This window comes from Burkholderia sp. AU45388, from assembly GCF_030481585.1.
Taxonomy (GTDB): domain Bacteria; phylum Pseudomonadota; class Gammaproteobacteria; order Burkholderiales; family Burkholderiaceae; genus Burkholderia; species Burkholderia sola.
This window is the reverse complement of the sequence record NZ_JAUJPV010000021.1, coordinates 1-114,170: the sequence shown is the minus strand read 5'-3', so window position 1 is coordinate 114,170 and position 114,170 is coordinate 1. Positions and strand designations below refer to the sequence as shown.

Below are 114,170 nucleotides of genomic sequence, written 5' to 3'. Positions count from 1 at the left end.
AGCATCATCAGCCGCCCGTTGAGCGTCTTGCCGATGCCGCCGATCACGCGCAGCGCCTCGGCCGCCTGCGTCGCGCCGATGATCCCGACGGTCGGCGCGAACACACCCATCGTCGAACACGCGACTTCCTCGAACGGCTGGTCTTCCGGAAACACGCACGCATAGCAGGGCGCGGCCGCGTCGCGGAAGTCGAACGTGCTGATCTGGCCGTCGAAGCGCAGTGCGGCGCCCGACACGAGCGGCACGCCGTGCGCGACGCACGCGCGGTTGATCGCATGCCGCGTCGCGAAGTTGTCGGTGCAATCGAGCACGACGCTCGCGTGCGGCACGTGCGCGTCGAGCCACGCATCGTCGACGCGCGCCGCGACCGCGTTCACCGTCACCTCGGGATTCAGCCGCGCGAGCGCGTCGCGCCCCGATTCGACCTTGCTGCGGCCGACGGACGCCGTCCCGTGCAGGATCTGCCGCTGCAGGTTCGTGAGGTCGACCGTGTCGGCGTCGACGAGCGTGAGCGTGCCGACCCCCGATGCCGCGAGATACATCGCGGCCGGCGAGCCGAGGCCGCCCGCGCCGACGACGATCGCATGCGCGTCGAGAAAGCGTTGCTGCGCCTCGATGCCGATTTCGTCGACGAGGATGTGGCGGGAGTAGCGAAGGAGTTGATCGTCGTTCATGGGCAGGCGTGAGCGAGGCGGGCGGACGTTCGTTATTTTAGGCGCGCATGAAAAACGGGCCATCGCGGTCTTCCCGCGATGGCCCGTTGGATGCCGGCCGGCGCTTACTTCGGCGCGGAGGCGGGCTTCGGTGCGGAAGCCGGCTTCGCGGCGCTCGCGCCCGATGCCTTCGAGCTGGCGGCAGCCTTGGCGGCCGGGCTCTTCGTCGTGCTCTCGGCGAGCAGCGACTTCGATTCCTGGACCGGCTTGCCTTCGAGCTTGTTGAGCGCCTGCTGCATCATGAAGTCGTCGGCGCTGCCGAACTCGATCGGCTTGCGATCGCGATCCTTCTGGCGCTGCTCCGGCGTCTTCTTGTCGTTCTGCTCCTCGAGAATGCGCAGCTGATCCAGCCGGCGCTGCTCGCGCTCTTCCTGTTCCTTCTTCTCGTTCGGATCCTGCGTGTTCGCGAGGTGGTTCGTGTAGTCGACCTCGCGCGTCACGAGCACGTCGTCCGGATCGCCGTCCGCGTACTGATCGACCGGCACGTCCGGCGTGATGCCCTTGTTCTGGATCGAACGGCCGCTCGGCGTGTAGTAGTACGCGGTGGTCAGGCGCAGCGCGGTGTCGGCCGTCATCGGGCGGACCGTCTGCACCGAACCCTTGCCGAACGTCGTCTTGCCCATGATCTGCGCGCGCTTGGAATCCTGCAGCGCACCGGCGACGATTTCCGACGCGGACGCCGAATACGCGTTCGTCAGCACGATCATCGGCACGGTCTTGAAGATGGGCGGCAGGTTCTTCAGCGGATCGCCGTCGAAGGACGGCAGGCGATAGTTGTCGTACGTATCGCGGTAGACCTGCTTCGAATCGGGGATCTGGCCGTTGGTCGACACGACGACCGAGTCCGGCGGCAGGAATGCGCCCGCCACGCCGACCGCGCTCTGCAGCAGGCCGCCGCCGTTGTTGCGCAGGTCGAGGATCAGGCCCTTCAGGTTCGGCTGCTGGCGCGCGATGTCCTGCAGCTTCTGCGCGAGATCGGGCGTCGTGCGCTCCTGGAAGCTCGTGATGCGGATGTACGCGTAGCCCGGATCGAGCATCTTCATCTTCACGCTCTGGACCTTGATGATCGCGCGCGTGACGGTGACCGGGAACGTGCGGTCGTCGCTCTTGCGGAAGATCGTCAGCGTGACCTTGGTGCCCGGCTCGCCGCGCATCTGCTTGACGGCCTTGTCGAGCGTCATGCCGCGCACCGGCTTGTCGTTGATGCGGGTGATCAGGTCGCCCGGACGGATGCCGGCGCGGAACGCGGGGGTGTCCTCGATCGGCGAGATCACCTTGACGAGGCCGTCTTCCTGCGAGATCTCGATGCCGAGACCCGCGAAGCGGCCCTTCGTCTGCTCCTGCAGCTCGTCATAGTCGGTCTTGTCGAGGAACGACGAGTGCGGGTCGAGGCTCGACACCATGCCCTTGATCGCGGCCGTCAGCAGCTTCTTGTCGTCGACCGGTTCGACGTATTCGCGCTTGATCTGCCCGAATACTTCCGCGAACAGGCGGAGCTGGTCGAGGGGAAGCGGCGCCGTGGCGGTCTGCTCGGCCGATGCGGAAACCTGCAGCGTGGCGAACACGCCCGTGGCGAGGCCCGCGGCAATCAGGCCGATGTTCTTCAAATTCATTCGCATAGAGAGTCTGTTGCGGTCGGGAAGCGCGTGGCGGTGGCGGGGATGTAGCGGACAAGTATAACTGTTCGTCCGATTACTCAGTGGAACGGCGCGAAAAGCGTCGAAAAGGCCGCTGAGGGCCCGGCCGGGGCGCCGCCGGGCGCGCTGCGGGGTTCGAAAGCGGGTTCGACCACGGCAGGGCCGGGAAGGTTCGCGCGGCGTGCGGGCCGAGGCCGGGCCCGCACGCCGCGCCGGACCGCCGCCGGCCGCCGCACCGGGCGTCAGCCCGCCTTGCCTTGCTTCGCGACGGCGGCCTGCGCCTGCGCGATCGCGTCTTGGTCGCCGAGGTAATAGTGCTTGATCGGCTTCAGGTTCTCGTCGAGTTCATACACGAGCGGCACGCCGTTCGGGATGTTCAGGCCGACGATGTCGCTGTCCGAGATGCCGTCGAGGTACTTGATCAGCGCGCGCAGCGAGTTGCCGTGCGCGGCGATCAGCACCTGCTTGCCGGCGCGCACCGCCGGCGCGATCGACTCGTTCCACAGCGGCAGCACGCGCGCGACCGTGTCCTTCAGGCATTCGGTGAGCGGCAACTGCTCGCGCGGCACCTTCGCGTAGCGCGGGTCGCCGAACGGCGCGCGCTCGTCGGTCGGCTCGAGCGCCGGCGGCGGCGTGTCGTAGCTGCGGCGCCACACGAGCACCTGCTCGTCGCCGAACTTCGCGGCCGTTTCCGCCTTGTTCAGGCCCGACAGCGCGCCGTAGTGGCGCTCGTTCAGGCGCCACGAGTGGACGACCGGCAGGTACATCAGGTCCATCTTGTCCTGCACGTGCCACAGCGTGCGGATCGCGCGCTTGAGCACCGACGTGTACGCGATGTCGAACGTGTAGCCGGCTTCCTTGAGCAACTCGCCGGCCTGGTAGGCCTCGTTGCGACCCTGCTCGGTCAGGTCGACGTCGACCCAGCCGGTGAAGCGGTTTTCCTTGTTCCACGTCGATTCGCCGTGGCGGATGAGAACGAGTTTGTACATGGATCTTGCGGTCGGTAGTGATAGGGAAGCGGGGCGCGTCGCGCGGCACCCGGACCGGGCCCGCCATCGCGCAAGGCGGTTATTTTATAATGGCGGGATTGTCCTCATCCGATTTCTCTTCTTCCGGCGGAATTTCGTGACGTTCTTTACCAATTACACCAACCTGGCCCTTATCGCGATCCTGGTGGTTTCGGGCGGCCTGCTCGCATGGCCCGCACTGCGCCGCGGCCGCGGCGGCCTGTCTGCCGCGGAGGCGACGCAGCTCATCAATCGCCGCAATGCGGTCGTGATCGACGTGCGCGCCGCGTCCGATTTCGCCGCCGGCCACCTGCCGTCGGCGCGTCAGGTCGCGGCGGGCGAGATCGGCGCGAAAATTGCGCAGGTCGCGAAGAACAAGAGCACCCCGGTGCTGCTCGTCTGCCAGAACGGCCAGCAGTCGCAGAAGGCGGCGCGCGAGGTCGAGGCGGCGGGTTACGCCGAGGTGCACGTGCTCGAAGGCGGCGTGGCCGCCTGGCAGCAGGCCGGGATGCCGGTCGTCAAACAAGGAGTGGCGAAGTGAACAAGGTTCTGATGTACAGCACGCAGGTGTGTCCGTATTGCATGCAGGCCGAGCGCCTGCTGAAGCTGCGCGGCGTCGAGCAGATCGAAAAGGTGCTGATCGATCGCGATCCGGCCCGCCGCGAGGAAATGATGACGCGCACGGGGCGCCGCACGGTGCCGCAGATCTATATCGGCGACACGCACGTCGGCGGCTACGACGATCTGTCGAAGCTCGACCGCGAAGGCGGCCTCGTGCCGCTTCTGCAAGCGGCCTGATTAGGGCAGAATGGCCGCCGGCCGCGCCGCGGCTTGGGCGCGCAGGAATCATCCGTGGCGGCCGGCGAACAGCCGGGCCGCCCCGTCACCACTTTTAGGGAAACACCATGTCCGACGTCGAAAACCAACCGTTCTTCAACATCCAGCGCGTCTACCTGAAGGATATGTCGCTCGAGCAGCCGAATTCGCCGGCGATTTTCCTCGAGCAGGACATGCCGTCGGTTGAAGTCGAAGTCGACGTCAAGGCCGACCGCCTCGCGGAAAGCGTGTTCGAAGTCATCGTGTCGGGCACCGTCACCGCGAAGGTGAAGGACAAGGTCGCGTTCCTGATCGAAGCGAAGCAGGCCGGCATTTTCGACATCCGCAACATTCCGGACGAGCAGCTCGATCCGCTCGTCGGCATTGCCTGCCCGACGATCCTGTTCCCGTACCTGCGCTCGAACATCGCCGACGCGATCACGCGTGCCGGCTTCCCGCCGATCCACCTCGCCGAAATCAACTTCCAGGCGCTGTACGAGCAGCGTCTCGCGCAGCTTCAGCAGCAGGCCGGCGCCGCGGCAGGCGCGCCGAATGGCACGACGTTGAACTGACGTTTCACTCGGACCGGTGCTGGGTATGAAAGTAGCCGTTCTCGGCGCCGGTGCCTGGGGCACCGCGCTCGCGGGCCATCTGGCCGCGCGGCACGACACGCTTCTGTGGGCGCGCGACGCCGCGCTCATCGCCGGGCTGCAGGCCCGGCACGAAAATTCCCGCTATCTCGACGGCATCGCGCTGCCTGATGCGCTGCGCTACGACGCCGATCTCGGCGCCGCGCTCGCGCACGGCGCCGCGGACGACGCGCTGTGCGTGATCGCCGCGCCGGTGGCCGGGCTGCGCACGCTGTGCCGCGCGATGCGCGACGCGGGCTGCGTGCCCGCGCACGTCGTCTGGGTCTGCAAGGGCTTCGAGGCCGACACGCACTTGCTGCCGCATCAGGTGATCGCGGCCGAGCTGCCCGAACAGCAGAGCAACGGCGTGCTGTCGGGGCCGAGTTTCGCGCGCGAGGTCGGGCAGTCGCTGCCCGTCGCGTTGACGGTGGCGAGTGCGTCGGCCGAATGCCGCGAGCGCACGCTCGCCGCGTTCCATCACGGCGCGATGCGAATCTATACGGGCGACGACGTGGTCGGCGTCGAGGTCGGCGGCGCGGTGAAGAACGTGCTGGCGATCGCGACCGGCATTTCCGACGGTCTCGGCCTCGGGCTGAACGCGCGCGCCGCGCTGATCACGCGCGGCCTCGCCGAAATGTCGCGGCTCGGCGTGGCGCTCGGCGGCCGCGCGGAAACCTTCACGGGCCTCACGGGCCTCGGCGACCTGATCCTCACCGCGACGGGCGACCTGTCGCGCAACCGCACGGTCGGCCTGCAACTGGCGGCCGGCCGCACGCTGAACGACATCCTCGGCGCGCTCGGCCATGTGGCCGAAGGCGTGCGCTGCGCGCAGGCCGTGCTGGCGCTCGCGCGTGCGCAATCGATCGAAATGCCGATCACGCAAGCCGTGTGCGGCGTGCTGTTCGACGGGATCGCGCCGCGCGACGCCGTCAGCGGCCTGCTGCGCCGCGACGCGCGGGCCGAGTAGCGCGGTACGCACCGCCCGGCACGGTTGCGCCGGGCGCGCGGCGCCAAAGCGGACTACGCTTGAATCGTCTCCGGTGTTCCGCGAGGGTGTCATGCTGCAGATCCATTCCACCACGCTCGATGCACAACTCGTCGACATCACGACGCTCGACGTCGACGCGATCGTCAACGCAGCGAACGGTTCGCTGCTCGGCGGGGTCGGCGTCGACGGCGCGATCCACCGCGCGGCCGGCCCCGGCCTGCTCGCCGAGTGCCGCACGCTCGGCGGCTGCGACACCGGCGACGCGAAGCTCACGCGCGGCCACGGGTTGCCGGCGCGCTACGTGATCCACGCGGTCGGGCCGGTCTGGTACGGCGGCGCACGCGGCGAGGCCGATCTGCTCGCGTCGTGCTACCGGCGCGCGATCGAGTTGGCAGAGGAAGTCGCCGCGACGTCGATCGCGTTTCCAGCGATCAGTTGCGGTATCTACCGCTATCCGGCGCAAGAGGCCGTCGACATCGCGGTCGGTACCGTCGCCGAAATGCTGGCGCAGGCGCCGAACCTCGCACGCGTCGTATTCGCGTGCTTTTCCTCCGACATCTACGACCTGTACCGCGCGCGGCTCGCGCGAACCTGACGCCTTCAGCGCCGCGGGCCGCGCCCGGCGCGCGTCAGGCGCCGCCTTCGAAGCCGGCCTGGCGCCACGCCTCGAACACGACCACCGCGACCGTATTCGACAGGTTCAGGCTGCGGTTGTCCGGCCGCATCGGCAGGCGCACGCGCTGTTCGTTCGGGAAGCGTTCGAGCAGCTCGGCGGGCAGGCCGCGCGTTTCCGAGCCGAACACGAACCAGTCGCCGGGCAGGAACGCGTGATCGTGGAAGCGGCCCGAGCCGCGCGTCGTGAACGCGAACATCCGCGCGGAATCGGGTGCTTCGGCGGCGACGAACGCGTCCCAGTCGCGGTGCACGCGCATCTGCGCATACTCGTGATAGTCGAGGCCGGCGCGGCGCATCCGCGCGTCGTCGAGCGGAAAGCCGAGCGGCTCGATCAGGTGCAGGTGCGCGCCGGTGTTCGCGCACAGGCGGATCACGTTGCCGGTGTTCGGCGGAATTTCGGGGGCGACGAGGACGACGTTGAACATGTTTCGGTTTGGCTGGGCCGGCCGGAGCCGCGCAACGCGCGCAGGCTCCTGGCCGACCGGTTTGTGACGGCCGCTTGTGCGGCGGCCGGCCTCTCTATCTAATTAATCCCTGGCGGTGCGCAGCGCAACCAGATTCGTCACGCGCACGGCGCCCGCCGCCTTCAGCGCCTGCGCGGCCGCCGCGAGCGTCGCGCCGGACGTCATCACGTCGTCGACGAGCGCGATGTGGCGGCCGGCGGCGCGACCTGCCACCGCGAAAGCCGCCATCACGTTGTCGCGCCGTGCGTGCCGGTCGAGCCGCGATTGCGGCGCTGTGTCGGCGACGCGCGCGAGCAAGGCCGCGTCCGCTGGCACGCCGAGCCGGCGCGCGAGCGGACGTGCGATCGCCCACGCCTGGTTGTACCCGCGCGCGACGAGCCGCCGGTGCGACAGCGGCACCGGCGCGACGAGGTCGAAGCCGCGCGCGCCGCGCGTATCGTCGACCAGCCGCGCAAGCCGGGCCGCGAATTCGCCGCCGAGCGCGAGCCGTGCGTGAAACTTCAGGCCGCGCGCGAGCCCGTCGAGCGGCGCGCGGTAATCGGCGAGCGCGAGCGTCGCATCGAACGGCGGCGGCGCGGTGCGGCATGCGTCGCACAGGTACGCGGCCGCGCGGCCGGCGCCGGGTCGGTTGCAACCGGGCGGTCGTGCTTGCCCGACGCCGAGCGGCACCGCGCAAACCTCGCAGCGCAGCCGCGCTTCGTTCCAGTACGCGGCATCGCAGGCGCCGCAAATCACGGTGTGTGACAAATTGCCGCACAGCGCGCAGCGATTGGGCAACGTGACCGAGGCAACGCGCCCGACCAGCGCGCGAACCTGCGACAAAACGACGCGCATCGTGCGCTCGGCGGAACCGCGGACCATCGCAACACTCCTGGCATGCCGCCTCAATGAAGCTTGCGAGGCGAGCGAGTATACTTCGGGCTCTTCGCCAGTGTGCCCGACATGTCCCCAGCTTCGACTTCAACCGGCCGTCCGGCCAATGACGCCAGGCGCCTGCGGCGGATCTTCGACCGCCGTGCCGCCACGTTCGATGCGGTTGCGTTCCTGCCGCGCGAGATTGCGCAGCGGATGAACGAGCGCCTCGAATACATCAAGGTGAGCCCCGCGGCCGTGCTGGATGCGGGCTGCGGCCCGGGCGACGATCTGCCGGCGCTGCGCGCGCGCTTTCCGGAAGCGCCGGTGTTCGGCGTGGACCTGTCCGGCGCGATGCTCGCGCGGGCCGGTCAGCGCGAGGTCGAGCAGACCACCTGGCGCCGCTGGCTGCCGACGTCGCTCGGCCGGGCGCTGGGCCAGCGCGGCCCGCGCGTCGCGCAGGCCGACTTCGCCGCGCTGCCGTTTGCCGGCGGCGCGTTCGACCTGATCTGGTCGAATCTCGCGCTTCACTGGCATTCGCGTCCCGATACCGTCTTTCCCGAATGGCAGCGCGTGCTGCGCGTGAACGGGCTGCTGATGTTCAGCACGCTCGGCCCGGACACGCTGCGCGAGTTGCGCGCGGCCTGCGCGGACGCCGAAGCGGCGCTCGACGTGGCGCCGCCCGCCCCGCGCGTGATCGATTTCGTCGACATGCACGACCTCGGCGACATGCTCGTCGAGAGCGGCTTCGAGATTCCCGTGATGGATCAGGAAGTGCTGACCGTCACCTACCCATCCCCCGATTCCCTGCTCGCCGACGTGCGTCGCTGGGGCGCCTATCCGTTCGGGCGCACGGCGCCGCGGCACGCGACGCGCCGCTTTGGCGCGGCGCTCGGCGACGCGCTGGACGCGCGCCGGCGCGAGGACGGCACGATCCCGCTCACGTTCGAGGTGATCTACGGCCACGCATGGAAGGCCGTGCCGCGCACGACCGCGGAAGGGCACGGCATCGTGCGCATCGAGGACATCGGCAAGGGGCGTCCGAAGAATCGGTAAAGCGGTAAAGAGGGGTTTTGTTATGTCCGAAATTAGCGGCGCAAAGCGGGGTCGAATTGGCGGCAAAAACGGCCGGAAAGCTTGTCGCGCTTGGCTTGGCGGGCGATAGGCGCTTGCTTGTGGATGCCATTGAACCCGCCTATAATGCGTCAGCTTGTCGTCCCGGGGTCCCCGCAATACGGGGCGGCGAGTCCGATGCAGGCATGCATCGCATGCCATTCGCGTGAGGCGGCGATGGAAGCAGCGAGCGTTTTGGCGGAGACGGCGGACAGCGAACCGGTCCTCGAAGACTGGCTGATGAAACGCAACTGTTCGGTGTCGCCACGCCAGTTCGTGCTGTTTTACGTGTCGCTCGCGGGCTTCTCGCTGGCGATCGCGGCGTTGCTGATGTGGAGAGGGGCCTGGCTCGTCATGCCCTTCACCGGCATCGAGTTGCTGGCGGTAGGTGTCGCATTTGCGATCCATGCTCGCCATGCGGTCGATTACGAGCGCATCAGGCTGTTCCCGCACCGGCTCGTGATCGAGCGGATGGATGCGGAGCGGCTCACGCAGATCGAATTCAACCCGCGCTGGGTGCGGGTCGAGCCGGGAGCGACGCCACGCGATCCGATTCGGCTGGTATCGCGCGGGCAGACCGTCGTAATCGGGCAGCATCTCGCGCAGTACAAGCGTGCGCAGTTCGCCGACGAACTGCGCGTGTCGCTCAGGCGCTGCGGCTGACGAGGCGCAGTCATCGGCCGGAACAGGCCGACGGCTTGCGACGGGGGAGGGTTTGAATGGAAATTTTGGGTAAGGATGCTATGAAAACAATCAAGCGAGCCCTCGCGGGCGTGCTGGCATGCAGCGGATTGCTCTTTGCCGGTGCGGCCCTGGCGGTCGGTGATAGCCCGGGCGGCCCCCGTGTCAACGAGATCAACTTTCAGCCGCCTGTCACGAAGATCGCCGAGGAGCTCTACGATCTCCACACGATGATGCTGATCCTGTGTACGGTGATCTTCGTCGGCGTGTTCGGCGTGATGTTCTATTCGATCTTCGCGCACCGCAAATCCAAGGGCCACAAGGCCGCCAATTTCCATGAAAGCACGACCGTCGAGATCATCTGGACGATCGTGCCGTTCGTCATCGTCGTGCTGATGGCGCTGCCGGCGACGAAGGCCGTCGTCGCGATGAAGGACACGACGAACGCCGATCTCACGATCAAGGTCACCGGCTACCAGTGGAAGTGGGGCTACGACTACGTGAAGGGCCCGGGCGAGGGCATCGGCTTCCTGTCGACGCTGACCACCCCGCGCGACGAAGTGATGGGCAAGAAGCCGATCACCGACACCTATCTGCAGGAAGTCGACAATCCGCTCGTCGTGCCGGTCAACAAGAAGATCCGCATCATCACGACCGCGAACGACGTCGTCCACTCGTGGTACGTGCCCGCGTTCGGCGTGAAGCAGGATGCGATCCCCGGCTTCGTGCGCGACACGTGGTTCAAGGCCGACAAGGTCGGCACGTTCCGCGGCTTCTGTACCGAGCTGTGCGGCAAGGAGCACGCGTACATGCCGGTCGTCGTCGAAGTCCTGTCGGACGACGACTACGCGAAGTGGGTCACCGCGCAGAAGGCGAAGCTGGCCAGCGCGGCGGTCGATCCGAACAAGGTTTACACGATGGCCGAGCTCGTCGCGCACGGCGAGGAAGTCTACAAGGCGAACTGCGCGGCCTGCCACCAGGTGAACGGCAAGGGCCTCGGCGCATTCCCGGCGATGGACGGCAGCCCGATCGTGAACGGCCCGATCGCCGCGCACGTCGAGCGCGTGCTGCACGGCAAGGGCGCGATGCCGTCGTGGGCGTCGCTGTCGGACCTCGACATCGCTTCGGTCGTCACGTACGAACGCAACTCGTGGGGCAACCACAAGAACGATCTGCTGCAGCCGAAGCAAGTGGCTGACGCACGCAACGGCAAGATGCCGGAAGACACGGCGGGCGCGGCACCGGCTGAAGCGGCTTCGGCACCGGCGCAAGCCGCGTCGGGCGCGGCCGAGCAACCGGCGGCAGCGGCATCGGCCGCGCTGTCGACGATCTACTTCGAGACGGGCAAGAGCGTGCTGCCGGCCGACGCGAAGGCGGCGATCGCCGCCGCGGCCGACTATGCGAAGGCGCATCCGGACGCGAAGCTCGCGCTGTCGGGCTTCACCGACAAGACCGGCTCGGCCGACGCGAACGCCGACCTGGCGAAGCATCGGGCGCAGGCCGTGCGCGATGCGCTGAAGGCAGCAGGCGTGGCGGAAGACCACATTATTCTCAAAAAGCCGGAAACGATCACGGGCGGGGCTGACGCGAAGGAAGCCCGGCGTGTCGAGATCGGCCCGGCGGCTTGACGTGTCGCTGAGTTAGTCGACGTATTCGCATTAGGAGATTCTCATGTCTAGCATCGGGCACGACGTAGCCGCGGACCACGCGCACGACGACCACGCGCACGAAGCCCCGCACGGCTGGCGTCGCTGGCTGTTCGCCACCAACCACAAGGACATCGGTACGCTGTACCTGCTGTTCTCGTTCATCATGTTCCTGTCGGGCGGCGTGATGGCGCTCGGCATCCGTGCCGAGCTGTTCGAGCCGGGCCTGCAGATCATGCGTCCGGAGTTCTTCAACGAACTCACGACGATGCACGGCCTGATCATGGTGTTCGGCGCGATCATGCCGGCGTTCGTCGGCTTCGCGAACTGGATGATTCCGCTGCAGATCGGCGCATCCGACATGGCGTTCGCGCGGATGAACAACTTCAGCTTCTGGCTGCTGCCGGTCGCGGCCGTGCTGCTGGTCGGTTCGTTCTTCGCGCCGGGCGGCGCGACGGCCGCCGGCTGGACGCTCTACGCACCGCTGTCGACGCAGATGGGCCCGGGCATGGACTTCGCGATCTTCGCGGTCCACATCATGGGCGCGTCGTCGATCATGGGCGGGATCAACATCGTCGTGACGATCCTGAACATGCGCGCACCGGGCATGACGCTGATGAAGATGCCGATGTTCGCGTGGACGTGGCTGATCACCGCGTACCTGCTGATTGCCGTGATGCCGGTTCTGGCGGGCGCGATCACGATGGTGCTGTTCGACCGCCACTTCGGCACGTCGTTCTTCAACGCGGCAGGCGGCGGCGACCCGGTGATGTACCAGCACATCTTCTGGTTCTTCGGCCACCCCGAGGTGTACATCATGATTCTGCCGGCGTTCGGGATCGTGTCGCAGGTGATCCCGGCGTTCGCACGCAAGACGCTGTTCGGCTATAGCTCGATGGTGTACGCGACGGCATCGATCGCGATCCTGTCGTTCATGGTCTGGGCGCACCACATGTTCGCCACGGGCATGCCGGTCACCGGCCAGCTGTTCTTCATGTACGCGACGATGCTGATCGCGGTGCCGACGGGCGTGAAGGTGTTCAACTGGCTCGCGACGATGTGGCGCGGCTCGATGACGTTCGAAACCCCGATGCTGTTCGCGATCGGCTTCCTGTTCGTGTTCACGTTCGGCGGCCTGACGGGCCTGATGCTCGCGATGGCGCCGCTCGACATCCAGTATCACGGCACCTACTTCGTGGTCGCGCACTTCCACTACGTGCTGGTGGCCGGCTCGCTGTTCGCGCTGTTCTCGGGCTGGTACTACTGGGCGCCGAAGTGGACGGGCTGGATGTACAACGAGACGCGCGGCAAGATCCACTTCTGGGCGTCGATGATCTTCTTCAACCTGACGTTCTTCCCGATGCACTTCGTCGGTCTCGCGGGCATGCCGCGCCGCTATGCGGACTACCCGGCGCAGTTCACGGACTTCAACCAGGTGGCGACGATCGGCGCATTCGGCTTCGGCCTCGCGCAGGTGTACTTCCTGTTCGCGGTCGCGCTGCCGGCCTACCGTGGCGGCGGCGAGCTGGAAAAGGCGTCCGACAAGCCGTGGGATGGCGCGACGGGCCTCGAGTGGACGGTGCCGAGCCCGGCTCCGTTCCACACGTTCGAGCAACCGCCGCACGTCGAGTAAGTTTCACCGAGCGTTCCGCCGCTGCCTGCCGCGCAGGCAGGCGCGGCGGGCGCGGAACTGAAGTTTCAGCGAAGTTTCAGATGACCCGGAATCCATCAGAAAGACGAACGCCCGAGCAGATTCGCGCGGGCAACAAGCGGCTCGGCCTCACCCTGCTCGTCATCGCCGCCGTTTTTTTCATGGGTGTCGTGATCAAGCAGTGGTGGCTGTCCACCCACTGATGCAGTAACTGACGCAGTAGCGAGGAAGTCGTCGTATGTCGAAGCCGGAAGAGGGCGCCGTGGATCGCGCGTTCAATCGTTCGATGCTGGTGAAGCTCTTCGTCGTGGCCGGGCTGATGTTCGGTTTCGGCTTCGCGCTGATCCCGATGTATCGGGCGATCTGCCAGATCACCGGCATCAACAACCTGGTGCAGCGCGATGTCAGCGAGCGCGAGGTGAAGAACTCGCAGGTCGACACCAGCCGCACGGTGTCGGTCGAGTTCGATGCGAACGCGCGCGGGCCGCTCGGCTTCAAGCCGGAGCACAACAGCCTCGACGTGCATCCGGGCGAACTGACGACGATCGTGTACGACGTGACGAACGGGCAGGGCCGGCCGGTCGTGGCGCAGGCGATTCCGAGCTACGCGCCGAAGCAGGCGACGGAATTCTTCAAGAAGATCGAGTGCTTTTGCTTCACGCAGCAGACGCTGACCGCGAACGAGTCGCGCAAGATGCCGGTGGTGTTCGTGATCGACCCGAAATTGCCGAAGGACGTGAAGACGATCACGCTGTCGTACACGTTCTTCGAGCTGAATACCCCGGCCACGCCGGCACCGGCGCAGCGCAGTACGGCGGCGGCGCAGGGTGCGGCGAAGCCGGACGCATGACGAAGGAGACGGGGCGATGACGGAAGTCAAGCGGAGCGGAACGTTCGGTCAGGCGCTGAAAGCGGTGCTGTGGTCGTTCTTCGGGGTGCGCAAGCGGCGCGACCTGGAGGCCGACGCGACGCAGCTCAATCCGCTGCACGTGCTGATCGTCGCGTTGCTCGCGGCCGGCGTGTTCATCGGCGTGCTGATCCTGATCGTGCGTGCAGTCGTGGGTTGAGGGCACGCGGCTAGTGGCGTGCGGCCACGAAAGAATGCGGTGCGCGGCGCCAAGGCGCGGCGTGCAGGAAAGAGCGGCGGCGGTCTCGCCGCGCAAGAAATAAAGCCGGAGCGGTTTCCGGTACACAAATTGGACTGAAGTGGAGAATCAAGCATGAGCGGTCAAAACCAGACCCCGTACTATTTTGTGCCGCATCCGTCGCAGCATCCGATCAGCGCGGCCATCGGCCTGCTGGTCATGCTCGGGTCGACAGCGCTGTGGATCAACGGTCACGACTGGGCGCCGTTTACGGCGCTGCTCGGCCTGCTGTGGTTGCTCTTCACGCTGTATCACTGGTTCGGCGACGCGATCGCCGAATCGGAAGGCGGTCAATACGGCAAGAACGTCGACAAGTCGTACCGCTGGAGCATGAGCTGGTTCATCTTCTCGGAAGTCATGTTCTTCGGCGCGTTCTTCGGCGCGCTGTTCTATGCGCGTGAAATCGCGCTGCACCAGCTCGGCAGCCTCGACTACAAGCTGATCTGGCCGGATTTCTCCGCCGTGTGGCCGAACGAAGGCCCCGCCGCGCTCGCCGGTCACTTCAAGACGATGGGCCCGTGGCCGATCCCGACGCTGAACACCGCGTTCCTGCTGTCGTCGGGCGTGACGCTGACGATTTCGCACCACGCGCTGCGCGACGATCGTCGCAAGAAGGCGATCGCATGGCTGGCCGCGACGCTCGTGTTCGGTATCTGCTTCCTGTTCCTGCAGGGCTTCGAGTACTACCACGCGTACAACGAACTGAACCTGACGCTGAACTCGGGCGTGTACGGTTCGACGTTCTTCCTGCTGACCGGCTTCCACGGCTTCCACGTGTTCCTGGGCGGCACGATGCTCGCGGTGGTGCTGGTGCGGATGATCCGCGGCCACTTCAAGCCCGATCATCACTTCGCATTCGAAGGCGCCGCGTGGTACTGGCACTTCGTCGACGTCGTCTGGCTCGGCCTGTACGTCGTCGTCTACTGGCTGTAAATGGAAAAACGGCCCGCGCAGCGATGCGCGGGCCGTTTTCATTGGTGTCGCGGGCGCGGCGGCGACGCTGCGAGCGACATCACCCTGGCGCCGCCGCGACTCAGTCAGGCGGCGCTTTTACTTGGTGGCGCGGCCGTGCGGCTAAATGTCACAGCGCCGGCGCGGCGACGGCATCAACGTCCGATCGGCAAACCGGTCGAATGGATCCAGCCCATCCAGTTCGCGAACAGGATGAGCAGGAACAGCGACACCGACAGCCCGACGCGGGTGGCGAGCGACCAGACCATGCGCTTCGTATGGCCGCGGTCGTGCATCATGAAGTAGAGCGCCGAGCCCATGCTGGCAATGATGAGGACGAAGGCGATGGGAACGAGTATGTGCATGACGCGAACCGGACGACGGCAATTCGAAAGGAAGAGGATAATTATCGCACTTCGCTTTCGCGCATGTGCCGGGCGGGCCGCATGATGAAGATCCGCTGGCTGCCTGCGCTGCTGATCCTCGTCGTCGTGGCCGTCACGATCCGGCTCGGTTTCTGGCAGCGCGACCGCGCGCACCAGAAGGAAGCGCTGCAGGCGAACATCGCGCGCTACGAGCAGGCGGCGCCGGTCGACCTCGGCGCGCAGCCGGTTCCGCTCGCGTCGATCGAGTTTCATCGCGTACGGGCAAAGGGCCGCTTCCTGCCCGAGCAGGCGGTGTTCCTCGACAATCGGCCGTATAACGACCAGCCGGGTTTTTACGTCGTGATGCCGTTTAAACTCACGGGCGGCGGCGTCGTGCTCGTGAACCGCGGCTGGCTGCCGCGCAACATCGCCGATCGCACGGCGATCGAGCCGTTCACGACGCCGGCGGGCGACGTCGAGATCGTCGGCATCGCGCGCGCCGACGCGTCGCGCGCGTTCGAGCTCGGCGAAGGCGGGTCGGCCGCGCACCAGAAGATCCGGCAGAACCTCGACGTCGCCGCGTACGCGAAGGAAACCGGGCTGCCGCTGCAGCCGTTCGTGATCCAGCAGACGAGCGACGACGGCGACAAGCTCGTGCGCGACTGGCCGGCGGCGACGACCGGCGTCGAGCGCAATTACGGTTACATGTTTCAGTGGTGGGCGATGGCGGCGGCCGCGCTCGGCTTCGGCCTGTACGCCGCGCGGCGTGCGGCGAAGAAGTCGGCCGGCGCGTGAGCGTCATGCCAGGACGCGGCGCCGGCGCCGCGGGTTCGTTTCGAGAGGTCTGATTTGTCCATGCAATCTTCCCGTCAGGGTCCGGCCGCCGCGCCGATCTCGCCCGCGGCCCGCAAGCGCGGCCGCTGGATGCTCGTGCTGCTCGGTCTCGTGTGCGCCGCGCCGATGATCGCGTCGTATTTCACCTATTACGTGATCAAGCCGAAGGGCGGATCGACGAACTACGGCACGCTGATCGAGCCGCAGCGCCCGATCCCGGCCGATCTGCAGGTGACCGACGAGACCGGCAAGACGGTGCCGCTGTCGTCGCTGCGCGGGGTCTGGCTGTTCGTGATGACCGACCGCAGCGCGTGCGACGACGCGTGCGCGAAGAAGCTCTATTTCATGCGCCAGATCCGCGTCACGCAGGCGGGCGAACGGCACCGGATCACGATGGTGTGGCTGCGCAGCGATGCGGGCGCGGTGCCGCAGAAGGTGCTGGACGCGTATCCGGACACGCGCCGGTTCGTCGCCGATCCGGCCGCGGTGGCCGCGTGGCTGCCGACCGATGCCGGCACGAAGGACAGCGACCACATTTACATGGTCGACCCGAACGGCAACCTGATGATGCGTTTTCCGAAAGACCCGAATCCCAGCAAGATCAAGTCGGACGTGACGAAGCTGCTGAAGTGGTCGAGCATCGGTTAAGGCGAGAGAACGAGGCACCATTCCGATGTCGTATCTACTGCAACTCGGCCTGATCGGCTTCTGCATCGCGCTGCTGCCGCTGTCGTACGTGTGGGTGAAGGCCGACGACAATAAATTCCGCAAGCTCGTGTGGATCACAACGTTCCTGACCCTCGACCTGGTGATGTTCGGCGGCTTCACGCGGCTGACCGACTCGGGCCTCGGCTGCCCCGACTGGCCCGGCTGCTACGGCACGTCGTCGCCGTTCATCGCGCACGCGGCGATCACGGCCGCGCACCAGGCGATGCCGACCGGGCCCGTCAGCATGACGAAGGCGTGGATCGAGATGATTCACCGCTATTTCGCGATGGCGATCGGCGTGCTGATCATCGCGCAGGTGGCGATCGCGTGGGCCGCGCGGCTGCGCCGCCGCCCGCTGCACGTGTCGCCGTGGTGGCCGACGAGCCTGCTGCTGCTGATCCTCGTGCAGGGCGCGTTCGGCGCATGGACGGTCACGATGAAGCTGCAGCCGGTGATCGTCACGATCCACCTGCTGCTCGGCCTCACGCTGCTCGGCACGCTCGGCTGGCTCGCGGCGCGGCAGACGCCGCTGCCGTCGCATGACCCGGAGGCCGGGCGTTACCGTGCGGCCGCGCTCGCGGCGCTCGTGCTGCTGGTCGTGCAGATCGCGCTCGGCGGCTGGGTGAGCACCAACTACGCGGTGCTCGCGTGCACCGACTTCCCGACCTGCAACGGGCAGTGGATTCCGCCGATGGACTTCCAGCACGGCTTCCACCTGTGGCGCGCACTCGGGATGACGAAGGACGGCGACGCGATCACGCAGGACGCGCTGGTCGCGATCCACTGGACGCACCGCACGTTCGCGTTCGTCGTGGTCGCCTACCTGGTCGCGTTCGCGCTGAAGATGCGCCGCTTCGAATCGCTGCGGCGGCCCGCGAACGGCGTGCTGCTGGTCGTGCTGCTGCAGTTCGTGACGGGCCTGACCAACATCGTGCTGCAGTGGCCGCTGCCCGTCGCCGTCGCCCACAACGGCGGGGCCGCGATCCTGCTGCTGCTCGTCGTCATGTTAAACTTTCGCATCCTTTCAAGCCGCCCCGGCCGTGTCGCGCAGCCTGCGCGCGACGCCGCCCCGGCGTGACCGTCCCCATGCAAAGCACCCTCTCCCAATCGCCCGGTAGCCGCTTTTCCCAGTACATGGCGCTGACGAAGCCGCGTGTCACGCAGCTCGCGGTGTTCTGCGCGGTGATCGGCATGTTCCTCGCGACGCCGGGCATGGTGCCGTGGCACGTGCTGATCGGCGGCACGGTCGGCATCTGGCTGCTGGCCGGCGCCGCGTTCGCGATCAACTGCCTCGTCGAACAGAAGATCGACGCGATGATGCGCCGCACCGCGTGGCGCCCGTCCGCGCGCGGCGAGATCACGACGCCGCAGATCCTGCTGTTCTCGGCCGTGCTCGGCAGCGTCGGCGCATGGACGCTGTATACGTTCACGAACCCGCTGACGATGTGGCTGACGATCGCGACGTTCGTCGGCTACGCGGTGGTCTACACGCTGCTGCTCAAGCCGATGACGCCGCAGAACATCGTGATCGGCGGTGCGTCGGGCGCGATGCCGCCGGCGCTCGGCTGGGCCGCGGTCACCGGCGCGGTGCCGGGCGACGCGTGGATCCTCGTGCTGATCATCTTCGTGTGGACGCCGCCGCATTTCTGGGTGCTCGCGCTCTATCGCCGCAAGGATTACGAGAACGCGGGGCTGCCGATGCTGCCCGTCACGCACGGCGAGAAGTTCACGCGGCTGCACATCCTGCTCTATACGGTGATCCTGTTCGCGGTCACGATGATGCCGTTCATTTCCGGCATGAGCGGGGCCGTCTACCTGACGAGCGCGGTGCTGCTCGGCGCGGTGTTCCTCGCGTATGCGTGGAAGATCCATCGCGACTATTCGGACGCACTCGCCCGCAAGGCCTTCCGCTACTCGATCGTCTATCTGTCGCTGCTGTTCGTCGCGCTGCTCGTCGATCACTATGCACGCCCGCTGCTCGGCGTGTAACCGCACGGTTTGAACGCAATGCTCCCATCACGGTTCGGGCGCCGCGCGCGCCAAGGCTGGATGCTCGCGTGCGCATTCACGGCAGCGCTGCTGCTCGCCGGATGCGACAACGCGCCGAAATTCCAGAATCTCGACATCACCGGCAACACGCAGTTCGGCAGCGACTTCTCGCTGCCCGATACGACCGGCAAGGTCCGCACGCTCGCCGACTTCAAGGGCAAGGCCGTCGTGATGTTCTTCGGCTATACGCACTGCCCGGACGTGTGCCCGACCACGATGGCCGAGCTGTCCGAAGCGCTGAAGCAGCTCGGGCCCGATGCCGCGAAGCGCGTGCAGGTGCTGTTCGTCACCGTCGATCCGGAACGCGACACGCCGGCGCTGCTCGGCCAGTACGTGCCTGCATTCGATCCGTCGTTCATCGGCTTGCGGCCGGCCGACGAAGCGGCGCTCAAGAAGGTCACGAAGGATTTCCGCGTGTACTACGCGAAGGTGCCCGGCAAGACGCCCGGCAGCTATACGATGGATCACACGGCCGCGAGCTACGTGTTCGACCGCGACGGCAAGCTGCGCCTGTTCGTGCGCGACGGCCAGGGCCCGGCCCCGTGGGTCCACGACCTGAAGCTGCTGGTCGATTGACCGGCCGCCGCCGGGCGCGCGGCCCGGCGTTTCGCGCGACGGCCGTTTCGCGCCGTCACGTTTTCCCTCGCCCTCTTCGTTGTGCGCATGCGCTGCCCGCCGGGCGGCGCGTCGGCATGCGCGCGTCGCGCCGAAGCCGCGTTACGGCAGCGCCGGCACGTCGAAGCCGGTTGCGGCGCGCGTGATCCTGAATTCCGTCACGCGATAGGTGGCGAGCCCCTCGGTGACGAACGGGTCGGTTTCGAGGATCGCGTCGAGTTCGTCGCGATCGATGCGGGCCGCGAGGATCACGCCGCCTTCGCGCGGCACCTTCGGCCCCGCCGCGATGAAGATGCCCTTGTCGAACTGCAGCTGCAGATACGCGCGATGGCGTTCGAGCGCGTCGTCGATGCGCTCGAGCGACGCGGTGTAGTGGATGTCGATGACGTACATGGATGGCCCTGGAATGATGCCGGCGCTGCGCGCGCCGGCCGGCCGGTCTTTTTAGCACAGCGGACGCGGGCTGTCGCGCTCGCGCTGCCGCCTGACGGGCGGCGCGAAGGCGGTCGACGAGGGGCGGCGGCGTGACGGGTATCGGCCGATGAGGCGATGCGTCGACCACAAAGTGCAACTAACGGCTGACTTGTGCATCGGCCGCCAGCACTGCGCTGGTGCATACCCATATGAGCGGGATGTATTTCACTTCCCGCCGATCCTGTGACACCATTTGCCCCTTCCTGCGAGTCCGGGCATACCCGTATCGCGCCCCCTTTCAAGTAAGCAAGAAAGCGAGAAACAGATGAAGCGTCGTAGTCTCCTGAAGGTATTTTCCGTGCTGGCCACCGGTGCCGCGCTGACGCTGTCGGCGGCCGTGCATGCCGAAGACAAGGTGATCAAGGTCGGTACGGTCGCCGGCCCGGATGCGCAAGTGTGGCAAGTCGTGCAGAAGGTCGCGAAGGAGAAGGAAGGCCTGAACGTGAAGGTCATCGAGTTCAACGACTACGTGCAGCCGAACGCGGCGCTCGATTCGGGCGACCTCGACGCGAACAGCTTCCAGCATCAGCCCTACCTCGACAGCCAGGTGAAGCAGCGCGGCTACAAGATCGTCAGCGCGGGCCTGACCTACATCTCGCCGATCGGCGTGTATTCGAAGAAGTTCAAGTCGCTGAAGGATCTGCCGCAGGGCGCGAAGCTCGCGGTGCCGAACGATCCGTCGAACGAGAACCGCGCGCTGCTGCTTCTGCAGACGCAAGGTGTGATCAAGCTGAAGGCCGGCGCCGGCACGGGCGGCAACAACGCGACGGTGCTCGACATCGCCGAGAACCCGAAGAAGCTGAAGATCTCCGAACTCGACGCCGCGCAACTGCCGCGCGTACTGTCGGACGTCGACGCGGCCGTGATCAACACGAACTACGCGCTGGCCGCGAACCTGCAGCCGACCAAGGACGCGATCGCGCTCGAAGCGCTGACGAGCCCGTACGCGAACCTGATCGCCGTGCGTGCGAAGGACAAGGATCAGCCGTGGGTGAAGAAACTGGTGAAGGCGTACCAGTCGCCGGAAGTGAGGGAATTCATCAAGAAGCAATTCAAGGGCTCGATGGTCGCGTCGTTCTGAACGCGATCGTTTGATCGAATGAAGGCCTGCACGTGTGCAGGCCTTTTTTTCGTGTGCGAGCGGAATGCTTTTCGAGATGCAGGAGTAGTGTGAAGATTACACGCCGCAATTGCATCGGCGTTCATGGATGAAAGCCGTTTGGTAACGGTTCGACACGTTGGTATGGAACGTGTGCGCGACTGCTCGAATTCGGAATCGCTATGCATTTTCTCTCTCTGGCATCCCGCTGCGCCCCGTCATTGCTCGCGTCGAGCAGAATGACGATTTATTCCGCGTGAGATTCCACCGTCGTTGCGGTGCGATCGGTCAACAGATCGGCCGGGTTTGTCGGCGCGGTAACCGTATGTCTTCGTTAGACTAAAAAACATTTTTAAAAATTACGAACGAGGACGCTGAATGAGTGCTGTCGAGAAATTGAGTGCGGCTTACCATTACTATGGGATGGTCAATCTGACTGCGGGAGAATTGTTCTTCTGGATCATGGTTGACGAAACGATGAATCAGTTGGGCGTCGATGATGCCGTGTCGGTTGGTATGATCTTGCTGGGTAGAAGTAATTTGCCGACCAGGGCAAAGCCGATCGACGCGATACAGGGGACTTCGCGTGCAAGCAAATACTCAAGAAGAGTTTTTCAAAAGGCTCAATTCCCGTTTGGTTGGAAATTGCCAACACTGGTAGGCGGACCAGTGCGAAATTTGAAAATCAGGCTGGTTAGAAACATCGGAACCTTCGTAGGAAGAACGATCCCAGTGCTTGGTTGGGTGATTCTTGCAAGGGATATTTCTATTATTGCCGGCAAGACGGTGGCTCACTACAATAGAGTTGCAAGGGAGGGGGATAGGTTATGGTAGATCTTGAAAAAAGGGTGATTGAGTTTGTGAGGAAAAAGTCCGGATTCTCTATATCATTCATGGCCGATGAGATAACGGAAAGTACCGATTTGGATCTGGACTTGCGTTTTGATGATTGTGAGGTCGAGGATCTGATGCAAGAGTATTCGGTGAAATTCAATGTTGATATAAGTGGATTCGACATAAAAAAATATTACCCGGAAGACGATTCTTCATTTCTTGACTTGATCAATCCGTTTAAGAAAAAAGTGATCCATCGTGTTCCGGATCTGAATGTTCGAATGCTGATCGCATCGGCAAAAGCGGGACGCTGGCTCTATGACTGACCGCTCACCGAGTTTGTCCACGACCTGACGGGGGCGCTGTGCGGCGTTGCTGCAAACAGCGCGCAGCCTCTTTTTTCGTAGCGATGCACGTAAAGGCGGGCGACCGCGCGACGTTCAGCGCGCCGCTCACATCTCGCCGCGCCGCGAGCAGATCGACATGATCTGCTGGATCGCGTAGTTGTCGCGCACGCCCGGCAGCGACTGCACGACGCATTCGTGAAAGCGCCGTTCGCGCGGCAGCAGCATCGCGTTGTTGCGGTACAGCGCGTCGCACGAGCGCTGGATCAGTTGCGCCGCGGCGCCGTTGCGGCTTTCGCGCAGCGCATTGAGCATGCAGTCGTCGTATTGCGCGTTGCCATCGGTCAGCGCGAAGGCGGCTCCCGGCAGCGCCAGCGCGACGGCCGCGCATGCGATCGAACGAATCATTCGTTTCAAGTCCCCCTCCGATGGTGTGGGTCGGGCCGGCGGACAGCATAACGTAAAGCGGTCGGCGCGGCTGACGCGTTGCGGGAGGTGCGAGGCGCGATGCGGGCCAGCGCGCCATGACATGACGGGCGCGCCGGCTTCTGCCTGTTTTCCTCCGACGAAACCCGGTTTTATACCGGTGCTGTGCGACGCGCGCGCATTGCCATATACTGTATATCCATACAGCCGTGGGTGGCGTCATGCTCGCATCCTCCATTGCTCCCGAATCGCTTCATCCGTCCCTGTGGCGCGGCTCGCAACTCGCGCGCGGCGGTCCCCGCACGATCGAAACCGGCTTCGCGCCGCTGTCGGCTGAACTGCCGGGCGGCGGCTGGCCGGTCGGCGGCCTCGTCGAACTGCTGGCCGCGCAGCCGGGTTGCGGCGAGATGCGGCTGCTCGCGCCCGCGCTCGCCCGCGCCGTCAGCGCGCGGCGGCCGCTCGCGCTCGTCGCGCCGCCGCAGTCGCCGCATGCCACCGCGCTCGCGAGTCTCGGCGTGCCGGCCGACACGCTGCTGTGGCTGCGCGCCGGGAGCCGCACCGATGCGCTGTGGGCCGCCGAGCAGGCGCTCAAGACCGGCTGTTGCGGTGCGCTGCTGCTCTGGCAGGACGCGCGGCCCGATGCGCTGCGGCGCCTGCATCTCGCGGCCGCGCGCACCGGCGACACGCTGTTCGTGATGCTGCGCCCGCTGTCGGCCGCGCGGCAGCCGTCGCCGGCCGTGCTGCGCGTCGCGCTGTATCCGGTGCCGGGCGGCGTGTCGCTCGACATCGTCAAGCGTCGCGGGCCCGCGCGCAGCGAGCCGCTCGTGCTCGATTTGCCGTCGCCCATCGTGGAGAGCCGCTATGCGCGTCTTGCTCGGCATCCATCTGCCGCGCCTGCCGCTCGACGTGTGCGCCCCGCCGCCGTCTGACGCAGCAGCCGGCGAGGCCAGCGACGCCGGCTGTGCGGTGCTCGAGCACGGCGTCGTGCTGATCGCCGATGCGGCCGCGCGCCGGCAGGGCGTGCGCGCGGGCATGAAGCGCGGCGGCGTCCTCACGCTCGCGCCCGCGACGCAGCTCGTCGAACGCGATCCCGCCCGCGAAGCCGATGCGCTGCGCGCGGTCGCGCTCGCGCTGCTGCGCTTCTCGCCGTGCGTCGCGCTCGACGACGAAGCGACGTTGATCGTCGACGTCGGCCCGAGCCTGCGCCTGTTCGGCGGGCTGCCGTCGCTGTGCCGCCAGGTGCGGGCGACGCTCGCGGCGCTCGGCTATGCGGCGCGCCTGTCCGCCGCGCCGACCGGTCGCGGCGCGTGGCTGCTCGCGCGCACGTCGGCGCGCTCGCGCATTCGGCGCCGCGTCGCGCGTCACGCGTCGCTCGTTTGCACGCTCGATCGGCTGCCCTGTGTGCTGCTGCCCGACGCGCGTCCGTATGCCGGCTGGCTCGACGGCCTCGGCTGCCGCACGCTCGCCGATCTGCGCCGCCTGCCGCGCGCGGGGCTGCAGCGGCGCTGCGGTCCCGCGTTGCTGGCCGCGCTCGATCGTGCGTACGGCGAAGCGGTCGAGCCGCTCGCGTGGATGGCGGTGCCGCCCGTGTTCGACGTGCGGCTCGAATTGCCGGAACGCGTCGAATACGCGGAAGCCGTGTTGTTCGCCGCACGGCGGCTCGTCGTGCAGCTGTGCGGCTGGCTGGCCGCGCGGCAACTGTCGCTGGCCGCGATGACGTTCGATCTCGAACACGAGCGCGGCCGCCAGGCCGTGCCGCCGACGCCGCTCGAGCTGGCGTTCGCCGCCCCCGTGCGCGACGAAGCGCATTTCATGCGGCTGCTCGGCGAGCGGCTCGCGCGCGTCGAGTTGCCGGCCGCGGTGATCGCGGTGCGGCTGAAGGCCACGCGCGTCGAATCGGTCGCGCCGCCGGCCGACGATCTTTTCCCCGAGCCGGGCGGTACGCGGGAAACCCGCGAGCGGTTGCTCGAACTGCTGGTCGCGCGGCTCGGCGCGGACAACGTATTGCGCGCGGCCCCTGTCGCCGATTACCGGCCCGAGGCCGCGAACCGCTGGCTGCCGCTCGATGCGCAAGCCGGCAAGCCTGCTGTCGTGCCGCTCGCCGCGCCGCCGCGGCCCGCCTGGTTGCTCGCCGAGCCGCTGCCGCTTCTGATGCGCGGCGAGCGGCCGGTATTTCATACGCCGCTGCGGATGATGTCGTCGGCCGAGCGAATCGAAGCCGGGTGGTTCGACGGGCAGTTGATCGCACGCGATTACCACGTCGCGCAGGACGAGGAAGGCGCGTGCTACTGGGTATTCAAGGAGCGGACGAGCAGTCAGGCTGCCCCGCGCTGGTTCCTGCACGGTTTGTTCGGGTGAACGGAGATGGTTGCGGAATTCAGTTTGCTGCCCGATTACGCGGAGTTGTTCTGCCGCTCGAATTTTTCGTTCCTGCATGGCGCGTCGCATGCGGACGAACTGGTCGAGCGTGCGGCGGAACTCGGCTATCGCGGGATCGCGATCACCGACGAATGCTCGCTCGCCGGCGCGCCGCGCATGCATGTCGCCGCGAAAGCGAAGGGGCTGCCGCTCGTCATCGGTTCGTATTTCGACGTCACGCCGGACGACGTCGCGCCCGGCCACGATCCGGGCCCCGGTGCGTTCGGGCTCGTGTTGCTCGCCCGGAATCGCGAAGGGTACGGCAACCTGGCCGAGTTGATTTCGTGGCGGCGGATGGAGGCGCCGAAGGGAACGTACCGGCTGACGCCGCGAATGTTGTCGAGGCCGCCTGAGCAATTCGCCCATCTGCGCGGGATGCCCGATTGCTTCGCGATCCTCGTGCCCGCGTATCCGGTGCGGGCGGACGTGCTCGACGCACAGGTCGCATGGTTTCGCGCGACGTTCGGCGAGCGCGCGCGGCTCGGGCTCGTGCAGTTGCAGCGCGCGCTCGACGGCGCGCAGCGCGACGAGATTCGCGAGGCCGGCGAGCGGCGCGGCGTGCGGATCGTCGCGCTCGGCGACGTGACGATGCACCGGCGTTCGTGCAAGGCGTTGCAGGACGTGATGACGGCGATCCGTGTCGGCATGCCGGTGGCCGAGTGCGGCTATGCGCTCGCGCCGAATGCGGAGCAGCATCTGCGTTTGCGGAAGCGAATCGCAGCGCTGTTTTCGCCGAACGAGATGGCGGAGACGTGCGCGATTCTCGATGCGTGTCATTTCGAACTCGACGAGTTGAAGTATGAATATCCGCTCGAACTCGTACCGCGCGGACACACGCCGACCAGTTACTTGAGGCAGGAGACGTGGGCAGGTGTCGCTCGACGCTACTGGAATGGCGTGCCGGAGAAAGTGGCGAAGCAGATCCGCCATGAACTCGGCCTGATCGCCAAAATGAAGTACGAACCGTTCTTCCTGACCGTCTACGACATCGTCAAATACGCGCGCAGTCAGAACATCCTGTGCCAGGGCCGCGGCTCGGCCGCGAACTCGGTCGTCTGCTATTGCCTCGGCATCACCGAAGTGAATCCCGACCAGAGCACGATGCTGTTCGAGCGCTTCATCAGCGTGGAACGCGGCGAACCGCCCGACATCGACGTCGATTTCGAGCATCAACGCCGGGAAGAGGTGATCCAGCACATCTACGAAAAATACGGGCACGACCGCGCCGCGCTCGCGGCCGCCGTCTCGACGTATCGCCCGCGCGGCGTGCTGCGCGAAACCGGCAAGGCGCTCGGCGTCGATCCGATGCTGGTCGATCGGGTCGCGAAGGGGCATCGCTGGTTCGACGGCAGCCGCGATCTGCTGCAGCAATTCGCGTCGACCGGGCTCGATCCGGCGACGCCCATTATCAAGACATGGGCCGAACTGGCGGGGCGCCTGCTCAATTTCCCGCGTCACCTGTCGCAGCACTCGGGCGGCTTCGTGATCAGCCGCGGCAAGCTCACGCGGCTCGTGCCGGTCGAGAACGCGGCGATGGACGGGCGGCGCGTGATCCAGTGGGACAAGGACGATCTCGAAGCGCTCGGGCTGATGAAGGTCGACGTGCTCGCGCTCGGCATGCTGTCGGCGCTGCATCGCGCGTTCGACCTGCGCACCGCGTGGCGTGGCCCAGCGAAGGACGGCAAGCCATTCACGTTGAAACACATTCCGCAGGACGACGAAGCAACTTACGACATGATCTGCCGTGCCGATACGGTCGGCGTGTTCCAGATCGAGTCGCGCGCGCAGATGTCGATGCTGCCGCGGCTGCGGCCGCGCAACTACTACGACCTCGTCGTCCAGGTGTCGATCGTGCGTCCCGGGCCGATCCAGGGCGGCGCGGTGCATCCGTACCTGAAGCGGCGCAGGATCGTGGCCGGCGAAGAGAAGGGCGAGGTCACGTATCCGAGCGACGCGCTCAAGGCCGTGCTCGAACGCACGCTCGGCGTGCCGATCTTCCAGGAACAGGTGATGCAGATCGCGATCGTCGCGGCGGGCTTCACGCCTGGCGAGGCCGACGCGTTGCGCCGGGCGATGGCCGCATGGAAGCGCAAGGGCAACCTCGAGAAGTATTACGGCAAGATCGTCGACGGGATGCTCAAACGGAACTACACACGCGAATTCGCCGAGCAGATCTTCGAGCAGATCAAGGGCTTCGGCGAATACGGCTTCCCCGAAAGCCATGCGGCCAGCTTCGCGAAACTGGCGTACGCGAGCAGCTGGCTCAAATGTCACGAACCCGCGATCTTTCTCGCCGCGCTGCTGAACAGCCAGCCGATGGGCTTCTATCCGCCGTCGCAACTCGTGCAGGACGCGAAGCGTCATCGCGTGAAGGTGCTGCCGATCGACGTCACGCAAAGCAATTGGGAAGCCGCGCTCGAAGCGCAGCCCGATCAGCCGCCGCCGCACGGCCAGCCCGCGGTGCGGCTCGGCCTGTCGCTCGTGCGCGGCCTGGGCGAAGCGGCCGCGCGGCGCATCGAAGCCGCGCGCGCCGCCGGCCCGTTCGACAACGTCGACACCCTCGCGCGCCGCGCGCAGCTCGAACGGCGCGATCTCGAAGCGCTGGCCGCCGCGAACGCGCTCGCGACGCTCGCCGGCCATCGCCGCGATGCGTTGTGGCAGGCCGTCGCCGCGGCGCCGGAGCGCGATCTGCTCGCCGCCGCGCCGATCGACGAGGGGGAGCAGCCCGCGCTCGGCGCGCCGTCGGAAGCCGACGACATCCTCGCCGACTATCACACCACCGGCCTCACGCTGAACCGCCACCCGGTCGCGCTGCTGCGGCCGGCGTTGCGCGCGCAGCGGCTGTCGTCCGCGGCCGAGCTGCGCGACCGCCCCGACGGCCGGCTCGCACGCGCATGCGGGCTCGTGATCGCACGGCAGATGCCGGGCACCGCGAAGGGCGTGATGTTCATGACGCTCGAAGACGAAACGGGCTGCGTGAACGTGATCGTCCGGCCCGAGCTGCTCGCGCGGCAGCGCCGCGAAACGCTCGATTCGCGGCTGCTCGCGGCGTCCGGCGTGTGGCAGGTCGTCAGCGACGTGCGGCACCTCGTCGCGCAGCATTTCGAGGATCTGACGCCGCTGCTCGGCGGCTTGCGCACGTCGAGCCGCGAATTCCACTGACGCGTGCATCGCGCCGGCCTGCTCATCGGTGCATACCAGTTGGCTCAACTGGTTCTATTCCGGTCTCATATTCACGCCCGAAATCCGGCCGAATCCTGCACTGGAACCGTCCCTTTGCATACCACTTCGGGTAAATCCCTATCCCGCACTGCATTGTAAACAAAGGCTTTGTCGGTACTAAAACGCTTGCCGCGCAAGGCTTTCGGCGATTTCCGCGAGGCTAATACCAGTTCGTTGACTGGTATTATGGTGGTTATATAATGCGTTCACTTTCGACGGTCCGAGATCGTCGTCCGACACCGGAGGCACATGGAAACCGGCTGGTCCGAACTGGCGCCCGATCCCCTCGACGACACGCCGCTCTATCTGCAGCTCGCCCGCAATCTGGCGAGCGCGATTCATGCCGGCGCGTGGCGGGCCGGCGAGGCGCTGCCGTCGGAGCGGCTGCTGTCGGTGTCGGTCGGCGTGTCGCGGATCACCGCGCGGCGTGCGCTCGCGCTGCTGGTCGAGCAGGGCCTGATCAAGCGGGCGCGCGGGGCAGGCAGCTTCATCACGCCGCGCGTCGCCGATCCGCTGTCGCGTCTCGTCGGCTTCACCGCGAAGATGCAGCAGCGCGGCTTCGTGCCCGATTCGGTGTGGCTGTCGCGCACGCTGCGCGCCGCGAGCCGCGACGAGCTCACGCATCTCGGCCTCGCGCCCGGCGCGACGGTCGCGCGGCTCGAACGGCTGCGCCGCGCGGACGGCATCGTGATGGCCGTCGAGCATTCGACGCTGCCGGCCGCGGTGGTGCCCGATCCGCAGGCGCTCGGCGCGTCGCTGTACGAATACCTGGAGGCGCGCGGCATGACCGTCGTGCGCGCGTTGCAGCACTTTCGCGCCGCGAACGCGACGCACGCGATCGCGAAATGGATGGCGGTGAAGCCGGGCTCGGCGCTGCTGGTGATCACGCGCATCGGCTACGGCGCCGATCAGCGCGCGATCGAAGTGACCGAAACGTATTGCCGCGACGATTACTACGACTTCGTCGCCGAACTGAAACGCTGACGCGCGAGACTGCCCGCGCACCCCGCGCAATCGCGATGGAACGCAATCGCGCGCAATGAATCGCAACGGATTGGCCAATCACGACGCGCACGCCCGCGTCACCCGATCATCAAGAGAACGTCATGCTGACTGGCAACATCCTCACCTCCGACGGCTGGATTCACGGCTCGCTCGATAGCGAGAACGGCCGCATCACCACGCTCGACGGCACGCCCGTCGATCCCGCGACGAACGACGCGCCGTACATCCTGCCCGGCTTCATCGATCTGCACGTGCATGGCGGCGGCGGCGCCGACGTGATGGAAGGCGGCGACGCGATCGAGACGATCGTCCGCACGCACGCGCAATTCGGCACGACGAGCCTGCTCGCGACGACGATGACCGCGCCGCGCGACGAACTGATGGAGGTCGTCGCGAACCTCGGCACCGTCGCGCGCACCCGCACGCCCGGCGGCGCGCGCGTGCTCGGCGTGCATCTCGAAGGCCCGTACATCAACCCCGGCAAGCTCGGCGCGCAGCCGGACGCGGCCGTGTCGGCCGTGCTCGACGAGGTGCTGAAGTACCTGTCGATCGCGCCGATCCGCGTCGTCACGCTCGCGCCGGAAATCGCGGGCCACATCGAGATCATCGGCGAGATGGCCGCGCGCGGCGTGCGCGTGCAGCTCGGCCACTCGCTCGCGACCTATGACGACGCGGTCGCCGCGCTCAAGCACGGCGCGTGCGGCTTCACGCACCTGTTCAACGCGATGTCGCCGCTGCATCACCGCAACCCGGGCCTTGTCGGCGCGGCGCTCGCGCATGCCGAGTACGCGGAAATCATCCCCGACCTGCTGCACGTGCATCCGGGCGCGATCCGTGCGGCGCTGCGCGCGATCCCGCGCCTGTACGTCGTGACCGACAGCACGTCCGCCACCGGCATGCCCGACGGCGAATACCGGCTCGGCAGCCAGCACGTGACGAAGTGCCTCGGCGGCGTGCGGCTCGCCGACGGCACGCTCGCCGGCAGCACGCTGACGATGGACCAGGCGCTGCGCAACCTCGTGTCGCTCGGCCTGCCGATCGCCGACGTGTCGAACCGGATGTCGCGCTACGCGGCCGACTACCTCGGCATCGCCGATCGCGGCCGCCTCGAGCGCGGCGCATGGGCCGACCTCGCGGTGTTCGATCGCGACCTGAACCTCACCGCGACCTACGTCGAAGGAGAATCGATTGTCGAATATGCTTAAGGAAGCGCGCGAGTCCGCCCAGGTCGTCGCCGCGCAACTCGCCGACACCGCGCGCGTCGAAGCGCTCGCCGGCCAATTGCTCGATCACCCGCCGGCCGTCGCGCTGACGGTCGCGCGCGGCAGCTCGGATCACGCCGCCAGCTATTTCGCGAGCCTGACGATGAGCCGCCTCGGCGTGCCGGTCGCGTCGCTGCCGATGTCGGTGGCCACGCTGCAGCAGGCGCCGCTGAAAGTGCAGGACCAGCTCGCGCTCGCGTTCTCGCAGTCGGGCAAGAGCCCTGATCTCGTCAACACGATGACTGCGCTGCGCGAAGCCGGCGCGCGCACCGTCGCCGCCGTGAACGTGCTGCCGTCGCCGCTCGCCGACGCATGCGAGCACCAGTTGCCGCTGCTGGCCGGCCCCGAGCTGTCGGTCGCCGCGACCAAGAGCTATATCGCGATGCTGTCGCTGTCCGCGCAGATCGTCGCGTACTGGCAGCGCGACGCCGCGCTGATCACCGCGTTGCGCGGCCTGCCCGACGTGCTCGCGCAGGCCGGCCGGCTCGACTGGTCGCAGGCCGTCGCGGCGCTCGCGGGCGTCGAGCGGATGATCGTGATCGGTCGCGGCCTCGGCCTCGCGATCGCGCAGGAAGCCGCGCTGAAGCTGAAGGAAACGTCCGGCATCCAGGCCGAGGCATTCTCGAGCGCCGAAGTCCGTCACGGCCCGATGGAGCTGATCGACCGCGACTATCCGCTGCTCGTGTTCGCGCCGCCCGGCCCCGAGCAGGCCGGCCTGCTGCAGTTGGCCGCGGACATGCGCGCACGCGGCGCCGCCGTGCTGCTCGCGGCGCCCGCCGGCACGCCCGGCGTATCGACGCCCGGCGTATCGGGCACCGTGCTGCCGCTCGCGCAGTCGGCCCATTCGGCGCTCGACCCGATCGCCGCCATTCTTTCGTTCTACGTGATGGCGGCGGATCTCGCCGTCGCGCGCGGCCGCAATCCCGACACGCCGCGCCACCTGAACAAAGTCACCGAAACGCACTGATAGCCGAGAAAGCCGATGAGACGCGCCGAGGAGTCCCAGTTGAAGAGCCCCACCCACGATCAGATCGTCCTGCTTAGCCCGTTGACGGGGCCGATCGTCCCGCTGGCCGACGTGCCCGATCCGGTGTTCTCCGGCGGGATGTTCGGCGACGGCATCGGCATCGACCCGCTCGCGGGCCGGCTCGTCGCGCCGTGCGCGGGCGTCGTGTCGCATCTCGCACGCACCGGCCACGCGGTGACGATCACGACGCCGCAAGGCGCGGAAGTGCTGCTGCACATCGGCATCGACACCGTCGAGCTGAACGGGCAGGGCTTCGTCGCGCACGTCGAAGCCGGCGCGCGCGTCGAAGCCGGCGCGCTGTTGATCGAGTTCGATCAGGATGCGGTGGCGCGCCACGCGCATTCGCTCGTGTCGGTGATCGCGATCGCGAATTCCGACGCGTTCGAGGTCGTCGATCGCGCGAGCGGTTTCGCAACGGCCGGCGAGACGCCGTTGCTCGCGCTGCGCGGCAAGGGCGAAGCCGCCGCGCACGCGGCGCAGGCCGGCGCGGCCGCGCACCACGAAGTGCGCCGCGAGATCGTGCTCGCGCAGCCGGGCGGCCTCCATGCGCGGCCGGCCGCACGGGCGCGTGAAGCCGCGCGCGGGTTCGATGCGAGCGTCGACGTGCTGTTCGACGGCCGCAAGGCGTCGATCGCGAGCGTCGTCGGCCTGCTCGGCCTCGGCGCCGGCGAAGGCGCGACGGTCGAACTGGTCGGCCGCGGCGCGCAGGCACAACAGGCCGTCGATGCGGTCGAGCGCGAGCTGCTGCACGAGGCGCACGGCGAAGTGGAAGAAAAGCCGGCGCGGCTGCGGTCGCCCGCACCGCAGACGGTCGCGCGCAATTCCGGCGCGCCGCTGGACCCGAACACGCTCGCCGGCGTGTGCGCCGCGCCCGGCATCGCGGTCGGCACGCTGGTGCGTCTCGACGATGCGGACATCGTGCCGCCCGAACAGGCCGCCGGCACGCCCGCTGCCGAAAGCCGCCGCCTCGACCAGGCGCTGAAGGCGGTCGACGCCGAACTCGGCGAAACGGTGCGCAACGCATCGGCGCGCGGCGCGGTCGGCGAAGCGGGCATCTTCGCAGTGCATCGCGTGCTGCTGGAAGACCCGACGCTCGTCGACGCGGCGCGCGACCTGATCAGCCTCGGCAAGGGCGCGGGCTTCGCGTGGCGCGCGACGATCCGCACGCAGATCGACACGCTGTCGAAGCTCGACGATGCGCTGCTCGCCGAGCGCGCGGCCGACCTGCGCGACATCGAGAAGCGCGTGCTGCGCGCGCTCGGTCACACGAACGGCGCCGCGCGTGCGCTGCCCGACGAGGCCGTGCTCGCGGCCGACGAATTCACGCCGTCCGACCTGTCGTCGCTCGATCGCCAACGCGTGACCGCGCTCGTGATGGCGCGCGGCGGCGCGACGTCGCACGCGGCGATCATCGCGCGGCAACTCGGCATCCCGGCGCTGGTGGCGGTCGGCGATGCGCTGTACGCGATTCCGGACGGCACGCAGGTCGTCGTCGATGCGAGCGCGGGCCGGCTCGAACACGCGCCGACCGCGCTCGACGTCGAGCGCGCGCGGCACGAGCGCCAGCGCCTGGACGGCGTGCGCGAGGCGAACCGGCAACAGGCCGGCGAGGCGGCCGCCACCGTCGACGGTCGCGCGATCGAAGTCGCCGCGAACATCGCGACGCTCGACGACGCGAACACCGCGGTCGACAACGGCGCGGATGCGGTCGGCCTGCTGCGCACCGAACTGATGTTCATCCATCGCCAGGCCGCGCCGACGGCGGTCGAGCACCAGCAGAGCTACCAGTCGATCGTCGACGCGCTGCAGGGCCGCACGGCGATCATCCGCACGCTCGACGTCGGCGCGGACAAGGAAGTCGACTACCTGACGCTGCCGCCCGAACCGAACCCGGCGCTCGGCCTGCGCGGCATCCGGCTCGCACAGGTGCGCCCCGATCTGCTCGACGATCAGCTGCAGGGCCTGCTCGCGGTGAAGCCGTTCGGCGCGGTGCGCATCCTGCTGCCGATGGTGACCGACGCGGGCGAACTCGTGCGGTTGAAAAAGCGCATCGACGAATTCGCGCGCGCGCAGGGCCGCACCGAGCCGATCGAGGTCGGCGTGATGATCGAGGTGCCGTCGGCCGCGCTGCTGGCCGACCAGCTCGCGCAGCACGCGGATTTCCTGTCGATCGGCACCAACGACCTCACGCAATACACGCTCGCGATGGACCGCTGCCAGGCCGATCTCGCCGCGCAGTCCGACGGCCTGCATCCGGCCGTGCTGCGCCTGATCGACATCGCGGTGCGCGGCGCCGCGAAGCACGGCAAGTGGGTCGGCGTATGCGGCGCGCTCGGCGGCGATCCGCTCGCGGTGCCGGTCCTGGTGGGCCTCGGCGTGACCGAACTGTCGGTCGATCCGGTGTCGGTGCCGGGCATCAAGGCGCGTGTGCGCCGTCTCGATTACCAGTTGTGCCGTCAGCGCGCGCAGGATCTGCTCGCGCTCGATTCGGCACAGGCGGTAAGGGCAGCAAGCCGCGAGGTCTGGCCGCTCGACTGAACGTCGGCGGCAGGTTCGCGGCCCGTATTACGACGAAAGCTATCAGCTCAACGACGATCAATGACGAGACAAGGATTGGAGGACTGAATGAACGGGAATCCGTTTCTGAAAATACAGGGCCTGGGCCGGGCACTGATGCTGCCGATCGCGGTACTGCCGGTCGCCGGCATCCTGCTGCGACTCGGCCAGCCGGACGTGTTCAACATCAAGATGATCGCCGACGCCGGCGGCGCGATCTTCGACAACCTGCCGCTGCTGTTCGCGATCGGCGTGGCGGTCGGCTTCGCGAAGGACAACAACGGCGTGGCGGCGCTCGCGGGCGCGATCGGTTACCTGATCGAAACCGCGATCATGAAGGACATCGATCCGAAGCTGAACATGGGCGTGCTGTCCGGGATCATCGCGGGTGTCGTCGCGGGCCTGCTGTACAACCGCTATAAAGACATCAAGCTGCCGGACTACCTCGCGTTCTTCGGCGGCAAGCGGTTCGTGCCGATCATCACGGGGCTCGTCTGCGTGATATTGGGCATCGCGTTCGGGTACGTGTGGCAGCCGATCCAGCATGCGATCGACGCGGCCGGCCAGTGGCTGACGACCGCGGGCGCGATCGGTGCGTTCGTGTTCGGCTTCCTGAACCGCCTGCTGCTCGTCACCGGCCTGCACCACATCATCAACTCGCTCGCGTGGTTCGTGTTCGGCAACTTCACGCCGCCGGCCGGCGGCGAGATCGTGCACGGCGACCTGCACCGCTTCTTCGCGGGCGACCCGACCGCGGGCACCTTCATGGCCGGCTTCTTCCCGATCATGATGTTCGGCCTGCCGGCCGCATGTCTCGCGATGCTGCACGAAGCGCCGAAGGAGCGCCGCGCGATGGTCGGCGGCCTGCTGTTCTCGATGGCGCTGACGTCGTTCCTGACCGGCGTGACCGAACCGATCGAATTCAGCTTCATGTTCCTCGCGCCGGTGCTGTACGTGATCCACGCGGTGCTGACGGGGCTGTCGCTCGCGATCTGCCAGATTCTCGGCGTGAAGCTCGGCTTCACGTTCTCGGCCGGCGCGATCGACTACGTGCTGAACTACGGGCTGTCGACGAAGGGCTGGATCGCGATTCCGCTCGGCATCGCATATGGCGTCGCGTACTACGGCCTGTTCCGCTTCTTCATCCGCAAGTTCAACATGGCCACGCCGGGCCGTGAACCGGCCTCGACCGACGCGGCCGCGGAATCGTCCGCATCGGGTGGTTTCGTCGCACCGGGCGCGGCGGCAACGGCTGCCGCACCGCGTGCGCAACGCTACATCGCCGCGCTCGGCGGGGCGGCCAACCTGTCGGTCGTCGACGCGTGCACGACGCGCCTGCGCCTGAGCGTCGTCGATCCGGAAAAGGTATCGGAGCCGGAACTGAAGTCGATCGGCGCACGCGGCGTGCTCAAGCGCGGCGGCAACAGCGTGCAGGTGATCATCGGGCCGGAGGCCGACATCATCGCCGACGAGATGCGTGCCGCGATCGGCAGCGGCGCGACCGGGGCGGCGGCAACGGCGCCGGCCGGCGCCGCACAGCCCGTCACGGGCGCGGCCGCCGGCCCGCTCGATCCGGAACCGACTCGCTGGCTCGCGGTGTTCGGCGGCGCGACCAACGTCGCGTCGCTCGATGCGGTGGCTACCACGCGCCTGCGCGTGGTCGTACGCGATCCGTCGGCGGTCGATCGCGAGCGTCTCGGCACGCTCGACGTCGCATGGGTGTCGCTCGACACCTTCCACATCGTCTGCGGCAACGCGGCGGCACGCTATGCCGAACAGCTCGGCGCGCGCCTGCCGCCGTCGGGCGGCGGGGCGGCCGCACAACCGGCGTGACGCGGTGAAGCCGGCCTGATCGATCCGCGCGGCGGATCCGGGCCGGCGGTCAACAGAAAACGGCTTGCGACCGGTGCGTCGCAAGCCGTTTTTGCTTGGGTGCGGACGATTCCCGATGAGCGACAGGCGCTGCGTTGATCCACCTCGCCGGTCGCCGGGCTGCCCGGCCGATCAGCCGTTCACGGATTCGTCAGCGTGAAGGTCGGCTTCCGGTAGCCGACGCCGGCGCGCTCGAGCTTCGGCAATTCGCGTTGCGTGAGCAGCGTCGCGAAGCCGGCCCAGTCGCGCTGCAGCGCGGCGACGTCGACGTGGTGCGTGTCGCCGCGCTTGAAGCGCACGCCGGCCGCATACGGCAGCTCCCAGTCGGCCCGGTGCCACGCGCGCTCGGCGAGCGCGAGCAGCCGCGGGTAGGTCATGTATTCGAGGAAGGTGTCGTTGCGCATCACCTCGCCCCACGCCTGCCCCTGCATGCCTTCGATGCGCGGCGCGGGGCCCGTGCCCGTCACCTCGAACGCGTTGCCGTCGCGGTCGCCCATCACTTCGGCGTTCTGCGGCAGGTTCTCCGGCGCGAGCGAGAACACCTTGTACTCGTCGGTCGCGTGCGAGCCCCAGTAGTAGCCGCGCTCGCGCGGATTGAGCGTGTACGGGAAGTCGAAGTACAGGTAGTCGGGCAGCGCGAGCACGGTCAGGTAGCCCTTGTTGCTCAGGTCGCGCGCGCTGTCCGACGCACCCCAGAAGATCGTGTCCCACAGCGACACCATCACGTGGCGCGTGCTGAAATCCTGCGGCCCGTTCGCATGCTTGATGCCGTCCTGCCACGCGGCCATCGTGCCGATCCCGTTCGCGTTGACGGCCGCGCTCACCAGTTTCGCGAAACGCGTCGGCAGCTCGTCGATCGACTTGATCTCGCCGCGCTGGAGCAGCGCGGTGCACGCGGGCGAACGCGCCCACGGCTTGTCCTGCGCGGCCAGGTCGATGCGCCCCTTGTTCGGGTCGGTGCCGTTCAGCGGCTGGAAGCCGCCGCCGAGGAAGATGTTCTTCGCCTCGTCGCCGCCGTAGTGCCAAGTCTGCAGCGGCGCCTGTGCGTCCGCGTGCATCGCCGCGATTTCGCGGATCACCTTCGACGCGAAGTTGAGCGCGCCCGGCACGCACGGGTTCAGGTCGCTGCGCCGGTCGTAGAACTGCACCGTCGTCAGGTTCGTCGTGTCCTGCGGGTCGAGCAGCCGATACGCGTTCGCCTCCTGCTCGCGGCCGGCCGCGTGCAGCCGTCGGTAGCGCGCCTCCATCGTCACGACGGCCGCGCGGGCGTGCGCGGGCATGTCGATCTCGGGGATGACCTGCACGAAGCGCGTGGCCGCGTAGCGTACGAGCGCCACGTAGTCGTCGCGCGTCAGGTAGCCGCCGCCCGAGCGGTTGTCGGGGCCGGAGCCGAGCTGCGGCAGCAGGCAGCGCGTCTCGCTCGGGTCGTGACAGCGGCGCGAGCCGATCTCGGTCAGCTCGGGCAGGCCGGGAATCTCGATGCGCCAGCCTTCGTCGTCGGACAGATGCAGGTGCAGGCGGTTGAGCTTGTACGCGCTCATCTGGTCGATCAGGCGGCGCAGCGTCGCCGGCTGCTTGAAGTTGCGCGCGAGGTCGACGTGCATCCCGCGATGCGTGAAGCGCGGCGCATCCTCGACGAGCATCGCCGGGATCGGGCCGCCGCCGGCCGGCGCGAGCGAGTAGAGCGTCTGCACGCCGTAGTAGAGGCCCGCGCGATCGTAGCCCTCGATCAGCACGCCGCGCGGCCCGATCGCGAGCCGGTAGCCGCCCGGTGTCGCGAGGTCGGCCGGCAGCCGGCGCGGTGCGACGAAGCCTCGCACCGGCACGCGTGCGCCGTCGAGCCCGAGCGTCGTCGCGCGCTCGCGCAGCGCCGCGACTTGCGCGTCAGGCAGGTCCGGCAGCGCGAGTTCGACGCCGCGCAGCTCGAGCGTGCCGGGCAGCGGCAGTTCGCGCTTCACGCTCGGCAGCGCGCGGCCCGGATCGGGCCGTGCGGCCACCGGCGGCGCGTTGCCGGTCGAGTTGTTCTGCGCGTCGGCCGGCAGCGATTCGACGTAGCGCAGCTCGTTGTCGGTATCGTTGTAGCGCAGCACGGCCGGCGGCGCGCCGTCGACGACGACATACGGGCGCGGAATCACGTCGCTGTAGCGCAGCAGCCAGTATTCGGCGACGAACGGCAGCTCGATGCGCTCGCCGGGCGCGAGCCGCACCGAGCCCGGCTGCGGCGTCAGTTCGTACAGGTCGCCGGTGAGCCGCCGCAGCGCGAAGCCGGGCCGGTCGATCCGCAACAGGCGGCGAATGCTGTGCAGGTAGAGCTTCCAGCCGCCGTCGGCGATCGGCTGGTGGCCGCGGTTCTGCAGGATCAGGCGGCCCGTCGCGCAGGCCGCGCCGTCCGCGCCGAGATCGGCGCACGGCACGCCGGCCGCGGCCGCGTGGTTGTTGTCGACGGCGACGCGCAGCGCGAGGCCGTTCGACAGCTGCGTCGCGAGGCTGGCCGCTTGGGCGGCGGTCGATTGTGCGGTGCCGGCGGTCGCGCCAGCGGCGGCCGACGCCGGTACCGCCGAGATCGCGGCGGGCGACAGCACCGCGATCAGCAGACCGGCAAGGAGGGAGGGCAAGGTACGCTTCAATTCGAACTCCTGAGAAAAAGAGGGCGTGGCGGCGTCGTGACGCGACGTCGCTGCGATCGGGTCTTTCAGTGGAGCTGCGGGAGACACCCGCGCGCGGGGCGATGCGGCTGCACCGCGCGCATTCGGCACGCGTGCGCGTGCGTTACGGAACGGGCGGCGGGCACGCGTGCCGATCGGATCGGCGCGGCGGCGTGCGCGGATTCATCGGCGGCCCACGGCGTTCGCCGCGGCGACGAGTCGGCCGCGGCGGGCGGCGCTCGGCTGGCCGCGCACGCGCGCGACGACGGTGCGCGTCGCGGCACGTGGACGTCGATACGGCGCGCAGGCGCACGCCACATACGGGCTTCGCATGTCTCCCCCACCCAGAAGGAATCGGCCTGTCAGCGGCCGTGTCCAACGATCTTATGAAACCTTTGATTGGTATTCAAGTGGTACCAATCTGGCGCTAAATTGGCATCGATGTACGCGGCCTGCCAGCGCGGCCAGCACGAAAAAAACCTCGCGCGAAGCGAGGTTCTTTCCTTCCGGACGGCGACGGCAGCGGCGCGCGGATCGAGCGGCCGCGTGCGTCACCCGTCGGTGCGTCAGTCGCGCCGTGTCCGTCCGGACGCTTCCTGCGTCTTCTGCCGCGCTTCGAGCCACATCGCGTTGACGATGCCGAACGACAGCGCGACGCCGATACCGAGAATCCAGCTGAAATACCACATGATCCGACTCCTTGCGAAACGGTAGGCGAGGGCGCCCACGCGCCCCGGCCCGGTTCAATGCATCAATACATCGAGTGCTTGTTCTCTTCGAGCGTCTGGTGCGTGACCTTGCCGCGCATCACGCGGTACACCCAGCCCGTGTAGATCAGCACGATCGGCAGGAACACGATCACCGCGAACAGCATCACCTGCAGCGTCATGTGGCTCGACGTCGAATCCCATACGGTCAGGCTGCTGCGCGGGTCGAGCGACGACGGCATGATGAACGGGAACATCGAGAAGCCCGCGGTCAGGATCACCCCGGCGATCATCAGGCCGGTGCAGAAGAACGCCGTCTTTTCCTGCTTCGAGCCGGCGAGCAGCAGCGCGAGCACGCCGCCCGCGATCCCGACGACGGGCGCGGCGATCATCCACGGATAGTCGCCGTAGTTCGCGAGCCACAGGCCCGCACCGGCGGCGACGTCCTTGAGCAGCGGGTTCGCGACGGTGTCGGTCGGCGCGGCGTGCGTGATGTGGAAGCCGCCGATATACGAGGCCACCAGCACGCCGGCCAGCACGAACAGCACGACCGCGAGGAACGACGCGACACGCAGCGCGATCGACGCACGGCGGGCGATCACGCCGTCGGTCTTCATCTTGATGAACGCGGCGCCGTGCGCGACGAGCATCGTGAGGCTGACGAGCCCGCACAGCAGCGCGAACGGGTTCAGCAGCGCCCAGAAGCCGCCGTAGTAGGTCACGCGCAGGTCGCTGTCGAACTTGAACGGCACGCCCTGCAGCAGGTTGCCGAACGCGACGCCGAACACCAGCGCCGGCACGAAGCCGCCGGCGAACAGGCCCCAGTCCCAGCCCGCACGCCAGCGCGGGTCCGGCCGCTTGCTGCGGTAGTCGAAGCCCACCGGCCGGAAGAACAGCGCGAACAGCACGAGCAGCATCGCGAAGTAGAAGCCGGAGAACGACGCCGCGTAGACGAGCGGCCAGGCCGCGAACATCGCGCCGCCGGCCGTGATCAGCCACACCTGGTTGCCTTCCCACGTCGCGCCGACCGTGTTGACGATGATGCGGCGCTCCTCGTCCGTCTTGCCGAGGAACGGCAGCAGCGCGGTCGCGCCCATGTCGAAGCCGTCGGTGACGGCGAAGCCGATCAGCAGCACGCCGACGAGCACCCACCAGATCAGCTTGAGAGTTGCATAGTCCATAGCGATTCCTTGTTCCGTTGCGAGGGCGTGCTCAAACCGCGGCCCGCTCGCCGGTAGCGACGAGTTCGTGGTGATAGCGGCCGGTATGCAGCGACGACGGGCCGAGCCGCGCATACTTGAACATCAGCTTGATCTCGATGACGAACAGCGCGGTGTAGAACAGGATGAAGCCGGCGAGACTCAGGTACAGGTCGCTCGGCTGCAGGCTCGACGCGGACAGGTGCGTCGGCAGCACGCCGGCGATCGTCCACGGCTGGCGGCCGAGTTCGGCGACGATCCAGCCGAATTCGATCGCGATCCACGGCAGCGGGATCGCCCACACCGCGTAGCGCAGGAACCAGCGGCGGTTGTCCTGCAGCAGTTGCCGCCGCGCGCAGAACCAGAACGCGGCAACGAACGTCGCGACGAACAGGAAGCCGAGGGCCACCATGATCCGGAACGAGAAGAACACCGGTGCGACGGGCGGAATCGTCTTCTTCGCGGCGGCCTTGATCTGCTCGGGCGTCGCGTCGGTCACGTTCGGCGTGAACTGCTTGAGCATCAGCCCGTAGCCGAGATACTGCTTGTGCTGATCGAACAGCGCGCGGGTCGCGTCGCTCGTGTCGCCCTGCTTGAGCTTCTGCAGCGCGCCGTACGCGATCATCCCGCTCTGGATGTGCTCCTCGCTGCGCTTCGCGAGGTCGCGCAGGCCGACCACCGGTTCGTCGATCGAGCGCGTCGCGATCAGGCCGAGCGCGTACGGGATCTTGATCGCATAGTCGGTGCGCTGTTCCGCCTGGTTCGGGATGCCGATCAGCGTGAACGACGCGGGCGCCGGCTGCGTTTCCCATTCGGATTCGATCGCGGCGAGCTTCATCTTCTGCACTTCGCCGGTCGTATAGCCCGATTCGTCGCCGAGCACGATCACGCACAGCGTCGCCGCGAGGCCGAAGCCGGCCGCGACCGCGAACGAGCGCAGCGCGAAATCGACGTCGCGCTTCTTCAGCAGATACCACGACGACACGCCGAGCACGAACATCGCCGCCGACACGTAGCCGGCCGACACCGTGTGCACGAACTTCACCTGCGCGACCGGGTTGAACAGCACGTCGAACAGGCTCGTCATCTCCATGCGCATCGTCTGGTAGTTGAACTCGGCGCCGACCGGGTTGTTCATCCAGCCGTTCGCGACGAGGATCCACAGCGCGGACAGGTTCGAGCCCAGCGCGACGAGGAACGTGACGATCAGGTGCTTGACCTTCGACAGGCGGTTCCAGCCGAAGAAGAACAGGCCGACGAACGTCGATTCGAGGAAGAACGCCATCAGGCCTTCGACCGCGAGCGGCACGCCGAAGATGTCGCCGACGTAGTGCGAGTAGTACGACCAGTTCGTGCCGAACTGGAATTCGAGCGTGATGCCGGTCGTCACGCCCATCGCGAAGTTGATGCCGAACAGCTTGCCCCAGAACTGGGTCATGTCCTTGTAGACCTGTTTGCCGGTCATCACGTAGACGGCTTCCATGATGACGAGCAGCCAGGACAGGCCGAGCGTCAACGGCACGAACAGGAAATGGTAGAGCGCCGTGATGCCGAACTGTAGGCGCGACAGATCGACGACTTCACTACTTATCATGATGGTCTCCCTCGGTAGATGCAGGCGCCGGCACCGAGAGCAGCTTCTCGGCCACGGCGGCAGGCGGCAACGACATGTGCTCGGCCTGCGGATGATTGAAGAATGCGTATTTGAGCGACATCAGGAGGATCAGCTTGACGATCAGCACCAGGGTGATGTCGCGGGCGAGGGTGGGGCCGCGTGCCCATGCGGCGATGCGCGCACGCCAGCCGATCGTGCCGGCCGGCCGCGAGGGCGGCGCAGGCTCTTTATTGATCGAGATCAAGGCGATTATCCTGAAACGATTTACGTCGGATTGGGGGCGACTTTACGTCGGATTTATGACGGCCGTGAAGCTGTTTTAATCCTTTTGCGCCTGACATGCCAATTTTAAAAGGACTGCTTTCCGATGCCGAGTGCTGCGATGCGGCAGACCGTCGCGAAACAGGGGGTAAAAATTGAGGTGGATCAAGCTTATGCGGAAGGGCGTCGCAAATAGCGTAATGCCCGATGAATCCGTTCAATTATCGGGTGAGAAACGGAGCGTGAAACGCGCTGAAAAGCGAGTGAAAAGCAGCAGAAAAAAGGACGAAAAAAAACCGCTGCCGGTCGGGCAGCGGTTTTCGATGAGGCGCTCTCAATCGGCGGGATTCAGGCGTATTCGGCGAGGGCGGTGCGCATCTTTTTCATTGCGCTCGCCTCGATCTGGCGGATGCGTTCCGCCGACACGCCGAATTCGGCAGCGAGATCGTGCAGCGTCGAGCCGCCCGAGCCGTCGTCGTCGACCTGCAGCCAGCGTGCCTCGATGATGCGGCGGCTGCGTGCGTCGAGCGCGTCGAGCGCCTGCGCGATGCCGTCCGTCTGCAGCATGTCGCGCTGACGCGCGGCGAGCACGGCGGTCGGCTCGTTGTGCGAGTCGGCCAAGTAGGCGATCGGCGCGTACGACTCCTCGCCGTCTTCCACTTGGCCCTCGAGCGCGACGTCGCCGCCCGACAGGCGCGTTTCCATCTCGGTGACTTCCTCGCGCTTGACGTTGAGCTCCTGCGCGAGGCCGTCGATTTCCTCGGGCGTCATCGCCTGCATGCTCTTCTTGTGGCTGCGCAGGTTGAAGAACAGCTTGCGCTGCGCCTTCGTCGTCGCGACCTTCACCATGCGCCAGTTGCGCAGGATGTACTCGTGGATCTCGGCCTTGATCCAGTGAATCGCATACGACACCAGGCGCACGTTTTGCGACGGGTCGAAACGCTTCACCGCTTTCATCAGGCCGATGTTGCCTTCCTGGATCAGGTCGCCGTGCGGCAGGCCGTAGCCGAGATAGTTGCGCGCGATCGACACGACGAGACGCAGGTGCGACAGCACCAGGCGGCGCGCGGAGTCGAGGTCGTTGTTTTCGCGGAATTCGGTTGCATACCGGCGTTCCTCCTCGGCGGTCAGCAGCGGAATGCGGTTGACGGCCTGGATGTACGCGTCGATGTTGCCGAGCTGGCCGGGCAACATCGATTGGGCTGCGAGCGCCAGCGAGCCTGCCGATTCGGCCTTGGCCGGCGCCGGGCTCAGGGTGTTCGGGAGGGTCAGGGCGTTGCTCACTAAAAACTCCTTTGGAATCAGGGACAAACCCCGGTCTCGAATGAGATTCCGTGGGTCATCTTAGCACTCCCGCAATACGAGTGCTAATTCCTTAGAGCACGCGGGGGCATCGGAGTTCCCTGTTTTTCTATCGGATGAGTCGAGTCGATAGCCTATTCTGCGACAGGGGCTCCGCCACGAAGTTCCGTAAGCCGTTGTTTCTGTTAGGAATCGGTAGACGATTTCGATTTTTGTCGTTTTGGAAGCAAGCCATTTCGCTTCGTGATGCCGATTCGAAAAGTCCTTTACCATACCATTCAGTTCGCTCGGGCCCGGCCGTTGCCGCAGGCTCCATTCAACCCACAAAGTTGGAGTGTCAGATGAACAATAAGAAGAATCGCCGGCCCCGCAGCCGGCTGGTGCTGCATGCGATGCTGGCGGCGTCTCTTCTGGGCGGATCGGGTGCGGCTTTCGCGGATCGATGGGGGATCCAGGCCGGCGGCGGCTTTTCGGATCGCCGCGGGATCGACAAGGCCGATATCGGCGTGGTGTGGGATCCCGGCTGGAACTGGTGGGAAGTCGGCGGCTGGCACTTCACGTTCGTCGTCGAAGGGCACGCCGGCTACTGGCATACGGGCGGCAACGTTCACGGCAACATCGGCGAGTTCGGCGTCACGCCGATGTTCCGCTTCATCAAGAGCAGCGGGCAGATTCGCCCGTTCATCGAGGCTGGCGGCGGCGTTCGCCTGCTGACGCACCCGACGATCTCGGACAATTTCTCGCTGTCCACCGCATTCCAGTTCGCGCCGACGGGCGGCGTGGGCGTGCAGTTCGGCCAACGGCAACAGTATCAGGTCGGCTACCGTTTCGAACATGTGTCTAACGCGGGTATCAAAGAGCCGAATCCTGGTATAAATTTCCACCAGTTCTACGTGCAGTACAACTTCTGATCCGTACGCCCGGGCAACGCGGGCGCGTTGCCGAGGAGTCAGGCGATGACGAAGGTGGTCGATGCGATCCGCGCGCTCGAGCGCGATCGGTTCCGGGCGATGGTGGACGGCGACGGCGAGGCGCTCGACGCGCTGTTGTCGGACAAGGTGTTTTTCGTTCACACCAACGGCAAACGCGAAACCAAGCAGCAGTTCATCGACGCCATCGTCGCCGGCCGCCGCCGCTATCGCCAGATCGAAATCCAGTCGCAGGACGTGCTGCCGGTCGGCGACGCCACTTGCGTCGTCACCGGGCGCGCGTTGATCGAGATGGAAACGAACAACGGCGGCCTCGTCTTTCCGATTGCCTATACGTCCGTCCACACGCACGACCAGGGCCGCTGGTGCCTGTTCGCGTGGCAGGCGACGCGGTGCGCGACCGAAACATGAGCGCGGGTGGCGCCCCTTTTCATGCATCGACCGAAGCGGCCTTCCGAGCCGCTTTTTGCTGCCTCGTGCGGCGCGGATCGCGCGGCGCACGGGCGGTCACGCACCGCTCGCTGACGTTCAACCGTGCCTCGAAAGCCGGCGCTCAGGCCGCCGCGCGGTGGTCCGCGCAGTGCCATGCCGAGCGGTTGATCGCGCTCGCGACCGCATCGAGCGCCGCGACCGCCGCGTCGGCATGCACGCCGACGCCGTGCCGCAGCGGCGCGTTGCCGACCCGGCAGCCGACCGATACCGCGATCCGGCCGTCCACGGCGCGCGTGTGTTCGCACGACGCGACGTCGATCGCGGCGCCGGCGGCCGCCGCGAAAGCCGCGGCGAAATGTCGCGCGGCGTCGTCGGGCGTTGCATCGGCGGCGGGCGCCCCCGCGATCTCGCGGTTTTGCCAGCGCGCGCCGCTGCCGTGGCGCGCGGCCGGGCCGTCGGTCCCGAGGAATTCGCGCGCGAACAGCGCGCAGATCGCGTCGCCCGTCACTTCCTCGCCCGAGGCGTCGGCGAGCGTCTGCACCGCATGGCTGAACTCGATCTGGACGCGGCGCGTCGGCGTGAAGCCCATCCCGCGCTCGAGCAGGAACGTCGCGCCGCCCTTGCCGGACTGGCTGTTCACGCGGATCACCGCGTCGTAGCTGCGGCCGAGGTCGGCCGGGTCGATCGGCAGGTACGGCACTTCCCACACCGCGTCGGGGCGCTGCTGCGCGAAGCCCTTGCGGATCGCATCCTGGTGCGAGCCCGAGAACGCGGTGAACACGAGGTCGCCCGCGTACGGGTGGCGCGGATGCACGGGAATCTGGTTGCAGCGCTCGACGACGCGGCGCACCGCGTCGATGTCGGAGAAATCGAGGCCCGGGTCGATGCCTTGCGTGTAGAGGTTCAACGCGAGCGTGACGAGATCGACGTTGCCGGTGCGCTCGCCGTTGCCGAACAGGCAGCCTTCGATGCGATCGGCGCCCGCGAGCAGCGCGAGTTCGGCCGCCGCGACCGCGGTGCCGCGATCGTTGTGCGGATGCACGGACAGCACGATGCTGTCGCGGTACGCGAGGTTGCGGTCCATCCATTCGATCTGGTCGGCGAACACGTTCGGGGTCGCGGCCTCGACGGTGGCCGGCAGGTTGACGATCATCTTGTGGTCGCGGGTCGGGCGCCAGGTCTGCGCGACCGCGTCGCAGATCTCGCGCGCGAACGTCAGCTCGGTCATGCTGAAGGTTTCCGGCGAGTACTGGAAGGTCCAGTGCGTATCGGGGCGCGCGGCGGCGTGTGCCTTGATGATGCGCGTGCCGTCGATCGCGAGCGCCTTCACGTCGTCCTTCGACATCCCGAACACGATGCGGCGGAACGACGGGCAGACCGCGTTGTACAGGTGCACGATCGCGCGCGGCACGCCTTCGAGCGCATCGAACGTGCGCGCGATCAGGTCTTCACGCGACTGCACGAGCACTTCGATCGTCACGTCGTCGGGAATCCGCTTGTCGTCGATCAGCTTGCGGACGAAATCGAAGTCGGTTTGCGACGCCGACGGAAAACCGACTTCGATCTCCTTGAACCCGATGGCGACCAGCATTTCGAAGAACTCGAGCTTCTGCTCGATGCTCATCGGCTCGATCAGCGACTGGTTGCCGTCGCGCAGGTCGGTGCTCATCCACACGGGCGCACGCTTGATGGTGCGGGCGGGCCAGCGGCGGCCATTGAGGCGGACGGGCTCGAACGGACGGTACTTGTCTTGCGGATTGCGCATCATCTTCTGGACCTCGGGTCTCAAGTCGCGAGCGAAGACGGGCGGCACGGGCGCCGGTGGGCGCTGCCTCGCATCCGGCGCGCAATGGCGCCGCGGATGCGGATGATCTTCGCGAATCGGCCGACGGATGGACGGACGAATGCTGGCGACTTCGGGTTGTAAAAACTGCGAGAGGGGTACGGCGAGGAACTGCTGGGAGGACCGTGCGAACAGCACACGGCGCTACGACAGCCTTAGGCTAGTCGTAGCGATAGCGGCCGCGCTAGGCGGCCGGAGGTAATTCGGAGGGTGTTCGGAAAGGAACGCATGGCGACCACTCTATGCCAGGATGCGCTCGCGTGTCAAATGTCGGGATAAAGGGGCAGGTCGGCGCCGAGCCGTCAGCGCGCGACGCGGGCGATCTGTACGATCGTCGCGACCTGTCGCGCCACCGTGTCGGGCACCGGCACCTCGCCGCGCAGCACCGCGTCCGTCCACGCGGCCGTGGTCGCCGCGTCGCGCGACTCGGGCAGCGCGACGGGCGGCGCGTCGGTCGACGAACGCTCGGCGTCGATCAGCGTGTCGCACACGCCGTCGTGCAGCCAGTCGACCTGCACCTGGCGCCGCGTGTCGGCCACCGCCTCGCCTTCGGTGCCGCGCGCGAGCAGCGCGCCGCCGAGCGCGGCGTCCGGATGATCGCGGAACAGCTGCGCGAGGCTGTCGCGGTACGGCGGGTGCGTGTAGTTGACGAGCCGCAGCCCGGCCGGCGCGAACGGCTGCAGGATCTTCACGAGCGTATGCGTCGAGTTGCGCACGCCGAGCGCGCCGCGCAGCGACAGCAGGTGCGCGATGCGCGGCGCCAGCACGTCGATCGGCGCGAACGCGACGCGGCGCTCGGCGAGCGTGTCCTCGATCGCATCGTGCGACGTCGACGGCGCGAGCGACAGCGCCGAGAAGATCTCGGCGCTCGTCACGCGGCCGGGATCGCGCTCCACCCCGTGCACCAGCACCGGCACGCCTTCGCGCGCGAGCAGCAGCGCGAGCAGCGGCACGAGGTTCGGCTGCTTGCGCGCGCCGTTGTAGCTCGGGATCGACACCGGGCGGAACGCGGCGTCCTGTACGTGCACGGGCTCGAACGACGCCTGCGCGGCGGCGAGCATCGCGGCCAGTTCGTCGGCGGATTCGCCTTTCAGCCGGTAGGCGATCAGGATCGCGCCGAGTTCGACGTCCGACACGCGCGCATCGAGCATCGCGCGATAGAGCGCGAACGTGTCCTCGGCGGACAGGGCGCGCGCGCCGTTCGGGCCGCGGCCGATTTCCTTGATGAAGCGGGCGCAGGGGAACGGAGCGGCGGCGGGATCGTGGGAAGCGGTCATCGGAGCGTGGGGCGGGCGGCCGGCATCGGGCCGCGCGGTGAGCGGTGAGGGATGCCCCGAGTATCGCACGGGCGCGGCCGCGCATCGTGCCGCGCTACACTCTGGTTCCCGGCGGCGCGCGCGCCGCCGCGCCGCGCCGATGTCGCCGCCGGCCGAATACGACCAAAAGAGAGACATCCCATGAAGCTCTACAGCTATTTCCGCAGTTCCGCGTCGTACCGCGTGCGGATCGCCCTGAACCTCAAGCAGTTGCCGTTCGACTATGCGCCCGTGCACATGCTGCGCGACGGCGGCGAGCAACTGAAGGACGCGTACCGCGCGCTGAATCCGGACGGGGTCGTGCCGACGCTGGTCGATGGCGACGCGACGCTGCAGCAGTCGCTCGCGATCATCGAATATCTCGACGAAATTCATCCCGAGCCCGCGTTGCTGCCGAATCGGCCGGTCGATCGCGCGTACGTGCGATCGGTCGCGCTGCAGATCGCGTGCGAAATCCACCCGCTCAACAATCTGCGCGTGCTCAAGTACCTGAAGCACACGCTGAAGGTGTCCGAGGATGCCAAGAACGCGTGGTACCGGCACTGGATCGAGGCGGGCTTCGACACGCTGGAGACGCGTCTCGCGAACGATCCGCGCACCGGCAAGCTGTGCTTCGGCGACACGCCGACGCTCGCCGACGTGTGCCTCGTGCCGCAGGTGTTCAACGCGAACCGCTTTTCGATCGACACGACGCGTTTCCCGACGATCCAGCGGATCGCCGATCATGCGGCGACGCTTGATGCGTTCAAGGCCGCCGAGCCGGGCGTGCAGCCGGACGCGGAATGAGCGCGGAAGGCGCACCGCGACCCGTGGCGGGCCGGATCGGGCGCGCACGAAAAAGGGCGCCCGAAGGCGCCTTGGTGCGAAGCGGACCGGCGGCGTTCAGCCGAGCAGCGCGTCCGCGAATTCCACCGCGCTGAACGGTTGCAGGTCCTCGACCTTCTCGCCGACGCCGATGAAGTAGACGGGCACCGGCCGTTGCCGCGCGATCGCGGCGAGAATCCCGCCCTTCGCGGTGCCGTCGAGCTTCGTGACGATCAGGCCGGTCAGGCCCAGCGCGTCGTCGAACGCCTTCACCTGCGTGAGCGCGTTCTGGCCGGTGTTTGCGTCGATCACCAGCAACACTTCGTGCGGCGCGCCGTCGTGCGCCTTCGCGATCACGCGCTTCACCTTCTTCAGCTCTTCCATCAGGTGCAGCTGCGTCGGCAGGCGGCCGGCCGTGTCGGCCATCATCACGTCGATCTTGCGCGCGCGTGCGGCGCTGACCGCGTCGAAGATCACCGCGGCCGGATCGCCGCTTTCCTGCTGCACGACCGTCACGTTGTTGCGCTCGCCCCAGACCACCAGCTGCTCGCGCGCGGCCGCGCGGAACGTGTCGCCGGCGGCCAGCAGCACCGACTGGTCGAAGCTCTGCAGATGCTTCGCGAGCTTGCCGATGCTGGTCGTCTTGCCCGCGCCGTTCACGCCGGCGATCATCATCACGAGCGGTTGCGCGCGGCCGAGCATCAGCGATTTCTCGAGCGGCGTCAGCAACTCGACGAGCAGGCCGTGCAGCGCATCCTTTACCTGCTGCGGATCGGTCAGCCGGCCCGTGCGCACCTTCTCGCGCAGCGCGCCGAGCAGGTACTCGGTCGCGTCGACGCCCGCGTCGGACATCAGCAGCGCGGTTTCGAGCTCCTCGTACAGGTCCTCGTCGATCTTCGTGTTGACGAAGACGCCGGTGATGCTCGAGCCCGTCTTCGCGAGCCCCGTTTTCAGGCGCGCGAGCCACGACTTTTTCGCGGAGGCGTCCTGCAGCGGCGGCGGGACGATCTCGACCGTCTCGACGACTTCGTCGCGGCCGTCGTTGGTCGGCGTGACCGTCATCACGACGGCCGGCGCGGCCGGTTGCGCGCTCGCCTGCGGCAGGTCGGCCGCGGGCGGCGCGTCGGGCTCGGGCGCGTCGGCGTCGGACGCTTCGTCCGCTTGCTGCGCGTCGGCCGATTGCGATTCCGCCGGATCGGGCTCCTGCGTTTTTTTGAATCGTTTGAAGAAACTGAACATGGTCTGGCGTCGGGAAGAGGGCGGGCCGCCGCGGGGGCGGGGCGCCGGACGGGCCGTTCTGCGTTCGCGCGGACGCGGCGCTCGGCGGCCGAAACCGTGCATTTTATCAGTGCGGCGCGGCGCTCGCGTCAGTGCGCGCCGCCGCTGTGGTAACGTGCGCCTGTTTGGCGGCGCCCCTCGCGCGCGCCCGGTTCCTCCGTTGTCGATATCCCGTATGTCCCGTTCCTCTTCCGGCCGCCCGGCGGCCCCTTCCAGCCGCGGCAAGCCGCACACGATCCGCATCATCGGCGGCGACTGGAAACGCACGCCGCTCGCGGTGCTCGATCTCGACGGCCTGCGCCCGACCCCCGATCGCGTACGCGAGACGCTGTTCAACTGGCTCGGCCAGGATCTCGAAGGCCGGCGCTGCCTCGACCTGTTCGCGGGCACCGGCGCGCTCGGCTTCGAGGCCGCATCGCGCGGCGCGGCGAGCGTCGTGATGGTCGAGCGCCATCCGCGCGCCGCGCAGCAGTTGCGTGCGATCAAGGACAAGCTCGGCGCCCGTTCGGTCGAGATCGCCGAAGCCGATGCGCTGCGGCTCGCGGCCGGGCTCACGCCGGGTGCGTTCGACGTCGTGTTCCTCGATCCGCCGTTCGATGACCTGGCCGCGCGCGATCGCGCGATCGCGCTGTCGGCGCCGCTCGTCGCGGCGGGCGGCGCGCTGTACGTCGAAACGGGGGCGGAACTCGATCCGGCCGCGCACGACGCGCTCGCGGGCTGGCAGGTGGTGAAGCACGGCAAGGCCGGTGCGGTTCACTATCATTTGCTGCGCCGCGAAAATGATGAATAATGCGCGTTCCATACGAGGCGGCGCGCCGCGAAGGCGACGCATGCCCATCTCGGCAGCGGCGCGTGCATCGCACGGCTGCCATCCCGTTTGCGTGATGACAGGAGGAGCGACATGGTAGTCGCCGTGTATCCCGGTACGTTCGATCCGCTGACGCGCGGGCACGAAGACCTCGTGCGGCGTGCGTCGAGCATTTTTGATACGCTGGTGGTGGGCGTTGCCGACAGCCGCGCGAAGAAGCCGTTTTTCTCGCTCGAAGAACGTCTGACGATTGCGAACGAGGTGCTCGGCCATTATCCGAACGTGAAGGTGATGAGTTTCACCGGCCTCCTGAAGGATTTCGTCCGCGTCAACAATGCGCGCGTGATCGTGCGCGGGCTGCGCGCCGTATCCGATTTCGAATACGAGTTCCAGATGGCGGGGATGAACCGCTATCTGCTGCCCGACGTCGAGACGATGTTCATGACGCCGTCCGACCAGTACCAGTTCATCTCGGGGACGATCGTGCGCGAAATCGCGCAATTGGGCGGCGATGTCAGCAAATTCGTGTTTCCGTCCGTCGAGAAGTGGCTGACCGAGAAAGTCACGGCGATGGGAGGCCCTGCCGCGTGATGCGGCGCCGGCCGGTTTCGTTGCGAAGCCGGCCGCCGGCCTGAAGAAGTGAGATCAGTATGGCTTTGATGATTACCGACGAGTGCATCAATTGCGACGTGTGCGAGCCCGAGTGCCCGAACGGCGCGATTTCGATGGGCCCGGATATCTACGTGATCGACCCGAACAAGTGCACCGAGTGCGTCGGCCATTTCGACGAACCGCAGTGCCAGCAGGTGTGTCCGGTCGAATGCATTCCGCGCGATCCGCAGCATGACGAATCGCACGCGCAATTGATGGAGAAGTACCACGCGTTGATCGCCGTGAAGGGCGACGACGCGTCGTGATCCTGCGCTGACGCGCGCTCCGATCGAGGGGCGCGCGTCGCGCTTTCTATTCAGACCGGCGCCGGTTCTTCCATATCAGCCCAGCAGCTCGCGCAACGCCGCGACGAGCGCATCGCATTCGGCATCGGTGCCGACGGTGATGCGCAGATGCTGGTCGATCCGCGGCAGCCGGAAGTGCCGCACGAAAATTTCCCGTTCCTTCAGCTTCGCCGCGATCGCGCCCGCGTCGTGCGCCGGATGGCGCGCGAACACGAAATTCGCGGCCGACGGCACGATCTCGAAGCCGAGCGCGGCGAGCGCATGCGTGAGCCGCGCCCGGCTGTCGATCACGCGCCGGCAGGTGGCGTTGAAATAATCGGTGTCTTCATACGCGGCCTGCGCGGCGACCTGCGCGAGCCGGTCGAGCGGATACGAATTGAAGCTGTCCTTCACGCGGTTCAGCGCGTCGATCAGCGCCGCATCGCCGAACGCGAAGCCGACGCGCATGCCCGCGAGCGAGCGCGCCTTCGACGTCGTATGCACGACGAGCAGGTTCGGATGGCGGTCGATCAGCGTAATCGCCGACTGCGCGCCGAAATCGACGTACGCTTCGTCGATCACGACGACCGACGACGGATTCGCGGCCGCGATCCGCTCGACGTCCGCGAGCGGCAGCGCGCGCCCGGTCGGCGCGTTCGGGTTCGGAAACAGCACGCCGCCGGCGTCGTCGAGATAGTCGTCGACGCGGATCGAGAAATCGTCCGCGAGCGGCACGACCGTGGTCTCGACGCCGTACAGGCGCGCGTAGGTCGGATAGAAGCTGTACGTGATGTCGGGAAAGCGCAGCGGCCGGTCGTGCTTGAGCAGCGCCTGGAACGCATGCGCGAGCACCTCGTCGGAGCCGTTGCCGACGAACACCTGTTCGGGCTGGATGCGGTGATGGGCCGCGACCGTCTCGCGCAGCGCGCGTGCGAGCGGGTCGGGATAGCGGCGCAGCGTGTCGCCGGTGTCGCCGAGTTCGCGTGCGATCGCCGCGACGACGCGCGGCGACGGCGGATAGGGATTCTCGTTGGTGTTCAGCTTGACGGGGTGCGCGAGCGCGGGCTGTTCGCCCGGCACGTAAGGCACCAATTGCTGAACGACGTCGCTCCAGTAACGGCTCACCGCTTGGCTCCTGTCGGGCAAAACGCCCAGATTACCGCATGTGCGCGTCGCGGTGGGGCGGGCGAGGCCGCCGGGTTGGCCGGATGGCCGATGCACCGACCCGTGCGCGGTGCGGTCAGCTGCGATGCAGCTGCATCGTCGCGCGGTCGAGTTCGCCCTTGACGACCATCGGCATCACGGCGAGCGCGCGTTCGATCGATGCGTCGATCACGTCCTGTTCCTCGCGGCGCGGCGGTTTCAGCACGAAGTTCGCGACGTCGGGCTTCGCGCCGGCGCGCGCGCTTTCCGGAATCAGGTCGCGCGGATGGCCGATGCCGATCCGCAGCCGCCAGTATTGCTGCGACGACAGGTGCGCGGTGATGTCCTTCAGGCCGTTGTGGCCGCCGCTGCCGCCGCCGAGCTTCAGCTTCACGGTGCCGGGCGGCAGGTCGAGCTCGTCGTGCGCGACGAGGATCTGGTCGGGCAGGATCTTGAAGAATTGCGCGAGCGCGACGACCGACTGGCCGGAGCGGTTCATGTAGGTCTGCGGCTCGAGCAGATGCACTTCTTCGCCGTGCAGGCGCGCTTTCGCGTAGAAGCCGTGGAAGCGGCGTTCGTCGCGCAGCGTCGTGCCGGCTTCGCGAGCGAGCTGGTCGATCAGCCAGAAACCGGCGTTGTGGCGCGTCGCGGTGTATTCCGCCCCGGGATTGCCGAGGCCGACGATCAGTTTGATCATGACGTTTCGAAGGCGGCGGCTGCCGCCTGGGCGCAGAAAAAGAAAAACCCGCCGGGCAAGCCGCGGCGGGTTGCGTCGACCGTTTCGTGAAACGGATCGATGGGGCGTGCAGGCAGCCGCTTAGGCAGCCGGCGTTTCGCCTTCTGCTGCGTCCGACACGGCACCCGCCGGGACCGTCGCCGAAGCGATGACCGGGTTTTCCGCGTCGACGTGCGCGACCAGCGCGACGCCCTTCGGCAGCGCGATGTCCTTCGCGTGCAGCGATTGACCGGCTTCGATCTTCGACAGGTCGACTTCGAGGAACTCCGGCAGGTCAGCCGGCAGGCACTCGATTTCGATTTCCGTCGCGACGTGCGAGACGATCGCGCTCGACAGCTTCACGGCCGGGCTGACTTCCGCGTTCAGGAAGTGCAGCGGTGCCTTCGTGTGCAGCTTCTTCTTCGCGTCGACGCGCTGGAAGTCCACGTGCAGCACGAGTTGCTTGAACGGGTGGTATTGCACGTCGCGCAGCAGAACCTGTTGCGACTGGCCAGCGACTTCCAGGTCGAGGATCGACGAGTGGAAGGCTTCCTTCTTCAGTGCATGCCACAGCGCGTTGTGATCCAGTTCGATCTTTTGCGGGGCTGCTTCGCCACCGTAGACGATACCCGTGGTCTTACCGGCGTTGCGCAGGCGGCGGCTCGCACCCGTACCTTGCTGTTGGCGCTCGAAAGCGACGACTTTCATGTGATTCTCCATGTGCTGCCCGCGACCAGGCAGTAAAACGGGGCCATCAAGCGGCCCCCGATGAAACGGCCGGGGTTTCGTCTATCCCGTCCGATTGTGCAAAAAGCGAAGCGTTGCCGCTTCGCTTTTCGCGCATGCTTTGTTCCGTCGATTCGCGATCAGGATTCCGCGAACAGCGACATCACCGAATCGCCGCGGCGGATCCGCGAGAACGTCTCGGCCAGCAGGCTCGCGCTCGTCAGCGAGCGGATCTTCGAGCATGCCAGCGATTCGGCCGACAGCGGAATCGTATCGGTAACGACCAGCTCGTCGAGTTCCGATGCGGCGATACGCTCGGCGGCGCCGCCCGACAGGACCGGGTGCGTCGCGTACGCGAACACCTGCTTCGCACCGCGCGCCTTCAGCACTTGTGCAGCCTTGCAGAGCGTACCTGCCGTATCGACCATGTCGTCCATGATCACGCAGGTGCGGCCTTCGACTTCACCGATGATGTTCATCACTTCGGCGACGTTCGCCTTCGGACGACGCTTGTCGATGATCGCGAGATCGCAGTTGAGCTGCTTCGCGAGCGCCCGGGCACGCACCACGCCGCCGACGTCCGGCGACACGACGAGCAGATCCGAGTAGTTCTGCTTGCGCACGTCGCCCAGCAGGATCGGCGTCGCGTAGATGTTGTCGACCGGGATGTCGAAGAAGCCCTGAATCTGGTCGGCGTGCAGATCCATCGTGATGATCCGCTCGACGCCGGCGATTTCCAGCATGTTCGCGACGACCTTCGCCGAGATCGCGACGCGCGCCGAACGCGGGCGGCGATCCTGACGCGCATAGCCGAAGTAGGGGATGGCAGCGGTGATCCGGCCTGCGGATGCGCGCTTGAGCGCATCGACCATGATCATCAGTTCCATCAGATTGTCGTTCGCCGGTGCGCACGTGGATTGCAGGACGAAGACGTCCTTGCCGCGCACGTTTTCCTGGATCTCGACCTGGATTTCGCCGTCGGAGAAACGGCTGACCATCGCTTTGCCGAGGGGAATACCAAGGATACTGACGACTTCCTGGGCGAGCGCGGGATTCGCGTTGCCAGTAAAGACCATCAGGCCATCATGGCTGTGGCTGCTCATCGTGCACCTGCTTCAGGCTTGGGCGGGAAATGCGGGAAAATTTTTGGCAGGGGAGGAAGGACTCGAACCCTCGCATGCCGGAATCAAAATCCGGTGCCTTGACCAACTTGGCGACTCCCCTACACTTAACTGATAACTTCACCGAACTTGTGCAGGCCGTTCGGCAAAGTAAAACTTCATGACGCGAAAGCGAAGAGCGGATGCTCGTTCAGACTCTCGGCAACTGCGCCATTCCAACTGGCGGGCAGCTTGGCTTTCGCCGCTTCTGCCTCGTGCTTGCTGTGAAACGCCGCAAACACGCTTGCTCCGGAGCCGGTCATCCTCACGGGGGTCACATCATACAACCATTTGACCGCCTGCGCAACTTCCGCGTACTTCCTTGTTACAACTTCCTGCATATCGTTCCGACCGAAGCTATCTGGCCATCCCGTATCGCTGGTTTGCTGTGCAAGAAAGTCAGCAATTGTGACGGGCTTCGTATTTCTTGTCAACAACTCATCTGAAAATATTTCAGCGGTCGGGACATGAACGCGTGGCGTCACAACCAAGAACCAGCGAGTCGGCAATTGTACCTCAGCTAATTCTTCTCCGATACCCTCCGCGAACGCATTTTTTCCAAAAATAAAAAACGGGACGTCGGCGCCGAGTTTGACCGCGAGCGCCTGGAGTTCGGCGCGCGGCAAATCGAGTTGCCACAGGCGGTTCAGCGCGAGCAGCGTCGTCGCCGCGTCGGAGCTGCCGCCGCCGAGCCCGGCGCCCATCGGCAGGATCTTGTCGATCTCGATGTCGACGCCGTGCGCGGTGCCCGTATGCGCTTTCAGCAGGTTCGCCGCGCGCACGACGAGATCGCTTTCCTCGGGCACGCCCGGCACGTCGGTGACGCGTGCGACGCGGCCGTCGTCGCGCCGCGTGAAGTGCAGCGTGTCGCCCCAGTTCAGCAGCTGGAATACGCTCTGCAGATCGTGATAGCCGTTCGGGCGGCGGCCGGTGATGTGCAGGAACAGGTTGAGTTTCGCGGGCGCCAGGCAGTTGCGCAGCGAGCGGGTCGAATCCATGACGGAACTGCTCAAAGAGAATACTCCTTTAGACAATGGCGTAAGGAGTGTGGCGGCGGCTAGGCACCGCCGGAAACAAAAAAACGCTCATGCAGCGCTGCCCCTTACTGATCGAGCACGAGCTTGATGTCGAGCGGCGGCGTGGCGCGCACGAGGTTGACGCGTTTGACGCCCGTGGCCGGGGCATCCGCGTAGGCAAGGTAGTCGATCGTCCAGCCGTCCTGGCGCAACTGCTTGATGCGCGTGCCGTCGGCCGGGTCGCGCACGGTTTCGGCGGGCGTCGCGGGCGCGGCGGTCGGCAGCAGCCAGTAGCGCAGGCCCGCGAGCGGCAGCTCGAAGCCGAGCGTTTTCTGCATCAGGTCGCCGACGTCGGGCGCATATTGGGTCGGGCGGTTCGGCAATTCGAGCGACGCCGCGCGCGGCGTCGATTTCACGACCGCGAGCGTCTGGCCGAGCGGGCTGCGCAGTTCGAGCGACACGTCGTCGCCGTGCTCCTGCCAGTCGAAGTTGCCGTACACGTTCTGCGGGTTGCCGAGACGATCGTCGTACCGCACCGCGAAGCGGCCGTGGTACGCATGCGCCGCCGCCGTCTGCAGCACGGCGCCCGTCGGCGCGTTGGCCGACGGCGGCGTGCTCGCGCAGCCGGCGAGCGCGAGCGCCGCGCCGGCCGCGGCCAGCGTGCGCCGCGCGCGGGAGGACAGGGAAAACATCGGGAACATCCGCATCAGAGGCCGTTGATCTGCAGGCGTTTGAGCGTCTGCACGAGCGTTTCGTTGTCGGGCTCGAGCTTCTGTGCGGCACGCCACGCGTTGCGCGCGTCGTCCTGCGCGCCGCTCTTCCACAGCACTTCGCCGAGATGCGCGCCGATTTCGGCGTTCGGCTGCAGTTCGTATGCACGCTGCAGCACCTTCCTCGCGCCGGCCGTGTCGCCCATCCGGTACTTCACCCAGCCGAGGCTGTCCATGATGTACGCGTCGTTCGGCGCGAGCGCCATCGCCTTGTCGATCAGCTTGCTGGCCTCCGGCAGGCGCTGGTTGCGGTCGGCGAGCGAATAGCCGAGCGCGTTGTAGGCCTGCGGGTTGTCGGGCTGCGTACGGATCAGCTCGCGCAACTGCTTTTCCATCGTCGCGTAGTGGCCGGTCTTTTCGGCCGCCATCGCGTAGTCGTAGCGCAGGTCGGGATCGTCCGGGAAGTCCTGGACGGCCTGCCCGAGCCGCGCCTCCGCTTCCGGATAGCGCTTCGCGGTGAACAGGATCGACGCATCGGTGCGCGCCACCACGGCCGCGTCGCGCGGATCCGAGATCGGCAGGTTGTCGAGCACCTTGCGCGCCTCGTCGGTCTTGCCCTGTTTCTGCAGCAGCTGCGCACGCGTGATCTGCGCGGGCAGGTAGTGCTGGCTCGTCTGGTCGACCTTGTCGAGCCATTGCGACGCCTGCGCGTCGTTGTTCTGGTCGATCGCGATCTGCGCGAGGTAGATGTAGCCCTGGCCGACGTCGAGGTTCGGCTGCTTGTCGGCGAGCTGCACGTATTGCTTCAGGTAGCCGGTCGCCTCGTCGAGTTTCTTCTGCTGGATCTTGATCAGCGCGAGCGCCATCAGCGGCGTCGGATCCTTCGCGTCGAGCTTGCGCATCGTCTCGAACTGCTTCTGCGCGTCGTCGAGGCGATCGTCGGCGAGATAGAGCTGCGACAGCGCGAGCCGTGCGTCGCGCGACTTCGGATTCTGCTGAACATACTTCTCGAACGACGCGATGCCCGCCGCGCGTTCCGCCGGCCCCATCTGCGACAGCATCAGCGCCGCCGGCAGGTAGTCGGGGCGGATCTGCAGCGCCTGCTTCAGCGATTGCGCGGCGCCTTCCTTGTCGTCGACCGCGAGCTGCTGCCGCGCGATCGCGAGCTGCGCCTCGGGGCGGTTCATGTCGTTCTTCAGCATGTCCTTCAGCACCGCGAGGCCGCCGACGCGGTCGGGGCCGCGCACGAGCAGCGCCTGCAGCGCGAGGATCGCCGGGCCGCGCGTGTCGCCGGTCGCGCGGGCCAGCTCGCGCGCGAGCATCGGCTGCGCGTCGGCCGGCTTGCCGGCGAGCACCAGCAGCGCGGCGTCGACCTGCGACGCGCGGTTCGAATCCGGTGCGTACTGACGCCACAGGTTCGCGGCGGACAGCGCGTCGGCCGGGCTCTGCGCGCCGAGCGCGATTTCGGTCGCGCGCTGCGCCATGCGCGGATCGCGCGTGTCGCGGGCCAGCGCGAGGTAAGTCTGGTACGCCGGCGCCGGCTGGTTGCGCTGGAGCGCGACCTCGGCGGCGAGCACCTGGTAGACGATCTGGCTCGTCAGCGGCACGCCGGGGAGATTCTTCTGCTCGTCCGGCAACACGTGCTCGAACGCACCCTGCGGCTCCGCGTCGTCCGATGCCGGATTCTGCGCGTGGGCCGGAAAGGCGGTGAGGGTCCAGGCGGCAAACAGCGCGGCACCGAGTGCACGGCGGACCGGGAAGGCGCGCGCGCCGCGCACGGCGGCGGGGCGCTCCTGAAGCAGCTTCGAGGGCAGGGTCATGGAAATCCGTTCGATGTTTCAACCGATTGTAACGCGCTCGCTACAATACACGCACGATCGTGATAGGGTCCGTTTACCTGTGGAACCCCCATGCGAATGCCCGAAATCGCCCGCCTCGCGTGCTGCCAGGCGAGCGATTTCGGGCATTCCCGTGTTTAATTCGGGGCCGCCGCGAGAACGGCCGTTCTCGCGGCGGCGCATGCGCGTTCCCTATGTAAGCAGACCGTAGCCTCAGACCCGCAAAACATGCCAGAGTTGCCAGAAGTCGAAGTCACGCGCCGGGGCATCGAGCCCTTTGTCGCGGGCCGCCGCGTCGAGCGTGTCGACGTCCGTACCGCGATGCTGCGCTGGCCCGTGCCGGCCGGGCTCGCCGAGCAATTGCGCGCGCGCGAGGTGCTCGCCGTCGAGCGCCGCGGCAAGTACCTGCTGTTCGAAGTCGATGCGGGCTGGTTCATCGTCCATCTCGGGATGACGGGCACGCTGCGCGTGCTGCCCGCGGCCGGCGTGCCGATCGCCGCGAAGCACGACCACATCGACTGGATCTTCGACGAATTCGTGCTGCGCTTCCGCGATCCGCGCCGCTTCGGCGCCGTGCTGTGGCACCCGCGCGAAGCCGGTGACGTGCATGCGCATCCGCTGCTCGCGAGCCTCGGCGTCGAGCCGTTCTCGCCGGCGTTCACCGGCGCTCTGCTGCATGCGCGCACGCGCGGCCGCACGGTGTCGGTCAAGCAGGCGCTGCTCGCGGGCGACATGGTCGTCGGCGTCGGCAACATCTATGCGTCGGAGAGCCTGTTTCGCGCCGGCATCCGGCCGACGACGGCCGCCGGCAAGGTTTCGCTGCCGCGCTACGAGCGGCTGGCCGATGCGGTGCGCGCGACGCTCGCCGACGCGATCGAGCGCGGCGGCAGCACGTTGCGCGATTTCGTCGGCAGCAACGGCGAAAGCGGCTACTTCCAGCTCGACTGCTTCGTCTACGATCGTGCCGGCCAGCCTTGCCGCGTATGCGGCACGCCGATCCGCCAGATCGTGCAGGGCCAGCGGTCGACCTATTTTTGCCCGACGTGCCAGCGTTGAAACCCTTTTCCCCGATCAGATAACTTGAAGCCGCCCCGCATCGCCCCCGCTCCGTTCCCCGTCACGCCGCTGCACCGCACGTTCGCCACGCGTCTCGTCGCGTGGCAGCGCGAGCATGGCCGCCATGACCTGCCGTGGCAGAACACCCGCGATCCGTACCGGATCTGGCTGTCGGAAATCATGCTCCAGCAGACGCAGGTGTCGACCGTCATTCCGTATTACACGCGTTTTCTCGACCGCTACCCCGACGTCGCCGCGCTCGCGGCCGCGCCGGCCGACGACGTGATGGCGCTATGGGCGGGGCTCGGCTACTACTCGCGCGCGCGCAACCTGCACCGCTGCGCGCAGGTCGTCGTCGCCGAGCACGGCGGCGCGTTTCCGGCGACGCCCGACGCATTGGCCGAACTGCCCGGCATCGGCCGCTCGACGGCCGCCGCGATCGCGTCGTTTGCGTACGGCGCGCGCGCGACGATCCTCGACGGCAACGTGAAGCGCGTGCTCGCGCGGGTATTCGGCGTCGAGGGCTTTCCGGGCGAGAAGCGGGTCGAGAACGACATGTGGGCGCTCGCCGAATCGCTGCTGCCCGATGCCGCGAACGCGGCCGACGTGAGCGCGTATACGCAGGGGCTCATGGATCTGGGCGCGACGCTGTGCGTGCGCGGCAAGCCCGACTGCGCGCGCTGCCCGTTCGCGGGCGACTGCGTCGCGCAATCGACCGGCCGGCAGCGCGAACTGCCGGCCGCCCGGCCGAAGAAGGCCGTGCCGACGCGCAAGACCTGGATGCTCGTGCTGCGCGACGGCGACGCCGTGCTGCTCGAGCGACGGCCGCCGACCGGCATCTGGGGCGGCCTGTGGAGCCTGCCGCAAGCGGACGGCGATGCCGCGCTCGCCGATCTCGCGCGCGGTTTCGGCGGCGGCGGCACGGTGCCGCTTGCGCCGCTCACGCATACGTTCACGCATTTCCGGCTCGAGATCGAGCCGCGGCTGAGCGATGTGGCCGACGGCGGCGGCCTGCCGTCGCAGGCGCGGGACGCGGACACCGCATGGGTGCCGCTGAGCCGGCTCGACGCGTACGGCGTGCCGGCGCCCGTGCGCAAGCTGCTCGATGCGCTGAGCGGGCCGTTGCTGTAACGAGCGGGGAAGAAAGGGCGCGGCGCGGGCCGCGTTCGCGAAGGCGCCGCGTTGTCGCCCGCAGGAAGGAATGGCCTTCGGGCGGGCGCGACGCGCGACTCGCGGCGGATCGGTGCGCGGTCGCTACAGCCAGCCGTGCCGGTCGAGCACGTGGTGCACGGCGTCGATGCGCGCGCCGACGTCCGGAAACTCCATCAGCTTCTGCCGCGCGCGCAGGTCGAGCGGCAGCAGTTCCGCGAGGCGATTCGATACCCAACTCGGATCGTCGAGGCGGAACGGTTCGCCGAACGGCATTTTCTGCGGATCGGATTTTTTCAGCGCATCGATGATGCGTTCGAGCACCTCGGCGCACGAGCCGAACTGCGCGAGCGCCTGTTCGCCTTCGAGCGGAATGTCGTCGGGCAGCGGCTCCGCGATGCCGACCAGCAGCCCGTTGCCTTCGACGCGATACGACAGCAGCTCGAAACGCTGCGTGCCGACCGCCTGCAGATACAGCATCCCGAATTCGCCGGTATCGCACTCGGCGATGCGCGCCATGCAGCCGATGGTTTCGGGCACCGACACCGCGCCGTCCTGCGCGACTTCGGGCCCGCTCTTGAGCAGGCACACGCCGAACGGTGCGTCGTCGCGCAGGCAGGCGCGCGACATGTCGAGATAGCGCGCCTCGAACACCTTGAGCGGGAGCAGCCCTCCAGGAAACAGCACCGTGTGCAGCGGAAACAGCGGCAGGTCGATCAGGGTGGTCGATAGGGAGGACATGGCGCGCGGGCGTGGGGGCGGGTGTCGCTAGGGTCGGTCGACCTCGGAGACGAGCCGCGACGACGCGTCGACATCCACGGGCGCGTCACGATGCCGCACGATCACGTTCGCCTCGCGCGCCAGGCGCGCGGCGAGCGTTTCCGCGATGAACACCGAGCGATGCTGGCCGCCCGTGCAGCCGATGGCGACGGTCAGGTAGCTGCGGTTGTCGTCGCGGAAGTGCGGCAGCCATTTCATCAGGAACGCATGGATGTCGTCGATCATCTGGTGGACGATCGGCAGTGCGTCGAGAAAGGCGATGACCGGCTGGTCGAGCCCGGTGAGCGGGCGCAACTCGTGGTCGTAGTACGGATTCGGCAGCGCGCGCACGTCGAACATCAGGTCGGCGTCGAGCGGCACGCCGCGCTTGAAGCCGAACGATTCGAACATCACCATCAGGTCGTTGTTCTTTTGCTCGATGAAGCGCTTGACCCAGGTGCGCAGCGCGTTCGCGCGCAGCGTGCTGGTATCGATCTGGTGGCCGAATTCGGCGAGCGGCGCGACAAGCTCGCGCTCGCGCTCGATCGCTTCCTCGAGCGACGACAGCAGGCCGACGTCCGCATCGTGCGACAGCGAGCCGGACAACGGATGGCGGCGGCGCGTTTCGGAGAAGCGCTGGATCAGCGCCTGGGTGCTCGCGTTGAGGAACAGCACGCGCACGTCGTGCTCGCGGGACAGCTCGCGGATCAGGCCGGGCATTTCGTCGAGCGATGCGCTCGAGCGCGCGTCGATCGCAACCGCGAGCCGGCGCTGGCCGTCCTGCTCGAGGTAGCGGGCGAGTTCGGGAAGCACGTGCGGCGGCAGGTTGTCGACGCAGTAATAGCCTGCGTCCTCGAGCGCGTTCAGCGCGACGGACTTGCCTGAGCCGGAGATGCCGGTGATGAGGACGATGCGCATGGGAACGGAGAATCCTGACGTTTCATCATAGCACCGGCTCGACGCGTCGGCGTTGCGCGGCCGGCGCGTGCGGGTTACACCAGTTTGCCGGGGAACTGACTGTCGGGATCCTGCATCGCGAGTCGTTGCCGATCCATGAAATCGCGCAACGTGTCGATTCCGCGCAACTGCAGGATCGTGTTCCGGACGGCCGCCTCGACGAGCACCGCGAGGTTGCGGCCGGCCGCGACCTGGATCGTGACCTTGCTGATCGGCAAACCGAGCACGTCGACGGTCTGGCTTTCGAGCGGCAGGCGCTGGAATTCGCCGTCGGGGCGACGCACGAGCTGGACGATCAGCTTCAGCTTCATTTTTCGTCGCACCGCGGTTTCGCCGAAGATCGTCTTGATGTCGAGCAGGCCGAGGCCGCGCACTTCGAGCAGGTTCTGCAGCAGCGGCGGGCAGCGGCCTTCGACGAAATCGGGGCCAAGACGGACGAAATCGACCGCGTCGTCGGCGACGAGGCCGTGGCCGCGGCTGATCAGCTCGAGGCCGAGCTCGCTCTTGCCGAGGCCGGAATCGCCGGTCAGCAGCACGCCCATCCCGAGGATGTCGAGAAACACGCCGTGCAGCGTCGCGCGCGGCGCGAGGATGCGCGACATGTAGAGCCGCAGGCTGTCGATCACCGCGGCGGCCGACATCGGCGTCGTGAACAGCGGCGTGGACGAGCGCGTGCAGCGCAGCACCAGTTCGGGCGGCGCCGCGGCGCCGCCGGCGACGACGAGAAACGGAGGTTCGAGTGCGATCAGCTCGGCCATGTGGCGCGAGCGGTCTTCGTCGGTCTGGCGCTGGTAGTAGTCGATTTCGGCTTCGCCGAGCACCTGGATCCGGTTCGGGTGGATCAGGTTCAGGTGGCCGACGAGGTCGGCGCTCGACGTTGCGTTACCGACCGTGTCGGCCGAAAAGCCGCGCTCCCAGCCTTCATGCCCCGTCAGCCAGCTCAGTTTCAGCGTCGCTGCGTTGTCGTCGAAGATGCTCTGGGCGTTGATGCTGGACGTATCCATGACTCTCGTCACTCCAATGGGCCGGTGCGGGCGCGCGGCGACGGACGTCGCCATGCCGGGCCGGCGCCGGGCGGCCCTGGGCGGCGCGTGCCGCCTCGTACGGGGAAATATTCCGCCCGGAACAACTCAAGGTTGCCACTGAGTGAGCAGGCGATGCAACTCGGCGATATCCGTTTCGTTGTGCAGACGCTCGCGTGCGTCGCGGTCGGACAGCAGTTGCGCGATTTCCGACAGGATCTCGAGGTGCTGCTGGGTGGCTTGCTCGGGGACGAGCAGGAAGATCAGGAGACCGACAGGCTGACCGTCGGGCGCTTCGAACGGGATCGCATCGGCGAGGCGGACGAACGCGGCGAGCGGATGCTTGAGGCCCTTGATGCGGCCGTGCGGAATCGCGACACCTTCGCCGAGCCCGGTCGAACCGAGGCGCTCGCGCGCGAACAGGTTGTCCGTGACGGTGCTGCGGCCGATGCCGTTCTGATTCTCGAACATCAGCCCGGCTTGTTCGAAGACGCGTTTCTTGCTGGTGACCGAGAGGTCGATGACGACGTTCTCTATGGGCAGGATTTTGGCTAGGCGATTCATGTTGGCAGGCGATTGGGCGGCCTGGGGTCTCCTTGCGGCGGCGGACTGATTTTCCATGTTCGGCGATATCAAGGCATGTGGCATGGCAACCTGCAACGCCGCTACCGCATCCAACACCCCCCGGCGATAACCGGAACATTATAGAGCACAGCCGCGTGCGTGGCGCAGCACGGACGGACCGGTGGCACCTGCGCTCGGCGTGGCAAAAAAAACGCCCGGCGAACCGGGCGGCGTGCGTGTTGCTGTGACGGTTATTGCGGCGGCAGTTCGATCTGGTCGATCGACGGCTGCAGCTTGATCGGGTCGTGCGCGTGCGTTTGCAGGCGCTCCATGTGCTTGACGACCTGGCGATCCAGCTTGTCGATCAACAGATCGATCGCGGCATACAGGTTGCCGTTCGCGCTTTCGACGAAGATGTCCTTGCCCTTCAGGTGCAGGTTGATTTCCGCGCGCTGCTGCTTGTCCTTTTCCTTGTGGTTGTCGACCGAGAGGATCACAGTGCCATCGATCACCTGATCGCTATGCCGTAGCACCCGGTCCAGCTTGGTGATCACGTATTCGCGAATGGCAGGCGTGACTTCGAGATGATGTCCACTGATCTTCAGGTTCATAGTGCTTCTCCAAGCGAGTGACCACCCGGCCGCATCGAGGCGGCGCTCCGGTCGACTTGCCCATGCCGCGGAAAGGCGGCGTATCGCGGACAGGTCGCCCGGCCTGTTCCCCGTGTGCGCGGTGGTCGGGACACGCCTGCCGCCGGGCAGGCAGCAGGCTTAAAGAGACTTGCGCAGATTCACTGCCGGGATCTTGAGGGCTTCGCGATATTTCGCAACCGTGCGGCGCGCGACCACGAAACCCTGTTCTGCCAGCAGCTCGGCAATGCGGCTGTCCGAAAGTGGCGATTTTGGGTCTTCAGCTCCTATCAGTTGCTTGATGAGGGCTCGGATGGCGGTCGACGAGGCGGCGCCACCGGTGTCGGTCGAGACGTGAGATCCGAAGAAGTACTTAAATTCCAGCGTCCCGAACGGGGTCAGCATGTACTTCCCGGTTGTCACACGGCTGACAGTCGACTCGTGTAGGCCCAGCGTATCAGCTATTTCCCGCAAAACCAAGGGGCGCATGGCAATTTCACCGTGCGCAAAGAAATTCTTCTGACGCTCGACAATAGCCTGCGCGACACGCAGGATCGTCTCGAAACGCTGCTGGATGTTCTTGATCAACCAGCGTGCTTCCTGGAGCTGCTGCTTCAGCGATCCGGCCGACGGATCGCCGCGGCTGTTGCGCAGGATGTTCGCGTACAGGTTGTTGATCCGCAGGCGCGGCACGACCTCCGGATTGAGCTCCGCGAGCCATCCCTGGCCGGCCTTCTTCACGATGATGTCGGGCACGACGTAGTCGGCCTCGGCCTTGCCGTATGCGGCGCCGGGGAACGGCTCCAGCGAGCGGATCAGCGCATGCGCGTCGCGCAGCGCGTCGTCGCTCGCCTTCAGGTGCTTGCGCAACCGTGTGAAGTCGCGTGCGGCGAGCAGTTCGAGATGCTGCGACACGATCTCGAGCGCGAGCGTGCGCGTGGGGGACGGATCGAGGCGCAGCAGCTGGAGCTTCAGGCATTCGGAGGCCGAGCGGGCGCCGACGCCGGCCGGGTCGAAGCTGTGCAGCAGCGCGAGCGCCGCGTTCAGTTCGTCGCAGTCGATTTCGAGTTCGGGCGGCAGGTCGGCGAGCACTTCGTCGAGCGTGGCGGTCAGGTAGCCGTCGTCGTCGAGCGATTCGATCAGGAACATCACGAGCGCGCGATCGCGCGGGCCGGCCTGCGTGACGCGCAACTGCGCGGACAGGTGGTCGCGCAGCGACGTCGCGGCTTCCTGCACCTGCAGCGGCGGCAAGTCGTCGTCGTCGGACGCGCCGCTCGAGCGGCCGTATTCGTCGAGGTTCCACTGCGGGCCGTCGTTGCCGTCGGCGGAGCCGTAACCGTCGTATTCGTCGGCGCCGGCCGGCTCGTCGCGCTCCGCGCGATCGCTGGACGTACTGCTGCCGTTGGCCGCGGCGGGTTCGGTGTTCGAGGCGGGCGGCGTCTGCGCGATCAGCGATCCGTCGGCCGCGACGCGCAGCGGGCTCGCGATCCATTCGTCGTCGTTCTCGAGCAGCGGGTTCTGCGCGACGGCCATCGCGACTTCCTGCTGCAATTCGAGCGTCGACAACTGCAGGAGCCGGATCGACTGCTGCAGCTGGGGCGTCAGCGCAAGATGTTGCGACAGGCGGAGTTGAAGGCTGGCTTTCATGGCAAGGAGGGAGTCATACCGGCAGTTTGCCACGACCCAGGCGCATTGAGCCATCCGCGATTACGCGCGGCGCGCCGCCCGGCCGCGGGCAGGGCCGCGGGCGTGGATGCAAAGCGGGGCGCAGCCCCGCGCGGCGATGCCGGGCGGGGTGCAGCCAGCCACGAGGAGGGCGTTACATGCGGAAGTGTTCGCCGAGGTACACGCGGCGCACGCTTTCGTTTTCGATGATTTCGCTCGGCGCGCCGGCGGCCAGCACCGACCCGTCGCTGATGATGTACGCGTGGTCGCAGATGCCGAGCGTTTCGCGGACGTTGTGGTCCGTGATCAGCACGCCGATGTTGCGCTGTTTCAGGAACTTGACGATTTTCTGGATCTCGAGCACCGCGATCGGGTCGACGCCGGCGAACGGTTCGTCGAGCAGGATGAAGCTCGGGTTGGTCGCGAGGGCGCGCGCGATTTCGACGCGGCGTCGTTCGCCGCCCGACAGCGACAGCGCGGGGTTCTCGCGCAGGTGGCCGATCTGCAACTCGTCGAGCAGCGCTTCGGTGCGCGACGAGATCGCATCCTTCGACAGTCGCTTGCCGTCTTCGCCGTACTGCAGCTCGAGCACCGCGCGGATGTTTTGCTCGACGGTCAGCTTGCGGAACACGGACGCTTCCTGCGGCAGGTACGACAGGCCGAGCGACGCGCGCTTGTGGATCGGCAGCAGGCCGATCGAGCTGCCGTTCAGCGAGATTTCGCCCGCGTCCGTCGGCACGAGGCCGACGATCATGTAGAACGACGTGGTCTTGCCGGCGCCGTTCGGGCCGAGCAGGCCGACGACTTCGCCGCTCTTCACGTCGAGCGACACGTCCTTGACGACCGTGCGCGAGCCGTAGCGCTTCTTCAGGTTGCGGACGACGAGCGAGCTCGTCGTGCCGGCCGGCTGGCGGTTCGGGAGCGCGTTCATTGGCCCGGTGCTCCCTGGATCGTGGTCGACGGCGACAGCTTGGCCGGCGCGCCGTTCAGCGGCGCGGGGCCGCCGTTCTTCGGCGACAGCATCGCGCGCACGCGGCCGTTCGGGTTGCCCGGCGCCGCGACGTCCTTGCCGCCCTTCGCGGTGTAGAAGTCGCGCTGGCCGTCGTACGTGATCACGCTGCCGTGCACGGTGTCGGCGACCGTCGACGTGCCCTGCAGGCGGCGCACGGTCGCGGCGGTGGTCAGCGTGGTCAGGTCCTGCTTGCCGTCGTAGTCGATGCGTTCGGCGTCGCCGTCGATGTATTCGTCGAGGCCTTCGCGCTTCTGGCGGAACGTCGCGTGCTTCTTGCCGCTGCCGAACGACGTCGCATACTGATAGCCTTCCGGGTCCTGGCGTACTTCGACGCGATCGCCCTTGATGATGATCGTGCCCTTCGTGATCACGACGTTGCCGGTCGCGACCGTGACCTGCTTCAGATCGTCGTAGGTCAGGTTGTCGGCCTCGACGTTGATCGGCTTGTTCTGGTCGGCCTTCTCGGCATGGGCGAGCGGCGCCAGCCCGACGAGCGGGAGCGCCACGAGCGTCGCGGCGAGCGCGGCGCGGACGGCGCGCGCAGCGCCGCCGGAAATCAGTCGAGGGAACGGTTCGTTCATGCAGTCACGTGAGGGATGCGTCACTTGGGTTGACCTTTCGAGCCGCCGGACGTGTCCGCGGCGGCAATCGTGCCGCGCACGTTGCCGTAAAGCTCGATGACCCGGGTGACGTTGTTGTACTTCATGCCGTCGGTCGCGTTGACGAGCGACAGGCCGCGCTGAAGTTTAACCGGCTTTTCGGTCTGGATCACATCGTCATTGACGAAGATCCGGAAATGCTGGGAATCGGCCTGCATCTGCGGATCGCCGCCGCCGGCCGCGCGCAGGATGCGCGCGTCGTCGTACAAATCGACGATCGACACGTCGCCGTTGACGGTGCCGCGCTTCGCGGTGGTCGTCACGACCGGCTTGCCGGGCTGGAACGCGCGCATGGCCGGATCGGTCAGGTCGCTGCCTTCGGTGTCTTCGTAATGGACCAGCTTCGCGGCCGTCAGCCGGTACTGGGTCGTGCCGGTCTGGTCGAGTTCGGTGACCGAGAAGTTGTCCGCGAAATAATCGGGCGTGTGGCGCTTCGGCTGCGCGACGCCCTCGCCGGGCGGCGGCAGCGTGGCCTGCAGCAGCCACCAGGTGACGCCCGCGAGCGCGGCGACCGCGGCGAGCGGCAGCATCTGGGTCCAACGGAAATGCGTACTCATCGGTCAGGCTCCGCAGGCGGCGGCGAGCAGCGCGTCGTAGCGGCGCTGCGCGCGCAGGATCGCATCGCAGACCTCGCGCACGGCGCCGTGGCCGCCGCGGGCCTCGGCGACCCAGTGCGCGCGGGCGATCACCTCGGGGTGCGCGTTCGCGGGAGCCGTGGCGAAGCCGCAGCGCAGCAGCACCGGCAGGTCGGGCCAGTCGTCGCCCATGTAGCCGCATGCGTCGGCCGTCAGGCCGAGCGACGCGATCAGGTCGGCGAACACGGCGAGCTTGTTCTCGACGCCCTGGAACAGGTGCGCGATCTTCATCTCCTTCGCGCGCGCCGCGACGATCTCCGAGCGGCGGCCCGTGATGATCGCGGTCGCGATGCCGGCTTCGCCGAGCAGCTTCACGCCGTGGCCGTCGAGCGAATTGAACGACTTCATCGCGTCGCCGGCCGCGGTAAACAGCAGGCCGCCGTCGGTCAGCACGCCGTCGACGTCGAAAATCATCAGCTTCACGCGGCTCGCGCGTTCGGCCGCAGTCAGCGCTGCGCTCATCAGATCACCTTCTTCGAAAACAGGTCGTGCATGTTCAGCGCGCCGATCAGCGCGCCGTCGGCATCGACGACCAGCATCTGGTTGATCCGGTGGCGCTCCATCAGTTCCACGGCCTCGACGGCCAGGTGATCCGGCGCGATCGTGCGTGGGTTGCGCGTCATGACTTCGGTGATCGGCAGCGTGCGGAAGTCGCCGTCGCGGGCGAGCACGCGGCGCAGGTCGCCGTCCGTGAAGATGCCGGCGACCTTGCCGCCGGCGTCGACCACGGCCGTCATGCCGAGGCGCTTCGCGGTGATTTGGAACAGCGCGTCCGACAGCGTGGCATCGAGCCCGACGGACGGGACGTCGTCGCCCGAGCGCATCACGTCGCGCACGTAGGTGAGCAGGCGGCGGCCGAGCGCGCCGCCCGGATGCGAGCGCGCGAAATCGTCCGAGCCGAAGCCGCGCGCGTCGAGCACGGCGACGGCGAGCGCGTCGCCGAGCGCGAGCGCGGCGGTCGTGCTCGCGGTGGGCGCGAGGTTCAGCGGGCACGCTTCCTTCGACACCGCGGCGTTCAGGTGCACGTCGGCGAGCGTGCCCAGGCTCGACTCCGCACGGCCCGTGATCGCGATCAGCTTCGCGCCGATCCGCTTCACGAGCGGCAGGATCGCGACGAGTTCTTCCGATTCGCCGGAATAGGAGATGCCGATGAAGACGTCGTCGGAGGTGACCATCCCGAGGTCGCCGTGGCTGGCCTCGGCAGGGTGGACGAAGAAGGCCGGCGTACCGGTGCTGGCCAGCGTGGCCGCGATCTTGCGGGCGATATGCCCCGATTTGCCGATCCCGGAAACCACGACGCGGCCGCGGCAGCCGAGCAGCAGCGACACGGCCTCGACGAAGCCGCCGTCGAGCTGGTCGCGCAGCGCGCGCACGGCGTCCGCCTCGATGTCGAGCACGTCGCGGGCGAGCGCGAGCGCCCGATCATCATTGATTTTCGCTATCATGCGCGGAGTATAGCAAAGGCGTTTGTTCGCCGCGCCGCGCTTCGGACTCGTCCGATGCCGCCTGTCCACCGCCACCACCCGCGCCCGCCTTGCCGTGGCCCCGACGAACGAGGACGCTTCGCCTGTGATTTCCCCGCTCGAAATGACCCTGCTGCTGCTGCTGGCCTCGGTGGTGGGCGTCGTCGTATTCCGCTCGTTGAACCTGCCGCCGATGCTCGGCTACCTGACCGTCGGCATCCTGGTCGGCCCGCACGCATTCGGCGTCGCGGCGGATCTCGAACGGGCCGAGCACCTCGCGGAATTCGGCGTGGTGTTCCTGATGTTTTCGATCGGCCTCGAATTCTCCCTGGCGAAGCTGAGGTCGATGCAGCGGCTCGTGTTCGGGCTCGGCCTGCTGCAGGTCGTCGCGACCCTCGTGCTCGCGCTCGTGCTCGGCGCGCTGTTCGAGCACTGGGTGCACATTACGTGGCAGGGCAGCATCGCGCTCGGCGGCGCGCTCGCGATGTCGTCGACGGCGATCGTGTCGAAGATGCTCGCCGAGCGGCTCGAGATCGAGACCGAGCATGGCCGCAACATCTTCGGCGTGCTGCTGTTCCAGGATCTCGCGGTCGTGCCGCTGCTGATCGTGATCGCCGCGTTCGGCGCCGAATCGTCGAAGGACCTCGCGCTCACGCTCGGCTTCGCGGCCGTCAAGATCGTGATCGCGCTCGCGCTGCTGCTCGTCATCGGCCAGCGCTTCATGACGCGCTGGCTCAACGTGGTCGCGCGGCGCCGCTCGCAGGAGCTGTTCGTGCTGAACCTGCTGCTCGTCACGCTCGGCGCCGCGTTCATCACCGACCGCTTCGGCCTGTCGCTCGCGCTCGGCGCGTTCATCGCGGGGATGCTCATTTCCGAGACGCCGTTCCGCCATCAGGTGGAGGAGGACATCAAGCCGTTCCGCGACGTGCTGCTCGGCCTGTTCTTCGTAACGACCGGGATGCTGCTCGATCCGCGCGTGATCTGGGAGCATCCGTTGATCGTGCTCGGCTTCTTCGTCGGGCAGATCCTGTTCAAGGCGACGATGATCGCCGGGCTCGCGCGGCTGTTCGGCGCGACGCCGGGCGTCGCGATGCGCACCGGCATCGGCCTCGCGCAGGCCGGCGAATTCGGCTTCGTGCTGCTGAACCTGATCCTCGACCGGCACCTCGTCGATTCGACGCTGCTGCAGGCGATTCTCGCGTCGATGCTGCTGTCGATGCTCGCCGCGCCGTTCCTGATCCAGAACGCGGACCGCATCGTGATGCGGCTGTCGTCGACCGAATGGATGCAGCAGTCGCTGCAGATGACGCGGATCGCAACGCAAAGCCTCAAGCAGCGCGGCCACGTGATCATCTGCGGCTACGGCCGCGCGGGCCAGAACCTGGCGCGCATGCTCGAGCAGGAAGGCATTTCGTACGTCGCGCTCGACCTCGACCCCGATCGTGTGAGCGCGGCCGCGACGGCCGGCGAATCGGTCGTGTTCGGCGACGCCGCGCGCCGCGAATCGCTGCTCGCGGCCGGTATCCACCGGGCGGCGGCCGTCGCGATCACCTATGCGAACACGCCGTCGGCGCTGCGCGTGCTGCATCACGTGCACGAGCTGGAGCCGACGCTGCCCGCGATCGTGCGTACCGTCGACGACGCCGATCTCGAGAAGCTGCTCGCGGCCGGCGCGACCGAGGTGATTCCGGAGATCGTCGAGGGCAGCCTGATGCTCGCGTCGCACACGCTGGTGCTGGTCGGCGTGCCGATGCGCAAGGTCGTGCGGCGCGTCGAGGAGATGCGCGACGAGCGCTACAGCCTGCTGCGCGGCTATTTCCGCGGCGCGGACGATGCGGACGACGACGATCACGAGCAGGTGCGGCTACAATCGGTGCCGGTCGATGCGCGCGCGGACGCGGTCGGGCGTTCGCTGGAAGAACTCGGGCTGTACGCGCTCGGGCTGGAAGTCACGGCGATCCGCCGGCACGGCATCCGCGGCGTCGAACCCGATCCGCAGACCAAGCTGCGCGCGAGCGACATCGTGGTGCTGCGCGGGCTGCCCGAGGCGCTCGCGCTCGCGGAGGAGCGGTTGTCGCGCCATCGGCGCGACCCGCCGGCCGCGGCCGCGTGAGCCGCGATTCACGACCCGACCCGTATTGATCAGAAACGGTGCCCGATCTTCGCGCACCGTTTTTTTCGGAGAGTTTCATGCCGCATTCGTCGCCGGGCGCACCGCTCGATCCGGTCGCCTTCATCCACAGCCAGATCCGCACGGTGCCCGACTGGCCGCAGCCGGGCGTGCAGTTCCGCGACATCACGACGCTGCTGCAGAGCCCGAAGGCGCTGCGCATCCTCGTCGACCTGTTCGTCGAACGCTATGTCGACGCGAAGCTCGATTACGTCGCGGGCCTCGACGCGCGCGGCTTCATCATCGCGCCGATCGTCGCTTACGAGCTGAGCGTCGGCTTCGTGCCGATCCGCAAGGTCGGCAAGCTGCCGTACAAGACGCGTTCGGAATCGTACGATCTCGAATACGGCAGCGCGACGGTCGAGATCCACGAAGATGCGTGCAAGCCCGGCGATCGCGTGATCATCATGGACGACCTGATCGCGACCGGCGGCACGATGATGGCGGGACGCAACCTGCTGGAGCGGCTCGGCGCGGAGGTCGTCGAAGGCGCGGCGATCATCGACCTGCCCGATCTCGGCGGCTCGACGCTGCTGCGCAACGCCGGACTGCCCGTCTATACCGTTACCGAATTCGCCGGCCATTGAACGCCGGCCCGTCGGGGCCGGCCGTCGCGGCTTGCCTTGATTCACGCTTGGGTCACATTCCGCAGCGAGGTCACGATGCCCAACTTCATGCTGTTTCTCGCCACGTCGATCGCGATCACGTTCGCGCCGGGTCCCGACAACCTGCAGGTCCTCGCACGCGGCATCTCGCAGGGCCGCGCGGCCGGCTTCGTCGCCGCGCTCGGCTTCACCGCCGGAATCCTGTTCCACACGACGCTCGCGGCGCTCGGCGTCGCGGCCGTGCTGCGCTCGTCGCCGGTCGCGTTCCAGATCCTGAAGCTCGCGGGCGCCGCGTACCTCGTGTGGATCGGCATCAAGGCGCTGCGCAGCCAGGGGCTCGCGAACGCGCATGCGCGCCCGCCGCAGCCGCTCGCCACGATTTTCCGGCAGAGCGTGATCGGCAACCTGATGAACCCGAAGGTCACGCTGTTCTTCGTCGTGTTCCTGCCGCAGTTCGTCGATCCGCACGGCGCGCAGGGCGTGACGCTCCAGATGTTCGAGCTCGGCGCGCTGTTCATGTTGCAGACGGCCGCGGTCTTCTCGCTGTTCGGCGTCGGCGCGGGCATGATCGGCGCGTGGCTGAAGCGCCGCCCGAAAGCCGGCGTGTGGCTCGACCGGATCGCCGGCGCGACGTTCATCGCGATCGGCATCCGCGTCGCGCTGAAGGACTGAGCGCGATGACGTTTCCGTGCATCGCGGCCGCGCGCCGCTTCGATCCGGCCGCGCACCTGCGCTTCGAGATCGCCGGCCAGGCGGTCGGCTGGGTGCGCCGCCAGGACGTCGCGAAGCTCGCGCGCTGGCCCGACGTGTTCGAACTGACCGCCGATCGGGTCGTGCTGTCGGCGCGCTACGATTCGGTCGACGCGCGCAGCATGGCGCTGGCCAGCGCGATCGGCGCGCTCGCGGCCGAAGGCGCGATTCCCGGCTGGCGCGACGAGATCTACGCGATCCGCAACCGCTTCGACGATCCGCCGCTCGCCTACATCGAGCGCGCGGCGTCGCGCTTCTTCGGCACGCAGACCTATGCGGTGCACGTGAACGGCATCGTAGAATATGCGGTTGCGCCGGGCGAGCCGACCGCTGCGGCGACGCCGAAGATGTGGCTCGGCCGCCGCAGCGCGACCAAGGCCACCGACCCCGGCATGCTCGACAACGTCGTCGCCGGCGGTATCGGCTGGGGGCTGGGCGTTCACGAGACGCTCGCGAAGGAGTGCTGGGAAGAAGCCGGCATTCCGGCCGACCTGTCGGCGCGCGCGATCGCGGGCCGCACGGTGCAGGTGCTGAACGCGCTGCCGGAAGGCACGCAGTCGGAACTGATCTTCGTGTACGACCTGCCGCTGCCGCACGACTTCGCGCCGCGCAACCAGGACGGCGAAGTGGCCGAGCACCTGCTGGCCGGCGTGCCCGAGGTGATCGGCTGGCTGCGCGAAGGCCGTGCGACGATGGATGCGAGCCTCGCGACGCTCGACACGCTGCTGCGCCACCGCTGGATTGCGGCGGCCGACGCGGCCGGCATCGACGCGCTGTTCGTGCCGGCTGCGTGACGTGCACAGCGACGTGCGCCGTGCGGCGCGAACGGCCAATTTGACGAATACGGAAACAATGGGAGTAGCGGTCATGCCGACCGATCACAGCTTTATCTTGAAACTGTCGTGCCCCGACCGGCACGGCATCGTCCATGCGGTCTCGGGCTTCCTGTTCGAGCGCAGCAACAACATCCTCGATTCCGCGCAGTTCGGCGACAGCCGCACCAGCGAGTTCTTCATGCGCGTGCACTTCGAGCAGGACGGCGGCGGCGTGGATGCCGCGTCGGCGCTCGACACGCTTCGCAAGGAATTCGCGCCGCTCGCCGAGCAGTTCTCGATGCGCTGGGAGCTGCACGATGCGGCCGTGAAGCCGCGCGTCGTGATCATGGTGTCGAAGATCGGCCACTGCCTGAACGATCTGCTGTTCCGCTATCGCACCGGGCAGCTGCCGATCGAGATTCCGGCGATCGTGTCGAACCACAAGGAGTTCTACCAGCTCGCCGCGAGCTACAACATTCCGTTCCATCACTTCCCGCTGATCGGCGGCTCGTCCGATGCCGCGAAGGCCGCGCAGGAAGCGCGCGTGCTGGAAGTGATCGACGAGCATCAGGCCGATCTCGTCGTGCTCGCGCGCTACATGCAGATCCTGTCGCCGAACATGTGCGCGCAGCTCGCCGGGCGCGCGATCAACATCCACCATTCGTTCCTGCCGAGCTTCAAGGGGGCGAAGCCTTACTACCAGGCGTTCGACCGCGGCGTGAAGCTGATCGGCGCGACCGCGCACTACGTGACGACCGATCTCGACGAAGGCCCGATCATCGAGCAGGAAGTCGAGCGCGTCGACCACAGCATGACGCCCGACCAGCTGACCGCGATCGGCCGCGACGTCGAATGCGTGACGCTCGCGCGGGCGGTGAAGTGGCACGTCGAGCACCGGATCGTGCTGAACGGGACGAAGACGGTCGTGTTCCGCTGATCCGTCGGCCGCGACAGGCTGGCTCTGCAAACGAAAACGCCGCGCCCTTCATTCACGGGCGCGGCGTTTTTTTATGGCCGTTGGCGAGCGGGCGGCTTCAGATCAGCCGCAGCAGGTACAGCTCGCGTTTCAGGTACGCATAGAAAATCGGCGCGGCGATCACGCCCGGCAGCCCGAACGCGGCTTCCATAATCAGCATCGCGAGCAGCAGCTCCCACGCGCGCGACTCGATCTGGCCGCCGATGATCTTCGCGTTCAGGAAGTATTCGAGCTTGTGGATGACCACGAGGAACGCGAGCGACGCGATCGCGGTGCCCATGCTGACCGACAGCGACACCGCGACGATCAGCGTGTTCGAGATCAGGTTGCCGATCACGGGCAGCAGGCCGACGATGAACGTGACGAGCACGAGCGTTTTCGACAGCGGCAGCCGCTGATGGAAGATCGGCAGCGCGACGAGCAGGTAGATGCCGGTGAAGGCCGCGTTGATCGCCGAGATCTTGATCTGCGCGAACACGATGCGGCGAAACGCGTCGGCGAAGCGCGACACGCGCGTGACGAGCGCGGTCGACAGCGGCCGGCGCGCCTTGCCCTGCTCGACGCCGATCGCGATCATCGCGCCGATGATCATCCCGAACAGCACGTGGCCGAAGCCGCGCGCGACGCTCTTGCCGCTTTGCTGGAGCTGGTCCATGTGCGAGTGCATCAGCACGGCCGCCTTCGTCTTCATCTGTTCGACGTCGACGGGCAGCAGATTGGCGATCCAGGACGGCGTGCGTGCGCGGGTCTGCTCGACGATCTGCATCAGTTGGCCGAGCAGGCTCTGCAGGTTCGGCACCGTGTGCTCGAAGTGTTCGATGATGGCGAGCGTCAGGCCGGTGAGCGCGCCGACGATCGCGATCGACAGCAGTACGACCGCGACCCAGCGCGCGCGCATGCTGGTGGTGTGGCGTTCGATCACCGGTGCGATCGTGTGGATCAGCTGATAGACGAGCAGGCCGGCCAGCATCCCGCCGAGCAGCTTGAGCTCGAGGACGAGCCACATCATGACGAGCGCAAGGAGATAGCTGCCGATCTCGAGCGCCGACAGCTTCGGCAGGCTCAAGTCGCTCGTCAGCCGCACGCTGCGCAGGTGCGGCTCGCGGTTCTGCGTATCGCGCGACTCTTGTTGCTTCTCCATCGTGGATTCCTGTTGTCCCTGGGTCGTGCCGCGCGGCACGCGGCAGAGCGCGGGTCGCCCGGCGCCGCACCGGATTGGTGCGGATGACGAACCTTACGGCCGTAAAGTATAGCTGCCATTATGGTCCGCAAACGGGCCGTTTGGCGCATGGTGTAAACGCAGAAGGGAAAACGAGGGGGCGCGATCGCCCTCGACGGGCGCGCGGCCGGGCGGCCGCGCGCGGGGAAGGGCGAACGGGCGTCAGCCGGCCGCGACTTTGCGGGTCGGACGCTTGAGCAGCGGCGCGAGGTACTTGCCGGTGAAGCTCGCCTTCGTCTTCGCGATCTGCTCGGGCGTGCCCTGCGCGATGATCTGGCCGCCGCCGGCGCCGCCTTCGGGGCCGAGGTCGATCACCCAGTCGGCCGTCTTGATTACGTCGAGGTTGTGCTCGATGATCACGACCGTGTTGCCCTGGTCGCGCAGCCGGTGGATCACTTCGAGCAGCAGCGCGATGTCGTGGAAGTGCAGGCCGGTGGTCGGCTCGTCGAGGATGTACAGCGTGCGGCCGGTGTCGCGCTTGGACAGCTCCAGCGACAGCTTCACGCGCTGCGCCTCGCCGCCCGACAGCGTCGTGGCCGACTGGCCGAGGCGGATATAGCCGAGGCCGACGTCGAGCAGCGTCTTCAGCTTGCGCGCGATGACCGGCACCGCGCTGAAGAACGCGTACGCGTGCTCGACCGTCATGTCGAGCACTTCGCTGATGTTCTTGCCCTTGTACTGCACTTCGAGCGTTTCGCGGTTGTAGCGCTTGCCGTGGCACACGTCGCACGGCACGTACACGTCCGGCAAGAAGTGCATCTCGACCTTCAGCACGCCGTCGCCCTGGCACGATTCGCAGCGGCCGCCCTTCACGTTGAACGAGAAACGGCCCGGATCGTAGCCGCGCTCCTTCGACGTCGGCACGCCCGAGAACAGCTCGCGGATCGGCGTGAACAGGCCCGTATACGTGGCCGGGTTCGAGCGCGGCGTGCGGCCGATCGGCGACTGGTCGACGTTGATCACCTTGTCGAAGTGCTCGAGGCCCTCGATCGCCTCGTGCGGCGCCGGCTCGGCGGCCGAGCCGTACAGGTGGCGCGCGACCGCGTGATACAGCGTGTCGTTGATCAGCGTCGACTTGCCGGAGCCCGACACGCCGGTGATGCAGGTCAGCAGGCCGACCGGCAGTTCGAGATCGACGTGCTTCAGGTTGTTGCCGTGCGCGTCGACGATGCGCAGCATCCGCTCCGGATCGGGCGATATGCGCTCGTCCGGATACTCGATCACGCGCTTGCCGACGAGGTACTGGCCGGTCAGCGACTGCGGATTCGACTGAACCTGCTTCGGCGTGCCTTCGGCCACCACGACGCCGCCGTGCTCGCCCGCGCCCGGGCCCATGTCGACGACGTAGTCGGCCGTGCGGATCATGTCCTCGTCGTGCTCGACGACGATCACCGAATTGCCGAGGTCGCGCAGGTGCTTGAGCGTCGCGATCAGGCGGTCGTTGTCGCGCTGGTGCAGGCCGATCGACGGCTCGTCGAGCACGTACATCACGCCCGTGAGCCCCGAGCCGATCTGCGACGCGAGCCGGATGCGCTGCGCCTCGCCGCCCGACAGGGTCTCGGCGCTGCGCTCGAGCGACAGGTAGTCGAGGCCGACGTTGTTCAGGAACGTCAGGCGCGCGACGATTTCCTTGATCACCTTGTCGGCGATCTCGCGCTTCGCGCCGTCGAGCGTCAGCCCGTCGAAATAGCCGAGCGCGTCGCGCAGCGGCCAGCCGCTGATTTCATAGATGCCCCGTGCGTGGTCGCCGGTGCCGATCCGCACGTGGCGCGCCTCGCGGCGCAGGCGCGTGCCGTCGCACGACGGGCACGGCTGGTTGTTCTGGTACTTCGACAGCTCTTCGCGCACCGCGACCGAATCGGTCTCGCGGTAGCGGCGTTCGAGGTTAGGGATGATCCCTTCGAACACGTGTTCGCGGATCGTCGTGCGGCCGCGCTCGTTGATGTACGAGAACGGGATCGTCTGCTTGCCCGAGCCGAACAGCAGCACCTTGCGGATCTTTTCGGGGAGATCCTCGAACGCGGCGTCGATGTCGAATTCGTAGAACGCCGCGAGGCTCTGCAGCATCTGGAAGTAGAACTGGTTGCGGCGGTCCCAGCCCTTCACCGCGCCGGCGGCCAGCGACAGCGACGGGTGCGCGACGACCCGCTTCGGATCGAAGAACGTGATCTGGCCGAGGCCGTCGCATTCCGGGCACGCGCCCATCGGGTTGTTGAACGAGAACAGGCGCGGCTCGAGCTCCTGCAGCGAGTACGAGCAGATCGGGCACGCGAACTTCGAGCTGAACAGGTGCTCGCGATCGGTATCCATTTCCAGCGCGATCGCGCGGCCGTCGGCAAGGCGCAGCGCCGTCTCGAACGATTCGGCGAGCCGCTGCTTCATGTCCGGGCGCACCTTCAGGCGATCGACGACGACGTCGATCGTGTGCTTGTCGTTCTTCTTCAGCTTCGGCAGCGACTCGACCTCGTAGATCTTCGCGACGCCTTCGTTCGCGGCGCCGCCGCCCGAGCGCACGCGAAAGCGCACGAAGCCCTGCGCCTGCATCTCCTCGAACAGCTCGGCGTGCTCGCCCTTGCGGTTCGCGACGACGGGCGCGAGGATCATCAGCTTGGTTTCCTCGGGCAGCGCGAGCGCCGCGTCGACCATCTGCGACACGCTCTGCGCCTCGAGCGGGATGTCGTGGTCGGGGCAGTACGGCGTGCCGACGCGTGCGTACAAAAGTCGCAGGTAGTCGTGGATTTCCGTGACCGTGCCGACGGTCGAACGCGGGTTGTGGGACGTCGCCTTCTGCTCGATCGAGATCGCCGGCGACAGCCCCTCGATCAGGTCGACGTCGGGCTTCTCCATCAGCTGCAGGAACTGGCGGGCGTACGCGGACAGGCTTTCCACGTAGCGGCGCTGGCCCTCGGCATAAAGGGTGTCGAACGCGAGCGACGACTTGCCCGACCCGGACAGCCCGGTAATCACGACCAGCTTGTGGCGCGGCAGGTCGAGATTGACGTTTTTCAGGTTGTGGGTGCGTGCCCCACGGATACGGATCTGTTCCATGAACCTGGCGAAATGGAGGGAACCAAACCTGCTACTATAACGGCTTTTCGAGACCGTCGTTTACGGCCCCTGGCCTTTACAGCAGGTGGCAGCAAGGCGACACCTGCGCCGGGAAAAGCGGTCGCGCCGCATGTTCCGCGCGGCCCGCAGGCCGCCCGCATCCGGCCCCGACGTGTCGTCCGAAAGGCCGCCAGGCCGCCGGTCCTGATCTTCCGCCGCCCGCCGCCGGGCGGACATTCCGATCATTCGAAATTCATTCCCGATGTCCAATCCGTCCGCCACGTCTTCCCGCATGACTGCGCCCGAACTGCGCGCGACCACGTCGCTCGCGGCGATCTTCGCGCTGCGCATGCTCGGCCTGTTCATGATCATGCCGGTGTTCTCGGTCTATGCGAAAACCATCCCGGGCGGCGACAACGTGCTGCTCGTCGGGCTCGCGCTCGGGGCCTACGGCGTCACGCAGTCGCTGTTCTATATCTTCTACGGCTGGGCGTCCGACAAGTTCGGCCGCAAGCCGGTGATCGTCACCGGCCTCGTGATCTTCGCGCTCGGCAGCTTCGTCGCCGCGTTCGCGCACGACATCACGTGGATCATCGTCGGCCGCGTGATCCAGGGGATGGGCGCCGTGTCGTCGGCGGTGCTCGCGTTCATCGCCGACCTGACCTCCGAACAGAACCGCACGAAGGCGATGGCGATGGTCGGCGGCTCGATCGGGGTGTCGTTCGCGGTCGCGATCGTCGGCGCGCCGATCGTGTTCCACTGGGTCGGGATGAGCGGGCTGTTCGCGATCGTCGGCGTGCTGTCGATCCTCGCGATCGGCGTCGTGCTGTGGGTCGTGCCCGACGCGGCGAAGCCCGTGCACGTGCGCGCGCCGTTCGCCGAGGTGCTGCACAACGTCGAGCTGCTGCGCCTGAACTTCGGCGTGCTGGTGCTGCATGCGACGCAGACGGCGCTGTTCCTGGTCGTGCCGCGCCTGCTGGTGGACGGCGGGCTGCCGGTCGCCGCGCACTGGAAGGTCTACCTGCCGGTGATGGGGCTCGCGTTCATCATGATGGTGCCGGCGATCATCGTCGCGGAAAAACGGGGCAAGATGAAGCCGGTGCTGCTCGGCGGCATTCTGGCTATCCTGATCGGTCAATTGTTGCTCGGCAGCGCACCGCATACCATTGTGATCGTGGCGGCGATTCTCTTCGTGTACTTCCTCGGGTTCAACATCCTGGAAGCGTCGCAGCCGTCGCTCGTGTCGAAGCTCGCGCCGGGTTCGCGCAAGGGCGCGGCCACGGGCGTCTACAACACCACGCAGTCGATCGGGCTCGCGCTCGGCGGCATCGTGGGCGGCTGGCTGCTGAAGCACGGCGGCGCGAACACGGTGTTTTATACGTGCTCGGGGCTCGTTGCCGCGTGGCTTATAATCGCGGCCAGCATGAAAGCGCCGCCGCGCAAGGCCTGAATCTTGTTTCGGGCAGGCATCGGCAGCGCGCCGGCCTGCCCGGCGGGCCGTTCCGGCGATACGCGCGGGCGGCCCGGCATCGAATTTACTGGAGAAACACATGGCATCCGTCAACAAGGTCATCCTCGTCGGCAACCTCGGCGCCGATCCTGAAGTCCGTTACCTGCCGAGCGGCGACGCGGTTGCGAACATCCGTCTCGCGACGACCGACCGCTACAAGGACAAGGCAAGCGGCGATTTCAAGGAAATGACCGAGTGGCATCGCGTCGCGTTCTTCGGCCGTCTGGCGGAAATCGTCAGCGAATACCTGAAGAAGGGTTCGTCGGTCTATATCGAAGGCCGCATCCGCACGCGCAAGTGGCAGGGCCAGGACGGCCAGGATCGTTATTCGACCGAGATCGTCGCCGAACAGATGCAGATGCTCGGCGGCCGCGGCGGTTCGGGCGGCGGCGGTGGCGGCGGTGACGAAGGCGGTTACGGCGGCGGCTACGGTGGTGGTGGCGGCGGTCGCGGCGAGCAGGCGGAGCGCGGCGGTGGCGGCGGTGGCCGTGCCGGCGGCGCAGCGCGTGGCGGTGCGGGTGGCGGCGGCCAGAGCCGTCCGAGCGCGCCGGCAGGCGGCGGCTTCGACGAGATGGACGACGATATTCCGTTCTGATTTCCCGTATCCGAGAAATGTAAAGATCAACCCCGCCTTTTGGTGGGGTTTTTCTTTATATATCTGGGATTCAGAGCGTTCCTTGACCCGCAACATTTGCCGGAGGGGTACCGCGGCGGCAGACGATTTTTCGCTGATAACGCATATCGTCAACTTTCGGTGTTAGCCATCCTGAGGCGCGGGCTTCCTCAGGCGTTGCCATGAAAAAGTCGTAAACATTGCGTACCTTGAGTCGGCAGCATCAAGGAGAGACGCATGCAAGTGCGATTTCACGTGGTTACGGTTCTGCATCCAGGAGGGGAGCGCCTTCCAATCCTGCTTGATGCGGAAAGGCAACCGGTGCCATGGATTAACGCGTATCTCATCAAGCACCTGCGTCCCAGGCTGTCTGTCAACAGTCTCATCAAGACGTTGCGCGCTCTCGGTTATATATGGGCTTGGGCGTTGGCAGAGGCGTTTCCGCTGGAGACGCGTCTAGTTTCTGGCGAAGGTCTGAGTCAGGACGAGATCGTCAGTCAGCTTTACCCCTGGTTGCGGCGCAACTTCCAGACAACCCGAAAAGTTCGCAAGCTCATCGTTTCGCCGAGCACCGTAGCGTTTCGTCTGAACGTCGTTTCGCAGTGTGTCAGGTGGCATCTCGAGTGCGCGATGTTCGCGATGCCAGTGGGTAGCCCAGAAATTCGCGAAATGCGAGAGAGGTTGACGTTCATTGAGCGTAGCTTCTCAACAGCGGGGCGCGTGCGCGTCGAGTCTTCGACTCATGCGACGCCGCTGTCGACAGATCAACAGCAACGACTATTGCGGATCTGCCATCCTGACTCTCGCGAGAATCCATGGAAAAAGCCGTATCGGCAGCGCAACTTCCTGATCGTGCTGATGATGGCAATGCTCGGTGTGCGTCGGGGGGAGTTGCTCAAGCTTCGGGTTTCGGACTGCCACTTGTCTCGCGCTATTCCCGAAATCCGTGTGAAGAGATCGCCCGACGATCCAAGTGATCCCCGGATCAACGAGCCGCAAGTCAAGACCGAGTCGAGACTTCTACCGTGCAACACATCGCTAGCCAGGTACCTTAACGACTACATCTGCACGACGCGCCGAAATATCCCAGGAGCCGGCAGGAGCCCGTTCCTATTTCTAAGTCGAGGCGGACAACCGATGAGCCTTGCGCGCGTGAATGGTCTCCTTGATCAGATCGCAATTGTTCATCCTGAATTCGAAGGTCTGCACCCGCATTGCCTGCGCAGCACATGTGCGACCAACTTCCGCGAGGCTGGCTTGCGCAATGGATTGGACGAGGAGCGAATCGACAAGGACATGATGTACTTCTTTGGCTGGCGCTCGGCCGACTCAGTGATGCCGTATATCGATGCGGCCATCCGGCGCGAATCGTGTGAGATCAGCCTGAGCTACCAGGCTGCGTCCCTTGGCAGGTCAATCTTCCGGAGCGACGCATGACGAACAGCGACGTGAACCAAGCTATGGTGGAACACCTGCGGCGGTACGGCCTTCCAGCGTTGCCGGATTTCGTTGTTGACCGGGATGGACGTCGAATGGACCTCCATGGCACGGTATGGAAGTTTAATGTGGCGACTGAGCACATAGCCGTCGACTGGTCCAGCTTTGCCGACTGCAACGCGATTGTGAGCTATGCGCTGCGGCGATGGGCCGTGCTGCTGCTTGCTCAACAAGCTGGCCGAACCGTGGCGAACGGTCTCCGCACCATTGTCGATGCGCTTCGCGATCCCGTCTCAGAACGGGGGCAACATATGTGGCCAGGGCTGGCCGAGATTACTGATCCAGTGCGTATGCGAACGGCGCTGCGCGCCCAGATGGAAAGGGCAATTCAGGGCCTGCGAGTACGGAAAGCAATGGTCGACTTCTACGTCCTGCGCCATTGGTATCTTTGGTCATCGGAAATGTTGGACTGCCTCGGTTTCGACGAGGAATTCGCTCTCGAACTCGATGAAGTTCGAATTCCCGCGCGACCGTCGCGTCTTGCGGTTGAACTCGAGGATGAGGAGTGCGGTCCGCTCTGGGATACCGAAGTGACGATTCTTCGTCGCGCGCTGCTGGAGGATGTATCGACGGCGCGTCAGCACGTAATGCAGCGCGCGGCAGTCGCGCTCAGTCTTGCGTACGGTCGCAATCCGTCCAACTTCTGCCTGCTGCGGGAAACAGACTTTAGGAATGTGCTTGCAGGGTTTGACGTGCCGGAGCAATGGACGCTCTCAATTCCCAGAATTAAGAAGCCGGGTGTTGGTGCCAGGCAGGCCTTTATCGAGGAGCGCGTGAGCGACGAACTGGCGGGCTTCTTGCGGACGCTTCTTGATGCGAACAAAATGGTTGATTGTGGCGATCACCCCCGGCCTATCTTCATGCGCGAGAATTTTGATCGTTGGTGTCAGGACACCGGCGTCGGTGAATACGGCTACCACATTAAAGTCGATGAATTCCGCCTGTTGATAAAACGGTTTGCCGCTCGGATGAATCTTTTTTCCCCACGTACGGGGCAGGCTCTTCATGTTACTTCCCGTCGGTTGCGCTATACGTTCGCGACGACAATGGTGGAATTGGGTGTGTCAAAGAGAGTGCTTGCCGCCATGCTTGATCACTCCGACACGCAGCACGTTCAGGTTTATTACGCCTTGAAGGGGCGACGCCTGACCAAGATTCTCGATCGGGCGGCCGCGCTGAAGATGGGGCCGCTGATGAGGCTGTTTCGTGGAACGCTGGTACCGTCATCCGAGTCTGCCGTGAGCGGCCCTGATCCAACGAAGTGCATCCAGTTCGTTGGGGATATATCGGCGGTACAGCCGGTTGAGATCGGAGCCTGCGGACAGGATCAGCTTTGTGCCCTTGATCCGCCGTTCTCGTGCTACCTCTGTCCAAAGTTCCAGCCTTACTTGGAAGCCGACCATCAGGCGGTGCTGAGCGAACTGCTCGCGGGCCGCAAGCACCGTCAAACGAAATACGGCGCGCGTTTGTCGATCCAGTTGGATGATGTCATCTACGCGGTTGCGCAAGTGATCCGAGAGGTCGACGAATATGTCTGCGGGCGTCGCAAGAAAGCGTAAATCGATGGCGGCGCTTGCCAGTGCGGTTGGCAAGCTGTCGGATAACTGGATCGTCAACCGTGAGACGCTAGTAGACAAAGCAAAGGTCTTAGTCCCGTTCCCGGGCGTGGAATGGGACAGCACAGTCTGGGATGTGTCGTTGGCCTACTTGCACCGCACCCGTGGTTACAAAGCAGACCGACCGGCGCAGCGTCTGCTGTTCACGCAGCATAGCCGCGTGCCACGGATACCCGGGGCGCCATTTGGGAGGGCGTTTGGGGATGTCATGAAGTCGCTTATATGCCAGCGGCATCGTCAACGGGGGCAGTCGGCAAACAGTCACATGGTGTTCATCCGGGCTTCGCGCTATGTGTTCGATGCATTGGCAGATAGAGACGATGACATCAGCCAGTTGACGGCGAATCATCTGGATGCTGCCGCTGCAAGGCTGTTCGAGCGCGAGAGGGAGTCAACGGCATACAAGGTCGTTGGTCACATGGAGGAGTTCGCCGATGCACTGGATCGCAACGGTTTGTGCCGGATACGACTCGACTGGCGCTGTCGACGCAAATCCCGTCCGAAATCAACGACGCCTGATCGTATCGACGACTTAGCACAGCAGGTCGGGCAACGGAGTCAGCTACCAGATGAGGAGGCCATCCGCGCGATCGGCTACCTCTATCAGCAGATCCCACGTGACGCACCGCCACATGATCCGGTCAGTGCCGATCGCATTATGATTCTGATTGCAACGGTAATGGTCTGCACCGGGCTGCGCATCGGCGAAATGCTGACCCTACCGGAGAATCCCATCTCCCCTGCGGAAGACGGCAGCACAAATCTGCGCTATGCGCGCCTGAAGGGGCGTGCCGACGATGTGGCCGTCGAGTGGCTTACCAAACCGCTGCTGACGGAGACCGAGGAGGTCGTCGAAGCAGCATTGATCGAGCTGTGGGCGGTGACGCAGGGAGCGCGCCAAATAGCCCGCTCGTTCCATGAGTCGGGTGAGCTACTCGCCGCCTTACCATTACAGGCGGAAATTGTTGGAACTTCGTTGCCCGCGATACTGGGATTGCGCAGCAAAGCGGTTGCGCAGTTCCTGAAAGCTCGGCGCATCACTTACACCGTTGTCGCGAAGAATATTCGGATCAGTCGCGAGGCGCTGCTTCAAGGAATTCGGGGCGACCACTGGGCATCGCCCACCATACCCGGCACACCCGGTCGCGGCCTTGCGCTTCATGAAGCGCTCTGCGTTGCTTACACAAATCAGATGCACCGTGGCACTCGGACGACGCTGACCTACGCGGCCCGTCCCATTACTGACCAGAACGTGCGGGACTTCCTGACTGGGCGTGGAGTCGTTGGTTCTGTTTTCGAGCGTTACGCGATCGCCGACAGTAGTGGCGGCCAAATAAACGTTCGCTCGCATGGATTTCGTCACTTTCTAAACCATCTACTGGACGAGGGTGGTGCACCGGATCTCGTGCAGACCAAATGGTTCGGGCGCAAGCATGCTGGCGACACAAAGGCATATCAGCACCTGACGCACGCCCAAAAGGCTGCGCAAGTAGTGGCGGACATCATGGACGGCCAAATCAGCGGTGCGGTGACGGAAATTGCGAAGGTTCTGCCAGTCGAGCTCGCACAGACATTCCTGACTGCACGCATCCATGCCGTTCACGATGTCGGACCGGGAATGTGCATTCACGACTTCCAGATGGCGCCGTGCTCGCGCCATCTGCAGTGCACGGTGAATTGCGATGAGTACATCTGGCTGAAGCGTGATGCGTCACGGTCGGACGAACTCAAGAGACAGGCGGCCGTTGTCTATCTCAGCCTGCAAAATGTTCAGAAGCAGATCGACGGACAGGCGTTGGTTGAGCCGGACTGGATGAGCCACCTGCGTATCCGGTACGACCAGCTGATGATGCAATTGGCACCGCTCAACTTCGAGGAAGTAGATCTTGTGCGCTATATCGACCAAGGGAGCGGCCATGCCGAAGGCGATCCGAGCTAACTCGAAAATCAGTGCTGCAAAGTTGACGAGCATCATCGCCGAGCTTGAGCGGTGGCGAGACAAGGAGCTCGGCGTCAAACTGACATGGGAGAGGATTGAAGCGTTTTCAGGATTTACGCGGCAAGCACTGAGTCGTCATCCGAAGATTGCAAGTGCGTATCAGGAAGCCAAACGATCCCTGTCGATGCCTGATCGTCGTTCCCGATCGCGTTCGCAAGATGATGAGCGTACGTACTTTGACGAAACGCTTGCTTCGCTGCGGGCGGAGGTGAGGCGGTACGAAGCATTGGAGCAGGGGTGGCTTCAGCGTTGGCAGCGCATCGCATTTCATTGCTCCAGACGCGGGCTGAGCATCGGCGAACTTGATCAACCGCTGGATGACCCGGGGCGAAGCTTCGACACCGATAGAAGAAAGTGAGCGAGGCCCGATCGAAGTTCTTGATCGTCAACGTCCAACGCTCGACCATCGGTCACTATTGCGCTTTTTCAAGGAGCGTCAGTAATTCACTTCTCAGCTCGGAGAGGGCAGTCTCCACGCCTTTGTCGCTGTATTCCTCCAGGTATGCGGTGGCTATGAGCGTGAGAGGGTGGACACCTAGTACCTCCGCCAACTGCTCAATTTTTCCGAGGGTAGGGGACTTGAGACCGCGCTCGACGGTGCTTACGTAGGTGCGACTGGAGACAATGCCGAAGTCCTCCTGAGATACGCCTTTCGCTTGGCGAAGCATCCGCAACGCTGCGCCGATTCGCGCCGATGAGTGCATGCAAGCCCCCTTAATAAAGGACTTGATGTACTCATTTCGAACACTAAAGGACTACAATCTATAGTGTTCATTTGGTATCATCGGCATCATGTTTGCAACACACCAAGCCAATGCATTGCCGCTTTATTCCGCCATCGCGGGGGATCAATTTTCTGTATGGTCGATCGTTGACATCTGGGGAGGCAATGATGCGCTTGTCCTCCAGTTGTCGGAGGGTGATCAGCGAGGTAGTCCACGAAAGGTCGCGCTTGTCGATTTGAAGGATTGCGCAGCCGTAATCCAGCAGTGTGTTAGCGACGGATTTGTGGTTCGTGGCGCCGCGATCCTACGATTGAGTGCGGCTCGTTCGTCGAAAATGTGGAGGCTTGAACCGTTGCGAGAGATTCGAACAGGCGTGGTTCCACCAACAGAGCAAAAGAATCGCAACGTACTTCAGCGTCTGACCATCGCGTTGATTACCGAAGATGGATCTCGACACTATCTGCCAATGGAAGCGGGTTCTACGACATATCCCGAACATGGCCGGCGTGTCTATCGGCGAGCCGCCGAATCTAAAGGGATTTCCGGAGGAGCTGATTCGTGATGCATGGTGGCTCGCGACGACCTTGGCGTTTTTTTTGAGCGCTATCAGCTATTGACGCAAGTCATCCCTGATGCGGGAAAAAATGATGGCGGTGGCGAGCTTGATCGGTACAGTATGAGCATCAAGCTATCGCTCAAAGCGGACTCGCAACTTGCCGAATCCGGGAAACCGTGCGTGTGTGCGATCGACCACCTGCAGTAACGCCTATGGGGAGCCTTTGATTTTGGTACCTTTGTGGACGATTCGAGCGGTAATGCCGCGTCAGCACAATCCATTTCGGCATCGGCGACAGTTGTAACTTTTGTCGGCATGTGGTTCGTTCGGACGCTTGCGTGGGTGCTTCTGGAGACTCAGCACGGGCGGAATCGCATCCGGCATGGACATCGCTGCGTCGATTCAATTTGCGCTGGTCAGGTAAGGATTGCGATGCCATTATGGAGCGATGCGTGCTATCCCCTCCGCCCATGAGTTGTCTGCCGTACTTGCGCCACCCAATGAGGTGCCGTCAGAGCTTCCCGTCTCTACGCGTGTCCAGATCCTACCGTTTGAAAAGCTGACTTGGCAAAATTTTGAACGTCTTTGTCACCGGTTGACTGCGCTAGATGGCGATGTCGAACATTGTGCGCGTTACGGAAGGCAGGGCGATGCACAAGAAGGTATCGACATCTTTGCGCGCCGAGCTGACGGCCGCTACCATTGCCTCCAAGCTAAGCGTCATCATAGCTTTGGCCCCGCCAATCTGCGCGACGCTGTCGACCTGTTCGTTGCTGGCAGCTGGGCTGCACGTGCCATTCGCTTTACTATCGCAGTCCAGGCATCGCTCCGATCGACTGCGGTGCAAGAGGAAATTGAGCGCCAGACACGACTGCTTGTGGAGCGCGGAATTGCCTTTGCGGCGCTCGACGGCGAGGATCTCACAGACCGTTTGCGCGCCCACCCGGTACTCGTTGATGACTTCTTTGGACGCTCCTGGGTCGTTGCACTTTTGGGGCAGGACGTTGCCGACGATCTAGGCTCGCGGCTCGACGGCGTGGCCTTCGCGCGTGTCCGCGCGCAGTTGGCTCGTGTTTATGAGGCGCAGTTCCAGCACTTCGACCCCGGCAGCTTTGGATCGGTTAGCGACGAGGATAGCCGCCCCGCACTAACCGTGCTCGAGCGGTTTCTTAAGCCGGACATGCTGGTGCGTGAAGTCGCTCAGGCCCGCGAGCGTAACCCAGGCGCTGAGACTGCGAGCGAGCGGAGCACCAGTGCTGCGGAATCGCCACGAACTGTATCGCCCGACGAGACCCGGTCAAGCGATACCCTCGCAAGTAGCCGAATGCGTCGCGTGCCGCTCCCTGAATGGCTTGATGACAGCCAACGGCTAGTGTTGTTGGGCGACGCGGGGTGTGGCAAGAGCACGCTGCTACGCGCTATTGCGCTCGATCTGCTTCACGGACAGTCATATTTTCCCGAGCTCGCAACGCGTTGGGGGCAGCATATCCCTGTATATATCCCGTTTGCGCGCTGGTCTTCGCAAGTGGCGCGAGACCGTCACACAATCGGTATCAAGGAGATCGTCCGGCGTTCACTCGAGCAATTTCTCACCGGTTCAATCGTGGATCTGCTTGACAGGGTCATTGACGACAGACGCGCTCTGCTGCTCATCGATGGTCTTGACGAGTGGAGTGTCGAGCAGGCTGCCCGCTCGACACTGAGTGCGCTGGTCACTACTGTCGAGGCACATGATATTCCCGTCATAGTCTCGGGGCGGCCCCGAGGTTTGAGCCGCATCGGTTCGCTCCCCTATAACTGGAAACGTGGGTCTATCGCACCTCTGTCAGTTTCCCAACAGTCCGCTATTGCGGTGCGCTGGTTTGAGCGGTACTCCGCGGTGTCGTCTGTCAGCATCGGAATTTCTGAGGCCAGCCTGCGAAATAATCGATTTATGGCCGAACTTGCGCGGGACGCCAACCTCGGCGCGCTTGCGACGGTACCACTGCTACTTGTCGGTCTTGTGATCCTCGCATTGCGCGGCCAGATCCTTCCGCGCACGAAGACCGACATCTACGACCAGCTAGTCCGCGTCCTGCTCGAACTTCACCCAGACAGGCGTGCGACGGCCTCAGGCGACACTGAGTCGCGCTTTCGCCACGCGATTGATCCTTTGCAAAGGCGTGCGGCGATCGCTAGATTGGCATACGCGTTGCGCAAAGATACCGGTGGTGCCGGCATGTCATTACTTGACGCGCGCGAGATTCTTCGCGCGTATCTCGCATCGCCGCAGGGTTTCGATCTCGCCGATGCCGACGCTGCAGTAATTGCCGGCGAGATCCTTGCAGTCAATGCAGAAACTCAGGGGTTGCTCGTCGAAAAGGCGCTCGGTGAAGTTGGATTCGTCCATGCGAGCTTCGAAGAGTTTCTAGGCGCCGAGCATATCGGCGGCTGGCCGTTCGGCGAGATCGAAGTGTTCGTGCGTGCACATGCAGGCGAGGGCCGCTGGCGAAACGTCATTTCCAACCTTATTGGTCGTATCGAGCGGCGCGACGAGTTCGATCGGTTGGTAGCGGTCATCGAGACAACCGACTCCGACGAAGTCGCGTGTTTTCACCGGCAGGCTCTGCTCGGCGACATCGCATTCGGCGCGGCGATGCGCGCGACAGCGACGACCAGGCGACTGGCGTTCGCGGCCATGCAACGGGTTGAAACCGAGGATTGGCTACCCGCGCGTCGTGAGGCGCTGGCGTCAGTACTAAAAGGTCTCGTCGATCCGGCATTGAAGGACGACGTCGCGCAGTGCCTCAGCCGTTGGTTGCCTGCGCGCGTGCTTCACCGTGCACCTTTGATCGCTAAGTTCGGCGCATGGCAACCGACCGCACAGCTTCAAGACCTTCTATTTCGGGCCATGCATGACGAGGATCGCGGCGTTCAACGGGCCGCAGCGGCGGCCTATGCTAGGGCCTTCTCCACTTCTGCTGATGCCGGTCAGCGGCTTGTCGACGGGTTGGCTTGCACACGCGATCTTGCAGCGGCTGCCGCACTTCTTGAGAGTCTTGCGATCGGTTGGCAGGACGCGCCTGGGGTAGCGCCTCTGTTCGAGGAGGCTTGGCGTCTGCACGAACGTGAGCTTGGTTTGGTCGGAATCCTGGGGCTCGCTGCGAGGGGGAGGGCTTCCGACGAAGCAAGGGATGCCGTGCTGCGCGCGCAAAACTTTTGGTCGGATATTTCCCATCCGTATCGCGAACTCGCTTCGACGATGTTGATGAAGTACTGGCCCGGCAATGACACGCTCATCAAAGGGGCGCTCGGCCGTGCGTCGCGTCAATTCGATTCGCCCTGGGAGTTGGACGTCGCGTACGCCTACCTTATGGAGTCGGCCGTCGGCCGAGATGATGTTCGCACTTGGATTCTCGCTGAACTCGGTCGAGACCATCCATTCAACGTCATGGGTGGCAGTCAGCGCCTCTGGTCCCAAGTCGGTCGTTTCGCCGCCGCCGACCCCGAAATACGCCTCGCTGCCAATAACCACTGGCTTCAGCCCAAGAACCGGGTCATCGGAATGTACAACATGCCGATGTATGTTGCGCAGGTCGCTGATCCACCGATTGCTGCGATGTTGAAGGAAGTTTTGGGAGATCAGCAGAACGGGTTCAATCGCTACTGGGCACTGACAGCACTATTGACTGGCTGGGGGCGGGATCATGTCGAGGTTAGATCGGCCATCGACTCACTCGCCGATGCAGCTGACGAGGACCTAATAGATCTCGCTTCCTTGCTTCCGATGATCACGCGAGAGAAGGCGGTAGCGCGCGAGAAATTGATTCGCATGGCGAAGCGTTGCGAGCTTCGGCGTGATCTGCTTACCATCGGATTGGAGGGATGCGGATGCGACGCGGCAGACAATGAGGCCGTGGCGGCAATCCTCGCCTTTCCCCGGCAGATGAACGAAAACGCATACTATTCGCTCTTTCGCGCATTCGGCTCAAACGCCAAGGTTCGCGCGCTCGCACTGGAGCTAGCCTACGAGGCCGACGGACCACTCGCAGCAATCGCGGCCGCGTACCCGGACGACCCCGAATTCACGCCGGTGCTGTTAGATGCAGCAGTACCGTTGCCGGTAGATCTACGTACGCAGGTCATTGAGGTTGCTGCAACCGGAGCGACTGGAACGGTACTCGAGGTCGTCTTGGCTCAAGCTATGTCCGAGGCCGATCCGGAGTTGCGTGCACGTATGGTTATCGCCCACTATCGTGCGCTGCCGTCCGATGGACGCGACGCGGCTAGGCAGACGCTCATCGCCAAGGCGGTTGAGGTTGGTCACAACAATGAACCTGTTCGCGCTGCGGCGCTCGCAGGGCTGGTAACAATCGACGCGCTCGACGCGCTGGCGACAGTCCAAATACATGGAAGACCGCTTCCTATCGAGACTGGTGGCCTTATAGAAGGCATCGATTCCGTTGAGCGGATGATTTGTGAGCGATTTGCCGAATTTAAGACTGTCTTCGGCGACAGCTTGTCAGAGCGGATTAGATCGATTGGGCAAGGTAATCGACTCGTAGAGATCCTCTCCGCGGCGCCGGGCGCTTCGCCAGCCGCCCGAGCAGAATTCCTCGCGCTTGTCGAGCGCGGAGAGATCCAACACACACTATACGCTACACGTATACTGCGCGCGCTTGCCGCCGAACGCCCCCGTAGTGACCTTCTACTTGCGCGATGCTGGGACATGCTCGACATCAGCGATGGGCGGAATGACCGCGCGATGGTTAGCGCCGACGTCGGCTTAATTTTGCGGGACCACTTCACGGGAGACGCGGATGTGCGTCGGCAACTTATAAGACGGTTTAGGCAAACGCCGGCCGTCGTCACTGCAATCCCGCTCGCGATCTTCGCACCCGATGCTGAGGAGTTGACACTTGTCACGAATTTTGAGGAGCTGGGGCACGAGTTCGCCGATTGGACTGTGGCAGTTCACGTGGCGGCGCGCCGGGCCGACAGCGCCGCATTTTGCAAGCTACTAGAGACTATGGTGACTCGGCGGTGGCGTTCACAATTCGACGCGCAGCAGATCACGAACCTAGCGGTCGAGGAAAGGCTCCAGCGAGACCTGAAACTTGAAGTATTGTTGAGCGCTCGGATCGCTCACGATGTCGATCCAAGCGTCAGCGGCAGCTTTGCACGCTATCTGTCCGCAGCAGGAAAACTCGGTCCGGAAGCGCGTAGCAAGGCGCTCGATCTTCTTCAGGCATTTGGCACCGGGCAACGATTGCCAGTCGCGGGCTACGATGCGATAGCCGATCAATGGCGATCGATACGCGCGACTCTGCTTGACGCTGTGTCCGCCGGACTTGAACTTGGCTAATGCAGGTGGCTTTTAAAAAAGCGATGGAGCAGCTGTGGCGATTGAAGCAGGCGCGCCGGTGATAGCAGGTCCGACTGGTGCTCGCTTTTGATAGGAACGGCTCGGGAACTCGAACAATCAAGAGAGAGAATCAGCTGCTTGCTTTCGGCTGCTAATGTCAGCCGGAAGCAGGCCAACTTTGGTTACTCGACATTTATATCGAGATCGCTGACAATCAACAATGCCACCTGCGCTTCACGGCGTATGCTGTGTCAGTCTGGTCAAAGTGAGCGATGTGCGTCGGAATTTCAGTTTTTTGAAGGCTCAATAGAATACGACGGCGTTCTCATGCAGACTGTGCCGATTGCTTGGTGTCTATGTGCGGCAAATCAGAGGTCTATCGGACTTCTGCCCCGCGGAAATTTGCGGACAAGTCAGCTGTGATCTGAAGTAAAGCCAGAATTAGAACACGCTATCGGAGAAGCTAATGACGAGGAAAGTATTCTTCAGCTTCCACTTTGATGCTGATAGTTGGCGAGCGTCCAAGGTGCGACAGATGGGCGCGCTCGAAGGTAACGAGCCCGTGTCCGGCAATGATTGGGAAACGGTCAAGCGTGGCGGTGACGTAGCGATTGAACGCTGGATCGCTTCCCAGATGAGTGGCCGCACATGCGCGGTGGTGCTTGTCGGAGCGCAAACGGCATCACGTCCGTGGGTTAAGTACGAGATCCGTAAGGCGTGGGAAAGGGGCTTGGGCGTGGTCGGCGTGCGCATTCATGGATTAACGGACCAGAACCTGCGGACGGCTACGCCCGGTGCTAATCCGTTCGCAGGGTTCAATCTTAGCCAGACGTCGCTTTCTCAAATCGTTCCGCTGCACGATCCGGCAGGACTCGACAGCAAGGCGGTCTACGCTTCCATCGAGAAAAACCTCGATGCCTGGGTGGAAGACGCGATCAGGATTCGCGCGAAATACTGAAGCGGATCCGGGCTGACACGTTGGGAGGCATGCGTTGAGCGTCTATGAGATTGGAATTCTGGGCAGCCTGTCGCAGACAGATTGCGAAGTGTTACCGGCAACGCTCGCGGGACTGATACAGGAATTCGGCCTTGCCATAGGCGATGAAGTCAGGATCCGTATTGCGGACGAAGTGCGTGAGCGCAACCGGCATGCGGCGTTTGTTGCTGCATACTTCGGAGCGACGAAGCAGGTTGATGTAGACCTGGCGCGAGAACTCGTGCGTGCAAGTGCGCCGGTCATCCCTGTCATTGGCGTCGCCGATGATTTTGCAGCCTGCGTGCCCGACGTGCTTTCCCATGCGAATGCTCTGCGCCGGCGCGCCGGCGACACTCGACTCACTGAGCTTGCGACGGCGTTACTTGAGTGCATCGGTCTGTTGCGGCGTCAGCGGCGCGTCTTTGTAAGCTATCGCAGGGTCGACTCGCGCGCCGCAGCACTGCAGCTTCACGACCTTATGAGCGCCCGGGGATTCGACGTGTTTCTCGATACGCACGACATCCGCCCCGGCGAAGCGTTCCAAGAGGTCCTGTGGCATCGGCTGTGCGACTCCGACGTCATGGTCATGCTCGATACGCCCACGTACTTTGAAAACAAATGGACGCGGCAGGAACTGGGCAGGGCACGCGCGAAGGAAATCCATGTGCTGCGTGTCGTGTGGCCGGACCACACGCCCAATCGCGCCATGGATCTGGCCGAAACGATCTATCTGGATGCGAATGAACTTGTTGGTCCCGATGGACCAATCGCCGATGCTAAGGCCGAACAGATCGTGTTGGCCGTCGAGAGTCTGCGTAGTCGCAGCATCGCGTCTCGCTATATGTCGATTACGGGTAAGCTGCGAGCCGAGATCGAACGTGTAGGGGGGGAGATCATCGGTATTGGCGCACATCGGGCCATATCGATTCGACTCGACGACGGACGTACCATCTGGGCGTATCCCGTAGTGGGCATCCCAACAGCCGAGTTGCTCAACGATGTCGCTGACAAGGCCAGGGCGGCAAATCATGACGAGACGCCGATGCTGGTTTACGACCACGTCGGGATCGGCAAGCAATGGCGAACGCACCTGGAGTGGCTTGATGAGAACATCGCGTCGGTCCGTGCAGTCCCGGCGGCGGACGCGGGCTGGAAACTTCCGGCCTGGGAGACACCGGCGTGAAGAACGCAATCTTCCTTTCCGCAGGCGTGCCGGACCCTCGCCGAGGCCCCGAGTTTGCAGCGACAGCCGATACGGTGGCGATTACTGCTGCTGTATCGGCGCTGGTGCACGTCGTCCTCGGACGTCGCGTTCTAATCTGGGGCGGTCAACCGGCGATCACTCCCATGATATGGGTGGTCGCCGAGAGCCTTGGCGTCGACTATGGCGCATGGGTTCGGCTATACCAGTCACAACATTTTCGCGATGAATTTCCGGAAGACAATGATCGCTTCAGAAATGTCGTCTACACCGACGATGTGCTCAAGGACAGGGAGAAAAGCCTTTTGCACATGCGGCACCGGATATTCACGGAACACGAATTTGAGTCCGCCGTGTTTATCGGTGGAATGGGCGGAATCGTCGCTGAATATGAACTGATCCGGCAACTGCAGCCATCTACCCGGGTGATTCCGATTGCGACTACGGGTGGGGCGGTGCTCAAGATTGCCGCGCAGATGCCGTCGCTCGACGAGGACCTCGTCAATGACCTTGACTACGTGTCATTGCTTCACAGGCATTTGGGCATTTCCGTACGGGAACGGCGATACCAACGTCCTGACGAGCAGCCGGCCGATGTACAGGACCGCTATGGTTGAGCGGCGCTGCTGAAGCACGCTCTACAACACGACTGCCAAAATGCCACTACTAAATGAGCGCAAGATGCGCGATCGGGCAAAGCATCGCGCAAACGCTGAAAAACTCGCTGCCCACGAGTGCCTGGACCGGATCCGTAACCAGTCACGCAAGCGATACGACGTTTTCCTGTCGCAGACCATGCGAGACGCCGAAATTGTGCTCGGTGTCTATGATTATCTCGAGCAACAGGGCTACTCGGTGTACTGTGACTGGATCGAATCGCCAGAATCGGATCGCGCGGCCGTTACTCCCGCGAATGCAGCCGCAGTGCGCGAGGCCATGCGTGCGAGCGATACGATGCTTTTTATCGACACGCAAGGGGCAGTTCAATCCCGCTGGATGTGCTGGGAGCTTGGCTGGTTCGATGCCGCGAAAGGCCACGTGGCGATACTGCCAGTGGTATCCCAAGACACGGAGTACTATCACGGGCGCGAGTTTCTCGGGCTGTACCCCTACGTGCGGATCGACATCGAAGGCGATCTCGAAATCGTGAGGCCGCCTGCAACGGGTCCGTCTGGTGTCACGCTGTTTGAGTCTCCCAACAGCGAGTCGTTTCTGCGGTGGCGCAGATCGACTTCGGGTTTTCAACGTCCGAAGGTAATCGGATAGTTCAGGGTAACGATTGCCACGGGGTGCGACTGTCTTTCCCGTGTGCACATTATGGTGCCAGGCGCACCGGTGCGCATGAGTATTCATAACAACCAGAGCGGCGGCAAGCGACATGCAGCTGTTTCAATAAGAACCTGGAGATCAGGATGTACCGGGGATTCAACCTTAAAATTCAAAATGGCAACCCCTTTGGCACGTATAAAGACAGGGGGAAGGCTCTTTTTGACACCGATTCGGGAAGGATGCGTCCCGAGATCACTCGCTACGTCAAGGACGATGCGATCGACGCGACCCAACTGCAGGCCGACTGGTTCGGGGCGGAAAATGCTGAGGTGTTCATCTCGCACTCGCACCGGGACGTCGACTTGGCGCTCAGTCTTGCAGGATGGCTCGATGCCAAATTCGGTCTTCGCGCCTTCATCGACTCCACCGTTTGGGGATATTCGGACGATCTCTTGAAGCAGATCGACAACGCGCATTGCAAGAACGATGACGAGAAAACCTACAGTTACGAGGCGCGTAACCGTTCGACTAGCCACGTCCATATGATGTTGTCCTGCGCACTTTCGACGATGATAGATCGCGCTGAATGCATCATCTTTCTCAACACGCCCTCGTCGATTGTGGTCAAGGAATCCATCGACGATGCGGGTGCATCGTTGACGGCTTCGCCGTGGATCTATGCTGAACTCACGACCAGCAAGCTGATCCGCAAACGCATGCCTTCCCGGGTCGTCCTCGAGTCTATCGAGAAGTCTGGCAGGGAGCGGATCATTGCCGACAGCGCGACACCATTTCATTACGAAGTGGAACTCTCGCACTTGGCAAACCTGAACCACAACGACCTGATCCGATGGCAAAACGCGGAACGTCGCGGCACGGACGCCCTGGATGCGCTGTACGCATTCAAGCCGCAGCCAAACGAAGCCTAACCTTCAGCACGACAGGCCGACTTTTACATCCACGTGACTTCGCGGAGCACTACCATCTATGGCAACAAGGCAGGTAAAAGATGTGCCCTCAAAGTTCTCGGGTGAGGTGAGGGCGTTTATCCGTGCCTTCACGGATGAACTCGTTGACAACAACGTTGCAATCTTCGCTGGCGCAGGATTGTCCGCATCGCTAGGCTATGTTAACTGGAAAGAGTTGCTGCGCAGCGTCGCAGAAGAGCTGGGGCTGGACATCGACCGCGAGACGAATCTGGTCGCGCTTGCCCAGTATCACTTGAATGAACGCAGAAACCGTTCGGAGCTGAATCGACGAATTGTTTCGGAGTTCAGCGATATACGTAAGCCGACGACTAACCACGAGATTCTGGCGCGGTTGCCGATTTCGACGTACTGGACGACCAACTACGATCGGATGATCGAAACTGCGCTTGAGCAGGCGAACAAGGTCGCAGACGTCAAATATAAAGTCAGGCAGCTGAAGAAGACGACGCCGAACCGGGATGCGGTCGTCTATAAGATGCACGGTGACGTCGAGCATCCAGACGATGCCGTACTGACCAAGGACGATTACGAAGGTTACTTTCGCAAGCACGAACCGTTTGTCACCGCCCTGAGCGGCGACCTGACGGCAAAGACCTTTCTTTTCCTCGGTTTCAGCTTCAGTGATCCGAATATCGATTATGTGATGAGTCGCGTACGGGTCACACTGCACCAAGCACCGAAGCAGCATTACTGCATCATGCGTCGGGAGCAGAAAAAGGCACGGGAAAAAGGCGCTGACTTCGAATACCGGAAGCACCAGCAGACGTTCCTGATTAAGGATCTCGCCCGCATTGGTGTTCACACGCTGCTCGTTGACGAGTATGGAGACATCACTCGCATTCTTGCCGCCATCGAACAGGAGTACCGGCAGCGGACGATCTTCATTTCCGGCAGCGCGGACGATTTTTCGCCGTGGAAAATTGACATGGCGAACCAGTTTGTTGCCGGCCTCAGTCAGGCACTAGTCGAAAAGAAGTATCGGATCGTGACGGGTTTTGGGCTCGGCGTTGGTCCTTCCGTGATCGCTGGCGCACTCGATCCGATACTGCGGGACAAGCGCAGGTACCGGCAGACGCAGCTGGTCGCCCGCCCGTTTCCAATTGCCATCAGTGACCCGCGGGCAAGGCGCAAGGCCTATCAGCACTACCGCGAGGAAATGATCGGGCTCGCGGGCATCGCGATCTTCCTGTTCGGTAACAAGCGGCAGGGTGATGACATCATCGACGCCGACGGCGTTGCAGCCGAATTCGACATGGCTGTTGACCAGGGACTGAAGGTGATCCCCGTGGGCGCGACGGGCTACGTTGCCGCGCGGTTGTGGAACAGCGTGATGGATGAACTGCCCGCCTTCTATCCGAATGCCACTGTGGGATTCCGGGGGGCATTGGAAGCGCTAGGTCCAACCAGTCGCCTGTCAGATCCCAGATCCGTCATCCAAGCAGTTGTAAAGGTGGTCGAGGCCATCCGCTCGAACGCCTGACGGGGTTCACTGCAAGGTAAATTTGCGTGCTGGGTATGACGAGTTAGGCCTCGTTGAAATATCAGTGATCAGAGGGAGTATGGCAAATTATGGCAAAACGCGTATTTTTTAGTTTCCACTATCAGGACGTCATTGACTTTCGAGCAAACGTCGTGCGCAACCACTGGGTTGCGAAGGAAGACCGGGAGGATGCGGGATTCTTCGATGCGTCGATTTGGGAAGAGAGCAAGAAGAAGGGCGCAGCTGATCTGAAGAAGCTGATCCACGACGGGCTCGACAATACGTCAACTACCTGTGTGCTGATCGGCTCGCAGACATACGCGCGACCCTGGGTGCGTTACGAAATCTTCCGAAGCATTTATCGCGGAAATAAAACATTCGGTGTCCACATCAATCAGATCAAGGGAAAGGACCAGAAGGTTAAGGTGAACGGACCCAATCCGTTTGACTATCTGGCGCTGCGTTACAGCTCAGATGGCACGTCAGTTGAGCCGATGGAGGCCGAAAACGGTAAATGGGTTGCGTCGTCCACTATGTCTGGCTACACCTTGAAGAACACGGCCGGCGATGCCAAACGCGGCAAAACCATGCGACTGTCGGAGCTCGGGTATCGCACGTATTGTTGGTCTGCCGACGAGGGCTACGATTCGTTCGCCACATGGGTCGGTTGAACAAGCTGGCGACGCCCGTATCCTGCAGCGTTGCCGATCAGAAGGCGCTGATCTCAGGAGACGAGGCTCGTCGCAGCCCCTGAAGCATACCATCAGAATAACCCACTGAATGATCGGGAATCATGCACCGTGCAAGCTCCTCTTCCTTACCTGTATTTGTCTCATACGCTTGGGGTGATTCCGCCGGGCAGAAAAAATCGTGGATTCACGAGAAGATCGTCAGTCCGCTCGAACTTAACGGGTTCACGGTCTTCTGGGATCACGAAAGTATTTTGCCCGGTCGGTCGTTTACGCAAGCAATCTCAGCGATGTTGCGCGAAGGCGACGTGGATATTCTCTGTATCTGCGACAGCGATTTCATCAACTCGGCGGGTCGGTCACACTCCGGTGTGGCTCAGGAGCTTGAGATTCTCGCGGGAGAGGCTAGCCACCGGGACATCAGGATCATTCCGCTCGTGGTCGAAAGCCTGAACGAGTCAGCGTTGCCTGCGTTGTTGGCAGACAGGCGATGCGTTGACCTGACCACTCTTATCGAGAGCGGCACGTCTATCGGTGGCACCCTAAAGCTCGTGCTCGAACACGCAACATCGCCGGTTATCGAAAAGGACATTGCAGATCGAGTGCGAAGGACTCGCATTTATGATCGCGCCAGCGTCTACTTCGGAGCGCAATCCTGGGAGGTTGTTGGCGACCCAGTTACGCGGCGCGTGTTAATCGGCGATTCGAGACCTCTGTTACCGGCGCGATGGATGTACGCTGACCACCGGTTCTCGGATCATGTGAACACCAGAAGGGACAGGTATGAACCAGGAGCGGGTATCTGGCATTGGGAGTACGGACCTGCGGTGCGCACAATGCTAACCCTGGGTGTCGCCGTATCGTCGGAGTTTTTTTCGCAACAGGTGAGCGAACACGTTGGCGATATTGTTACCGTTGGCTACGAGATTGCACGGAATGTCATTTGTCTGACGAAATACGCGGAGCCACTGATGTTTGACTGGTCCGATTGCGTTCAGATGTTGCTTGGGGGCGACCGATGGACCGATGCACTGGATCGTCTGATCCCCTGACGGTCTGTTCGCTCGGACCCGTATGCTCGGGGGCAACGAAAGTGGAGCGACGGCACGGTGCTGGCGAACGTCTGCGGCCGCTGGTTGGACGGGTGGCCCGTCAGCAGCACTGGGGATGGAGGGCGCCGGTAGAAAGCGGACCCAAAAGACTGATGATTCACTGCGTATGATCGGTGACAAGAGCTTAGACTGATCTCAATTCAGCGCGCGTCGCGCATCGAGCATCACCCAATAGGCGCATGGCATGTCCAGGGCCAATCTTTACGGTTTTCAGCGGTCGGCATTGTGGCGGTCAGTCTGTCCTTCGTCGCGTGACAATGTTTACGGAATATCGGAACAGAACCGTTCTAGGAGGAACGTTAGCTCCTATTGTAAGGATGGACCCGAATTCTCGCGCTAAATCAACGATTTAGCTTGGGTCTTCGGGTCCTTTTTTCGTTTACACATTTTTCGATCTAGGCGGAACGTGCATAGTCGATGAAAAATGGGTTCCATTCGTCGAATGGAGCCTAGCGTGATCCGATACGCAATTCGTGAAGTTCGTCTTGAGAGCGGCGAACGCTTGCCTCTCTTGGTGCACGGAGACCCACTGGGTTTGCCGGTGCCAGAGATCGTGGAATATTCCATCGCGAAGCTACGTGCGCATGGGCTTCGACGAAGGAGCATTCACCATCGAGCCGAAGCGCTTGGGCTGTATGCGCCGCAGAGACGAGAAATTCTAAAAGGGCAGAAGGGGCTAAATTGATCTGTTCCTACGCTCTGTGCGGCGGCAAGTTTCTTCATTCGACAGACGCGGCGAACTGAAAGTACGCTCCCTGACGGGCGTAAGCTGACGCGCGCCGACAAACAAGTTCCATCTCATGACGGCGAAAAGCGATGTGGCACCGCTTATCTCGAAAAGTTTGCACTTCCTGACAGTCAGCATTCAGTATCATCGTATGATGATATGAATGCTCACCACTTGGAGGGGGCATTTCGTTTGTAGGGGGGCGGGCCGCCTCCAAGTCCAGCTAGACCAACAAGACGGGACGATAACGTATGCCGCCGCTCTCCTTTGCCGAGATCGCGAAGCAATTCTTTGCGCTTCAAAATAACCGACTGTTCACGATCAAGACACCGCTGTCTGGACGGTCCGACCTCGTATTGACTGAATTTCGATGCGAGGAAGGGCTGGGTCAGTTGTTCGAGATTCAGCTCAAGCTGGCTTCGCAGGATCCGAACATCGAGCTCAAGAAACTGATCGGAAAACCGGTCGCAGTAACCCTGCAATTGACCGATGCGATCGCCAGTTCCGAGGAGCGTTACTTCCACGGCTATGTGACGGATTTTGAGCACACAGGCATGGACGGCGGCCTCGCGATCTACGAAGCGACTGCTCGGCCATGGATCGCGTTCATGGATCGGCGGCAGGACATCAGAATCTTCCAAGAGCAAACGGTTGAAGAAATTCTGATTGCAGTATTTCAACGCTATCGAAAGTTCGGCGATGTGGAGATACGGCTACTGAAGCCGACCGCGAACCGCAGCTACTGTACGCAGTACAAAGAAACGGATCGGGCATTCGCTTTGCGTCTCATACAGGAAGAAGGACTGTTCTTCTATTTCGAACACAAGAAAGATGCCCACACACTGATCATTACCGACACGTCAACGAACGCCCAGCCGATCTCCGGGCGTAGTCCGATGCTGCGGTACTCGACCGACGAAATACTGGACGATGAACAAGTGGTCACGTCGTTCGTTGCGCGCCGGCAATTGACGTCCGGCAGCACGACGCTCAAGACCGGCGACTACAAGGCACCGGCTGCGAGACGCCTGGTCGAGCGCGACACTGGCATTAATCAGGGCGAGGTCGACAACTACGAAGTCTATGATTATCTGGGCGCCCACGGCTTCCCTGACAGCGACCGCGGCGAACAGTTGGCGAGGTTCCGCGCTGAAGCACTCGCCGCACATAGCAAGTTTTTCGTCGGCGCCACTCATTGCCGACGGATCGAGCCCGATCGCTACGTACAAATCGAGGCCCATTACGACCATGAGCGCGCCCAGCCCGAGGATCGCCAGTTTCTGGTGACCTGGGTCCGACATCACGGTACGAACAACTATCAGGCGCAGCCCGGCGTCGCAACGTACACCAACGAATTCCGCTGCATTCGCAAGAAGATCCCTTACCGTCCACTGCTGACGATTCCTCGACCGGCCATTATTGGCGTCCAGACCGCTACCGTGGTTGGCCCTCAAGGTCAGGAAATCTATACCGACGAACTCGGTCGCGTGAAAGTGCAGTTCCCATGGGACCGGCTGGGCAAAAGCGATCAGGGTAGCTCGTGTTGGGTGCGCGTCTCACAGCCGTGGGCGAGCGCGGGCTTCGGGATGATTCAGTTGCCCCGCATCGGCGACGAAGTCGTCATCGTTTTCAGTGACGGAAATCCCGATCGTCCGCTGATCATTTCGTCTGTCTACAACGCCCGGAATACGCCGCCATGGAGTTTGCCAGCAAACGCAACGCAGAGCGGGATATTGACGCGCTCGAGCACGGGCGGTGACGTCAATACAGCCAATGCGCTTCGCTTCGAAGATAGGAAGGGACAGGAAGAAGTCTGGCTGCATGCGGAGAAGGATCAGCGCATCGAGGTCGAAAACGACGAGTCGCATTCGGTTGGTGTCGATCGACAAAAATCAGTTGGACAGGACGAGAAGGCGCAGATCGGCCGGAACTGGACGCTCTCGACCGGAGGCGTCAAGGTTGAGACGGTTGGGCTGGCATCGGTACAAAGCGTTGGTCTCGGCAAGATGCTCAACGTTGGACTTGCCTACAACGTCAACGTCGGCGGTCTGTTCTTGCGTAATGTCGTGCTGCAGATGGCGAGCACGGTCGGGATGAGCCGAACGGATCGTGTCGTAGAGGATTGGACCGCGCACGTGGGTCACGCCTACACGGTAACGGTGCGCGGCAAGGCGGTCGGGGACGCCGTCAAGAAGGATCAGGAGGCGCCGCTCGAGATCTCTCCGGATTTCAGTCCGCAACTTCCAGATCACGTCACAAGCGCGGATAGCAACCAGATCAGGATTACAGATCAGGGCCAGGCGAGTCTGTCGGGTGCATCGACTGCGCAACTGATTGGCCCCGGGGGGACGATTACGATTGATGCAGCAGGCATCCATCTCAAGGGCAAGGGTATTTATCTCGAAGGGCCAGTAACGCAAAGTGGCGGCAGCGCCAAGGGTCTTGCGCCCGTGACCGAGGCTGATTGCGCGGAGTGTGCCAAAAAGACGCAGTCGGCGCACCCTGTCGATGTAGCGACCGGCCAGAAACTGCTCACTCACGACGATTTCACGCTACCCGGCCGGGTGCCAATCCGCTGGAATCGGCGTTACCGTAGCGCAGATCAGCGGACGGGCAGTTTCGGTGTTGCTTGGAAGCTCCAGTATTCGACCGAAGTTCAACGGCAGACGACCGCTGGAATATCGAGGCTGGTCTATTTTGACCTCGATGGCCGTCAGTTGCATTTCCCGCTACTTGAGCTCGGCCAGGAATGTTTCCATCCAGTCGAGAAATTCACGCTCGCGCGCCTTGACGATAACGAAAGCGGGCAGCGTTACGCGATTCGCTTCGCAAGCGGAATCATCGAAACATATGAACAGCATCCGGCTGACGCGATGCGTTGGCAACTTGCCCGGTATGAAACTCGGGATGGCCAAGCTCTGACGTTCGGTTATACGCCGATGGGTAGCCTGCGGGAGGTGCGAAATAACGTCCATACGGTGACGTGCCAACACGATGAAGCCGGCCGCATCACTGAAGTCCATTGGGTAGATGGGCATGGCGATTCGAAACGGAAACTCGCTGCCTATCGCTACGACGAAAATGGTGACCTGGTCCAGGCGATCGATCAGGGTAATCGAACTTGGCGGTACGCTTATCAGCATCACCTGTTGACCCGTTACGAGATGCCGGCGGGGGCAGCCTTCGTGTCCGAATGGGACGGCGATACACCGCAATCGCGCTGCGTACGTACCTACGCATATACCCGAAACGAAGACGGCAAGCCAATAGTCACGCGCGATACACGCTTCGACTACCAGGCGTCGGTTCGGATGACGCGTGTCACCGACATGCTTGGGAACGCAACGACGTATCGGTACAACGGGCTGTGGGCGGTCGACCAGATCACTTACCCAAACGGCAGCACCGAGACAACCGAATTCGACGAAACCGGCAACATTGTCGGGCGGACGGACGCGCTGGGCCGAACAACGCAAGCGGTATGCGACGCACAGGGTAGCCCGGTCGCAATTCGGGATGCCGCGGGTCACTTGACGCGAATCGAGTACAACGATCTGAATCTGCCAGTGCGCATCACGGATCCTGCCGGCCAGATCTGGCAGCGCGAGTACGACGCGGACGGACATCTTGTGAAGGAAATCGATCCGCTGGGGAATTCTGCAAGCACCGTATTCGAGAATGCCCTCCCGGTCACGCACACGGATGCTCTTGGTAACGTGACTCGTACTCAGTGGAACGAGGCTGGCCAATTGATCGCCCGTACAGACTGTTCGGGATTCACGACGCAGTATGCGTACGATGAGTTTGGTCGCCTAACCAGCCAGACGAACGCGTTGGGTCAAACGAGCAAATTCCACGGCAATGCCTCGGGAAAGCCGGCTGCCGTCGAACCCGCAGGGCTCGGCGTATGGAAGACCGAGTACGATCAAGCGGGACGAGCAATTGCACATGTCGATCCGCTGGGGCGAACGACGCGTGTGACCTGGGATGAGTATGGCCAATCTGTTGGCGTCTCGGATCCAATGGGTGGTCGGACCTCGTTCCAATACGATGAGCTTGGACGGCTTGTTCGTTTGACGAACGCGAAAGGCGAGCACTGTACGTTCCGTTACGACGCTCGGGGACGTATCGTGGAGCAGACCGGATTCGACGGCCGTCGACAGCAGGTCGCATATAACGCTGCAGGCGAACAGATCGAGCAAATCGATTACGGCCAAGACGGGCAAATGCGCACAGTGCTGCTGTACGACAATCTCGGCCGTCCGATCGAGCGGCGCCTTGGCGATGGCACAAGTACGGCGTTCATCTATGACGAACGAGGTTTGCTCAAGCAATTGCACCATCGACCGGCAATCGGCGTCGAGTCACAAATCACTTACGAGTACGATGCCGCGGGGCGACGAGTCGCTGAGCTGCAAGCACACCACGGCCGCGTCTGGAGACTCCAGCATCAACTTGACGCGATTGGCAACCGCAGCCAGACCATGTTGCCGGACGGGAGCGTGCTGACTTGGCAGCGCTACGGCCGCGGACATATCCACGGATTGCTGTTGGATGGCGGGGTGCTAGCGAGCTTTGAGCGCGATGCGTTGCATCGAACGATTCAGAGTACACAGGGACCGATCGCACAACTTTTCCAATATACCGATGCCGGTCAGTTGGCATCGCAACGATTGCAGGACCTCGACGAGCGCGGCGAGCCACGCGCAGAACCGCGACCGTGGCGCTCATGGGAGTACGACCCGAGCGGGCAATTGACCCGATTGGCGGACACTTGGCGTGGTGACAAGCGGTACCACTATGATCCGCTCGCCCGCTTGATTGGTATCGCCCAAACAGGAGGGGAAGCAAGTGCTGAGGTGACAAACGAAGCGTTCCAGTACGATCAGGCGGGGAACCTATTGGCGCAAAGTGCAAATGGCGCGGTGTTGGAGTCCGCGGCTTTGATCGGGCCGAACGTGATCGGCGATCGGCTGTCGCGTTTTGTCGATGCGAACGGAGAGGCGCGCACGCTATTCGAGTTTACTTACGACGGACATGGCAACCGGATCGGACAGACGGTACAAGCTGGGCGAGAAGCGTCCCTTCCTCAACCTGCATCGAGCCTGATTGGTAGGCTATTGTCGAGACAGGACTCTCCCGGCGGGCAGGAAATCACGGCCGCGCCGCGCTCGACGAGATACTGGTACGACGGTGCGCATCAACTCTCAGGCGTTGAGCATGCTGACGGTGCTCGAACCGAATACAGATACGACGCAATTGGCCGACGAATTGCGAAAATCCACACGCCTGCAAACGAAGCACCTCGAACGACGTTGTTCACTTGGGACGGCGATTGGATGCTGCAGGAAGTGTTGGCAGGTGCGTCGCCCCGAGACGATTCGGTGATTACATATATTCCGCATCCAGACCACAGGGGGCCACTGGCAAAGCTTGAGGGTGGTAAGCGCTATCACTATCTAAGCGATCATTTGGGCACGCCGCAAGAACTGGTCGACGACGAGCGTAAGGTGGTGTGGGCCGTCGATCTCAAAGGCTATGGCCAAGCGCGGATGCATATTTCAGAGGAAATTGACAATCCGATTCGATTCCCAGGGCAGTATCGCGATCTGGAATCCGGCTTGTACTACAACCGATATCGGTATTACGATCCTCAAGTAGGGCGGTACATTAATCAAGACCCGATCGGGATTGTTGGTGGTCTAAACAAATTTGCATATGCCGAATCGAATCCGGCGTCTGAATATGATCCGCTTGGGTTGTATACGCCAGGTAAGGATGGAGTTACCGGTGTTGACGCAGACGGAGTTCCGTCGTTTGATGAATCGAATCCGAGATTCCATTCATACAATGTGGTTAATTCTTGTCAAAAGACGAATCCAAAGTGCAACTACAAGAGTGCAGTTGAAGGATTGCTTCGATATCCTGCTCCCGGTGCGTCGGGGGAACCCATCAAGAATGGACAAGAAAGCTTTGCGTTACCGGTAGGGTACGTGCATCATGTTGTCAAGGATGGTGGCGCGACGGTAATCAACGTTACCGAGCCAGGGCGCCACTTGCTCTCACCAGGGATTGTCAGGCGATGGGTATCGGACGACGGTAATTCAATCAGTATCCATACTTACGGCGAGGGAACCGGATATCTCCCGAAGATTAATGAATGGGCTGCTGATTCGTTGTGGGGTAAAGTCGATGCAAATATATTTAAATATATGGGGTGTCAAGGAGATAAAAAGTGAGATTCTCTGAGTTGCTTGGAGCGAGCTTGACAGCCGCAATTGTGGGCGGAGTGTTGATTGGGCTTCTTTCCATTCGGGACTTTGGGATTGTCTCGCTTTTGTTCGCCGTCGTTGCGTTTGTAGTCGCATTTTTTTCGGCAATGGTTTTGTCTTACCCGATGGCTTGGGTGAAGGCGGTGATTCCATCAGGCGCGATTTTCCCTGTGGTTATCATCGCTGGTGGAGTTGCGGCTGCACTTATTCTTGCAGTGCTCACGAAGGCATCGTGGGCGGACATGTTGGCGATCAACAAGATGTTGTTGCTGTACTCGGCCATTGGCGTTGTGTGCGCGATTTCTGCTTTTGGTTACGTTGAGAGGTCCGTGATTTTTGAAGGACTACGTAAGTTATTCGGATAGATAGTGCGACGCGGAGGCTGCATTGACAAAGCCGATCATTCGCAAGGGTGATTCAACTGATCATGGCGGCTTGGTGCTCGAAGGCTTCGAGCGTGCCGACCTAAACGGTCGCCCACCAGCAGGTATTGGACACATGGTTGCGTGCCCGAAATGCAGTGGTGTCTTTCCCATTGTCCAGGGTTCGAACCAGTATGCGATAGACGGTCGACCGGTAGCGCTGGATGGGATGAAGACCGCGTGTGGCGCCGCGCTAATAGCGACTCAACAGACGTTTGTCGTGAGTAGTTGAATCTGACAGGCTCTTGCTGTCTGGGGAGCCGAGCTACCGTCACCAAATGCATGCCTGCAATACCGGCACGTCGATTGGGACTGGAGATTTGCAAGCTGTGCTCAATGACGAGGCGCTAGCGCAGCGTTCGACACGGGGATCCTGCAGGAGCGCTTGATCTTCGACTGAACCCTGGCAAAAAGCGATCGCTACGCCGAGAGCATGATGCGCTTGTTATCGTATACCGTTGCCTATAGGATATGAACCTTGAGCGACGTAGTCGATTCGGTGGTGAGCAGCCCGCCGTTCGAGGCGCAAGGGTTCACGATTTCGATCGCATCGGTCATCGTACAAAGGGCTTGCCTAGCCTTTGCTGGACGGTTCGTTACAAGTGGCCATCATCGTTCATTGGAATTTGTGGCGCTTCAAGAGGTTGGCAGATTTTTTTACAGTGGCATGTTCCGCTAACCGTTCTGATCGCCAGTCGCACCTTCGCATCACGATGGGCCCGAATGTCCGAGTCAAGCCAGTCGCTTGGCCCGGGTTTTCGGGCCTTGTTTCGTTTACGTCGTTCCCGCACGCCGCTCTCCGGATCAAACGTGGCTGACGCACTTCCCGACCTCATCTGGCCCCATCTCGACGTCCTGTTCTGCGGGATCAATCCCGGCCTGCTCGCGGCCGCGACCGGCCATCACTTCGCGGGGCGGAACAACCGCTTCTGGCGCGTGATCCATCTCGCGGGCTTCACGCCGACGGAACTTTCGCCGCAGGACGATCGCGCGATACTCGGTTACGGCTGCGGGCTGACGGCGGTCGTGCCGCGGCCGACCGCCCGTGCCGATCAACTTTCGCGCGCGGAATTCGCCGCCGCGGCCGCCGGGTTCGAGCAGAAGGTCGCGCAGCATGCGCCGCGCTTCGTCGCGTTTCTCGGCAAGGCGGCGTATTCGGCGCTGTCGGGACAACGCGAGGTCGCGTGGGGGCTGCAACCCGCCCGCATCCAGCATGCGCGAGTGTGGGTGCTCCCGAACCCGAGCGGCAGAAACCTCGCATTCGGGCTCGCCGATCTGGTCGATGCGTACCGCGAGCTTCATCTCGCGGCGACGACGGAGGAGCACGATGCGGCGCAGTAAGGCGGCGCCATGGCCGGGCACCATCGTGCCGCGCGCATTCTTCAATCGCATGGCCACCGAGGTGGCGCCGCAACTGCTCAACAAGATCCTCGCGGCGGCGGACGGCCGGGCCGGCCGCATCGTCGAAGTGGAGGCGTATGCGGGGGCGCTCGATCCGGCCGCGCACACCTATCGCGGCAAGACGCCGCGCAACGCGACGATGTTCGGGCCGCCCGGGCACTTCTATGTTTATTTCACGTACGGCATGCACTGGTGCTGCAACTGCGTGTGCGGCCCGGACGGCGCGGGAACGGGCGTGCTGATCCGCGCGCTGGAGCCGCTGCACGGGCTCGACCGGATGCGGGCGGCGCGGCCGCCGCGCACGCGCGATCGCGACCTGTGCCGCGGGCCGGCCCGGCTGACGCAGGCGATGGGGATCGGCGGCGCGCAGGATGGCGTGGACCTGGTCGGCGCGCGCGACGGGTTCGCGATCGTCGACGACGGGATGGCGCCGCCCGCCGATCTCGCGGGCGGGCCGCGCATCGGCATTCGCGTCGGCCAGGATCTCCCGTGGCGGTGGAGCGTGCCCGGCAACCGATACGTATCGGGCGCGGTGCCGCGTATCTGACGCGTGCGGCGTATAAGTCGCGTACCAGTCGCGCCCGATTCGACCTGCGTCACGCGGTCGCCATTATTGATCGGCTAAGCTGGCCGTTTCGGCGTTTCGATCGAGGAGGCACCATGCGGCGGGTCGTATTCAACCAGAAGGGCGGCGTGGGCAAGTCGACGATCGTCTGCAACCTGGCGGCGATCAGCGCGAGCGAAGGACTGCGCACGCTCGTCATCGATCTCGATGCGCAGGCGAACTCGACGCGCTACCTGCTCGGCGACGCCGCGGCCGATGCGCAACCGGGCGTCGCCGGCTTCTTCGAAACCGCGCTGACCTTCAACTTTCGTCCGGTCGACGTCGCGTCGTTCATCCACGCGACGCCGTTCGACGGGCTCGACGTGATGCCCGCGCATCCGGATCTCGACACGCTGCACGGCAAGCTCGAATCGCGCTACAAAATCTACAAGCTGCGCGACGCGCTGAACGAGCTCGACATGTACGACGCCGTGTACATCGACACGCCGCCCGCGCTGAATTTCTATACGCGCTCGGCGCTGATCGCGGTCGAGCGCTGCCTGATCCCGTTCGACTGCGACGATTTCTCGCGCCGCGCGCTGTACACGCTGCTCGAGAACGTGAAGGAAATCCAGCAGGACCACAACGCGGCGCTCGAAGTGGAAGGGATCGTCATCAACCAGTTCCAGCCGCGCGCGAGCCTGCCGCAGAGGCTGGTCGACGAGCTCGTCGACGAAGGGCTGCCGGTGCTCGCGTCGCGGTTGTCCGCATCGGTGAAGATCCGCGAATCGCATCAGCAGTCGACGCCGGTGATCCATCTCGAGCCGGCGCACAAGCTCGCGCAGGAGTTCCGCGCGCTGCATCGCGAACTGGCCGGCTGAGCCCGCATCTGCCCGCATCGACCGAGGCCGCTTCAAGCGGCCTTGTTTTTATCGCAGCCCATGATTCTTCCGATCATTGATTCCGTTATTAATAATACCGGAAACGATTTCATAATAAATCCCGAAAAACGATTACATGGGCGTTCGCTGCGTTTCAATGCAGGCCGGTTTTCTAATAAACAGAATAATGAGTGGGTAAATGTTGCTCGGGGTCATGATGCGGTATGCTGTAAAAAGGTAAAAAGGCATTGCCGGTCGGAGCGGGCGATATCCTGTCTGATATTTCGGCGCGTGCCCGAGGCTCGGCGGTCGCCTCAAAGGGTAATAAGGGTTTATACTTATCATTAATGCCATTTAATTGACAATTAATCGATCTAGAATGGCTTCCTTCAACTTCCCGCGCCCAGCCAGGCGACGGGTTGCCAATAAGGAAGCGACTGTCGATCAAGCTTCCGTTTTTCTTTACGTTTGTCTCTCGCATTGCCAACAGGAGCGTGCCCGATGTCCGTATTTGCCCCCGAAAAACTCGCCGCCGATTATCAATCCGGTATCGCCGCGTGGTTCGCGGTCGCCCGTCCGGCGATCCAAGGTTTCGAGGCTGTCGTCGAACTCAACCTGCAAGCGGCCCGGACGGCGCTCGAGGAATACGAGGACAAGCTGAAGAACGCATTCAACAGCAACAACCCGGCGGCGGGCTTCGCGCAGCAGGTCGCGGCGCCGCAGGAAGCGGCCGGCAAGGTCGTGTCGTACGGCCGCCATCTGTTCGACATCGCGGTGTCGACGCAGTCCGAATGGGCGAAGGTCGCGCAGGCGCAGTACGAACAGAACGACAAACGCCTGAAGGACGTGCTCGGCGAACTGTCGAAGCATGCGCCGGCCGGCTCGGCGCCCGTGGTGGCCGCGCTGAATTCGGCGCTGTCCGCGGCGAGCGCCGCGGCCGATTCCGTGCGCGCGGCGACGGGGCAGGCGATTCAGGCGGCGCAGAGCGGCTTCGATGCGGTCGGCGAAACGGCCGCGCGCGGCGCGAAGCAGACGGCGGCCGCCGCCCGCAAGGACGCAGCGGCTGCGCGCGAATCGGCTGCGTAATCGCATAAATGCGCGCGTGAATGCGTGTCGCGCGCAGGCGCGACACGATTGATCGGCGCCGGATGGCGCCGGACGCCGCGTGTGCCGCGCGGGTCCGGCAAACGTCCGGTTCGCCGCAAGACGCCCGTGCACGGTTGCCCGTGCCGCGGTGTGCCGTGCCGTCCATGCGAACGGAGGTCGCCCGCTAGTACGGCGGCGTGCGACCGCGATCGCGGCGGGTGGCCCGACGCACGCCGTCGCCATGTGCAACCGCCTCGTGCCGGCGTCACCACGACGAACTGATTTCGATGCAGGAACTGAACATGACGGATGTAGTGATCGTATCGGCCGCGCGGACCGCGGTCGGCAAATTCGGCGGCTCGCTCGCGAAGTTCGCGGCGCCGGAACTGGGCGCGACGGTGATCCGCGCGGTGCTGGAGCGCTCGGGCGTGAAGCCCGAGCAGGTCAGCGAAGTGATCATGGGCCAGGTGCTGACGGCCGGCTCCGGGCAGAACCCGGCGCGGCAGTCGCTGATCAAGGCGGGGCTGCCGAGCGCCGTGCCGGGCATGACGATCAACAAGGTGTGCGGCTCGGGCCTGAAGGCCGTGATGCTGGCGGCGAACGCGATCGTCGCGGGCGACGCGGAGATCGTGATCGCGGGCGGCCAGG

Annotated in this window: 104 protein-coding genes, 1 tRNA gene and 1 pseudogene (1 of these 106 running past the window's edge); 67 read left to right on the top strand and 39 right to left on the bottom strand. The window is 64.7% G+C overall.

The features are described 5' to 3' along the window. From QZM72_RS27295 to gpmA, 3 genes are all read right to left on the bottom strand, one after another. Window positions 1-674, bottom strand: the 5' portion of a protein-coding gene (locus QZM72_RS27295) for a molybdopterin-synthase adenylyltransferase MoeB (RefSeq protein ID WP_089468534.1). The gene continues 79 nt to the left of window position 1, outside the view; only the first 674 of its 753 coding nucleotides appear in the window; the start codon lies at window positions 672-674; its stop codon lies beyond the left edge, outside the window. A gap of 104 nt (window positions 675-778) precedes the next feature. Next, entirely contained in the window at window positions 779-2,332 is a 1,554-nt protein-coding gene (locus QZM72_RS27290; RefSeq protein WP_089468533.1) for a S41 family peptidase, read from the bottom strand. Between the two features lie 260 nt (window positions 2,333-2,592). Beyond that, a complete protein-coding gene (gene gpmA / locus QZM72_RS27285; RefSeq protein WP_089468532.1) occupies window positions 2,593-3,339 on the bottom strand; it encodes a 2,3-diphosphoglycerate-dependent phosphoglycerate mutase in 747 nt (248 codons plus the stop codon). A gap of 136 nt (window positions 3,340-3,475) precedes the next feature. On the opposite strand from gpmA, the gene QZM72_RS27280 reads away from it, so the two are divergent. The 5 genes from QZM72_RS27280 to QZM72_RS27260 all read left to right on the top strand — a co-directional run bounded on the left by QZM72_RS27280 (window position 3,476) and on the right by QZM72_RS27260 (window position 6,385). After that, entirely contained in the window at window positions 3,476-3,898 is a 423-nt protein-coding gene (locus tag QZM72_RS27280) for a rhodanese-like domain-containing protein (protein ID WP_027785516.1), read from the top strand. Then, complete coding sequence (gene grxC, locus QZM72_RS27275; protein WP_006477722.1) at window positions 3,895-4,155, top strand: glutaredoxin 3; 261 nt, start codon at window positions 3,895-3,897, stop codon at window positions 4,153-4,155. The genes QZM72_RS27280 and grxC overlap by 4 nt, the downstream gene beginning before the upstream one ends. A gap of 107 nt (window positions 4,156-4,262) precedes the next feature. Beyond that, entirely contained in the window at window positions 4,263-4,745 is a 483-nt protein-coding gene (gene secB / locus QZM72_RS27270) for a protein-export chaperone SecB (protein WP_089468531.1), read from the top strand. 25 nt (window positions 4,746-4,770) lie between these two features. After that, window positions 4,771-5,769: an NAD(P)H-dependent glycerol-3-phosphate dehydrogenase gene (locus QZM72_RS27265; protein WP_089468530.1), complete on the top strand. Its 999-nt coding sequence runs from the start codon at window positions 4,771-4,773 to the stop codon at window positions 5,767-5,769. Between the two features lie 91 nt (window positions 5,770-5,860). Next, window positions 5,861-6,385 carry an O-acetyl-ADP-ribose deacetylase gene (locus tag QZM72_RS27260; RefSeq protein WP_301739664.1) on the top strand — a complete coding sequence of 175 codons (525 nt, stop codon included), beginning with the start codon at window positions 5,861-5,863 and terminating at the stop codon, window positions 6,383-6,385. A 34-nt stretch (window positions 6,386-6,419) separates the two neighbouring features. Here QZM72_RS27260 and trmL read toward each other — a convergent pair whose 3' ends face one another. Together trmL and QZM72_RS27250 are read right to left on the bottom strand one after the other, a co-directional pair. Next, window positions 6,420-6,890, bottom strand: coding sequence for a tRNA (uridine(34)/cytosine(34)/5-carboxymethylaminomethyluridine(34)-2'-O)-methyltransferase TrmL (trmL, locus tag QZM72_RS27255; RefSeq protein WP_089468528.1), 471 nt, complete (start codon window positions 6,888-6,890; stop codon window positions 6,420-6,422). Window positions 6,891-6,992: 102 nt separating this feature from the next. Continuing rightward, window positions 6,993-7,790 (bottom strand): ComF family protein, encoded by a 798-nt coding sequence (locus QZM72_RS27250; RefSeq protein WP_089468527.1) that lies wholly within the window; start codon window positions 7,788-7,790, stop codon window positions 6,993-6,995. An 81-nt stretch (window positions 7,791-7,871) separates the two neighbouring features. Here QZM72_RS27250 and QZM72_RS27245 point away from each other — a divergent pair, with 81 nt between their 5' ends. From QZM72_RS27245 to QZM72_RS27210, 8 genes are all read left to right on the top strand, one after another. Beyond that, a complete protein-coding gene (locus tag QZM72_RS27245) occupies window positions 7,872-8,837 on the top strand; it encodes a methyltransferase domain-containing protein (RefSeq protein WP_301739663.1) in 966 nt (321 codons plus the stop codon). A gap of 195 nt (window positions 8,838-9,032) precedes the next feature. Next, window positions 9,033-9,557, top strand: a complete 525-nt coding sequence (locus tag QZM72_RS27240) for a DUF2244 domain-containing protein (protein ID WP_089468525.1) — start codon at window positions 9,033-9,035, stop codon at window positions 9,555-9,557. A 56-nt stretch (window positions 9,558-9,613) separates the two neighbouring features. Beyond that, entirely contained in the window at window positions 9,614-11,203 is a 1,590-nt protein-coding gene (gene coxB, locus QZM72_RS27235; protein ID WP_301739662.1) for a cytochrome c oxidase subunit II, read from the top strand. A gap of 43 nt (window positions 11,204-11,246) precedes the next feature. After that, window positions 11,247-12,854: a cytochrome c oxidase subunit I gene (gene ctaD / locus QZM72_RS27230; RefSeq protein ID WP_006477731.1), complete on the top strand. Its 1,608-nt coding sequence runs from the start codon at window positions 11,247-11,249 to the stop codon at window positions 12,852-12,854. Between the two features lie 80 nt (window positions 12,855-12,934). Then, window positions 12,935-13,075 carry a cytochrome oxidase small assembly protein gene (locus tag QZM72_RS27225; protein ID WP_089468523.1) on the top strand — a complete coding sequence of 47 codons (141 nt, stop codon included), beginning with the start codon at window positions 12,935-12,937 and terminating at the stop codon, window positions 13,073-13,075. A gap of 35 nt (window positions 13,076-13,110) precedes the next feature. Further along, on the top strand, window positions 13,111-13,722 hold the full coding sequence (locus tag QZM72_RS27220; protein ID WP_089468522.1) for a cytochrome c oxidase assembly protein: 612 nt from the start codon (window positions 13,111-13,113) through the stop codon (window positions 13,720-13,722). A 16-nt stretch (window positions 13,723-13,738) separates the two neighbouring features. Continuing rightward, complete coding sequence (locus QZM72_RS27215; protein WP_011546273.1) at window positions 13,739-13,939, top strand: DUF2970 domain-containing protein; 201 nt, start codon at window positions 13,739-13,741, stop codon at window positions 13,937-13,939. Window positions 13,940-14,092: 153 nt separating this feature from the next. Next, the gene (locus QZM72_RS27210; RefSeq protein WP_301739661.1) at window positions 14,093-14,950 is read left to right on the top strand and encodes a cytochrome c oxidase subunit 3; all 858 of its coding nucleotides are present in this window, start codon (window positions 14,093-14,095) and stop codon (window positions 14,948-14,950) included. A gap of 173 nt (window positions 14,951-15,123) precedes the next feature. On the opposite strand, the gene QZM72_RS27205 is transcribed toward QZM72_RS27210, so the two are convergent. Continuing rightward, entirely contained in the window at window positions 15,124-15,333 is a 210-nt protein-coding gene (locus tag QZM72_RS27205) for a twin transmembrane helix small protein (RefSeq protein ID WP_006477735.1), read from the bottom strand. Between the two features lie 84 nt (window positions 15,334-15,417). On the opposite strand from QZM72_RS27205, the gene QZM72_RS27200 reads away from it, so the two are divergent. Genes QZM72_RS27200 through QZM72_RS27180 form a run of 5 tightly spaced genes read left to right on the top strand, consistent with a single transcriptional unit; the run spans window position 15,418 to window position 19,500 of the window. Further along, window positions 15,418-16,128 (top strand): SURF1 family protein, encoded by a 711-nt coding sequence (locus QZM72_RS27200; RefSeq protein ID WP_301739677.1) that lies wholly within the window; start codon window positions 15,418-15,420, stop codon window positions 16,126-16,128. A gap of 60 nt (window positions 16,129-16,188) precedes the next feature. Beyond that, a complete protein-coding gene (locus QZM72_RS27195; RefSeq protein ID WP_301739660.1) occupies window positions 16,189-16,815 on the top strand; it encodes a cytochrome C oxidase subunit I in 627 nt (208 codons plus the stop codon). Window positions 16,816-16,840: 25 nt separating this feature from the next. Beyond that, window positions 16,841-17,953 carry a heme A synthase gene (locus tag QZM72_RS27190; protein ID WP_089468517.1) on the top strand — a complete coding sequence of 371 codons (1,113 nt, stop codon included), beginning with the start codon at window positions 16,841-16,843 and terminating at the stop codon, window positions 17,951-17,953. A gap of 8 nt (window positions 17,954-17,961) precedes the next feature. Then, window positions 17,962-18,864 (top strand): heme o synthase, encoded by a 903-nt coding sequence (gene cyoE, locus QZM72_RS27185; RefSeq protein WP_050014816.1) that lies wholly within the window; start codon window positions 17,962-17,964, stop codon window positions 18,862-18,864. Window positions 18,865-18,882: 18 nt separating this feature from the next. Continuing rightward, window positions 18,883-19,500 (top strand): SCO family protein, encoded by a 618-nt coding sequence (locus QZM72_RS27180; protein ID WP_050014818.1) that lies wholly within the window; start codon window positions 18,883-18,885, stop codon window positions 19,498-19,500. Between the two features lie 141 nt (window positions 19,501-19,641). On the opposite strand, the gene QZM72_RS27175 is transcribed toward QZM72_RS27180, so the two are convergent. Beyond that, entirely contained in the window at window positions 19,642-19,932 is a 291-nt protein-coding gene (locus QZM72_RS27175; RefSeq protein WP_089468516.1) for a YciI family protein, read from the bottom strand. Between the two features lie 346 nt (window positions 19,933-20,278). On the opposite strand from QZM72_RS27175, the gene QZM72_RS27170 reads away from it, so the two are divergent. The 3 genes from QZM72_RS27170 to QZM72_RS27160 all read left to right on the top strand — a co-directional run bounded on the left by QZM72_RS27170 (window position 20,279) and on the right by QZM72_RS27160 (window position 22,272). Next, window positions 20,279-21,094: a MetQ/NlpA family ABC transporter substrate-binding protein gene (locus QZM72_RS27170; RefSeq protein ID WP_089468515.1), complete on the top strand. Its 816-nt coding sequence runs from the start codon at window positions 20,279-20,281 to the stop codon at window positions 21,092-21,094. 396 nt (window positions 21,095-21,490) lie between these two features. After that, window positions 21,491-21,946 carry an STM2901 family protein gene (locus tag QZM72_RS27165; RefSeq protein WP_301739659.1) on the top strand — a complete coding sequence of 152 codons (456 nt, stop codon included), beginning with the start codon at window positions 21,491-21,493 and terminating at the stop codon, window positions 21,944-21,946. After that, complete coding sequence (locus tag QZM72_RS27160) at window positions 21,940-22,272, top strand: DUF1493 family protein (protein ID WP_301739658.1); 333 nt, start codon at window positions 21,940-21,942, stop codon at window positions 22,270-22,272. The genes QZM72_RS27165 and QZM72_RS27160 overlap by 7 nt, the downstream gene beginning before the upstream one ends. Before the next feature lie 126 nt (window positions 22,273-22,398). On the opposite strand, the gene QZM72_RS27155 is transcribed toward QZM72_RS27160, so the two are convergent. Beyond that, window positions 22,399-22,707 carry a VF_A0006 family four-cysteine protein gene (locus QZM72_RS27155; protein WP_301739657.1) on the bottom strand — a complete coding sequence of 103 codons (309 nt, stop codon included), beginning with the start codon at window positions 22,705-22,707 and terminating at the stop codon, window positions 22,399-22,401. Window positions 22,708-22,937: 230 nt separating this feature from the next. Between QZM72_RS27155 and imuA the strand changes: the two genes are divergently transcribed. The 8 genes from imuA (at window position 22,938) to nagE (ending at window position 36,039) form a co-directional block, all read left to right on the top strand. Then, on the top strand, window positions 22,938-23,645 hold the full coding sequence (gene imuA / locus QZM72_RS27150) for a translesion DNA synthesis-associated protein ImuA (RefSeq protein ID WP_089468511.1): 708 nt from the start codon (window positions 22,938-22,940) through the stop codon (window positions 23,643-23,645). Next, window positions 23,578-25,074: a DNA polymerase Y family protein gene (locus tag QZM72_RS27145; protein WP_301739656.1), complete on the top strand. Its 1,497-nt coding sequence runs from the start codon at window positions 23,578-23,580 to the stop codon at window positions 25,072-25,074. Before imuA ends, QZM72_RS27145 begins: the two co-directional genes overlap by 68 nt. A gap of 6 nt (window positions 25,075-25,080) precedes the next feature. Further along, the gene (locus tag QZM72_RS27140) at window positions 25,081-28,296 is read left to right on the top strand and encodes an error-prone DNA polymerase (RefSeq protein ID WP_301739655.1); all 3,216 of its coding nucleotides are present in this window, start codon (window positions 25,081-25,083) and stop codon (window positions 28,294-28,296) included. Between the two features lie 309 nt (window positions 28,297-28,605). After that, window positions 28,606-29,340: a GntR family transcriptional regulator gene (locus tag QZM72_RS27135; protein ID WP_089468508.1), complete on the top strand. Its 735-nt coding sequence runs from the start codon at window positions 28,606-28,608 to the stop codon at window positions 29,338-29,340. Window positions 29,341-29,462: 122 nt separating this feature from the next. Then, window positions 29,463-30,566 (top strand): N-acetylglucosamine-6-phosphate deacetylase, encoded by a 1,104-nt coding sequence (gene nagA / locus QZM72_RS27130; protein ID WP_089468507.1) that lies wholly within the window; start codon window positions 29,463-29,465, stop codon window positions 30,564-30,566. Continuing rightward, window positions 30,559-31,590 carry an SIS domain-containing protein gene (locus QZM72_RS27125; protein WP_301739676.1) on the top strand — a complete coding sequence of 344 codons (1,032 nt, stop codon included), beginning with the start codon at window positions 30,559-30,561 and terminating at the stop codon, window positions 31,588-31,590. The genes nagA and QZM72_RS27125 overlap by 8 nt, the downstream gene beginning before the upstream one ends. A gap of 15 nt (window positions 31,591-31,605) precedes the next feature. Further along, window positions 31,606-34,188: a phosphoenolpyruvate--protein phosphotransferase gene (gene ptsP / locus QZM72_RS27120; protein ID WP_301739654.1), complete on the top strand. Its 2,583-nt coding sequence runs from the start codon at window positions 31,606-31,608 to the stop codon at window positions 34,186-34,188. Between the two features lie 87 nt (window positions 34,189-34,275). Then, on the top strand, window positions 34,276-36,039 hold the full coding sequence (gene nagE, locus QZM72_RS27115) for an N-acetylglucosamine-specific PTS transporter subunit IIBC (RefSeq protein WP_089468505.1): 1,764 nt from the start codon (window positions 34,276-34,278) through the stop codon (window positions 36,037-36,039). Between the two features lie 179 nt (window positions 36,040-36,218). Here nagE and QZM72_RS27110 read toward each other — a convergent pair whose 3' ends face one another. The 6 genes from QZM72_RS27110 to rpoH form a co-directional block, all read right to left on the bottom strand. After that, complete coding sequence (locus QZM72_RS27110; protein WP_089468504.1) at window positions 36,219-38,705, bottom strand: family 20 glycosylhydrolase; 2,487 nt, start codon at window positions 38,703-38,705, stop codon at window positions 36,219-36,221. Window positions 38,706-39,289: 584 nt separating this feature from the next. Continuing rightward, window positions 39,290-39,412, bottom strand: a complete 123-nt coding sequence (gene cydX, locus QZM72_RS27105; RefSeq protein WP_089468502.1) for a cytochrome bd-I oxidase subunit CydX — start codon at window positions 39,410-39,412, stop codon at window positions 39,290-39,292. A gap of 62 nt (window positions 39,413-39,474) precedes the next feature. Further along, on the bottom strand, window positions 39,475-40,611 hold the full coding sequence (gene cydB / locus QZM72_RS27100) for a cytochrome d ubiquinol oxidase subunit II (protein WP_050014841.1): 1,137 nt from the start codon (window positions 40,609-40,611) through the stop codon (window positions 39,475-39,477). A 31-nt stretch (window positions 40,612-40,642) separates the two neighbouring features. Continuing rightward, complete coding sequence (locus tag QZM72_RS27095; RefSeq protein ID WP_089468500.1) at window positions 40,643-42,223, bottom strand: cytochrome ubiquinol oxidase subunit I; 1,581 nt, start codon at window positions 42,221-42,223, stop codon at window positions 40,643-40,645. Continuing rightward, window positions 42,213-42,494 (bottom strand): cytochrome oxidase putative small subunit CydP, encoded by a 282-nt coding sequence (cydP, locus tag QZM72_RS27090; RefSeq protein ID WP_027806881.1) that lies wholly within the window; start codon window positions 42,492-42,494, stop codon window positions 42,213-42,215. Before cydP ends, QZM72_RS27095 begins: the two co-directional genes overlap by 11 nt. Window positions 42,495-42,853: 359 nt before the next feature. Further along, a complete protein-coding gene (rpoH, locus tag QZM72_RS27085; RefSeq protein ID WP_301739653.1) occupies window positions 42,854-43,789 on the bottom strand; it encodes an RNA polymerase sigma factor RpoH in 936 nt (311 codons plus the stop codon). Between the two features lie 359 nt (window positions 43,790-44,148). Between rpoH and pagL the strand changes: the two genes are divergently transcribed. Together pagL and QZM72_RS27075 are read left to right on the top strand one after the other, a co-directional pair. Then, on the top strand, window positions 44,149-44,718 hold the full coding sequence (gene pagL, locus QZM72_RS27080; RefSeq protein ID WP_089468497.1) for a lipid A 3-O-deacylase PagL: 570 nt from the start codon (window positions 44,149-44,151) through the stop codon (window positions 44,716-44,718). Between the two features lie 45 nt (window positions 44,719-44,763). Beyond that, entirely contained in the window at window positions 44,764-45,147 is a 384-nt protein-coding gene (locus QZM72_RS27075) for a nuclear transport factor 2 family protein (protein WP_089468496.1), read from the top strand. 142 nt (window positions 45,148-45,289) lie between these two features. On the opposite strand, the gene leuA is transcribed toward QZM72_RS27075, so the two are convergent. Together leuA and ybiB are read right to left on the bottom strand one after the other, a co-directional pair. Then, entirely contained in the window at window positions 45,290-46,936 is a 1,647-nt protein-coding gene (gene leuA, locus QZM72_RS27070; RefSeq protein ID WP_301739652.1) for a 2-isopropylmalate synthase, read from the bottom strand. A 377-nt stretch (window positions 46,937-47,313) separates the two neighbouring features. Next, on the bottom strand, window positions 47,314-48,288 hold the full coding sequence (ybiB, locus tag QZM72_RS27065) for a DNA-binding protein YbiB (protein WP_089468494.1): 975 nt from the start codon (window positions 48,286-48,288) through the stop codon (window positions 47,314-47,316). Window positions 48,289-48,468: 180 nt separating this feature from the next. On the opposite strand from ybiB, the gene maiA reads away from it, so the two are divergent. After that, window positions 48,469-49,113, top strand: a complete 645-nt coding sequence (maiA, locus tag QZM72_RS27060; protein ID WP_089468493.1) for a maleylacetoacetate isomerase — start codon at window positions 48,469-48,471, stop codon at window positions 49,111-49,113. 96 nt (window positions 49,114-49,209) lie between these two features. On the opposite strand, the gene ftsY is transcribed toward maiA, so the two are convergent. Then, the gene (gene ftsY / locus QZM72_RS27055) at window positions 49,210-50,370 is read right to left on the bottom strand and encodes a signal recognition particle-docking protein FtsY (RefSeq protein ID WP_089468492.1); all 1,161 of its coding nucleotides are present in this window, start codon (window positions 50,368-50,370) and stop codon (window positions 49,210-49,212) included. 214 nt (window positions 50,371-50,584) lie between these two features. On the opposite strand from ftsY, the gene rsmD reads away from it, so the two are divergent. From rsmD to QZM72_RS27040, 3 genes are all read left to right on the top strand, one after another. Continuing rightward, window positions 50,585-51,199 (top strand): 16S rRNA (guanine(966)-N(2))-methyltransferase RsmD, encoded by a 615-nt coding sequence (rsmD, locus tag QZM72_RS27050; protein ID WP_089468491.1) that lies wholly within the window; start codon window positions 50,585-50,587, stop codon window positions 51,197-51,199. A gap of 111 nt (window positions 51,200-51,310) precedes the next feature. Further along, window positions 51,311-51,808, top strand: a complete 498-nt coding sequence (gene coaD / locus QZM72_RS27045) for a pantetheine-phosphate adenylyltransferase (protein ID WP_006477773.1) — start codon at window positions 51,311-51,313, stop codon at window positions 51,806-51,808. A 59-nt stretch (window positions 51,809-51,867) separates the two neighbouring features. Beyond that, window positions 51,868-52,134, top strand: a complete 267-nt coding sequence (locus QZM72_RS27040) for a YfhL family 4Fe-4S dicluster ferredoxin (RefSeq protein ID WP_006477774.1) — start codon at window positions 51,868-51,870, stop codon at window positions 52,132-52,134. A 75-nt stretch (window positions 52,135-52,209) separates the two neighbouring features. Here the strand turns inward: QZM72_RS27040 and hisC are convergent, their stop codons facing one another. The 8 genes from hisC to QZM72_RS27000 form a co-directional block, all read right to left on the bottom strand. Beyond that, a complete protein-coding gene (gene hisC, locus QZM72_RS27035) occupies window positions 52,210-53,277 on the bottom strand; it encodes a histidinol-phosphate transaminase (RefSeq protein ID WP_301739651.1) in 1,068 nt (355 codons plus the stop codon). A 115-nt stretch (window positions 53,278-53,392) separates the two neighbouring features. Next, window positions 53,393-53,992, bottom strand: coding sequence for an aminoacyl-tRNA hydrolase (pth, locus tag QZM72_RS27030; protein ID WP_031403074.1), 600 nt, complete (start codon window positions 53,990-53,992; stop codon window positions 53,393-53,395). 120 nt (window positions 53,993-54,112) lie between these two features. After that, window positions 54,113-54,718, bottom strand: a complete 606-nt coding sequence (locus QZM72_RS27025) for a 50S ribosomal protein L25/general stress protein Ctc (protein WP_011546248.1) — start codon at window positions 54,716-54,718, stop codon at window positions 54,113-54,115. A gap of 158 nt (window positions 54,719-54,876) precedes the next feature. Next, entirely contained in the window at window positions 54,877-55,839 is a 963-nt protein-coding gene (locus QZM72_RS27020; protein WP_089468489.1) for a ribose-phosphate pyrophosphokinase, read from the bottom strand. A 44-nt stretch (window positions 55,840-55,883) separates the two neighbouring features. Further along, window positions 55,884-55,960, bottom strand: a tRNA-Gln gene (locus QZM72_RS27015). A gap of 55 nt (window positions 55,961-56,015) precedes the next feature. Continuing rightward, entirely contained in the window at window positions 56,016-56,894 is an 879-nt protein-coding gene (ispE, locus tag QZM72_RS27010; protein WP_301739650.1) for a 4-(cytidine 5'-diphospho)-2-C-methyl-D-erythritol kinase, read from the bottom strand. Window positions 56,895-56,998: 104 nt separating this feature from the next. After that, on the bottom strand, window positions 56,999-57,619 hold the full coding sequence (lolB, locus tag QZM72_RS27005) for a lipoprotein insertase outer membrane protein LolB (RefSeq protein ID WP_301739649.1): 621 nt from the start codon (window positions 57,617-57,619) through the stop codon (window positions 56,999-57,001). Then, window positions 57,619-59,442, bottom strand: coding sequence for a tetratricopeptide repeat protein (locus QZM72_RS27000; RefSeq protein WP_301739648.1), 1,824 nt, complete (start codon window positions 59,440-59,442; stop codon window positions 57,619-57,621). The genes lolB and QZM72_RS27000 overlap by 1 nt, the downstream gene beginning before the upstream one ends. A 246-nt stretch (window positions 59,443-59,688) precedes the next feature. On the opposite strand from QZM72_RS27000, the gene mutM reads away from it, so the two are divergent. After that, on the top strand, window positions 59,689-60,516 hold the full coding sequence (gene mutM / locus QZM72_RS26995; protein WP_089468485.1) for a bifunctional DNA-formamidopyrimidine glycosylase/DNA-(apurinic or apyrimidinic site) lyase: 828 nt from the start codon (window positions 59,689-59,691) through the stop codon (window positions 60,514-60,516). Window positions 60,517-60,540: 24 nt separating this feature from the next. After that, complete coding sequence (mutY, locus tag QZM72_RS26990; RefSeq protein WP_301739647.1) at window positions 60,541-61,647, top strand: A/G-specific adenine glycosylase; 1,107 nt, start codon at window positions 60,541-60,543, stop codon at window positions 61,645-61,647. A gap of 123 nt (window positions 61,648-61,770) precedes the next feature. On the opposite strand, the gene QZM72_RS26985 is transcribed toward mutY, so the two are convergent. The 11 genes from QZM72_RS26985 to kdsD all read right to left on the bottom strand — a co-directional run bounded on the left by QZM72_RS26985 (window position 61,771) and on the right by kdsD (window position 71,012). After that, window positions 61,771-62,406, bottom strand: a complete 636-nt coding sequence (locus tag QZM72_RS26985) for an LON peptidase substrate-binding domain-containing protein (protein ID WP_301739646.1) — start codon at window positions 62,404-62,406, stop codon at window positions 61,771-61,773. Window positions 62,407-62,433: 27 nt separating this feature from the next. Then, window positions 62,434-63,342: an RNase adapter RapZ gene (gene rapZ, locus QZM72_RS26980; protein WP_089468483.1), complete on the bottom strand. Its 909-nt coding sequence runs from the start codon at window positions 63,340-63,342 to the stop codon at window positions 62,434-62,436. 74 nt (window positions 63,343-63,416) lie between these two features. Next, entirely contained in the window at window positions 63,417-64,385 is a 969-nt protein-coding gene (hprK, locus tag QZM72_RS26975) for an HPr(Ser) kinase/phosphatase (RefSeq protein WP_006483133.1), read from the bottom strand. Window positions 64,386-64,511: 126 nt separating this feature from the next. Further along, the gene (locus QZM72_RS26970) at window positions 64,512-65,024 is read right to left on the bottom strand and encodes a PTS sugar transporter subunit IIA (RefSeq protein ID WP_027806888.1); all 513 of its coding nucleotides are present in this window, start codon (window positions 65,022-65,024) and stop codon (window positions 64,512-64,514) included. A gap of 194 nt (window positions 65,025-65,218) precedes the next feature. Then, entirely contained in the window at window positions 65,219-65,578 is a 360-nt protein-coding gene (gene raiA, locus QZM72_RS26965) for a ribosome-associated translation inhibitor RaiA (protein ID WP_006477786.1), read from the bottom strand. A 159-nt stretch (window positions 65,579-65,737) separates the two neighbouring features. Then, the gene (locus tag QZM72_RS26960; RefSeq protein ID WP_089468482.1) at window positions 65,738-67,243 is read right to left on the bottom strand and encodes an RNA polymerase factor sigma-54; all 1,506 of its coding nucleotides are present in this window, start codon (window positions 67,241-67,243) and stop codon (window positions 65,738-65,740) included. Window positions 67,244-67,415: 172 nt separating this feature from the next. Continuing rightward, entirely contained in the window at window positions 67,416-68,192 is a 777-nt protein-coding gene (lptB, locus tag QZM72_RS26955) for an LPS export ABC transporter ATP-binding protein (protein WP_089468481.1), read from the bottom strand. Beyond that, window positions 68,189-68,854 (bottom strand): lipopolysaccharide transport periplasmic protein LptA, encoded by a 666-nt coding sequence (gene lptA, locus QZM72_RS26950; RefSeq protein WP_050014883.1) that lies wholly within the window; start codon window positions 68,852-68,854, stop codon window positions 68,189-68,191. Before lptA ends, lptB begins: the two co-directional genes overlap by 4 nt. A 20-nt stretch (window positions 68,855-68,874) precedes the next feature. Next, complete coding sequence (lptC, locus tag QZM72_RS26945) at window positions 68,875-69,489, bottom strand: LPS export ABC transporter periplasmic protein LptC (protein ID WP_012329238.1); 615 nt, start codon at window positions 69,487-69,489, stop codon at window positions 68,875-68,877. 3 nt (window positions 69,490-69,492) lie between these two features. Beyond that, window positions 69,493-70,029 carry an HAD family hydrolase gene (locus QZM72_RS26940; RefSeq protein ID WP_050014885.1) on the bottom strand — a complete coding sequence of 179 codons (537 nt, stop codon included), beginning with the start codon at window positions 70,027-70,029 and terminating at the stop codon, window positions 69,493-69,495. Continuing rightward, complete coding sequence (gene kdsD, locus QZM72_RS26935; protein WP_089468480.1) at window positions 70,029-71,012, bottom strand: arabinose 5-phosphate isomerase KdsD; 984 nt, start codon at window positions 71,010-71,012, stop codon at window positions 70,029-70,031. The genes QZM72_RS26940 and kdsD overlap by 1 nt, the downstream gene beginning before the upstream one ends. A 124-nt stretch (window positions 71,013-71,136) precedes the next feature. Here kdsD and QZM72_RS26930 point away from each other — a divergent pair, with 124 nt between their 5' ends. The 5 genes from QZM72_RS26930 (at window position 71,137) to purU (ending at window position 76,307) form a co-directional block, all read left to right on the top strand. Further along, entirely contained in the window at window positions 71,137-73,143 is a 2,007-nt protein-coding gene (locus QZM72_RS26930; protein WP_012329236.1) for a monovalent cation:proton antiporter family protein, read from the top strand. A gap of 77 nt (window positions 73,144-73,220) precedes the next feature. After that, complete coding sequence (locus QZM72_RS26925) at window positions 73,221-73,787, top strand: adenine phosphoribosyltransferase (protein ID WP_089468479.1); 567 nt, start codon at window positions 73,221-73,223, stop codon at window positions 73,785-73,787. Between the two features lie 75 nt (window positions 73,788-73,862). Then, window positions 73,863-74,477 (top strand): LysE family translocator, encoded by a 615-nt coding sequence (locus QZM72_RS26920; protein WP_069620289.1) that lies wholly within the window; start codon window positions 73,863-73,865, stop codon window positions 74,475-74,477. Between the two features lie 5 nt (window positions 74,478-74,482). Continuing rightward, the gene (locus tag QZM72_RS26915) at window positions 74,483-75,349 is read left to right on the top strand and encodes a DUF4743 domain-containing protein (protein WP_089468477.1); all 867 of its coding nucleotides are present in this window, start codon (window positions 74,483-74,485) and stop codon (window positions 75,347-75,349) included. A gap of 73 nt (window positions 75,350-75,422) precedes the next feature. After that, entirely contained in the window at window positions 75,423-76,307 is an 885-nt protein-coding gene (purU, locus tag QZM72_RS26910) for a formyltetrahydrofolate deformylase (RefSeq protein WP_089468476.1), read from the top strand. Window positions 76,308-76,404: 97 nt separating this feature from the next. Here the strand turns inward: purU and QZM72_RS26905 are convergent, their stop codons facing one another. Then, complete coding sequence (locus tag QZM72_RS26905; RefSeq protein WP_179233441.1) at window positions 76,405-77,487, bottom strand: AI-2E family transporter; 1,083 nt, start codon at window positions 77,485-77,487, stop codon at window positions 76,405-76,407. Window positions 77,488-77,727: 240 nt separating this feature from the next. Further along, on the bottom strand, window positions 77,728-80,613 hold the full coding sequence (gene uvrA / locus QZM72_RS26900) for an excinuclease ABC subunit UvrA (protein ID WP_089468475.1): 2,886 nt from the start codon (window positions 80,611-80,613) through the stop codon (window positions 77,728-77,730). 262 nt (window positions 80,614-80,875) lie between these two features. Between uvrA and QZM72_RS26895 the strand changes: the two genes are divergently transcribed. The 6 genes from QZM72_RS26895 to QZM72_RS26870 all read left to right on the top strand — a co-directional run bounded on the left by QZM72_RS26895 (window position 80,876) and on the right by QZM72_RS26870 (window position 88,206). After that, window positions 80,876-82,063, top strand: a complete 1,188-nt coding sequence (locus QZM72_RS26895; protein WP_089468474.1) for an MFS transporter — start codon at window positions 80,876-80,878, stop codon at window positions 82,061-82,063. A gap of 100 nt (window positions 82,064-82,163) precedes the next feature. Beyond that, the gene (locus tag QZM72_RS26890) at window positions 82,164-82,718 is read left to right on the top strand and encodes a single-stranded DNA-binding protein (protein WP_027785445.1); all 555 of its coding nucleotides are present in this window, start codon (window positions 82,164-82,166) and stop codon (window positions 82,716-82,718) included. 255 nt (window positions 82,719-82,973) lie between these two features. Beyond that, complete coding sequence (locus QZM72_RS26885) at window positions 82,974-84,173, top strand: site-specific integrase (protein ID WP_089468472.1); 1,200 nt, start codon at window positions 82,974-82,976, stop codon at window positions 84,171-84,173. Beyond that, on the top strand, window positions 84,170-85,792 hold the full coding sequence (locus tag QZM72_RS26880; protein WP_089468471.1) for a site-specific integrase: 1,623 nt from the start codon (window positions 84,170-84,172) through the stop codon (window positions 85,790-85,792). The genes QZM72_RS26885 and QZM72_RS26880 overlap by 4 nt, the downstream gene beginning before the upstream one ends. Before the next feature lie 4 nt (window positions 85,793-85,796). Beyond that, window positions 85,797-87,788: an integrase gene (locus tag QZM72_RS26875; protein ID WP_256979673.1), complete on the top strand. Its 1,992-nt coding sequence runs from the start codon at window positions 85,797-85,799 to the stop codon at window positions 87,786-87,788. Next, window positions 87,766-88,206 (top strand): hypothetical protein, encoded by a 441-nt coding sequence (locus QZM72_RS26870; protein WP_080311425.1) that lies wholly within the window; start codon window positions 87,766-87,768, stop codon window positions 88,204-88,206. Before QZM72_RS26875 ends, QZM72_RS26870 begins: the two co-directional genes overlap by 23 nt. Window positions 88,207-88,261: 55 nt before the next feature. Here the strand turns inward: QZM72_RS26870 and QZM72_RS26865 are convergent, their stop codons facing one another. Continuing rightward, the gene (locus QZM72_RS26865) at window positions 88,262-88,552 is read right to left on the bottom strand and encodes a helix-turn-helix domain-containing protein (RefSeq protein ID WP_038771840.1); all 291 of its coding nucleotides are present in this window, start codon (window positions 88,550-88,552) and stop codon (window positions 88,262-88,264) included. An 88-nt stretch (window positions 88,553-88,640) separates the two neighbouring features. Between QZM72_RS26865 and QZM72_RS26860 the strand changes: the two genes are divergently transcribed. From QZM72_RS26860 to QZM72_RS26770, 19 genes and pseudogenes are all read left to right on the top strand, one after another. Beyond that, window positions 88,641-89,135 (top strand): hypothetical protein, encoded by a 495-nt coding sequence (locus tag QZM72_RS26860; protein WP_179233440.1) that lies wholly within the window; start codon window positions 88,641-88,643, stop codon window positions 89,133-89,135. Window positions 89,136-89,577: 442 nt separating this feature from the next. Next, window positions 89,578-94,473: an NACHT domain-containing protein gene (locus QZM72_RS26855; protein WP_301739645.1), complete on the top strand. Its 4,896-nt coding sequence runs from the start codon at window positions 89,578-89,580 to the stop codon at window positions 94,471-94,473. A gap of 466 nt (window positions 94,474-94,939) precedes the next feature. After that, window positions 94,940-95,431: a TIR domain-containing protein gene (locus QZM72_RS26850; protein ID WP_089468466.1), complete on the top strand. Its 492-nt coding sequence runs from the start codon at window positions 94,940-94,942 to the stop codon at window positions 95,429-95,431. A 34-nt stretch (window positions 95,432-95,465) separates the two neighbouring features. Further along, complete coding sequence (locus QZM72_RS26845; protein WP_089468465.1) at window positions 95,466-96,632, top strand: toll/interleukin-1 receptor domain-containing protein; 1,167 nt, start codon at window positions 95,466-95,468, stop codon at window positions 96,630-96,632. Beyond that, on the top strand, window positions 96,629-97,267 hold the full coding sequence (locus QZM72_RS26840) for a hypothetical protein (protein WP_089468464.1): 639 nt from the start codon (window positions 96,629-96,631) through the stop codon (window positions 97,265-97,267). Before QZM72_RS26845 ends, QZM72_RS26840 begins: the two co-directional genes overlap by 4 nt. Before the next feature lie 40 nt (window positions 97,268-97,307). Next, window positions 97,308-97,916: a toll/interleukin-1 receptor domain-containing protein gene (locus tag QZM72_RS26835; RefSeq protein WP_089468463.1), complete on the top strand. Its 609-nt coding sequence runs from the start codon at window positions 97,308-97,310 to the stop codon at window positions 97,914-97,916. 146 nt (window positions 97,917-98,062) lie between these two features. Further along, entirely contained in the window at window positions 98,063-98,848 is a 786-nt protein-coding gene (locus tag QZM72_RS26830) for a toll/interleukin-1 receptor domain-containing protein (protein WP_179233438.1), read from the top strand. 58 nt (window positions 98,849-98,906) lie between these two features. Beyond that, window positions 98,907-100,388 carry an SIR2 family protein gene (locus QZM72_RS26825; protein WP_301739644.1) on the top strand — a complete coding sequence of 494 codons (1,482 nt, stop codon included), beginning with the start codon at window positions 98,907-98,909 and terminating at the stop codon, window positions 100,386-100,388. 89 nt (window positions 100,389-100,477) lie between these two features. Next, the gene (locus QZM72_RS26820; RefSeq protein ID WP_089468461.1) at window positions 100,478-101,059 is read left to right on the top strand and encodes a TIR domain-containing protein; all 582 of its coding nucleotides are present in this window, start codon (window positions 100,478-100,480) and stop codon (window positions 101,057-101,059) included. Window positions 101,060-101,181: 122 nt separating this feature from the next. After that, the gene (locus QZM72_RS26815; RefSeq protein WP_089468460.1) at window positions 101,182-102,129 is read left to right on the top strand and encodes a toll/interleukin-1 receptor domain-containing protein; all 948 of its coding nucleotides are present in this window, start codon (window positions 101,182-101,184) and stop codon (window positions 102,127-102,129) included. 1,038 nt (window positions 102,130-103,167) lie between these two features. Continuing rightward, complete coding sequence (gene tssI / locus QZM72_RS26810; protein WP_301739643.1) at window positions 103,168-109,155, top strand: type VI secretion system tip protein TssI/VgrG; 5,988 nt, start codon at window positions 103,168-103,170, stop codon at window positions 109,153-109,155. Beyond that, window positions 109,152-109,553 carry a hypothetical protein gene (locus QZM72_RS26805; protein ID WP_089468458.1) on the top strand — a complete coding sequence of 134 codons (402 nt, stop codon included), beginning with the start codon at window positions 109,152-109,154 and terminating at the stop codon, window positions 109,551-109,553. The genes tssI and QZM72_RS26805 overlap by 4 nt, the downstream gene beginning before the upstream one ends. Before the next feature lie 22 nt (window positions 109,554-109,575). Beyond that, window positions 109,576-109,842, top strand: coding sequence for a PAAR domain-containing protein (locus tag QZM72_RS26800; protein ID WP_089456946.1), 267 nt, complete (start codon window positions 109,576-109,578; stop codon window positions 109,840-109,842). A gap of 246 nt (window positions 109,843-110,088) precedes the next feature. Continuing rightward, the gene (locus tag QZM72_RS26795) at window positions 110,089-110,289 is read left to right on the top strand and encodes a hypothetical protein (protein ID WP_179233437.1); all 201 of its coding nucleotides are present in this window, start codon (window positions 110,089-110,091) and stop codon (window positions 110,287-110,289) included. A gap of 131 nt (window positions 110,290-110,420) precedes the next feature. Then, entirely contained in the window at window positions 110,421-110,951 is a 531-nt protein-coding gene (gene mug / locus QZM72_RS26790) for a G/U mismatch-specific DNA glycosylase (RefSeq protein WP_089468457.1), read from the top strand. Then, window positions 110,938-111,558, top strand: coding sequence for a DNA-3-methyladenine glycosylase (locus tag QZM72_RS26785; protein ID WP_089468456.1), 621 nt, complete (start codon window positions 110,938-110,940; stop codon window positions 111,556-111,558). Before mug ends, QZM72_RS26785 begins: the two co-directional genes overlap by 14 nt. Before the next feature lie 113 nt (window positions 111,559-111,671). Then, complete coding sequence (locus QZM72_RS26780) at window positions 111,672-112,436, top strand: ParA family protein (RefSeq protein WP_089468455.1); 765 nt, start codon at window positions 111,672-111,674, stop codon at window positions 112,434-112,436. Between the two features lie 501 nt (window positions 112,437-112,937). Then, window positions 112,938-113,522, top strand: coding sequence for a TIGR01841 family phasin (gene phaP, locus QZM72_RS26775; protein ID WP_089468454.1), 585 nt, complete (start codon window positions 112,938-112,940; stop codon window positions 113,520-113,522). Window positions 113,523-113,824: 302 nt separating this feature from the next. Next, a pseudogene (locus QZM72_RS26770) lies at window positions 113,825-114,170 on the top strand (acetyl-CoA C-acetyltransferase); the annotation flags it as partial.

What these genes read in the sequence shown, in the direction of transcription:
- QZM72_RS27290 (WP_089468533.1), bottom strand. Translation starts at nt 2,332, where the DNA reads ATGCGAATGAATTTGAAGAACATCGGCCTGATTGCCGCGGGCCTCGCC.
- gpmA (WP_089468532.1), bottom strand. Translation starts at nt 3,339, where the DNA reads ATGTACAAACTCGTTCTCATCCGCCACGGCGAATCGACGTGGAACAAG.
- secB (WP_089468531.1), top strand. Translation starts at nt 4,263, where the DNA reads ATGTCCGACGTCGAAAACCAACCGTTCTTCAACATCCAGCGCGTCTAC.
- QZM72_RS27265 (WP_089468530.1), top strand. Translation starts at nt 4,771, where the DNA reads ATGAAAGTAGCCGTTCTCGGCGCCGGTGCCTGGGGCACCGCGCTCGCG.
- QZM72_RS27260 (WP_301739664.1), top strand. Translation starts at nt 5,861, where the DNA reads ATGCTGCAGATCCATTCCACCACGCTCGATGCACAACTCGTCGACATC.
- trmL (WP_089468528.1), bottom strand. Translation starts at nt 6,890, where the DNA reads ATGTTCAACGTCGTCCTCGTCGCCCCCGAAATTCCGCCGAACACCGGC.
- QZM72_RS27250 (WP_089468527.1), bottom strand. Translation starts at nt 7,790, where the DNA reads ATGGTCCGCGGTTCCGCCGAGCGCACGATGCGCGTCGTTTTGTCGCAG.
- QZM72_RS27245 (WP_301739663.1), top strand. Translation starts at nt 7,872, where the DNA reads ATGTCCCCAGCTTCGACTTCAACCGGCCGTCCGGCCAATGACGCCAGG.
- QZM72_RS27240 (WP_089468525.1), top strand. Translation starts at nt 9,033, where the DNA reads ATGCAGGCATGCATCGCATGCCATTCGCGTGAGGCGGCGATGGAAGCA.
- coxB (WP_301739662.1), top strand. Translation starts at nt 9,614, where the DNA reads ATGGAAATTTTGGGTAAGGATGCTATGAAAACAATCAAGCGAGCCCTC.
- ctaD (WP_006477731.1), top strand. Translation starts at nt 11,247, where the DNA reads ATGTCTAGCATCGGGCACGACGTAGCCGCGGACCACGCGCACGACGAC.
- QZM72_RS27225 (WP_089468523.1), top strand. Translation starts at nt 12,935, where the DNA reads ATGACCCGGAATCCATCAGAAAGACGAACGCCCGAGCAGATTCGCGCG.
- QZM72_RS27220 (WP_089468522.1), top strand. Translation starts at nt 13,111, where the DNA reads ATGTCGAAGCCGGAAGAGGGCGCCGTGGATCGCGCGTTCAATCGTTCG.
- QZM72_RS27215 (WP_011546273.1), top strand. Translation starts at nt 13,739, where the DNA reads ATGACGGAAGTCAAGCGGAGCGGAACGTTCGGTCAGGCGCTGAAAGCG.
- QZM72_RS27210 (WP_301739661.1), top strand. Translation starts at nt 14,093, where the DNA reads ATGAGCGGTCAAAACCAGACCCCGTACTATTTTGTGCCGCATCCGTCG.
- QZM72_RS27205 (WP_006477735.1), bottom strand. Translation starts at nt 15,333, where the DNA reads ATGCACATACTCGTTCCCATCGCCTTCGTCCTCATCATTGCCAGCATG.
- QZM72_RS27200 (WP_301739677.1), top strand. Translation starts at nt 15,418, where the DNA reads ATGAAGATCCGCTGGCTGCCTGCGCTGCTGATCCTCGTCGTCGTGGCC.
- QZM72_RS27195 (WP_301739660.1), top strand. Translation starts at nt 16,189, where the DNA reads ATGCAATCTTCCCGTCAGGGTCCGGCCGCCGCGCCGATCTCGCCCGCG.
- QZM72_RS27190 (WP_089468517.1), top strand. Translation starts at nt 16,841, where the DNA reads ATGTCGTATCTACTGCAACTCGGCCTGATCGGCTTCTGCATCGCGCTG.
- cyoE (WP_050014816.1), top strand. Translation starts at nt 17,962, where the DNA reads ATGCAAAGCACCCTCTCCCAATCGCCCGGTAGCCGCTTTTCCCAGTAC.
- QZM72_RS27180 (WP_050014818.1), top strand. Translation starts at nt 18,883, where the DNA reads ATGCTCCCATCACGGTTCGGGCGCCGCGCGCGCCAAGGCTGGATGCTC.
- QZM72_RS27175 (WP_089468516.1), bottom strand. Translation starts at nt 19,932, where the DNA reads ATGTACGTCATCGACATCCACTACACCGCGTCGCTCGAGCGCATCGAC.
- QZM72_RS27170 (WP_089468515.1), top strand. Translation starts at nt 20,279, where the DNA reads ATGAAGCGTCGTAGTCTCCTGAAGGTATTTTCCGTGCTGGCCACCGGT.
- QZM72_RS27165 (WP_301739659.1), top strand. Translation starts at nt 21,491, where the DNA reads ATGAGTGCTGTCGAGAAATTGAGTGCGGCTTACCATTACTATGGGATG.
- QZM72_RS27160 (WP_301739658.1), top strand. Translation starts at nt 21,940, where the DNA reads ATGGTAGATCTTGAAAAAAGGGTGATTGAGTTTGTGAGGAAAAAGTCC.
- imuA (WP_089468511.1), top strand. Translation starts at nt 22,938, where the DNA reads ATGCTCGCATCCTCCATTGCTCCCGAATCGCTTCATCCGTCCCTGTGG.
- QZM72_RS27145 (WP_301739656.1), top strand. Translation starts at nt 23,578, where the DNA reads ATGCGCGTCTTGCTCGGCATCCATCTGCCGCGCCTGCCGCTCGACGTG.
- QZM72_RS27140 (WP_301739655.1), top strand. Translation starts at nt 25,081, where the DNA reads ATGGTTGCGGAATTCAGTTTGCTGCCCGATTACGCGGAGTTGTTCTGC.
- QZM72_RS27135 (WP_089468508.1), top strand. Translation starts at nt 28,606, where the DNA reads ATGGAAACCGGCTGGTCCGAACTGGCGCCCGATCCCCTCGACGACACG.
- nagA (WP_089468507.1), top strand. Translation starts at nt 29,463, where the DNA reads ATGCTGACTGGCAACATCCTCACCTCCGACGGCTGGATTCACGGCTCG.
- QZM72_RS27125 (WP_301739676.1), top strand. Translation starts at nt 30,559, where the DNA reads ATGCTTAAGGAAGCGCGCGAGTCCGCCCAGGTCGTCGCCGCGCAACTC.
- ptsP (WP_301739654.1), top strand. Translation starts at nt 31,606, where the DNA reads ATGAGACGCGCCGAGGAGTCCCAGTTGAAGAGCCCCACCCACGATCAG.
- nagE (WP_089468505.1), top strand. Translation starts at nt 34,276, where the DNA reads ATGAACGGGAATCCGTTTCTGAAAATACAGGGCCTGGGCCGGGCACTG.
- cydX (WP_089468502.1), bottom strand. Translation starts at nt 39,412, where the DNA reads ATGTGGTATTTCAGCTGGATTCTCGGTATCGGCGTCGCGCTGTCGTTC.
- cydB (WP_050014841.1), bottom strand. Translation starts at nt 40,611, where the DNA reads ATGGACTATGCAACTCTCAAGCTGATCTGGTGGGTGCTCGTCGGCGTG.
- QZM72_RS27095 (WP_089468500.1), bottom strand. Translation starts at nt 42,223, where the DNA reads ATGATAAGTAGTGAAGTCGTCGATCTGTCGCGCCTACAGTTCGGCATC.
- pagL (WP_089468497.1), top strand. Translation starts at nt 44,149, where the DNA reads ATGAACAATAAGAAGAATCGCCGGCCCCGCAGCCGGCTGGTGCTGCAT.
- QZM72_RS27075 (WP_089468496.1), top strand. Translation starts at nt 44,764, where the DNA reads ATGACGAAGGTGGTCGATGCGATCCGCGCGCTCGAGCGCGATCGGTTC.
- leuA (WP_301739652.1), bottom strand. Translation starts at nt 46,936, where the DNA reads ATGATGCGCAATCCGCAAGACAAGTACCGTCCGTTCGAGCCCGTCCGC.
- ybiB (WP_089468494.1), bottom strand. Translation starts at nt 48,288, where the DNA reads ATGACCGCTTCCCACGATCCCGCCGCCGCTCCGTTCCCCTGCGCCCGC.
- maiA (WP_089468493.1), top strand. Translation starts at nt 48,469, where the DNA reads ATGAAGCTCTACAGCTATTTCCGCAGTTCCGCGTCGTACCGCGTGCGG.
- ftsY (WP_089468492.1), bottom strand. Translation starts at nt 50,370, where the DNA reads ATGTTCAGTTTCTTCAAACGATTCAAAAAAACGCAGGAGCCCGATCCG.
- rsmD (WP_089468491.1), top strand. Translation starts at nt 50,585, where the DNA reads ATGTCCCGTTCCTCTTCCGGCCGCCCGGCGGCCCCTTCCAGCCGCGGC.
- coaD (WP_006477773.1), top strand. Translation starts at nt 51,311, where the DNA reads ATGGTAGTCGCCGTGTATCCCGGTACGTTCGATCCGCTGACGCGCGGG.
- QZM72_RS27040 (WP_006477774.1), top strand. Translation starts at nt 51,868, where the DNA reads ATGGCTTTGATGATTACCGACGAGTGCATCAATTGCGACGTGTGCGAG.
- pth (WP_031403074.1), bottom strand. Translation starts at nt 53,992, where the DNA reads ATGATCAAACTGATCGTCGGCCTCGGCAATCCCGGGGCGGAATACACC.
- QZM72_RS27025 (WP_011546248.1), bottom strand. Translation starts at nt 54,718, where the DNA reads ATGAAAGTCGTCGCTTTCGAGCGCCAACAGCAAGGTACGGGTGCGAGC.
- QZM72_RS27020 (WP_089468489.1), bottom strand. Translation starts at nt 55,839, where the DNA reads ATGAGCAGCCACAGCCATGATGGCCTGATGGTCTTTACTGGCAACGCG.
- ispE (WP_301739650.1), bottom strand. Translation starts at nt 56,894, where the DNA reads ATGGATTCGACCCGCTCGCTGCGCAACTGCCTGGCGCCCGCGAAACTC.
- lolB (WP_301739649.1), bottom strand. Translation starts at nt 57,619, where the DNA reads ATGCGGATGTTCCCGATGTTTTCCCTGTCCTCCCGCGCGCGGCGCACG.
- QZM72_RS27000 (WP_301739648.1), bottom strand. Translation starts at nt 59,442, where the DNA reads ATGACCCTGCCCTCGAAGCTGCTTCAGGAGCGCCCCGCCGCCGTGCGC.
- mutM (WP_089468485.1), top strand. Translation starts at nt 59,689, where the DNA reads ATGCCAGAGTTGCCAGAAGTCGAAGTCACGCGCCGGGGCATCGAGCCC.
- QZM72_RS26985 (WP_301739646.1), bottom strand. Translation starts at nt 62,406, where the DNA reads ATGTCCTCCCTATCGACCACCCTGATCGACCTGCCGCTGTTTCCGCTG.
- rapZ (WP_089468483.1), bottom strand. Translation starts at nt 63,342, where the DNA reads ATGCGCATCGTCCTCATCACCGGCATCTCCGGCTCAGGCAAGTCCGTC.
- hprK (WP_006483133.1), bottom strand. Translation starts at nt 64,385, where the DNA reads ATGGATACGTCCAGCATCAACGCCCAGAGCATCTTCGACGACAACGCA.
- QZM72_RS26970 (WP_027806888.1), bottom strand. Translation starts at nt 65,024, where the DNA reads ATGGAAAATCAGTCCGCCGCCGCAAGGAGACCCCAGGCCGCCCAATCG.
- raiA (WP_006477786.1), bottom strand. Translation starts at nt 65,578, where the DNA reads ATGAACCTGAAGATCAGTGGACATCATCTCGAAGTCACGCCTGCCATT.
- QZM72_RS26960 (WP_089468482.1), bottom strand. Translation starts at nt 67,243, where the DNA reads ATGAAAGCCAGCCTTCAACTCCGCCTGTCGCAACATCTTGCGCTGACG.
- lptB (WP_089468481.1), bottom strand. Translation starts at nt 68,192, where the DNA reads ATGAACGCGCTCCCGAACCGCCAGCCGGCCGGCACGACGAGCTCGCTC.
- lptA (WP_050014883.1), bottom strand. Translation starts at nt 68,854, where the DNA reads ATGAACGAACCGTTCCCTCGACTGATTTCCGGCGGCGCTGCGCGCGCC.
- lptC (WP_012329238.1), bottom strand. Translation starts at nt 69,489, where the DNA reads ATGAGTACGCATTTCCGTTGGACCCAGATGCTGCCGCTCGCCGCGGTC.
- QZM72_RS26940 (WP_050014885.1), bottom strand. Translation starts at nt 70,029, where the DNA reads ATGAGCGCAGCGCTGACTGCGGCCGAACGCGCGAGCCGCGTGAAGCTG.
- kdsD (WP_089468480.1), bottom strand. Translation starts at nt 71,012, where the DNA reads ATGATAGCGAAAATCAATGATGATCGGGCGCTCGCGCTCGCCCGCGAC.
- QZM72_RS26925 (WP_089468479.1), top strand. Translation starts at nt 73,221, where the DNA reads ATGCCGCATTCGTCGCCGGGCGCACCGCTCGATCCGGTCGCCTTCATC.
- QZM72_RS26920 (WP_069620289.1), top strand. Translation starts at nt 73,863, where the DNA reads ATGCCCAACTTCATGCTGTTTCTCGCCACGTCGATCGCGATCACGTTC.
- QZM72_RS26915 (WP_089468477.1), top strand. Translation starts at nt 74,483, where the DNA reads ATGACGTTTCCGTGCATCGCGGCCGCGCGCCGCTTCGATCCGGCCGCG.
- purU (WP_089468476.1), top strand. Translation starts at nt 75,423, where the DNA reads ATGCCGACCGATCACAGCTTTATCTTGAAACTGTCGTGCCCCGACCGG.
- QZM72_RS26905 (WP_179233441.1), bottom strand. Translation starts at nt 77,487, where the DNA reads ATGGAGAAGCAACAAGAGTCGCGCGATACGCAGAACCGCGAGCCGCAC.
- uvrA (WP_089468475.1), bottom strand. Translation starts at nt 80,613, where the DNA reads ATGGAACAGATCCGTATCCGTGGGGCACGCACCCACAACCTGAAAAAC.
- QZM72_RS26895 (WP_089468474.1), top strand. Translation starts at nt 80,876, where the DNA reads ATGTCCAATCCGTCCGCCACGTCTTCCCGCATGACTGCGCCCGAACTG.
- QZM72_RS26890 (WP_027785445.1), top strand. Translation starts at nt 82,164, where the DNA reads ATGGCATCCGTCAACAAGGTCATCCTCGTCGGCAACCTCGGCGCCGAT.
- QZM72_RS26885 (WP_089468472.1), top strand. Translation starts at nt 82,974, where the DNA reads ATGCAAGTGCGATTTCACGTGGTTACGGTTCTGCATCCAGGAGGGGAG.
- QZM72_RS26880 (WP_089468471.1), top strand. Translation starts at nt 84,170, where the DNA reads ATGACGAACAGCGACGTGAACCAAGCTATGGTGGAACACCTGCGGCGG.
- QZM72_RS26875 (WP_256979673.1), top strand. Translation starts at nt 85,797, where the DNA reads ATGGCGGCGCTTGCCAGTGCGGTTGGCAAGCTGTCGGATAACTGGATC.
- QZM72_RS26870 (WP_080311425.1), top strand. Translation starts at nt 87,766, where the DNA reads ATGCCGAAGGCGATCCGAGCTAACTCGAAAATCAGTGCTGCAAAGTTG.
- QZM72_RS26865 (WP_038771840.1), bottom strand. Translation starts at nt 88,552, where the DNA reads ATGCACTCATCGGCGCGAATCGGCGCAGCGTTGCGGATGCTTCGCCAA.
- QZM72_RS26860 (WP_179233440.1), top strand. Translation starts at nt 88,641, where the DNA reads ATGTTTGCAACACACCAAGCCAATGCATTGCCGCTTTATTCCGCCATC.
- QZM72_RS26855 (WP_301739645.1), top strand. Translation starts at nt 89,578, where the DNA reads ATGCGTGCTATCCCCTCCGCCCATGAGTTGTCTGCCGTACTTGCGCCA.
- QZM72_RS26850 (WP_089468466.1), top strand. Translation starts at nt 94,940, where the DNA reads ATGACGAGGAAAGTATTCTTCAGCTTCCACTTTGATGCTGATAGTTGG.
- QZM72_RS26835 (WP_089468463.1), top strand. Translation starts at nt 97,308, where the DNA reads ATGCCACTACTAAATGAGCGCAAGATGCGCGATCGGGCAAAGCATCGC.
- QZM72_RS26830 (WP_179233438.1), top strand. Translation starts at nt 98,063, where the DNA reads ATGTACCGGGGATTCAACCTTAAAATTCAAAATGGCAACCCCTTTGGC.
- QZM72_RS26825 (WP_301739644.1), top strand. Translation starts at nt 98,907, where the DNA reads ATGGCAACAAGGCAGGTAAAAGATGTGCCCTCAAAGTTCTCGGGTGAG.
- QZM72_RS26820 (WP_089468461.1), top strand. Translation starts at nt 100,478, where the DNA reads ATGGCAAAACGCGTATTTTTTAGTTTCCACTATCAGGACGTCATTGAC.
- QZM72_RS26815 (WP_089468460.1), top strand. Translation starts at nt 101,182, where the DNA reads ATGCACCGTGCAAGCTCCTCTTCCTTACCTGTATTTGTCTCATACGCT.
- tssI (WP_301739643.1), top strand. Translation starts at nt 103,168, where the DNA reads ATGCCGCCGCTCTCCTTTGCCGAGATCGCGAAGCAATTCTTTGCGCTT.
- QZM72_RS26785 (WP_089468456.1), top strand. Translation starts at nt 110,938, where the DNA reads ATGCGGCGCAGTAAGGCGGCGCCATGGCCGGGCACCATCGTGCCGCGC.
- QZM72_RS26780 (WP_089468455.1), top strand. Translation starts at nt 111,672, where the DNA reads ATGCGGCGGGTCGTATTCAACCAGAAGGGCGGCGTGGGCAAGTCGACG.
- phaP (WP_089468454.1), top strand. Translation starts at nt 112,938, where the DNA reads ATGTCCGTATTTGCCCCCGAAAAACTCGCCGCCGATTATCAATCCGGT.